The sequence below is a fragment of the Lysobacter sp. 05T417 genome, assembly GCF_056396405.1.
Genome location: NZ_JBFTLK010000007.1, coordinates 1 through 113,608, shown reverse-complemented (window position 1 = coordinate 113,608; position 113,608 = coordinate 1). Strand labels below are relative to the sequence as shown.

At 68.3% G+C, this 113,608-nt stretch carries 97 protein-coding genes and 2 pseudogenes (1 of these 99 cut by a window edge); 52 read left to right on the top strand and 47 right to left on the bottom strand.

Translation table 11 applies throughout. The features are described from left to right. Nucleotides 1-541, top strand: the end of a protein-coding gene (locus AC1DER_RS14080; RefSeq protein ID WP_477358069.1) for an NADP-dependent isocitrate dehydrogenase. It extends 1,685 nt beyond the left edge of the window; the window shows 541 of its 2,226 coding nt (coding positions 1,686-2,226); its start codon lies beyond the left edge, outside the window; the stop codon is at nucleotides 539-541. Nucleotides 542-635: 94 nt separating this feature from the next. Here the strand turns inward: AC1DER_RS14080 and AC1DER_RS14075 are convergent, their stop codons facing one another. From AC1DER_RS14075 to AC1DER_RS14065, 3 genes are all read right to left on the bottom strand, one after another. Then, on the bottom strand, nucleotides 636-1,685 hold the full coding sequence (locus AC1DER_RS14075) for a DUF4344 domain-containing metallopeptidase (RefSeq protein ID WP_441815691.1): 1,050 nt from the start codon (nucleotides 1,683-1,685) through the stop codon (nucleotides 636-638). A gap of 93 nt (nucleotides 1,686-1,778) precedes the next feature. Next, entirely contained in the window at nucleotides 1,779-2,747 is a 969-nt protein-coding gene (locus AC1DER_RS14070) for a DMT family transporter (protein ID WP_477248444.1), read from the bottom strand. A gap of 275 nt (nucleotides 2,748-3,022) precedes the next feature. Further along, nucleotides 3,023-3,241: a hypothetical protein gene (locus tag AC1DER_RS14065; RefSeq protein WP_477248442.1), complete on the bottom strand. Its 219-nt coding sequence runs from the start codon at nucleotides 3,239-3,241 to the stop codon at nucleotides 3,023-3,025. A gap of 163 nt (nucleotides 3,242-3,404) precedes the next feature. Here AC1DER_RS14065 and AC1DER_RS14060 point away from each other — a divergent pair, with 163 nt between their 5' ends. The 3 genes from AC1DER_RS14060 to AC1DER_RS14050 all read left to right on the top strand — a co-directional run bounded on the left by AC1DER_RS14060 (nucleotide 3,405) and on the right by AC1DER_RS14050 (nucleotide 5,852). Then, nucleotides 3,405-4,379, top strand: a complete 975-nt coding sequence (locus tag AC1DER_RS14060; protein WP_477358066.1) for a LysR substrate-binding domain-containing protein — start codon at nucleotides 3,405-3,407, stop codon at nucleotides 4,377-4,379. A 67-nt stretch (nucleotides 4,380-4,446) separates the two neighbouring features. Continuing rightward, nucleotides 4,447-5,319 carry a class I SAM-dependent methyltransferase gene (locus AC1DER_RS14055; RefSeq protein ID WP_441815688.1) on the top strand — a complete coding sequence of 291 codons (873 nt, stop codon included), beginning with the start codon at nucleotides 4,447-4,449 and terminating at the stop codon, nucleotides 5,317-5,319. Continuing rightward, complete coding sequence (locus AC1DER_RS14050) at nucleotides 5,316-5,852, top strand: pseudouridine synthase (protein WP_477244891.1); 537 nt, start codon at nucleotides 5,316-5,318, stop codon at nucleotides 5,850-5,852. The genes AC1DER_RS14055 and AC1DER_RS14050 overlap by 4 nt, the downstream gene beginning before the upstream one ends. A 22-nt stretch (nucleotides 5,853-5,874) precedes the next feature. On the opposite strand, the gene AC1DER_RS14045 is transcribed toward AC1DER_RS14050, so the two are convergent. Next, complete coding sequence (locus tag AC1DER_RS14045; RefSeq protein ID WP_441815686.1) at nucleotides 5,875-6,849, bottom strand: DMT family transporter; 975 nt, start codon at nucleotides 6,847-6,849, stop codon at nucleotides 5,875-5,877. Nucleotides 6,850-7,210: 361 nt separating this feature from the next. Here AC1DER_RS14045 and AC1DER_RS14040 point away from each other — a divergent pair, with 361 nt between their 5' ends. Further along, complete coding sequence (locus AC1DER_RS14040) at nucleotides 7,211-8,332, top strand: hybrid sensor histidine kinase/response regulator (RefSeq protein WP_477244893.1); 1,122 nt, start codon at nucleotides 7,211-7,213, stop codon at nucleotides 8,330-8,332. A 27-nt stretch (nucleotides 8,333-8,359) separates the two neighbouring features. Here the strand turns inward: AC1DER_RS14040 and AC1DER_RS14035 are convergent, their stop codons facing one another. Continuing rightward, entirely contained in the window at nucleotides 8,360-8,722 is a 363-nt protein-coding gene (locus AC1DER_RS14035) for a hypothetical protein (protein WP_441815684.1), read from the bottom strand. 143 nt (nucleotides 8,723-8,865) lie between these two features. Here AC1DER_RS14035 and AC1DER_RS14030 point away from each other — a divergent pair, with 143 nt between their 5' ends. After that, nucleotides 8,866-9,531: a Fe2+-dependent dioxygenase gene (locus AC1DER_RS14030; protein WP_441815683.1), complete on the top strand. Its 666-nt coding sequence runs from the start codon at nucleotides 8,866-8,868 to the stop codon at nucleotides 9,529-9,531. A gap of 19 nt (nucleotides 9,532-9,550) precedes the next feature. On the opposite strand, the gene AC1DER_RS14025 is transcribed toward AC1DER_RS14030, so the two are convergent. Both AC1DER_RS14025 and hrpB read right to left on the bottom strand, forming a co-directional pair. Then, the gene (locus AC1DER_RS14025) at nucleotides 9,551-10,582 is read right to left on the bottom strand and encodes a hypothetical protein (protein WP_477244896.1); all 1,032 of its coding nucleotides are present in this window, start codon (nucleotides 10,580-10,582) and stop codon (nucleotides 9,551-9,553) included. Between the two features lie 63 nt (nucleotides 10,583-10,645). Then, nucleotides 10,646-13,174 carry an ATP-dependent helicase HrpB gene (gene hrpB / locus AC1DER_RS14020; protein WP_477244898.1) on the bottom strand — a complete coding sequence of 843 codons (2,529 nt, stop codon included), beginning with the start codon at nucleotides 13,172-13,174 and terminating at the stop codon, nucleotides 10,646-10,648. Between the two features lie 106 nt (nucleotides 13,175-13,280). On the opposite strand from hrpB, the gene AC1DER_RS14015 reads away from it, so the two are divergent. Further along, on the top strand, nucleotides 13,281-14,072 hold the full coding sequence (locus tag AC1DER_RS14015; RefSeq protein WP_441815680.1) for a TatD family hydrolase: 792 nt from the start codon (nucleotides 13,281-13,283) through the stop codon (nucleotides 14,070-14,072). 6 nt (nucleotides 14,073-14,078) lie between these two features. Here the strand turns inward: AC1DER_RS14015 and AC1DER_RS14010 are convergent, their stop codons facing one another. Continuing rightward, a complete protein-coding gene (locus AC1DER_RS14010) occupies nucleotides 14,079-14,396 on the bottom strand; it encodes a hypothetical protein (protein ID WP_477244900.1) in 318 nt (105 codons plus the stop codon). A gap of 190 nt (nucleotides 14,397-14,586) precedes the next feature. Between AC1DER_RS14010 and AC1DER_RS14005 the strand changes: the two genes are divergently transcribed. Next, nucleotides 14,587-16,578 carry a winged helix-turn-helix domain-containing protein gene (locus AC1DER_RS14005; protein WP_477244902.1) on the top strand — a complete coding sequence of 664 codons (1,992 nt, stop codon included), beginning with the start codon at nucleotides 14,587-14,589 and terminating at the stop codon, nucleotides 16,576-16,578. A 16-nt stretch (nucleotides 16,579-16,594) separates the two neighbouring features. On the opposite strand, the gene AC1DER_RS14000 is transcribed toward AC1DER_RS14005, so the two are convergent. The 4 genes from AC1DER_RS14000 to AC1DER_RS13985 all read right to left on the bottom strand — a co-directional run bounded on the left by AC1DER_RS14000 (nucleotide 16,595) and on the right by AC1DER_RS13985 (nucleotide 19,997). Continuing rightward, nucleotides 16,595-17,017 carry a hypothetical protein gene (locus AC1DER_RS14000; RefSeq protein WP_477244904.1) on the bottom strand — a complete coding sequence of 141 codons (423 nt, stop codon included), beginning with the start codon at nucleotides 17,015-17,017 and terminating at the stop codon, nucleotides 16,595-16,597. A 150-nt stretch (nucleotides 17,018-17,167) separates the two neighbouring features. Further along, a complete protein-coding gene (gene panE / locus AC1DER_RS13995; protein WP_477244906.1) occupies nucleotides 17,168-18,109 on the bottom strand; it encodes a 2-dehydropantoate 2-reductase in 942 nt (313 codons plus the stop codon). Between the two features lie 10 nt (nucleotides 18,110-18,119). Next, nucleotides 18,120-18,920, bottom strand: coding sequence for an ABC transporter permease (locus AC1DER_RS13990; protein ID WP_477244908.1), 801 nt, complete (start codon nucleotides 18,918-18,920; stop codon nucleotides 18,120-18,122). A 66-nt stretch (nucleotides 18,921-18,986) separates the two neighbouring features. Further along, complete coding sequence (locus tag AC1DER_RS13985) at nucleotides 18,987-19,997, bottom strand: ABC transporter ATP-binding protein (RefSeq protein ID WP_477245030.1); 1,011 nt, start codon at nucleotides 19,995-19,997, stop codon at nucleotides 18,987-18,989. Between the two features lie 103 nt (nucleotides 19,998-20,100). Between AC1DER_RS13985 and AC1DER_RS13980 the strand changes: the two genes are divergently transcribed. From AC1DER_RS13980 to AC1DER_RS13965, 4 genes are read left to right on the top strand one after another with little or no spacing between them, the layout of a single operon-like run. Continuing rightward, a complete protein-coding gene (locus AC1DER_RS13980; RefSeq protein WP_477244910.1) occupies nucleotides 20,101-20,868 on the top strand; it encodes a ferredoxin--NADP reductase in 768 nt (255 codons plus the stop codon). Between the two features lie 55 nt (nucleotides 20,869-20,923). Further along, a complete protein-coding gene (locus tag AC1DER_RS13975) occupies nucleotides 20,924-22,450 on the top strand; it encodes an alpha/beta hydrolase (RefSeq protein WP_477358063.1) in 1,527 nt (508 codons plus the stop codon). Further along, nucleotides 22,447-23,193 (top strand): ABC transporter ATP-binding protein, encoded by a 747-nt coding sequence (locus tag AC1DER_RS13970; protein WP_441815671.1) that lies wholly within the window; start codon nucleotides 22,447-22,449, stop codon nucleotides 23,191-23,193. Before AC1DER_RS13975 ends, AC1DER_RS13970 begins: the two co-directional genes overlap by 4 nt. Continuing rightward, a complete protein-coding gene (locus AC1DER_RS13965) occupies nucleotides 23,190-24,407 on the top strand; it encodes an ABC transporter permease (RefSeq protein WP_477244916.1) in 1,218 nt (405 codons plus the stop codon). The genes AC1DER_RS13970 and AC1DER_RS13965 overlap by 4 nt, the downstream gene beginning before the upstream one ends. A gap of 203 nt (nucleotides 24,408-24,610) precedes the next feature. On the opposite strand, the gene AC1DER_RS13960 is transcribed toward AC1DER_RS13965, so the two are convergent. From AC1DER_RS13960 to rpmH, 5 genes are all read right to left on the bottom strand, one after another. Next, nucleotides 24,611-25,651, bottom strand: coding sequence for an energy transducer TonB (locus AC1DER_RS13960; protein WP_441815669.1), 1,041 nt, complete (start codon nucleotides 25,649-25,651; stop codon nucleotides 24,611-24,613). 225 nt (nucleotides 25,652-25,876) lie between these two features. Beyond that, complete coding sequence (gene mnmE, locus AC1DER_RS13955; RefSeq protein ID WP_477244920.1) at nucleotides 25,877-27,223, bottom strand: tRNA uridine-5-carboxymethylaminomethyl(34) synthesis GTPase MnmE; 1,347 nt, start codon at nucleotides 27,221-27,223, stop codon at nucleotides 25,877-25,879. Between the two features lie 113 nt (nucleotides 27,224-27,336). Continuing rightward, nucleotides 27,337-29,043, bottom strand: coding sequence for a membrane protein insertase YidC (yidC, locus tag AC1DER_RS13950; RefSeq protein ID WP_477244922.1), 1,707 nt, complete (start codon nucleotides 29,041-29,043; stop codon nucleotides 27,337-27,339). A gap of 15 nt (nucleotides 29,044-29,058) precedes the next feature. After that, the gene (gene rnpA, locus AC1DER_RS13945) at nucleotides 29,059-29,487 is read right to left on the bottom strand and encodes a ribonuclease P protein component (protein WP_441815666.1); all 429 of its coding nucleotides are present in this window, start codon (nucleotides 29,485-29,487) and stop codon (nucleotides 29,059-29,061) included. Nucleotides 29,488-29,558: 71 nt separating this feature from the next. Beyond that, nucleotides 29,559-29,699 carry a 50S ribosomal protein L34 gene (gene rpmH / locus AC1DER_RS13940; protein WP_031374044.1) on the bottom strand — a complete coding sequence of 47 codons (141 nt, stop codon included), beginning with the start codon at nucleotides 29,697-29,699 and terminating at the stop codon, nucleotides 29,559-29,561. A 405-nt stretch (nucleotides 29,700-30,104) separates the two neighbouring features. Between rpmH and dnaA the strand changes: the two genes are divergently transcribed. The 10 genes from dnaA to AC1DER_RS13890 all read left to right on the top strand — a co-directional run bounded on the left by dnaA (nucleotide 30,105) and on the right by AC1DER_RS13890 (nucleotide 41,996). Beyond that, complete coding sequence (gene dnaA, locus AC1DER_RS13935) at nucleotides 30,105-31,430, top strand: chromosomal replication initiator protein DnaA (RefSeq protein ID WP_477245031.1); 1,326 nt, start codon at nucleotides 30,105-30,107, stop codon at nucleotides 31,428-31,430. Between the two features lie 302 nt (nucleotides 31,431-31,732). After that, complete coding sequence (gene dnaN, locus AC1DER_RS13930) at nucleotides 31,733-32,833, top strand: DNA polymerase III subunit beta (protein WP_477244927.1); 1,101 nt, start codon at nucleotides 31,733-31,735, stop codon at nucleotides 32,831-32,833. Between the two features lie 208 nt (nucleotides 32,834-33,041). Next, entirely contained in the window at nucleotides 33,042-34,160 is a 1,119-nt protein-coding gene (gene recF / locus AC1DER_RS13925) for a DNA replication/repair protein RecF (RefSeq protein ID WP_477244929.1), read from the top strand. Between the two features lie 507 nt (nucleotides 34,161-34,667). Further along, complete coding sequence (gene gyrB, locus AC1DER_RS13920) at nucleotides 34,668-37,133, top strand: DNA topoisomerase (ATP-hydrolyzing) subunit B (protein WP_441815662.1); 2,466 nt, start codon at nucleotides 34,668-34,670, stop codon at nucleotides 37,131-37,133. Between the two features lie 144 nt (nucleotides 37,134-37,277). Next, entirely contained in the window at nucleotides 37,278-38,081 is an 804-nt protein-coding gene (locus AC1DER_RS13915) for a M48 family metallopeptidase (protein ID WP_441815661.1), read from the top strand. A gap of 127 nt (nucleotides 38,082-38,208) precedes the next feature. Beyond that, nucleotides 38,209-39,426 carry a tetratricopeptide repeat protein gene (locus AC1DER_RS13910; RefSeq protein ID WP_477244932.1) on the top strand — a complete coding sequence of 406 codons (1,218 nt, stop codon included), beginning with the start codon at nucleotides 38,209-38,211 and terminating at the stop codon, nucleotides 39,424-39,426. A 172-nt stretch (nucleotides 39,427-39,598) separates the two neighbouring features. Continuing rightward, entirely contained in the window at nucleotides 39,599-40,273 is a 675-nt protein-coding gene (locus tag AC1DER_RS13905) for an energy transducer TonB (protein ID WP_477358057.1), read from the top strand. Nucleotides 40,274-40,346: 73 nt separating this feature from the next. Next, a complete protein-coding gene (locus AC1DER_RS13900) occupies nucleotides 40,347-41,099 on the top strand; it encodes a MotA/TolQ/ExbB proton channel family protein (RefSeq protein ID WP_477244936.1) in 753 nt (250 codons plus the stop codon). Between the two features lie 42 nt (nucleotides 41,100-41,141). Beyond that, entirely contained in the window at nucleotides 41,142-41,564 is a 423-nt protein-coding gene (locus AC1DER_RS13895; protein ID WP_441815657.1) for an ExbD/TolR family protein, read from the top strand. 15 nt (nucleotides 41,565-41,579) lie between these two features. After that, nucleotides 41,580-41,996, top strand: coding sequence for an ExbD/TolR family protein (locus AC1DER_RS13890; protein WP_441815656.1), 417 nt, complete (start codon nucleotides 41,580-41,582; stop codon nucleotides 41,994-41,996). Between the two features lie 62 nt (nucleotides 41,997-42,058). Here the strand turns inward: AC1DER_RS13890 and AC1DER_RS13885 are convergent, their stop codons facing one another. Further along, a complete protein-coding gene (locus AC1DER_RS13885; protein WP_477244939.1) occupies nucleotides 42,059-42,787 on the bottom strand; it encodes a hypothetical protein in 729 nt (242 codons plus the stop codon). A gap of 255 nt (nucleotides 42,788-43,042) precedes the next feature. On the opposite strand from AC1DER_RS13885, the gene AC1DER_RS13880 reads away from it, so the two are divergent. Next, on the top strand, nucleotides 43,043-43,468 hold the full coding sequence (locus AC1DER_RS13880) for an ExbD/TolR family protein (protein ID WP_477244941.1): 426 nt from the start codon (nucleotides 43,043-43,045) through the stop codon (nucleotides 43,466-43,468). 75 nt (nucleotides 43,469-43,543) lie between these two features. Here the strand turns inward: AC1DER_RS13880 and AC1DER_RS13875 are convergent, their stop codons facing one another. The 4 genes from AC1DER_RS13875 to cls all read right to left on the bottom strand — a co-directional run bounded on the left by AC1DER_RS13875 (nucleotide 43,544) and on the right by cls (nucleotide 46,790). Then, entirely contained in the window at nucleotides 43,544-44,305 is a 762-nt protein-coding gene (locus tag AC1DER_RS13875; protein ID WP_477244943.1) for a pyridoxine 5'-phosphate synthase, read from the bottom strand. A 37-nt stretch (nucleotides 44,306-44,342) separates the two neighbouring features. Continuing rightward, nucleotides 44,343-44,852 carry a hypothetical protein gene (locus AC1DER_RS13870; RefSeq protein WP_477244945.1) on the bottom strand — a complete coding sequence of 170 codons (510 nt, stop codon included), beginning with the start codon at nucleotides 44,850-44,852 and terminating at the stop codon, nucleotides 44,343-44,345. Nucleotides 44,853-44,953: 101 nt separating this feature from the next. Beyond that, nucleotides 44,954-45,220 (bottom strand): hypothetical protein, encoded by a 267-nt coding sequence (locus tag AC1DER_RS13865; protein ID WP_441815651.1) that lies wholly within the window; start codon nucleotides 45,218-45,220, stop codon nucleotides 44,954-44,956. 133 nt (nucleotides 45,221-45,353) lie between these two features. Beyond that, nucleotides 45,354-46,790, bottom strand: coding sequence for a cardiolipin synthase (cls, locus tag AC1DER_RS13860; protein WP_477244947.1), 1,437 nt, complete (start codon nucleotides 46,788-46,790; stop codon nucleotides 45,354-45,356). Nucleotides 46,791-46,940: 150 nt separating this feature from the next. Here cls and AC1DER_RS13855 point away from each other — a divergent pair. Beyond that, a pseudogene (locus tag AC1DER_RS13855) lies at nucleotides 46,941-48,058 on the top strand (PA0069 family radical SAM protein). Between the two features lie 14 nt (nucleotides 48,059-48,072). Here AC1DER_RS13855 and AC1DER_RS13850 read toward each other — a convergent pair. Next, a complete protein-coding gene (locus tag AC1DER_RS13850; RefSeq protein ID WP_477244949.1) occupies nucleotides 48,073-49,869 on the bottom strand; it encodes an SLC13 family permease in 1,797 nt (598 codons plus the stop codon). Between the two features lie 118 nt (nucleotides 49,870-49,987). Between AC1DER_RS13850 and AC1DER_RS13845 the strand changes: the two genes are divergently transcribed. From AC1DER_RS13845 to AC1DER_RS13835, 3 genes are all read left to right on the top strand, one after another. Further along, nucleotides 49,988-51,121, top strand: coding sequence for a sensor histidine kinase (locus tag AC1DER_RS13845; RefSeq protein WP_477244951.1), 1,134 nt, complete (start codon nucleotides 49,988-49,990; stop codon nucleotides 51,119-51,121). Further along, nucleotides 51,121-51,555 carry a response regulator gene (locus AC1DER_RS13840; RefSeq protein WP_158731994.1) on the top strand — a complete coding sequence of 145 codons (435 nt, stop codon included), beginning with the start codon at nucleotides 51,121-51,123 and terminating at the stop codon, nucleotides 51,553-51,555. Before AC1DER_RS13845 ends, AC1DER_RS13840 begins: the two co-directional genes overlap by 1 nt. Before the next feature lie 212 nt (nucleotides 51,556-51,767). Then, nucleotides 51,768-52,754, top strand: a complete 987-nt coding sequence (locus AC1DER_RS13835) for a fimbrial protein (protein WP_477244954.1) — start codon at nucleotides 51,768-51,770, stop codon at nucleotides 52,752-52,754. Between the two features lie 27 nt (nucleotides 52,755-52,781). On the opposite strand, the gene AC1DER_RS13830 is transcribed toward AC1DER_RS13835, so the two are convergent. From AC1DER_RS13830 to AC1DER_RS13820, 3 genes are all read right to left on the bottom strand, one after another. After that, nucleotides 52,782-53,528: a 2OG-Fe(II) oxygenase gene (locus AC1DER_RS13830; RefSeq protein WP_477244956.1), complete on the bottom strand. Its 747-nt coding sequence runs from the start codon at nucleotides 53,526-53,528 to the stop codon at nucleotides 52,782-52,784. Between the two features lie 84 nt (nucleotides 53,529-53,612). Then, nucleotides 53,613-55,043, bottom strand: coding sequence for a sigma-54 dependent transcriptional regulator (locus AC1DER_RS13825; protein WP_441815645.1), 1,431 nt, complete (start codon nucleotides 55,041-55,043; stop codon nucleotides 53,613-53,615). Between the two features lie 314 nt (nucleotides 55,044-55,357). Further along, nucleotides 55,358-56,404, bottom strand: coding sequence for a class 1 fructose-bisphosphatase (locus AC1DER_RS13820; RefSeq protein ID WP_477244958.1), 1,047 nt, complete (start codon nucleotides 56,402-56,404; stop codon nucleotides 55,358-55,360). 180 nt (nucleotides 56,405-56,584) lie between these two features. On the opposite strand from AC1DER_RS13820, the gene AC1DER_RS13815 reads away from it, so the two are divergent. Together AC1DER_RS13815 and AC1DER_RS13810 are read left to right on the top strand one after the other, a co-directional pair. After that, nucleotides 56,585-58,036, top strand: a complete 1,452-nt coding sequence (locus AC1DER_RS13815; protein ID WP_477244960.1) for an NIPSNAP family protein — start codon at nucleotides 56,585-56,587, stop codon at nucleotides 58,034-58,036. A gap of 64 nt (nucleotides 58,037-58,100) precedes the next feature. Next, entirely contained in the window at nucleotides 58,101-58,790 is a 690-nt protein-coding gene (locus AC1DER_RS13810) for a helix-turn-helix transcriptional regulator (protein ID WP_441815642.1), read from the top strand. Between the two features lie 8 nt (nucleotides 58,791-58,798). Here the strand turns inward: AC1DER_RS13810 and AC1DER_RS13805 are convergent, their stop codons facing one another. Then, nucleotides 58,799-60,310 carry an acetyl-CoA hydrolase/transferase family protein gene (locus AC1DER_RS13805; RefSeq protein WP_477244963.1) on the bottom strand — a complete coding sequence of 504 codons (1,512 nt, stop codon included), beginning with the start codon at nucleotides 60,308-60,310 and terminating at the stop codon, nucleotides 58,799-58,801. A gap of 112 nt (nucleotides 60,311-60,422) precedes the next feature. Here AC1DER_RS13805 and crcB point away from each other — a divergent pair, with 112 nt between their 5' ends. The 4 genes from crcB to AC1DER_RS13785 all read left to right on the top strand — a co-directional run bounded on the left by crcB (nucleotide 60,423) and on the right by AC1DER_RS13785 (nucleotide 63,411). Then, on the top strand, nucleotides 60,423-60,812 hold the full coding sequence (gene crcB / locus AC1DER_RS13800) for a fluoride efflux transporter CrcB (protein WP_477244965.1): 390 nt from the start codon (nucleotides 60,423-60,425) through the stop codon (nucleotides 60,810-60,812). A gap of 120 nt (nucleotides 60,813-60,932) precedes the next feature. After that, on the top strand, nucleotides 60,933-62,186 hold the full coding sequence (locus AC1DER_RS13795; RefSeq protein WP_441815639.1) for a sensor histidine kinase: 1,254 nt from the start codon (nucleotides 60,933-60,935) through the stop codon (nucleotides 62,184-62,186). A 1-nt stretch (nucleotide 62,187) separates the two neighbouring features. Then, a complete protein-coding gene (locus tag AC1DER_RS13790) occupies nucleotides 62,188-62,958 on the top strand; it encodes a LytR/AlgR family response regulator transcription factor (RefSeq protein ID WP_441815854.1) in 771 nt (256 codons plus the stop codon). Between the two features lie 84 nt (nucleotides 62,959-63,042). Then, nucleotides 63,043-63,411: a hypothetical protein gene (locus tag AC1DER_RS13785; RefSeq protein ID WP_441815638.1), complete on the top strand. Its 369-nt coding sequence runs from the start codon at nucleotides 63,043-63,045 to the stop codon at nucleotides 63,409-63,411. A gap of 3 nt (nucleotides 63,412-63,414) precedes the next feature. Here the strand turns inward: AC1DER_RS13785 and AC1DER_RS13780 are convergent, their stop codons facing one another. Next, the gene (locus tag AC1DER_RS13780) at nucleotides 63,415-64,068 is read right to left on the bottom strand and encodes a response regulator (protein ID WP_477244968.1); all 654 of its coding nucleotides are present in this window, start codon (nucleotides 64,066-64,068) and stop codon (nucleotides 63,415-63,417) included. Next, nucleotides 64,065-65,168, bottom strand: coding sequence for a sensor histidine kinase (locus tag AC1DER_RS13775; RefSeq protein WP_477244970.1), 1,104 nt, complete (start codon nucleotides 65,166-65,168; stop codon nucleotides 64,065-64,067). Before AC1DER_RS13775 ends, AC1DER_RS13780 begins: the two co-directional genes overlap by 4 nt. A 282-nt stretch (nucleotides 65,169-65,450) precedes the next feature. Here AC1DER_RS13775 and AC1DER_RS13770 point away from each other — a divergent pair, with 282 nt between their 5' ends. Continuing rightward, the gene (locus AC1DER_RS13770; protein ID WP_477244972.1) at nucleotides 65,451-66,875 is read left to right on the top strand and encodes an FAD/NAD(P)-binding protein; all 1,425 of its coding nucleotides are present in this window, start codon (nucleotides 65,451-65,453) and stop codon (nucleotides 66,873-66,875) included. Nucleotides 66,876-66,908: 33 nt separating this feature from the next. On the opposite strand, the gene phhA is transcribed toward AC1DER_RS13770, so the two are convergent. Further along, nucleotides 66,909-67,802, bottom strand: coding sequence for a phenylalanine 4-monooxygenase (gene phhA, locus AC1DER_RS13765; RefSeq protein ID WP_477244974.1), 894 nt, complete (start codon nucleotides 67,800-67,802; stop codon nucleotides 66,909-66,911). 121 nt (nucleotides 67,803-67,923) lie between these two features. Between phhA and AC1DER_RS13760 the strand changes: the two genes are divergently transcribed. Further along, the gene (locus tag AC1DER_RS13760) at nucleotides 67,924-68,400 is read left to right on the top strand and encodes an Lrp/AsnC family transcriptional regulator (protein ID WP_441815633.1); all 477 of its coding nucleotides are present in this window, start codon (nucleotides 67,924-67,926) and stop codon (nucleotides 68,398-68,400) included. A 23-nt stretch (nucleotides 68,401-68,423) separates the two neighbouring features. Here the strand turns inward: AC1DER_RS13760 and AC1DER_RS13755 are convergent, their stop codons facing one another. After that, nucleotides 68,424-69,038 (bottom strand): glutathione S-transferase family protein, encoded by a 615-nt coding sequence (locus tag AC1DER_RS13755; protein ID WP_477244976.1) that lies wholly within the window; start codon nucleotides 69,036-69,038, stop codon nucleotides 68,424-68,426. A gap of 127 nt (nucleotides 69,039-69,165) precedes the next feature. On the opposite strand from AC1DER_RS13755, the gene AC1DER_RS13750 reads away from it, so the two are divergent. Together AC1DER_RS13750 and AC1DER_RS13745 are read left to right on the top strand one after the other, a co-directional pair. Continuing rightward, nucleotides 69,166-69,636, top strand: a complete 471-nt coding sequence (locus AC1DER_RS13750) for an Lrp/AsnC family transcriptional regulator (protein ID WP_477244978.1) — start codon at nucleotides 69,166-69,168, stop codon at nucleotides 69,634-69,636. Nucleotides 69,637-69,645: 9 nt separating this feature from the next. Further along, nucleotides 69,646-70,710, top strand: coding sequence for a pyridoxal-phosphate dependent enzyme (locus tag AC1DER_RS13745; protein WP_477244980.1), 1,065 nt, complete (start codon nucleotides 69,646-69,648; stop codon nucleotides 70,708-70,710). On the opposite strand, the gene fabR is transcribed toward AC1DER_RS13745, so the two are convergent. Then, on the bottom strand, nucleotides 70,707-71,291 hold the full coding sequence (gene fabR / locus AC1DER_RS13740; protein WP_477245032.1) for an HTH-type transcriptional repressor FabR: 585 nt from the start codon (nucleotides 71,289-71,291) through the stop codon (nucleotides 70,707-70,709). The two genes, AC1DER_RS13745 and fabR, sit on opposite strands and share 4 nt — an antisense overlap. A gap of 179 nt (nucleotides 71,292-71,470) precedes the next feature. On the opposite strand from fabR, the gene AC1DER_RS13735 reads away from it, so the two are divergent. After that, complete coding sequence (locus AC1DER_RS13735) at nucleotides 71,471-72,601, top strand: ferredoxin reductase (protein ID WP_477244982.1); 1,131 nt, start codon at nucleotides 71,471-71,473, stop codon at nucleotides 72,599-72,601. 8 nt (nucleotides 72,602-72,609) lie between these two features. Continuing rightward, on the top strand, nucleotides 72,610-73,752 hold the full coding sequence (locus AC1DER_RS13730) for a fatty acid desaturase family protein (protein WP_477244984.1): 1,143 nt from the start codon (nucleotides 72,610-72,612) through the stop codon (nucleotides 73,750-73,752). A 7-nt stretch (nucleotides 73,753-73,759) separates the two neighbouring features. Here AC1DER_RS13730 and AC1DER_RS13725 read toward each other — a convergent pair whose 3' ends face one another. The 5 genes from AC1DER_RS13725 to AC1DER_RS13705 form a co-directional block, all read right to left on the bottom strand. Next, nucleotides 73,760-74,806 carry a patatin-like phospholipase family protein gene (locus AC1DER_RS13725; RefSeq protein ID WP_477244986.1) on the bottom strand — a complete coding sequence of 349 codons (1,047 nt, stop codon included), beginning with the start codon at nucleotides 74,804-74,806 and terminating at the stop codon, nucleotides 73,760-73,762. Between the two features lie 196 nt (nucleotides 74,807-75,002). After that, the gene (locus AC1DER_RS13720; protein WP_477358054.1) at nucleotides 75,003-76,022 is read right to left on the bottom strand and encodes a TIGR00266 family protein; all 1,020 of its coding nucleotides are present in this window, start codon (nucleotides 76,020-76,022) and stop codon (nucleotides 75,003-75,005) included. Nucleotides 76,023-76,148: 126 nt separating this feature from the next. Continuing rightward, nucleotides 76,149-76,838, bottom strand: a complete 690-nt coding sequence (locus AC1DER_RS13715; protein ID WP_477244990.1) for an aspartate/glutamate racemase family protein — start codon at nucleotides 76,836-76,838, stop codon at nucleotides 76,149-76,151. Further along, entirely contained in the window at nucleotides 76,835-78,532 is a 1,698-nt protein-coding gene (locus AC1DER_RS13710) for a M20/M25/M40 family metallo-hydrolase (protein ID WP_477244992.1), read from the bottom strand. Before AC1DER_RS13710 ends, AC1DER_RS13715 begins: the two co-directional genes overlap by 4 nt. Before the next feature lie 84 nt (nucleotides 78,533-78,616). Next, nucleotides 78,617-79,378 (bottom strand): rhomboid family intramembrane serine protease, encoded by a 762-nt coding sequence (locus tag AC1DER_RS13705; protein WP_477244994.1) that lies wholly within the window; start codon nucleotides 79,376-79,378, stop codon nucleotides 78,617-78,619. A gap of 137 nt (nucleotides 79,379-79,515) precedes the next feature. On the opposite strand from AC1DER_RS13705, the gene AC1DER_RS13700 reads away from it, so the two are divergent. The 3 genes from AC1DER_RS13700 to AC1DER_RS13690 all read left to right on the top strand — a co-directional run bounded on the left by AC1DER_RS13700 (nucleotide 79,516) and on the right by AC1DER_RS13690 (nucleotide 82,537). Then, nucleotides 79,516-80,685 carry a class I SAM-dependent rRNA methyltransferase gene (locus tag AC1DER_RS13700; protein ID WP_477244996.1) on the top strand — a complete coding sequence of 390 codons (1,170 nt, stop codon included), beginning with the start codon at nucleotides 79,516-79,518 and terminating at the stop codon, nucleotides 80,683-80,685. A gap of 47 nt (nucleotides 80,686-80,732) precedes the next feature. Beyond that, nucleotides 80,733-82,091 (top strand): DNA recombination protein RmuC, encoded by a 1,359-nt coding sequence (locus tag AC1DER_RS13695; RefSeq protein ID WP_477358051.1) that lies wholly within the window; start codon nucleotides 80,733-80,735, stop codon nucleotides 82,089-82,091. A 197-nt stretch (nucleotides 82,092-82,288) separates the two neighbouring features. After that, nucleotides 82,289-82,537 (top strand): hypothetical protein, encoded by a 249-nt coding sequence (locus AC1DER_RS13690; protein ID WP_477245000.1) that lies wholly within the window; start codon nucleotides 82,289-82,291, stop codon nucleotides 82,535-82,537. Here AC1DER_RS13690 and AC1DER_RS13685 read toward each other — a convergent pair. The 6 genes from AC1DER_RS13685 to AC1DER_RS13660 all read right to left on the bottom strand — a co-directional run bounded on the left by AC1DER_RS13685 (nucleotide 82,515) and on the right by AC1DER_RS13660 (nucleotide 86,849). Further along, entirely contained in the window at nucleotides 82,515-83,633 is a 1,119-nt protein-coding gene (locus AC1DER_RS13685; protein ID WP_477245002.1) for an MlaA family lipoprotein, read from the bottom strand. The genes AC1DER_RS13690 and AC1DER_RS13685 overlap by 23 nt on opposite strands. 110 nt (nucleotides 83,634-83,743) lie before the next feature. Then, on the bottom strand, nucleotides 83,744-84,025 hold the full coding sequence (locus tag AC1DER_RS13680) for an STAS domain-containing protein (protein ID WP_441815615.1): 282 nt from the start codon (nucleotides 84,023-84,025) through the stop codon (nucleotides 83,744-83,746). Nucleotide 84,026: 1 nt separating this feature from the next. After that, a complete protein-coding gene (locus AC1DER_RS13675; protein ID WP_477245005.1) occupies nucleotides 84,027-84,698 on the bottom strand; it encodes an MlaC/ttg2D family ABC transporter substrate-binding protein in 672 nt (223 codons plus the stop codon). Beyond that, nucleotides 84,695-85,258 carry an outer membrane lipid asymmetry maintenance protein MlaD gene (mlaD, locus tag AC1DER_RS13670; protein WP_477245007.1) on the bottom strand — a complete coding sequence of 188 codons (564 nt, stop codon included), beginning with the start codon at nucleotides 85,256-85,258 and terminating at the stop codon, nucleotides 84,695-84,697. The genes AC1DER_RS13675 and mlaD overlap by 4 nt, the downstream gene beginning before the upstream one ends. A gap of 24 nt (nucleotides 85,259-85,282) precedes the next feature. Continuing rightward, entirely contained in the window at nucleotides 85,283-86,032 is a 750-nt protein-coding gene (locus AC1DER_RS13665; protein WP_477245009.1) for an MlaE family lipid ABC transporter permease subunit, read from the bottom strand. Between the two features lie 28 nt (nucleotides 86,033-86,060). Beyond that, a complete protein-coding gene (locus AC1DER_RS13660) occupies nucleotides 86,061-86,849 on the bottom strand; it encodes an ABC transporter ATP-binding protein (RefSeq protein ID WP_477245011.1) in 789 nt (262 codons plus the stop codon). Nucleotides 86,850-87,067: 218 nt separating this feature from the next. Between AC1DER_RS13660 and recC the strand changes: the two genes are divergently transcribed. The 3 genes from recC to recD are packed head-to-tail and all read left to right on the top strand — an operon-like array spanning nucleotide 87,068 to nucleotide 95,840. Beyond that, nucleotides 87,068-90,403, top strand: a complete 3,336-nt coding sequence (recC, locus tag AC1DER_RS13655) for an exodeoxyribonuclease V subunit gamma (RefSeq protein WP_477245013.1) — start codon at nucleotides 87,068-87,070, stop codon at nucleotides 90,401-90,403. Then, the gene (recB, locus tag AC1DER_RS13650) at nucleotides 90,400-93,987 is read left to right on the top strand and encodes an exodeoxyribonuclease V subunit beta (RefSeq protein WP_477245015.1); all 3,588 of its coding nucleotides are present in this window, start codon (nucleotides 90,400-90,402) and stop codon (nucleotides 93,985-93,987) included. The genes recC and recB overlap by 4 nt, the downstream gene beginning before the upstream one ends. Next, nucleotides 93,984-95,840, top strand: a complete 1,857-nt coding sequence (gene recD, locus AC1DER_RS13645) for an exodeoxyribonuclease V subunit alpha (protein ID WP_477245017.1) — start codon at nucleotides 93,984-93,986, stop codon at nucleotides 95,838-95,840. Before recB ends, recD begins: the two co-directional genes overlap by 4 nt. Before the next feature lie 42 nt (nucleotides 95,841-95,882). Here recD and AC1DER_RS13640 read toward each other — a convergent pair whose 3' ends face one another. Continuing rightward, the gene (locus tag AC1DER_RS13640; protein WP_441815607.1) at nucleotides 95,883-96,965 is read right to left on the bottom strand and encodes a LysR family transcriptional regulator; all 1,083 of its coding nucleotides are present in this window, start codon (nucleotides 96,963-96,965) and stop codon (nucleotides 95,883-95,885) included. A gap of 158 nt (nucleotides 96,966-97,123) precedes the next feature. On the opposite strand from AC1DER_RS13640, the gene AC1DER_RS13635 reads away from it, so the two are divergent. From AC1DER_RS13635 to folE, 6 genes are all read left to right on the top strand, one after another. Next, nucleotides 97,124-97,405 carry a DUF2798 domain-containing protein gene (locus tag AC1DER_RS13635; RefSeq protein ID WP_441815606.1) on the top strand — a complete coding sequence of 94 codons (282 nt, stop codon included), beginning with the start codon at nucleotides 97,124-97,126 and terminating at the stop codon, nucleotides 97,403-97,405. Further along, nucleotides 97,402-98,418 carry an SDR family NAD(P)-dependent oxidoreductase gene (locus tag AC1DER_RS13630; RefSeq protein ID WP_477245020.1) on the top strand — a complete coding sequence of 339 codons (1,017 nt, stop codon included), beginning with the start codon at nucleotides 97,402-97,404 and terminating at the stop codon, nucleotides 98,416-98,418. The genes AC1DER_RS13635 and AC1DER_RS13630 overlap by 4 nt, the downstream gene beginning before the upstream one ends. After that, the gene (locus tag AC1DER_RS13625; protein WP_477245022.1) at nucleotides 98,415-99,608 is read left to right on the top strand and encodes an efflux RND transporter periplasmic adaptor subunit; all 1,194 of its coding nucleotides are present in this window, start codon (nucleotides 98,415-98,417) and stop codon (nucleotides 99,606-99,608) included. The genes AC1DER_RS13630 and AC1DER_RS13625 overlap by 4 nt, the downstream gene beginning before the upstream one ends. Before the next feature lie 113 nt (nucleotides 99,609-99,721). Then, entirely contained in the window at nucleotides 99,722-102,892 is a 3,171-nt protein-coding gene (locus tag AC1DER_RS13620) for an efflux RND transporter permease subunit (RefSeq protein WP_477245024.1), read from the top strand. Then, on the top strand, nucleotides 102,885-104,453 hold the full coding sequence (locus AC1DER_RS13615) for an efflux transporter outer membrane subunit (RefSeq protein WP_477245026.1): 1,569 nt from the start codon (nucleotides 102,885-102,887) through the stop codon (nucleotides 104,451-104,453). The genes AC1DER_RS13620 and AC1DER_RS13615 overlap by 8 nt, the downstream gene beginning before the upstream one ends. A 219-nt stretch (nucleotides 104,454-104,672) precedes the next feature. Beyond that, nucleotides 104,673-105,263: a GTP cyclohydrolase I FolE gene (folE, locus tag AC1DER_RS13610; RefSeq protein ID WP_441815601.1), complete on the top strand. Its 591-nt coding sequence runs from the start codon at nucleotides 104,673-104,675 to the stop codon at nucleotides 105,261-105,263. Between the two features lie 243 nt (nucleotides 105,264-105,506). Here the strand turns inward: folE and AC1DER_RS13605 are convergent, their stop codons facing one another. From AC1DER_RS13605 to gltB, 3 genes are all read right to left on the bottom strand, one after another. Beyond that, nucleotides 105,507-105,797, bottom strand: a complete 291-nt coding sequence (locus tag AC1DER_RS13605) for a GIY-YIG nuclease family protein (protein ID WP_441815600.1) — start codon at nucleotides 105,795-105,797, stop codon at nucleotides 105,507-105,509. 310 nt (nucleotides 105,798-106,107) lie between these two features. After that, nucleotides 106,108-107,598 (bottom strand): FAD-dependent oxidoreductase, encoded by a 1,491-nt coding sequence (locus tag AC1DER_RS13600; protein ID WP_477245034.1) that lies wholly within the window; start codon nucleotides 107,596-107,598, stop codon nucleotides 106,108-106,110. A 5-nt stretch (nucleotides 107,599-107,603) separates the two neighbouring features. Continuing rightward, on the bottom strand, nucleotides 107,604-112,070 hold the full coding sequence (gene gltB, locus AC1DER_RS13595; protein WP_477245036.1) for a glutamate synthase large subunit: 4,467 nt from the start codon (nucleotides 112,068-112,070) through the stop codon (nucleotides 107,604-107,606). A 472-nt stretch (nucleotides 112,071-112,542) separates the two neighbouring features. On the opposite strand from gltB, the pseudogene AC1DER_RS13590 reads away from it, so the two are divergent. Next, a pseudogene (locus AC1DER_RS13590) lies at nucleotides 112,543-113,460 on the top strand (TCR/Tet family MFS transporter); the annotation flags it as partial. Nucleotides 113,461-113,608: the final 148 nt, after the last annotated feature.

Genomic DNA, 113,608 nt, shown 5'->3' with positions numbered 1-113,608 from the left:
CAGCGCCAAGATGCTGTCGATCGTGCCGCTGATGGCCGGCGGCGGCCTGTTCGAGACCGGCGCCGGCGGTTCGGCGCCCAAGCACGTGCAGCAGTTCGTCGAAGAGGACTACCTGCGCTGGGATTCGCTCGGCGAGTTCCTGGCGCTGGCCGCCTCGATCGAACACATGGCCGACCGCTACGGCGATGCGCGCGTGCGCGTACTGGCCGACGCACTCGATGCCGCCAACGGCAAGTTCCTCGACAACGACAAGTCACCTTCGCGCAAGGTCGGCGACATCGACAACCGCGGCAGCCACTTCTACCTGGCGATGTACTGGGCGCAGGCCCTGGCGGCGCAGGATGCCGATGCCGGCCTGAAGGCCCGCTTCGCCAAGCTGGCCGCGGCGCTGGAGAGCAACGAGACGAAGATCGTCGAGGAGCTCGCTGCGGTGCAGGGCAAGCCGGTGGAGATCGGCGGCTACTACCACCCGGATCTGGCGCTGACGGCGAAGGCGATGCGGCCGAGCGCGACGTTCAACGCGGCGGTGGCGGCGCTGTAAGGCGAGAGGGTTCTGCGCTTCCTTCTCCCCTTGTGGGAGAAGGTGGCCCGAAGGGCCGGAAGCGGGGCAACGGCGAAGCCGCTACCGCCCCGCCTCAACGCACGTACGGCAACGACGCGTTGCGATCGCGTTCCTGTTCGCGCTGCTGGAACAGGCGGTTCGCCTTCTCTTCGGTCATCTCGAACTTCGGCGCAACATACGGCAGCAACAGGCGCAGCCACGAGCGGCTGATGCGTCGTGCTTCTTCCGGGCAACCCTTGGCGCGCGCCTCCGGCAGGTCGCCGTCGGTGACGATGCTCAGGTAGCGCGCCGGGTCACTGCCATACAACAGGCACTGCAGGTTGAAGTAGCGCTGCTCGCCGAGCGCGTGCTCGTCGGCATACGCATCCAGGTTGTATTCGCCGGTGCTGCGCGCGAGGAACCAGTTCGATGCCATGCGCAGGTTCTCGGTCACCACGCCGGTGGATTCGTCCAGGCCGGCGAAGCGCAGCATCAGCGTGGTGGCGAGCTGGTCGACCGCATCTTCCTCGCGCCCGGTGATCGGGATCTGCAGCATGTTGATCAGGGCGTGGCCGGTCTCGTGCAGGATGATGAAGCGCACGTTCGCTTCCAGGTAGCGCTCCGCATAGCCCTCGCCAAGCTTGTTCTGCGCGGCCAGTTCGCGGCCGCGCTCGAGCAGCACCTTCATGGTCTCGTAGCACATGACCACTTCGCCGCGCTCCGGCGTGTAGAACGCATTGGGTTCGCCGCATTCGGCGGTGAGGTAGTTGATCTGCCTCGGCAGCATCAGCATGCCGTCGATGGCGTGCACTTCCGGCATCTTGTGCAGCAGGTCGCCGTCGTGGGCGAGCTTGTAGTACTCCTCCAGCGCGGGGTTCTTGGGCTTGACGTACTCGTAGCCGAACTGGACGCCGCCCACTTTCGATTCGGCGTCGGCCGCCTTGCCGAACACGACCGGCTTGAGCGCGGCCAGTTCGTCGGTCACCGCCTTCTCGGCTTCGGCGCGACCTTCGGCGCGGCCCTCCGCACGCGCGGCGGCCAGCTTCGCCGGCTCGCGCTTGGCGGCGATCAGCGAATAGCCGAACGCGCCGCTGACCGCGCCCAGGGCCAACGACAAGGTGACGATGAGAACTCTTGGCGACATGCGCTTCCCCGTTGCGCTTCACAGGCGTGGCATACCGCGCGCCACGCCCGGATCGTAACGGCTTGGCGGTCGCGGCGGAACCGCCGCGCTCGTTCAGGTGGCGTGGCTCGCCGCGGTCACCGGTTCCGGGCGGATCCGCACGGCCCACATCACCCCGGCGATCAGCAGCGCGATGCCGAGCAGGGTCAGCGGGCCCGGCATCCGGCCACGCAGCGCGAACGCGTAGGCCAGGGCGGCCAGGGTCTCGAACACGATCAGCTGCCCCGCCAGCGCGGTCGGCAGGCGCTGGCTGGCTTCGTTCCAGCAGGTCGTGCCGAGCCAGGACGCGAACAGGCCGATCGCCGCCATCAGGCCGATGAAGAACCACGGACGGGGGCCGAACGGCATCGGAAAATCCGAGCCCGCGAACGACATCCCAAACCAGAGCAGGGCGTAGCCGGCCGCCGCCAGGGGCAGCGTGGCCACGCCCTGCGCGGTGGCCCAGGTGCGCGGGTTGCGGTCGGGGTGCGCGCGCAGCCAGTCGGCATTGCGCAACGGGTACCAGGTCCAGCAGGCGACGGCGACCAGCGCGAGCACGGCGCCTTGCCCGTAGCGCACGAGGTCGGCATCGGGATCGGCGCGCAGGGCCTGCAGCTCGACCCGGTTGACGCAGCCGATACCGAGGGCGATCAGCAACAGCGATGGCGCGAGCTTGCGCCAGGGCAGGCGGCCATCGCGGCGCTGGTCGCGCAGGTTGGCGCTGATCGCGATCACCACCGGCAGTGTGCCGATGATCATCGTCGGCAGCGGCGCCCCGGCACGCTGGATCGCGCTGGCAAGGCAGAGGTAATAGATGAGGTTGCCGATGACCGCCAGCTTCAGCGCTTCAATCCAGTCGCTGCGCGTGAGCCGACACAGCGCGGCGCGATCCATCCACGCCAGCGGCAGCGCGATCAGGCCGAAGGCGAGGTAGCGCCCGACCGATTGCAGCGCCGCCGGGTATTCGGGCAGCAGCAGGGGGCCGATGAATACCAGGCCCCACATCAGGCCGGCAGCGAGCGCGTAGAGGGTTCCAGTCCACATGACGGAAAGCTTGCGCGAAGCGCGGGCACTTGTCTTCAACGAGTGCCTGGGTGGCCGGTTTAGCGCGTGTGATGCCGCACAGCCCCGGCCATGCCCGCAACGTTCCGGGCATGGCGATCGACCTCAATAGCGGGTCAGGGGTAGCGGCGGATAGACCAGGGGCGGCGCCGCGGCGATGGCACGCTCGAACGCGGCTGCATCCAGTTCGAAGGTGTGCGCCACGCCGTCCTGGATGAGGCGCGATTCGATGGCGCTGCGGTCCGGCCGCTTCGTATTCAGCCGCAGCCAGCCAGCGCACAGCGCGCGTCAAGGTCGGGTGCGGGCACTGCGTCGGCGCTCTTCCTGGCAGCGCGCGCGTGGCCCAGCGGGGCAAAGAACCTGTGCGATGCGGCAGCGTTGCCGTAGCCGTGCGAGTAACGGTCATCGTCCTCGTCGAACGGATGCGGCTCGGCCTGTTGGCCCTGCAGGAACAGCAGATTGGTGAAGATGTTCATGACGGACTCCTTGGACGGGATCGCCTGCCTGGCGTGGACAACTTCCTTGAACAGGTTGCAAGATAGGCCTGCTGGTTTCGAAGAAAAAGCGACGGTTTTGCAACCTAGACTTGAGCTGTCCTCAAGTCTCACAGTTCCAGGCCCAGGCAATGGAGAACCTCGGATGAGTCGTCCGCCCCTGCAGTCCCTGATCGGTTTTGCGGCGGCCGCGCGCATGGGCAACCTCACCCGCGCCGCCGAATCGATGCACCTCACCGTCAGTGCGCTCAGCCACCAGATACGCGCGATCGAGGAGCGCCTGGGCCGACGCCTGTTCGTGCGTGGCGCGCGCGGTGTGCGCCTCACCGATGACGGCCAGGCGCTGTACGAACGCATCGCGCCGCACCTGGATGCCATCGAGCGCGCGCTGCAGCCGCGCGCATGCCGCGACGACTCGCTGACCATCACGCTGATGCCGTCGTTCGCATCGAGTTGGCTGGTGCCGCGGCTGCCGCGTTTTCTCGCCGCGAACCCGCAACTGGAGATCAGCCTGCAATCCAATGTCGGCGTGGTCGACTTCGCCCGCGACACCTCGATCGACGCCGGCATCCGCTTCGGCCCGGGTCAATGGCCCGGCCTGGAAGCGGTGCACCTGTTCAACGACTGGGTGACGCCCACCGCAAGTCCGGCACTGCTGGAGCGCCTGGGTTACCCGACGCTGGAAACGCTCGGCAGCTTCCCGCTGCTGGGTGCGCCCGGCGGTCGCTGGAGCGAATGGTTCGCGCAGTTCGGCGGTACGCCACCGGAGCGCTTCGTTGCCATCCTCGACGATTCGGAGAACCTGCATCGTGCGGCAGTCGAAGGGCTTGGCATCGTGCTCGGGCGGATGACGCTTGCACGCCCGCTGATCGATGCCGGGCGCCTGGTGCCATTGTTCGACGAGCGCTTCAAGGCCGAGTTCGCGCATTACCTGGTGTTCCCGCCACGCTCGCGCGGACACGGTGGGCTGGCCGTGTTCCGCGACTGGCTGCTGGAGGAAGCGCAGGTGTACGAAGCCGCCGAAGCGCTGCCGCCACCGCGCGTGCCGCCACCCCGCATGAAGCCGCCGCGGCGCGCGGCCAGGCCGGCCGCACCGGCCGGGCGTCGCAAGGGCGGGTGATGGCTGCCGGCAGCGCCAGGGGTTAGGCTGGCGCCCCCGTACCGAGCCTTGGCCTGGAGCCCACCGCATGAAACGCACGCTGCCCGTCGTCCTGCTGTCCAGCCTGATTTCCGTCGCGTTCGCCGGTTGCGCCAGCACCGTGCACGACACCGCCGCCGAGGCAGCGGCCGCGCCGGCAACCGCGGCGCCCGACAACAGCGCCGCCCTCGACGCCGCCATCGCCGGCAGCGTCCGCGATCCGCGTAATGTCGCGCGCGATCCTTACCGCCATCCGCGCGAGACGCTCGCCTTCTTCGGCGTGGCCCCGCAGCAGACGGTGATCGAGATCACCCCCGGCACCGGCTGGTACTCCGAGATCCTCGCGCCGTATCTGAAGGATGGCGGCCATTACGTCGCCGCGGTCTCCGATGACGCGATCCCGGGCCAGCCCAAGTACCGCTACGACGCCAACAAGACGTTGCGCGGCAAGTTCGCCGGCAACGCGGCTGTGTACGGCACACCGGAAGTGCGCGGGTTCGATCCGAAGGCGCCCAACTTCGGCCCGGCCGGATCGGCCGACACCGTGCTGACCTTCCGCAATGCCCACAACTGGGTCAGCGACAACAATGCCGAGGCCTATTTCAAGGCGTTCCATGACGTCCTCAAGCCGGGCGGCACGCTCGGCGTGGTCGACCATCGCGCCAAGCCGGGCACCGACCTGGCCAGGCAGAAGGAGTCGGGCTACCTGACCGAGGCGCTGGTGATCCAGCTGGCCCAGGGCGCCGGCTTCGTGCTCGAGGCCAAGAGCGAGGTCAACGCCAATGCCAAGGACACCACCGACCATCCGAATGGTGTGTGGACGCTGCCGCCGGTGAACCGCCATGACGCCGCCGACGACGCCAAGTACAAGGCCATCGGCGAAAGCGACCGGATGACGCTGCGCTTCCGCAAGGCGAAGTGATCCTCGCGTTCAACAAGCCCTATGGCGTGCTGTGCCAGTTCACCGACCGCAGCACGCCACCGCGTCCGACGCTGGCCGGCTTCGGCCTGCCCCCTGACGTTTATGCCGCAGGTCGTCTCGACCACGACAGCGAAGGCCTGCTGCTGCTCACCGACGACGGCGCGCTCGCGCATCGCCTGACCGACCCGCGGCACAAACAACCCAAGACCTACTGGGTGCAGGTCGAAGGCGATCCCGCCGAGGACCAGGTCGCCGCGCTCGCGCGCGGTGTCGCCCTCAATGACGGCCCGACGCTGCCGGCGCAGGCGCGGCGCATCGACCCGCCTTGGCTATGGCCGCGCGATCCGCCGGTGCGGTTCCGCAAGACCGTGCCGGATGGGTGGCTGGAAATCACCATCGGCGAAGGGCGCAACCGCCAGGTGCGGCGCATGACCGCCGCAGTCGGGCTGCCGACGTTGCGCCTGGTGCGCGTGGCGATCGGCCCGTACCGGCTCGGCGAGCTCGCGCCGGGCCAGTGGCGTCACTGCGATTGAGCACCGGCCCGCTTCGGCGGCATCAGCCTCGCGTCTCTTCATCGGGGTCGCTATCGGCTGCGAAGTTCGCCACCGGCACCGAATTCGCCCCGGGCCGCGTCAGCAGCAGCACGCCACCGAGCACCACCGCGGTGCCCACCAGTTGCACCGCCGTGATCGGTTCGCCCAGCAGCCACGCGCCGAGGAACACCAGCGACACCGGTCCGATCACCGACATCTGCGCGGCCGATCCCGCGCCCAGCCGCGCCACCGCGCCCATCGTGAAGGTCACCGGCAGGAACGTGCAGAAGATCGCGTTGACCAGCGCAAGCCAATAGACCGGCGCAGGCAGCTGCAGCAGGTGCGCCGGATCGCGCATCAACAGGTAGTGCAGCACCGTGGCCGCAGTCGACACGCACATCGCATACGCCACCAGTCGCAGCGAGCCGATGCGCTGGATCAGCTGGCCCGACATCGCCAGGTACAGCGCGTAGCTCAGCGCCGCCAGCAGCACCAGGCCGCTGCCCAGCAGCACGTGCTCGCCCTGCACGCGCAGGTTTTCGACGAACACCAGCGCCACGCCGGCATAGCTCACCGCCATCGCGACCCATTCCTTGCGCGCCACCTTGCGGCCGAAGGCGAACATGCCGATCAGCAGCACGAAGGTCGGGTTGAGGAAGAGGATCAGCCGTTCCAGCGACACCGGCACGTATTCCAGTCCCCAGAAGTCGAACAGGCTCGACAGGTAGTAGCCGAGCACGCCGAGGATCAGGATCAGGCCGAAGTCGCGCCGGCTGATCGGCGCGCGTGCGGACCGTCGCGATTCGTGGATGCCCAGGGCGACGAACAGCGGCAGCGACAGCAGCATGCGCAGCGCCAGCACATCGAGGGCGTCGATGCCGTAGCGGTACTGGAACTTGGCCAGGATCGCCTTGGCCGAGAACAGCACCGCGCCGGCGGCGGCCAGGGTGAAGCCGATCCGGCGCGCGGCGGGGTCGTGGGAAGTGGCGGCGGTCATTGCTGGATCCTGGCCGGAGACCGTCGCGGGTGGCGTTCCCAGTTGCCAGGCCGGGTGGCCATGCCGCCGGAGGGGAAGGGCGCCACCTGCAGCGACGAACGGCCGGGCGGCCGGGTGGACTGGCTCATGAGGGGGGCGCGGCAGGAGTAGGGTGTTACATGATGCGACGCGTTGTGGTCTCTGGGGCAGACGCATCCCGCAACGCCGTGTTGCGGACCATGACCGGATGTCGACCGATCCCGGCAAGGTTCTGCGGGCCATGGGGTGGAAAATGCGCGCAATCCGGCAGGTTTCTGCTAACGTCTGGCCCGATGCTGCCGCGGCGCGAGAGGGGACGTCGCCGCCACGGGGACACGGACGCATGGCCATAGCAACAAGCAGTTCGGGCCCGAGCACCTCGGGTCGCATTCTGGTCGTCGACGACCAGAACGTGAACCTGCGCGTGGTCGGAACCCTCCTGGTCCGCCAGGGCTACGAGGTCATCACCGCCGGCAGCGGCGAGGAAGCGCTGCAGCGCTACGTCGAATCGCCGCCCGACCTGATCCTGCTCGACATGATGATGCCCGGCATGGACGGCTTCGACGTCCTCGCCGCGCTGCACGAACTCGGCCCGCTGCAGGTGCCCGTGGTGTTCGTCACCGCCGCCCACGACCGCGACCTGCTGCTGCGCGCCTTCGACGCGGGCGTGGTCGACTACGTCACCAAGCCCTTCCTGCCCGAAGAACTGCTGGCCCGGGTCAACGCCCACGTCGGCCTCAAGCTCACCCGCGACCGCCTCGAACGCGTCGCCCGCGAGCGCGAGGAACTGGTCAACCTGGTCGCCCACGACCTGAAGAACCCGCTCAGCAGCGTGCTGTTCGCCGGCGAACTGCTGCGCAGCGGCGTGTGCAAGCCCGAACGGGTCCCGCGCTACCTGCAGATGATCCACGAGAGCGCCGACGACGCCCTGGGCTACATCCGCCATTACCTGGAAAGCCAGGCCGGTCGTCGCGGGCAGGAGGTGCCGGCCGAACGCGCCGACGTGGGCGAAACGCTGGAGTGGTTGCTGCAGCGCTACGAGATCCAGCTGGAAACGCGCGGCATCCGCGTCAACCTGCGGCCGCCGGCTGGACCGGCGCAGGTCGCGATCCACCCGCGCGTGCTGCGCCAGGTCAGCGAGAACCTGGTGACCAATGCGATGAAATACGCGCCCGACTGCGAGTTGCTGCTGACCGCGCGCAGCGGCGCACCGGGCTACTGGCAGCTGATCGTCGCCGATCGCGGCCCGGGCATCCCGGAAAACCGCCAGCGCGAACTGTTCAAACCGTTCGTGCGACTGCACGAAGGCGCCGACCCGACCGGCCTGTCCAACGGCCTGGGCCTGTCGCTGGCCAAGCGCATCATCGCCAACGCCGGCGGCCAGCTCTGGTACGAGCCGCGCCGGCACGGCGGTTCCCGGTTCATCATCGAATTGCCCGAGGCCGGGCCGATCACCATCGACTAGGCGCTGGCCATCGACTAGGCGCTGGGCCTACTCGGCGGGAGCCTGGCGCGTGCGCCGGGGCGCCGGGCGGCGTGCGGTGCGTTGTGCCTCGACCCGGCGTGCCGTCCCTTCGATGGCCGCGCCGCTGCCGTTCTCGGCGTTGCGGGCACGGCGCTTGGCCGCGTACCAGAGCAGGCCGGCACCGGCCACCGCGGCCGCCACCAGCACCGGATTGCGGCGCACGAACTTGCCCGCGACCTGCACGCCGCCCTTGACCACGCCGAGTTTCGCCCCTGTCTCGAGCCATTTTCCGGCGTGCTGGGTGACGCTGGGCACGGCGTGGCGGAGGTTGTCGCCGACGGCGGAAGCCAGCTCCAGTGCGCGTTCGGGCAGGTCGGTGAACTTGCTCATCGTGGTCAATCCCGGGAAACGTGGGCAGGGCTGCAGTGTCCACGCCGCTTCGTTGAAGCGGCGTGAGCGATGTGCACGGTTGCCGGCTCGCGGCTGAATGCCGATCATGGCCGTTGCCCTGATCCACTCCTGCGTGGCCCGCCATGATCCGAGTGTTGCCCAACGTGCTCTCCGCCGCCGAACTGCAGGCGGTGCGCGAGCTGTTGCCACAGGTGCGTTTCGGCGACGGCCGCGTCACCAATCCCGATTCGTCGGTGAAGCAGAATCTGCAGGCGCCGCAGGAAGACCCGGCCAATACCCGCATTGCCCAGATTGCGCGCGATGCCCTCATGCGCTTTCCGGAGCTGCGCGTGTTCGCGCAGCCGCGCACGATGGCGCGGACCACGGTGGTTCGCTACGAGCCGGGCATGAACTATGGCTGGCACGTCGACGAAGCCCTGTTCCCGTCGACGCCGCCGATGCGCAGCGACCTGTCGTGCACGGTGTTCCTCAACGATCCGGCCGAGTACGACGGCGGCGAGCTGACCATCCAGCTGGGCGCGCAGGAGCTGACCTACAAGCTCGAGCCTGGCAGCGCGATCCTGTATCCGTCGACCACCATCCACCGCGTCACGCCGGTGACCCGCGGCGTGCGCCTGGCGGCGATCACCTGGCTGCAGAGCTGGGTGGCCGACATCGGCCGGCGCGAACTGCTGGTGCAGCTGGAAGAAGCACGCACGCTGGTCGCCAGCGGCGCTGACCGCCAACGCCTGCAGGTGCTGCTGGAATCGCTGCGGACCAACCTATTCCGGATGTGGGCCGACACCTGAGGCGCAGGCAGCTGCGGCGCTAGCCCGCGGCGGCTGCCCGCAATGAGGGATGGCGTTGCAGCAGGACTTCCACCCACGCCTCTCCTTCGGCGATTTCCGCAGCGTGCCGCTGCAGGGCCAGTGCCAGGTCGTGGGCGCGGTCGTCGCGGCTGTAGCCGTGTGTCTGCGCCTTCGAATAGCGGCCCCATGCAGGCGACGCCATGGCGTCGTCGAGCCCGGCGGGGTCGAGGCCAAGGTGGGCGACGACCCTGTGCAGTTGCTCGACCGGTTGCGCCAGCAGTGCGTCGAAATCCAGGCGCACTACGCGTGCACCGTGCTCGCCGCGCGCGATCGCATCGAAGCGGACGCGCTCGGCCAGCCAGCCCATCGCGCATTGCTGCGGCAGGGTCAACGCGTGCAATGCGACGCCGTCAGCGTCTTTCCCCAGGTATCCGCGCGCATGCAGGTCGCGCAGGCGCTCGCCGGCGGCGGCGGCGGCATCGAGCACCGATGCCGGCGATTTCAGCAGCGTCGCAAGATAGGGCCGCAACGGCATGTCGAGCAGGACCGCGCGCATCGCTGGCTGCAGCTCCAGGAGCGGCACGATCAATCCATTGCAGCTGCTGGTGGCCTTGACCACGCTGCGCGTCTGCGGCGGCAGCGGCTGCGACCAGCGCGACCACAGCGCGCGCAACAGCTGCGCCGCCTGTGCGGACGACAGCCGCGACTGCGGTTGCTGCAACTCGGGCCAGGCCTCGGCCAGGGTGCGCAGAGGCAACGGCTCACGCAGGCCCTGCACGTGTGGCCAGCTGTCGAGCAGGCGGCTCAGCAGGGTCGAGCCGCAATGGCCGATGTGGAAGATGGCGTCGGCCGGCGCGATCGCATCGCTGGCGCGCGCTGGCATCGCGTCGAGCGGCATCCAGCCGCCCTGCGCATTTGCCGGCAGTGCGCGGTCGTCGAGGAATGCCGCCTCGCGCCGCTGCGCCGCATCGAACTGCAACCACAGCACGCGCCGCCCGACCAGGTCGAGCTTGAACGGCAGGAACCCGGCATCGTCGAGCGGTGAATTCATGGGCAGGAGTGTAGCGATCCGCGCAGGCGCGAGGGCGCGAGGGCATGTTCGAGAAAGACCCGGTCAGGTTCCGCGCGGCTTGGCGCGGTGCGTCGCGGCCGCGGTCCACGGATCGTCCGGCCATGGGTGCCTGGGGTAACGGCCCTTCATTTCCTTCTTCACTTCCGGGTAGGTCCGATCCCAGAAGCCGCGCAGGTCCTGGGTGATCTGCAGCGGTTTGCCGCCGGGTGAGAGCAGGTGCAGCGTCAGCGGCACGCGCCCTTCGGCGATGCGCGGCGTGTCGGCCAGGCCGAACAACTCCTGCAGCTTCACCGCCAGCACCGGAGGCACCGGCTGGTCGCCGGAGTCATCAAAGGCATATTCGATCGATCGATCCATTCCCGACGGCACGGTCATCCGGGTCGGCGCGAGCGCATCGACCTTCTGCCGCAGCGACCAGTCGAGCTGCGAGCGCAGTGCTTCGCCGAGTTCCTGCTCGGCCAATGCATCGAGACGGGTCTTGCCGCTGAGCACGGGCTTGAGCCACGCGTCGAGCGTGGACAACAGCGCATCATCGGACAGGTCGGGCAGCGCGAGCTCGGGCATCCAGGCGCGCAGGCAGCGCACGCGGGCGCGCCATTGCGACAGCGAGGAGGTCCACGGCAGCGCCTGCAGGCCGAGCTGGCGGACGGCATCGACCAGCGCGTCTGCGTAACGCGATGGGTCAGGCTTGGCCAGCGGGCGGCTGTCGATGACGATGCGGTCGAAGCGCTGCTCGCGCACGGCCGCGATGCCGCGCAGGGCGCTGTCCCAGACGACGCGGTCCTCGCTGACGAATCGCTTCGGGAAATCCTGGCGCAACCGCTGTTCGTCGAGCGGTGCGGCGCGCATCACGCGGGCATCGCGTGGATCGTCGCGCAGTTCGCTGATGGCGATCCACGGTTCACCGTAGAGGGCGCTGTCGTCGAAGATTTTTGCGCTGCGGCCGTTTGCGAGCTGATAGCGATACGGGTCGCCCGGATGCTGGCGCGCGATCCGGTCCGGGAATGCGTGCAGCAGCAGATCGCCCAGCAGGTGCGGCGGCGCGGACGCCGGCGGGTTCGCATCCACGCGCAGGCGCCGGCGCCACTGCCTGGCGGCCTGGTCGATCGCCGCCAGCGCCGAGCGCGAGGCGTCGGCGCCAACGCGACCGGCGCGGAATGCGGCCAGCGCCTGCCAGCGCTCGGCCACTGCGTCGCTGCGCGAGCGCAACGGGTCGCGCGCCTCCACCAGCGCCGCCAGATCGCAGGCCAGCGCCTTTTCGGCGGCCTGTGTCGGCGCCAGCAGCATCGCCGCCAGACGCGGATGCGTGCCCAATGCCAGCATGCGCCGGCCGAGCGGTGTGATCGCGCCGCCATCGAGGGCCCCCAGTCGCTGCAGCAGCTCGCGTGCGGCGGCCAGCGCGCCGCCCGGCGGTGGGTCGACGAAACGCAGGTTGGCATCGCCCCATGCGGCCAGTTCGAGCGCGAGCGAGGCCAGTTCCACCTGGCCGATCTCGGCGCGACGCTGCGGCTCCAGGCGCTGCGATTGCGGCCAGAGCCGGTACGCCCAGCCTTCGGCGACGCGACCGGCACGACCGGCGCGCTGGTCGGCCGAGGCCTGGGCGATGTTGACGACATCGAGCCGGGCGAAGCCGCTGTTGGGGTCATAGCGGGGCTCGCGCGCCAGGCCGCTGTCGATCACCACGCGCACGCCCGGCAGGGTCACGCTGGACTCGGCAACGTTGGTGGCGAGCACGACGCGACGATGTCCGTCCGGATCGGGCTGCAACACGCGCGACTGCTGCTCCACCGGCAGCTCGCCATGCAGGGTCAGCACGTCGGCTGCGTTGCCGCCCGCGACCGCCAGGCTGGATTCGAGCGCCGCCTGCACCCTGGCGATCTCGCGCTGCCCCGGCAGGAACACCAGCACGTCGCCCGGGTGCTCGGCCAATGCGTGTTCGACCGCGCGCCGCGACTGGTGCTCGAGCGCCTCGTCGCGCCGGCTCGGGAAATGGCCAACGGTCACCGGATAGCTGCGCCCTGCACTGCTCAATCGCGGTGCGTCGAGGAACCCGGCCAGGCGCTCGCCATCGAGCGTGGCCGACATCACCACGATGCGCAGGTCCTCGCGAAGGCCCGACTGCACATCCAATGCCAGCGCCAGGCCGAGGTCGGCAGCGAGATGGCGCTCGTGGAATTCGTCGAACAGCAGTGCGCCGATGCCTTCCAGCATCGGATCGTCCTGCAGCATCCGCGTCAGGATGCCCTCGGTGACGACTTCTATCCGGGTCCGCGCCGACACCTTGTTCTCAAAGCGGATGCGGTAGCCGATGGTTTCGCCGACCGGCTCGCCACGCTGGCGGGACATGAACCCGGCGGCGGCACGCGCGGCAACCCGGCGCGGTTCCAGCATCACGATCTTCTGGCCGCGCAGCCACGGCGCATCGAGCAGCGCCGGCGGCACCTGCGTGGTCTTGCCCGCGCCCGGGGGCGCCTCCAGGACCAGGCGCGGGTGCCCGGCCAGGCTGGCGCGGATCCGCGGCAGCAGTTCGTCGATGGGGAAGGTGGGCGCTTGCCGGGCTTGCTCGTTCACCGCACAAGGATAAGGCGGGAGTGCACCGCGGGCGCGCGACAGGCGCGCGGATCGGCCTGCACCGCCGCGGTTGCTAGACTGCCCCGCCCTGCAATGCTCTCCTGCCATGCAACTGGTCGACATCGGCGCCAACCTCACCCACGACTCGTTCGATCACGACCGCGACGCCGTGCTCGCCCGCGCCCGCGAAGCCGGGGTGGCGCAGATGGTGGTCACCGGCGCCAGCCGCGAGCATTCGCCGCTGGCGCTGAAGCTGGCGAAGCAGCATCCCGGCAAGCTGTTCGCCACGGCCGGCGTGCACCCGCACCATGCCAGCGAGTACACCAGCGAATGCGATGCGCAGCTGCGTGAGCTGCATTCCCATGCCGAGGTCGTCGCCGTCGGCGAATGCGGGCTCGACTACTTCCGCGACTTCTCGCCGCGGCCGGCGCAACGGCGCGCCTTCGAGCAGCAGCTGCAGATCGCCGTCGACACCGGCAAGCCGCTGTTCCTGCACCAGCGCGATGCCCACGCCGACTTCATGGCGATGATGAACAACTTCGACGGTCGCATCGGCCCGGCGGTGGTGCATTGCTTCACCGGCACCCGCGAGGAGCTGTTCGACTACCTCGACCGCGACTGGCACATCGGCATCACCGGCTGGCTCTGCGACGAGCGCCGCGGCCAGCACCTGCGCGAGCTGGTGAAGTCGATTCCGGCCAACCGCCTGATGATCGAGACCGACGCGCCCTACCTGCTGCCGCGCACGATCCGGCCGGCGCCGCCGCACCGTCGCAACGAGCCGATGTACCTGGCGCACATCGTCGAGGAGCTCGCCCGCGACCGCGGCGAGGACGTTGCCACCTCGGCGGCCAACAGCACCGCCACGGCGCGCGCGTTCTTCCGCCTGCCCGGCTGAGTCGTCTCAGCGTCCGGCCAACCGCTGCGACTGCTGCGGCCTGGCCAGCACCAGCTGGACGATGCCGGGGCTGCGCTGGCAGGCGCGCTGCGTGTCGATCATCAGCCGCGTCCGCACGGCGTAAGCCTGGCCCGGGTTGTCGACGCCGGTCAGGCGGGCGATCGCCTGCTGGCTGGGCAGCAGCGGACGCTGGCAGTCGATGGTGATCGTTGGCGCGGTGGCGTCATCGGCCACCTGGGCTGCGGCAGCGGCCGGGACGAGCAGTGCCAGCGCGAGGAGCGCGGGACGGGTGAGACAGGCATTGCGGGCATTGCGGGCATTCATGGGAGGCTCCCGGGGTCGCCGGCAGGTTCCGGCGCGACCAGACTCGCGCTGCGCGGCATTCAGGTCTTGAGGCTGGCCTGAGGGCGAGCACAGGCTTGTCTTTGGCCTTGCGCCAATCCTTTGGAAAAGCTTAGGCCGTGTGCACGGCTGGCCCCCGTATCCGTAATTGGGTGTTTTCCCACGTGCCGCGATGACCCGACCCGAACCGCCCGTGCTCCGCTTCGACGACATCGTCCTGGACCTTCCGGGACGACGCCTGCTGCGCGCCGGACAACCGCAGGCGCTGGAACCCAAGGCGTTCGCCGTCCTCGAACTGCTGGCCGGATCACCCGGCCAGGTGTTCTCGCGCGACGAGATCCTCGACCAGGTCTGGGGCCACCGCCACGTCACGCCTGGCGTGCTCAACCGGGTCGTCACCCTGGTCCGGCACGCCCTCGGCGAAGACGCCCAGAGCTCGCGCTACCTGCACACGGTGTACGGCTACGGCTATCGTTTCGACCTGCCGGACACATCGCCGGAAATCGGGGCGGACGCGAACGCCGCCCACAACCGGCGCGCCGGCGACAGCGAGGCCCCGCCCGAGGCGGCCCTGACCGGCGATGCGGCCGGGCCCGCCCCGGAACCCGATGCCCCCGGATTGCCGCAGCCGGCATCACGACCGGCCTCGCGCCGCCGCCTCGTCTACGCCGCCCTGGTGTTCGCGATCGCAGCGGTTTCCCTGGCCTGGTGGCTATGGCGATCGCCATCCGGCGGAGCACCGCCGGCCAGGCCGGCGCCGGTGCTGGCGGTCCTGCCGATGCACGCCGTCGGCGACGACCCGCGCGGCCAGGCGTTTGCCGATGGCCTGAGCGAGGAAATGATCGGCCTGCTGGCCCACATCGACGGCCTGCGGGTGATCTCGCACACGGCCTCGTTCAAGTTTCGCGATGCCAACCTGCCCGCTGCCGAGGTGGCGCGGCGGCTGCAGGCGACGCACATGCTCGAAGGCAGCGTGCGCCAGGACGGCGAGCGGCTGCGCATCAGCCTCCACCTGGTCGAGGCCGACGGCGACCGCACCATCTGGACCCGGAGTTTCGACCGCGAACTGCGCGACATCTTCGTCCTGCAGCGCAATATCGCCATCGCCATCGCCAACGCGCTGCAGCTGCAGCTGGGCCTGTCTGCGGCGACCTCCACCAGCGGCGAGGACCCCGCGCTGTACCGGCGCTACCTGCTCGCGCGCAACGCCTCGCCGCGAGTAGGCGAGGACCGCGCCATGGCGGCGGAACAGGCATTGCGCGAACTGACCCTCGAGCACCCCGACTACGCGCGGGCCCAGGGCGGCCTGGCGATGGTGCTGTGGGCGCTCTCGTTGCGGGCGCAGCCCGGCCGCGACGAGTTGCGCGCACGCTCCGAGCAGGCCGCGATGCGCGCCTTGCAGCTCGACCCGGAGCAACCCGAGGCGCATGGCGTCCTCGCCGCCAGGGCGTGCCGGCTGCAGCAGTGGCAGGCTTGCATGGACCTGTCGAAGAAGGCCGTGGTGCTGGCGCCCGCCGATGCGATGTTCCGCGGCTGGCGCGCCTACCACCTGGCTACGCTCGGCTACGTCGAGCAGGCATTGGAGGTCACCGACGAGGCGCTGCAGTTGTCGCCCTACGACCAGGATCTGTTCTTCTGGCGAGGCCGGCTGCTCGACACGCTGGGCCGCCACGAAGAGGCGCGCGAGAGCCTCGCGCTGGCGTCGCCCGAACGCAGCGAGACGGCGCTGTTCTTCAATGCGGTGTGGCGGCGCGACTACGACACGGCGCAGCGCCTGGTCGAGGCACTGCCGCTGGAAGTGCCCTGGCGCGCGTCGGAACTGGCGGCGCTGGCGGCATTGCGCGACCCGGCCCTGTGGCCCTCCGTGAAGACCGCCATCGAGGTGTCCGAGCGCCATCACTGGCAGGGACAGGTGCCTTACGACTTCACCCGCCTGCTGCTGCCGCAACGCGACTACGCCCGCGACGTCGACGGCCTCGACGCAGTCCAGCGCGCCGGCTACGCGTCATACCAGTGGGTGTTCTGGCAGCCCGGTTCGCGCGCACTGCGCCAGGACCCGGCCTTCCAGCACTACCTGCAGCGCAGTGGAATTGCGACGTACTGGCGCGAGCACGGCTGGCCCGGGGTCTGCCGTGCCGACGGTGCGGCGGTCGCGTGCGATTGACGGGACGTCCGCAGATTCAGCGACCGGAACCGCCGCGGTTCTGCGCAGGAAACCATCCTGATGGAACGCCGAGCCCGGTGCAGTCGACCCGCTGCGACAGCGGCTCGTCGTTGCGGTTGAGGTTCTCCGGCGCGCACGGATCCTTGATCGAGAAGTAGCCCGGCGACTCGGGCTCACGCTGCCCGGTGGCGAACACCAGTACGGGCGGATGCACATGATCGGTAGCCGGGGCATCGTCATTCGACGTGACCAGACCCGGGGGGCGCGCTTCGGGCTGGAATGAAATCGCGCTCGCTGGCAGTCGCGGTGACAACTCGACAGCCGCAGTTTGTGCCGGGGTCGGCAACGGCAGCATGAGGGCAAGCAGGATGGCCGGAATCCTGAGCGCCAGCATCCGGAGCGATGCCGTCCGTTGGCGGGTTTCCGGATTCCGGTTCATGGCGGGATCTGATGCATGCATGGTGCCGGCCAGTTCAGCGTCCGGTGCCGCCCAGCGCCATCAGAATCGTCTGAACCGCGTCGCCGCGCACTAGGTCGATGTGCACTAAGTCGATGTGCACTAAGTCGATGCGCACTGAATCGACGCGCGCTAGCGCGTGACTCGCGCCGACTCGTAAGCCTGCAGATGGCACCACGCCGCGGCCAGCAATGGCGCCGACTGCCCGGCGGCCTGGGCGCGGTGCAGCATGTCGCCAACGATCTGCATCGCTTCCACGGCCTGGCCGGCTTCCAGGTCGCGCAGCATCGAGGCCTTCAGCGCGGATCCGGCCTGGGTCAGCGTGGTCAGTGCGGCCTGCTGCGCGGCCTCCGCGATCGGTTCGCCTTCGGCCACGGCCACGGCCAGGCATTCGCGGTAGAGCGCGCGCATGAACGCATCGCCACACTCGCCGGCAACGATCCCGCCGACGCTGGCGCGCATCAGGCACGTGGCGGCGGCAAGCGTCGACAGGAAGGTGTATTTGGCCCATTGCTCGGCGGCGATGCGCTGCGAGCGCACGTGATCGACGCCCGCCTGTGCACACAGCGCGGCGAAGGCGGCAGTGCGTGCGCTGTCCGGATTGCCTGCGCGCTCGCCGAACGTGATCGAGGCCGGCCGTCCCAGGTGCAGCACTTCGCCCTGTGGGCCCTTCATCGCGCTGATGAAGCACAGGCCACCGAGCACGCTTGTCGCGCCAAACGCCGCATCTAGGACCGGGTAGTGCGCGAGCCCGTTGAGTACCGGAAGGATTGCGGTCGTGTCCGTGACGGCCGGCGCCACCGATGCAATGGCGTCGTCGAGGTCGTAGGCCTTGCAGCTGAGCAGCACCAGATCGAACGGTCGCTCGCCGGCCAACGCCGGCAAGGCATCGGCGGTGACATGCGCGACATCGATATCGGCATCGCCCAGCGGACTGCGCAGCGCCAGGCCGTTCGCAACCAGCTGCGCCGCTCGCGCCGGACGCACCAGGAAAGTGATGTCGGCGCCGGACTGCGCCAGGCGTCCGCCAAAGTAACCGCCGGTTCCGCCGGCACCGAGAACCAGCACTCGCATCGCGGATTCCTCAGCTGCGCAGGCCGACACCGCGCTTGAGCAGCCACAGCCCCAGCGAGCCGAGTGCGACGACGAACGCCAGCATCAGCGCGAAGGCCACCCACACCGGCACGTCGCTGACGCCGAGCAGGCCATAGCGGAACGCGTTGACCATGTAGAAGATCGGGTTGGCATGCGTCATCGCCTCAGCCCACGGCGGCAGCAGCTTGACCGAATAGAACACGCCACCGAGGTAGGTCAACGGCGTCAGGATGAACGTCGGCACGATCGCGACGTCGTCGAACTTCTTCGCGTACACGGCGTTGACGAAACCGGCGAGCGAGAAGATCGTCGCGCCCAGCAGCACGGTGGCGAAGGTCACCAGCGGGTGCGGGATGCGCACCTTGGTGAAGAACATCGCGATCACCAGCACGATCGCGCCGACCATCAGGCCGCGCAGCACCGCACCGGCGACGTAGCCGCCGAGGATCACCCAGTTCGGCATCGGGCTGACCAGCAGCTCCTCGACGTGGCGGCCGAACTTGGCGCCGAAGAACGACGACGAGATGTTGCCGTAGCTGTTCTGGATCACGCTCATCATCACCAGGCCGGGGACGATGAAGTCCATGTACTTGATGCCGTCCATCTGGCCCACGCGCGAGCCGATCAGGCCGCCGAAGATCAGGAAGTACAGGGTCATGGTGATCGCCGGCGGCACCAGGGTCTGGCCCCAGATACGCAGGATGCGGTTGACCTCGCGACGGACGATGGTGCCCAGCGCGACCAGGTTGCGCTGGTGGTCCGTGAGTTCTTTGGCGACGGCGGTATTCATGTGTGGGGCCTGCAATGCTGTTCCGGATTGGCCTCCCCGGCCGTGGCGCGAGGGGGCGGCAGTTCGTTACGCGACCTGGTCCGGCGGGACCTGCACGGTGCTGTCCTGCGCGTTGTCGCCGGTCAGGCGCACGAACAGTTCCTCGAGGCGGTTGGACTTGGTGCGCATCGAGCGCACGCGAATGCCGGCATCGCCGAGGATGGCGAACACCCGGTTGAGATCCATCGCGCGCGGCATCTCGATGTCGAGCGTGTGATCGTCGGCGGCCAGCAGCGTCGTGCCTTCGATCGACGGCAGCGTCGCCGGCAGCTGTCCGTCGATGTCGAGCAGGAAGCCTTCGACGTCGAGCTTGGACAGCAGCACCTTCATCGGACCCTGCTCGACGATGCGGCCGCGGTCGATGATCGCCAGGTTGCGGCACAGGCTCTCGGCTTCTTCCAGGTAATGCGTGGTGAGGATGATCGTGGTGCCGGCGGCGTTGATCTCCTTGAGCGTCTTCCACATGCCGCGGCGGATCTCGATGTCGACGCCGGCGGTGGGCTCGTCGAGGATCAGCAGGCGCGGCTGGGTCATCATGGCCCGCGCAATCATCAGGCGGCGTTTCATGCCACCCGACAGCGTGCGGCTCATCATGTTGGCCTTCTCCCACAGGTGGGCGCGCTTGAGTTCGACCTCGGCGCGGACCAGCGCCTGCTCGCGCGGCACGCCGTAGAAGCCGGCGTAGTTGACCAGGATGTCGAGGGGCTTCTCGAACATGTTGAAGTTCAGTTCCTGCGGCACCAGGCCGATCAGGCGCATGGCGGCGTCGCGGTGGCGCGCCAGGTCGACACCGAAGATCGACACCGAGCCGGCGCTGAGGTTGACCAGCGAGCTGACGATGCCGATCAGGGTGCTCTTGCCGGCGCCGTTGGGGCCGAGCAGGGCGAAGAAGTCGCCCGGGACGACGTCGAGGGAAACGCCCTTGAGCGCCTCGACGCGGTTGTCGTAGGTCTTGCGCAGGTCGCGGACCGACAGTGCGGGGGCGAGGGCGGTGGCAGCGGCGGGAGCCGCCGGAGAGAGGTTCGAAGCCGGGGTCATTGGAATGCCTTCGCCGCGAGCCGCGCAGCGATAACCGGTAGTATAGGCGGCCTCGTGGCCGCACTCCGGCCACAGTCTGTTGCACCATCCATCGGTATCGTCAGTGGCCATCCAGCATTTCCCTCTCAAGCTCGTCTCGCGCCGGATGCTGGCCCCCACGGTCGGCCACTACACGTTCGTCCGCGACGATGGCCAGCCGCTCGACTTCATCCCGGGCCAGTTCATCCAGGTCCATTTCACCTACGCCGACGGCACCGCGACCAAGCGCAGCTATTCGCTGGCGACCATCCACGACCACGCCCTGGGACCGGGCGAGGCGGTGGAGATCGCCGTCAGCTACGTCGCCGGCGGCGCCGCCACGGCCCTGTTCGAGGGCCTGGAGTCGGACGGCCGCGTCGATGCCAGCGGTCCGTTCGGGCGTTTCTGCCTGATGCCGGCCGACGCCAACAAGCGTTACCTGCTGATCGGCACCGGCACCGGCGTCACCCCGTACCGGGCGATGCTGCCGCAGCTCGATGCACTGATCCGCGAGCGCGGCATCGAAGTGGTCCTGCTGTTTGGCGCGCGCACGCCGGCCGAGCTTCTGTACGGCGACGAGTTCCGCGCCTTCGCCGCCAGGCACCCGCAGAACTTCCGCTTCGTGCCGTGCTTCTCGCGCGAGCTGCCCGAACCCGGCTCGGCCCAGGCCCATGCCGACGTCCGCCACGGCTACGTCCAGCAGTACCTCGACGAGTTCGCGCCCAGCGCCGGCGACGACATCGCCTACCTGTGCGGCAATCCGAACATGGTCGATGCCTGCTTCGAGTCGCTCAAGGGCCATGGCCTGCCGGTGCCGCAGATCCGCCGCGAGAAGTACGTCAGCAGCAAGTAGGGCCGCGCGTCTGGCATCCTTGAAGGCGCTTTGCCTTGCGGATGAGAGGGACACGATGCGCATTACCAGGGGATGGGCGGCCGCGTTGGCGGCAGCCTGGCTGTTGGCCGGCTGCGGTTCGCAGGTCGCGGATCCATCCGCGACGGCGAAGGATGCCGGCAAACGCATGTTCGGCACGATCGCTTTCGAACCGTGCACGCTGTCGGCGCCGATGTCGCCGAGCAGCATCGACGGGCAATGCGCCACCTTCGACGTAGCCGAGAATCCGGCTGAACCCAAGGGTCGCAGGATCGCGCTCAACATCGCCTGGCTGCCGGCCAGCGACCAGTCCGGCGGCACCACCGACCCGGTGTTCTTCCTCGCCGGCGGCCCCGGACAGGCCGCGACAGAGTACGCCGCGCAGATCGACATGGCGCTGCGCGACGTGCGCAAGCAGCGCGACATCGTCCTCATCGACCAGCGCGGAACCGGCAAACTCGGCACACTCGATTGCCGCGACGGCAACGGCCGCGAATTGGCGCTGGCCAGCGCCGACGAGATCGACGCGGATGCCATTGCCGACTATGCGGCGCGTTGCGCGCAGGCGCTTTCCGGCAAGGCCGACCCGCGCTTCTACACCACCACCCAGGCCATCGCCGACCTCGATGCCGTGCGCACCGCGCTCGGTGTCGAGCGCATCAACCTGGTCGGCGTGTCCTACGGCACGCGCGTCGCGCAGCAGTACGCCGCGCGCTACCCGAAGCACACGCGCGCGATCGTGCTCGACGGCATCGCGCCCAACGAACTGGTCGTCGGCGCCGAGTTCGCACGCAGCTTCGAGCGCGCGCTCGGCATCCAGGCCGCGCAGTGCCAGAAGGTATCGAGCTGCAGCAAGCGCTTCCCGCAGGATCTGCGCGCGCAGCTGCACGGGCTGAAGGAGCGCCTCTCGGCAGCGCCGGTGGAAGTGGAGTACCGCGATCCGGCCAGCGCCGAGGTCAAGCGCGACACGCTCACCGGCGATACGGTGGCCGGTCTCACCCACCTGTTCTCGTACATGCCGCAGATGGCGTCGCTGTTGCCGGTGGTGATCGACGAGGCCGACCATGGCCGCTACGCACCGCTCATGGCGCTGTCGCAGTTGATGACGCGCGAAGTGGGTGGGCAGATGTCGCGCACCATGCAGTGGTCGGTGATCTGCGCCGAGGATGCCGACCGCTACCGCGCCGATCCTGCCGATGCGACTACGGTCCTCGGCCCCGACGTCGCCACCGCGTTCTTCGCCGCCTGCAGGAGTTGGCCGCACGGAACGCGCCCGGCCGACTTCAACCAGCCGCTGAAGTCGGATGTGCCAGCGCTGCTGCTGTCGGGCGAGATCGACCCGGTGACGCCACCGACGTACGGCGAACAGGTGCTCAAGGGCCTGCCCAATGGCCGTCATCTGGTGTTGCGCGGACAGGGCCACAACGTCGGCGGCGTCGGCTGCCTGCCGAAGCTGGTGGGTCAGTTCATCGAGGCCGCCGACGCACGCAAGCTCGACGCCAAGTGCCTGGATGCGATCGGCTACGTGCCGCCGTTCACCGGCTTCAACGGGTGGGAACCATGATCATCGCCAACGAGCTGCACAAGAGCTTCAAGACCAAGACCGGCACCGTGCGCGCCGTCGATGGCGTCCACTTCGAAGCCCACGACGGCCAGATCACCGGCCTGCTCGGCCCCAACGGCGCCGGCAAGACCACCACGCTGCGCATGCTCTACACGCTGATGAAACCCGACGCCGGCCAGGTGATGGTCGATGGCGTCGATGCATCGCGCGACCCGGCCGCGGTGCGGCGCGCACTGGGCGTGCTGCCCGATGCGCGCGGCGTCTACAAGCGCCTGACCGCGCGCGAGAACATCGCCTACTTCGGCGAACTGCACGGCATGACCGCGCAGGCGATCGCGCAGCGCACGCAGACGCTGGCCGACGCATTGCAGATGCACGACATCCTCGACCGCCAGACCGAGGGCTTCTCGCAGGGACAGCGCACCAAGACCGCGATCGCGCGCGCCCTGGTGCACGACCCGCGCAACGTGATCCTCGACGAGCCAACCAATGGCCTGGACGTGATGACCACGCGCGCCATGCGCTCGTTCCTCCAGCAGCTTCGCGCCGAAGGCCGTTGCGTGATCTTCTCCAGCCACATCATGCAGGAGGTCGCCGCACTGTGTGACCGCATCGTCATCATCGCCAGGGGCCAGGTGGTGGCATCGGGCAGCGCCGACGAGCTGCGCGCACAGACTGGCGAGGCAAACCTGGAGGATGCCTTCGTCAAGGCGATTGGTTCGGATGAGGGCCTGCACGCATGAGTTCGATCCAGCAAGAAGGCACGCGTTCGCGCACCGGCGTCATGGCCACGTTGTGGTCGGTGATGCGCAAGGAACTGCGCGACATCTCGCGTGACCACCGCACCCTCGCCCTGGCATTGCTGATGGGCCCGCTGCTGTACCCGTTGCTGATGATCGGCATCGGTTCACTGGCCGAGAGCCGCGCCAAGACCCAGCTCGACAAGGTCCTGGAAGTTCCCACCGTCGGCATCGAGCGCGCACCGAACCTGGTCGCGTTCCTGGCCACGCAGGGCATCGAGGCCAAGCCGGCGCCGAGCGACCTGGACGCGGCGATCGCGCGCCAGGACATCGACGTGGCGATGCGCATCAGTGTCGGCTTCGCCCGCAACTGGCGCGACGGCCAACCTGCCCTCGTCGAGATCGTCCGCGACAGCACGCGCCGTGACAGCGACATCCCGGGAGCACGACTGCGCGCCGCGCTGACTGCCTACGGCGACCAGGTCGGCGCATTGCGCCTGCTCGCGCGCGGCATCGACCCATCGATCACGCGCGCGCTCAACGTCGGCAGCCGCGACCTCGCCACCGAGGACGCCAAGCGCGGCCTGGTGCTGTCGTCGATCATGCCGTACCTGCTGATCCTGATGTCGTTCCTCGGCGGCGCCTACCTGATCATGGACGCCACTGCCGGCGAGCGCGAACGCCAGTCACTGGAACCGCTGCTGGCGACGCCCGCGCGTCGCGGCGCGATCGTCAGCGGCAAGATCGCGGCGGCCTGCGCGCTGGGCCTGCTGTCGCTGCTGCTGACCCTGCTCGCCTTCAAGTTCAGCGCGCAGTTCGGCACCTCCGTCAGCAAGATGCTCGACGTGCGCTTCGCCGCGATGGGCCGCATGCTGCTGGTGCTGCTGCCGATGCTGTTCATCGGCACCACGCTGCTGACCTACCTGTCGGCGACGGCCAAGAGCATGAAGGAAGCACAGAGCCACATGACCTGGCTGATGCTGCTGCCGATGATCCCGACGATCGCGCTCGCGGTGAACCCGATCAAGACGCAGATGTGGCAATTCGCCGTGCCGTTCCTTGCCCAGAACCAGATGCTGCTGAAGGTCATCCGCGGCGAAGAGATCGACACCCGCGTGTGGGCGATCTACCTGGCGGCCGGGTTCGGCGTTGCCGCCCTGCTGTGGTTCGCGGCAGTGCGCCGTTACCACCAGGAGCGCCTGGCGATTGCCGGTTGATCGCAGGAAGCGGCGTCCATGGATTCCCGCCTGCGCGGGAATGACGGGTTATAGAACGAAGACCGGGTGGCGCCCCGCATCGGACAGGAGTCCGCGAGCAACGAGGCCCAGAAGAAAAAGCCCGGCTCGCGCCGGGCTTTCTTGTTGCTGCCTGGGCGCAGACGAGAGCGGTTCCCCAACCGCTCCCGCAACGCCTGGCCGGATCAGCTCTGCGGATTGAAGCCGATCGTGCGGCGCGTCGTGACCGGCGAATCGACCGGCTGGAAGCGCCACTTGCGAACAGCGTTGACGGCTTCGCGATCGAAGATGCGGGCCGGATTGGAACGCACCACGCGCGCGGCGGTGACCGAACCATCGGTACCGACCGTGAACTCCACCTGCACCTCACCCGACGTACCGGCACGCAGCGCATCGGGCGGATAACGCGGCGGCGGCATCGACAGCGGACGCAGATCGCTGGCATCGGCACTGGCCGGAGCCGCGGCCGTCTGGCGCGCAACCGCGGCACGCTGCTCGGCGGCACGCTCATCGGCAGCGGCCTTGTCGGCGACGGCCTTGTCAGCAGCAGCCTTGTCCGCGGCAACCTTGTCGGCAGCGGCCTTGGCATTCTGCGAAGCCAGCAGCTTGGCAGCCTCTTCCTGCTGCTTCTTCTGGTCCTCGACACGCTTGAGTTCCAGATCGGCCTTGCGCTTGGTCTCTTCCTCGGCGGTCAACTGCTGCTGGGCCGCACGCTTGCCAACCGCTTCCTGCTGCGTGGCGATGCTGGTCTTCAGACGCGCCAGCGCCGGATGCTGCGCATCGGCCTTCTCCAGCAGGGCCGCGAGGCGCTGCGCTTCGGTGAAGTCCTCGCGATTGACGCTCTGCTCGATGGCAATGACCGTCATCGGCAACAGGTCGGTCAGCGCGCTCGACACAGCGGCGTCGCCGGGTGCCTTGTCGCGCAGTGCCAGGTAGTACTCGACCGCGTTGTCCTCGGCCGGAGCGTACAGACGGTTTTCGGCGTAGGCCTTGCGGGCCGCCTCACGCAGCTGGTCGGCCGTCATGGCCGTCACCTTGGCAGACACGGCCGTGTCGGCGGTCACCGCGGGTGCGGCTGCGGTGGCGGCGGGTGCAGCCGCGGTTGGTAGCGCGGGCTCTTCTTTCTGGCAGGCGGCCAGCGCGCAGGCGATGGCCAGCACGGCGGACAACTGCTTTACGGCGGACAGCCGGCTGGAACGCCGGGCTTGCGGATTTACGACGGTCATATTGGCAAAGCTCCCCTGAAGTGCGCCGTCACGAGCACACGGCTCTTAATCGCGTGAGCGGGCCGTGTTTGTCAAGCGGTGGCGGCAGCAGCCTACCATCGACACGGGCTGTTACTGAATTCCACCGCTGCCCGGCGCACCCGTTCAGCCCCGCGCCACCCCATCACCCCATCGCCCGGACGGCCCGGGCGGGCCGAGGTCCCGGCGGCGTTTCGGTCGGGCGCCTCACTTGCCGATGCAGAAGCTCGAGAAGATATGACCGAGCAGGTCATCGGCCCGGACGCGTCCGGTGATTTCGCCCAACTGGTCATGCGCCAGTCGCAACGCTTCGGCGGCAAGGTCGAGCGCCTCGTGATCGAGGTGGATCCGCGCGTCCGCCAGCTCCAGGCGGGCCTGGGCCAGGGCATCGACGTGGCGGGCCCGCGCGGTGAAGGCGCCCTCGCCGGCGCCGTCGGCGTTGCCCTGCGCCAGTTGCAGGAGGCGCGCGTGCAATGCCTCGATGCCAAGCCCGGTGCGTGCCGAGACCTGCAGAGTGTCGGGGCCATCGGCCGCTGCCGGTCGCTCCAGCAGGTCGGCCTTGTTGAGCAGCCACAGCCGGTCCGGGACGTCCGCGATCGCGTCGGCGACGGCGCCGCGGCCGCCCTCGGGATCACGTGCGTCGAGCACGACGATGGCCAGGTCGGCGCGCCCGAGTTCACCGCGTGCCCGGCGCATGCCCTCGCGTTCGATCACGTCCCCGCCCTCGCGCAGACCGGCGGTATCGACCAGGGTCAGCTCGACGCCGTCTATGCGGATCGTCTCGTGCAGCAGGTCGCGGGTGGTGCCGGCAATGTCGGTGACGATCGCGCGGTCGCTGCCGGCCAGGACGTTGAGCAGCGAACTCTTGCCGGCATTGGGTGGGCCGACGATCACCGCATGCAGTCCGTCGCGCAGGCGACGGCCGCGCTCGGCGGCGGTCAGCAGTTCGTCCAGTGCGAGCGCGGTCGCGGCCAGGCGCATGCGCAGTTGCGCGCCGCCGAGCGTGTCGATCGGTTCGTCGGCGAAATCGATCGCCGCTTCGACATGGACGCGTATCGCCAGCAGTTCGTCGGCCAGCGCATCGACCCGGCGCGAGAACTCGCCGTCCAGCGCTCTGCGTGCGGCGCGTGCGGCGCGGGTATCGGCGGCGGCGATGAGGTCGGCGACGGCTTCGGCCTGGGCAAGGTCGAGGCGACCTTCCAGGAAAGCGCGCTCGCTGAACTCACCGGGACGCGCGCGGCGCGCGCCGAGTTCGACGCAGCGCGCCACCAGTTCGTGCAGCACGGCCGGGCTGCCGTGCGCCTGCAGTTCCACTACGTCCTCGCCGGTGTAGCTGGCGGGGGCGGCGAAGAACAGGGCGATGCCGTCATCGATGGTGTCGCCATCGGCGGCGGCGAAGCGGACGTGATGGGCGTGGCGCGGCTTGAAGGTTCGCGCGCACAGGCGTTCGGCGATGACGCGCGAACGCGGTCCGGACAGGCGCACGATGCCGACGCCGCCGGCGCCGGGGGCGGTGGCGATCGCGGCGATGGTGTCGCGGGCAGGCACGGTCATGGCGATATGGTCGCAGATCGCCCTCTCCCTGGCCGCCTTCGCCAAGGAGAGGCGACCCCGGAAACACGAAACCCGCCTTGCGGCGGGCTTCGTTGCGATCAGGGCGGCAAGGCTCAGGCCTTGGCCGGCTCCTCGCTGTAACGCTTGACCATCCACCACTGCTGCAGCAGGCCGAGCGCACCGTTGGTGACCCAGTACAACACCAGGCCGGCCGGGAAGAAGGCGAACATCACGCCGAACACCAGCGGCATGAACTGCATCATCTTCGCCTGCATCGGGTCCATGCCCGCAGTCGGGTTGAGCTTCTGCGTGAACCACATCACCGCGACGTTGATCACCGGCAGCACGAAGTAGGGATCGCGCGAGGTCAGGTCGGTGATCCAGCCGATCCACGGTGCGTGGCGCAGCTCGACCGACTCCGACAGCATCCAGTACAGCGCCAGGAACACCGGCATCTGCAGCAGGATCGGCAGGCAGCCGCCGACCGGATTGATCTTCTCCTTCTTGTACAGCTCCATCATCGCCATCTGCAGCTTCTGCTTGTCGTCGCCGTAGCGCTCCTTGAGCTGCGCCATGCGCGGCTGGAACTTGCGCATCTTGGCCATCGACTTGTACTGCGCCGCGGAGAGCGGATACATCGCCAGCTTGATCAGCAGAACCAGGCCGACGATCGACCAGCCCCAGTTGCCGACCAGGCCGTAGATCTTTTCCAGCACCCAGAACAGCCAGCTGGCGATGGTCGCCATGATGCTGTAGCTGCTGAAATCGACGGCGCGGTCGAGCCCGGGCACGCTCTGTGCTTCGATCGCCTTGACCAGCTTCGGGCCGACCCACAGTCGCGCAGCGGTGGACGCCGTGGCGCCCGGTGCGACGGTCACGCCCGGGCCGATTTCGCGGACCACGTACTGGGTGCCGCCGGTGCCCTGGGTCGTCGCCAGCGAGAAGGTGCTGGTGTCGCTATCGCCCGGGATCCAGGCCGAGAAGAAGTGGTGCTGGAGCATGCCGATCCAGCCACCGGTGACCTGCTTGTCGAGCGCGCCGCCGTCGACGAACTTGTCGTACTTGCGCTTGTCGTACTTGTCGCTGGTCGAGTACCACGCCGCGCCCTGGAAGCTGTACTGCTCGGCGCTCATCGGACCCTTCTTCACCAGTGCGCGCGGAACGCGGCTGAGCTGGCGATAGACGAAGCCCTGCCACGGAGCCGTGCCGGCATTGGCAACCTCGTCGCGGACCTTCACCACGTAGTCGCCGCGGCTGAAGGTGTAGGTGCGGCGGATCGTCACGCCATTGGCGCCGGTCCAGACGAACGGGACGTCGACACTCGAAGCGCCGTCGGCGAGTGCGTAATCGGTCTTGCCGCCTGCGGGCACGAACCCGCCCTGGTGGGTCGGTGCGTTGTGGCCCTGGTTGACCCAGCCGCTCTGGGCGACGAAGTAGTTGGACGGATCCTGCGCGAACAGGCGGACCGGCGCGCTGTTGCGGTCGGCCGTGGTCGGATACTTCAGCAGGTCAGCCTGGCGCAGTTCGCCGCCATCGAGCACCAGCTTGAGTACGTCGGTGGTGACGGTGACAGTCGGTGCGCTGGACGTGCTGGCCGTCGGCGCCGCGGCAGAGGCCATGGTCGGCGCCGTCGGCACCGCACCGGGTGCAGCCGCGGTGGGCGCGCCCGGGACGGAGCCGTCGCCGGCAATCGCTGCCGAAGTCGAAGTCGAGGTCTGCGCGGTTTCAGGCGGCGCGGCCTTCTCCTTGCCCCACTCCATCCACAAAAAGGTCGCCACCAGCAGCCAGGCGAAGATCAGAAAAACACGGGTCTGGTTCATGGGCGACAGGCGGGCTCAGCCTTGACCGGAGTCAGGCATTGGGGCGGAAGGGGATGCGGCCGGCATTGTGCCGGTCGCCGAAGTCGGGGGCAACGCAGCGGACATGGCCCCGCACCGCTGCAGCAGACCACGCAGGGCCGCGGCTAGTTCCGGGCCGGTGCTGCGCGCTGCGGCAGGCCGGGCGACCACGACGTAGTCGCCCGCGGCGAGTTCGCCACGGATCTTGCGGAAGGTATCGCGCAGTACGCGCTTGATGCGGTTGCGGCCGACGGCGTGCGGGTCGACCTTGCGCGAGACGGCCAGGCCCAGGCGCGCAGGGACGTCGCTGGGCTGCCAATGCAAAGCCAGCACGGGTAGCGCAACGCGCTTGCCATGCTGGAAAATGCGATCGAAGTCGGAACGCGCGCGTACCCGCGCCGTGCGCGGGAAGCGGGCCGAGGTCATCTGATGACTTCCGATCTAAGGACTACCGGCAAGTGCCGGTCGGCTGCCGCACGAGGCGGCAGCGGCGACGCTTAGGCGCAGAGACGCTTGCGGCCCTTGGCGCGGCGACGGGCAAGGATCTTGCGGCCGTCGGCGGTCGCCATGCGGGCACGGAAGCCGTGGTCGCGCTTGCGCTTGAGGTTGCTGGGCTGATAGGTGCGCTTGGTGGCCATGATCCGGCTCTGCGAAAACGTCAAATAGGACCGGCGATTCTAGCGGGTCCTGGAACCCAAGGTCAACCTCCGACTTGGCCGCTTCAAGTTGCCCCGCCCTCGAGAGCCCGGACCAGTCCCCTGAGTCAGGGGGCGATTCGCGCGACAGCGCGATTGGGGTATGGGAAACACGTAGTGGGGCCCGAAGTTTGCAACGCAAACTTTGTGGGTGGGCCCGGCGTGCCCGGAACACCCGCTACACCGTGGACATCCTGTGGACAAGTCCTGTTCCGCGCCCATTCGCGGTGATAGTCTGGCCCTCACCCCCAGCCCCGTTCGCCGCGATGTGAGCATCGCGCGGCGGGCCGCTTTTCGTCCGTGGCCGCAGGGCCCGCTGACCGCAACTTGAAGAAGACGCCCGACCCGATGGATGCCTGGCCCCGCTGCCTCGAACGCCTTGAAGCCGAACTGCCGGCCGAAGATGTCCACACCTGGCTCAAGCCGTTGCAGGCTACCCAGCGCGACGATGTCACCGTGCTCTATGCGCCCAACGCGTTCGTCGTGGAGCACGTGCGCGAACGTTACCTGGCCCGCATCCGTGAACTGCTGACCTATTTCGTCGGCAGCGGCGAAGTCAGCCTGGAGATCGGCTCGCTGCCGCGCGCGCCGATGCCGATGCCGCAGATGGATGCCGCCCCGGCGGTGCGTTCGGTGCCATCGGAGCCGTTCAACGGCCACCTCGACAACCACTACACCTTCGACAACTTCGTCGAGGGTCGCAGCAACCAGCTCGGCCGCGCCGCCGCCTGGCAGGCCTCGCTCAAGCCCGGCGACCGCGCCCACAACCCGCTGCTGCTGTACGGCGGCACCGGACTGGGCAAGACCCACCTGATGTTTGCCGCCGGCAACGCCATGCGCAGCGCCAACCCGAACATGCGCGTGCTGTACCTGCGCAGCGAGCAGTTCTTCAGCGCGATGATGAAGTCGCTGCAGGACAAGACCATGGATGCGTTCAAGCGCCAGTTCCAGCAGGTCGACGCGCTGCTGATCGACGACATCCAGTTCTTCGCCGGCAAGGACCGCACCCAGGAAGAGTTCTTCCACACCTTCAACCAGCTCTTCGACGGCAAGCAGCAGATCATCCTGACCTGCGACCGCTACCCGCGCGAAGTCGAAGGCCTGGAGCCGCGCCTGAAGTCGCGCCTGGCCTGGGGCCTGAGCGTGGCGATCGAGCCGCCGGACTTCGAGACGCGCGCCCAGATCGTGCTGTCGAAGGCGCGCGAGCGCGGCGCCAACATTCCCGAGGAAGTGGCCTTCCTGCTCGCCAAGAAGATGCGCAGCAACGTGCGCGACCTGGAGGGCGCCCTCAACACCCTGACCGCACGCGCCAACTTCACCGGCCGCGCGATCACCGTCGAGTTCGCCCAGGAGACGCTGCGCGACCTCCTGCGCGCCCAGCAGCAGGCCATCGGCATCCCCAACATCCAGAAGACCGTGGGCGACTACTACGGCCTGCAGATGAAGGACCTGCTGTCCAAGCGCCGCACGCGCTCGCTGGCGCGTCCGCGGCAGATGGCGATGGCGCTGGCCAAGGAACTCACCGAGCACAGCCTGCCGGAGATCGGCGACGCCTTTGCCGGTCGCGACCACACCACCGTGCTGCATGCCTGCCGGCAGATCCGCACGCTGATGGAGACCGACGGCAAGCTGCGCGAAGACTGGGACAAGCTCATCCGCAAGCTGAGCGAGTAAGTCCGCCAGCGGTCGCAGCGCAAAGGTGCGCCGGGCAGGACATACTTATCCTCAGTGCCTGCGGGTAAGCCGTGTATGTTGCGGGCACAAGTTGTGGACAATTCGCACCTGTCACCGGTGCGCTAGAGTTGTCCACAGCTTGTCCGGGACTTGCAGGGGTAGTTCTACCGAAGTTTCGCAGGCAATAAAATCCTTATAAATCAAAAGTTTGGTGCAGTTTTCCCGGGTTTTCGGCTGCTCCACCACCACCATGCTTTTGATTTATTCCACATCTTTAGTAATGGCACGGGGACGGGGTCCGCATGCGTTTCAGCCTTCAACGCGAAGTCTTTCTCAAGCCGCTCGCCCAGGTCGTCAACGTCGTCGAGCGCCGCCAGACCCTTCCGGTTCTGGCCAACCTTCTGGTCCAGGTGAAGGACGGACAGCTGTCGCTGACCGGTACCGACCTGGAAGTGGAGATGGTGTCGCGCGTCCTCGTCGATGACGCCCAGGACGGCGAAACCACGATCCCGGCGCGAAAGCTGTTCGAGATCGTTCGCGCCCTGCCCGACGGCAGCAAGGTCACCATTTCGCAGGCAGCGGAAAAGATCACGGTGCAGGCGGGTCGTTCGCGCTTCACCTTGGCGAGCCTGCCGGCCAACGACTTCCCGTCGATCGACGAAGTCGAAGCCACCGAGCGCGTACGCGTGCCGGAAGCGGCGTTGAAGGAACTGATCGAACGCACTGCCTTCGCGATGGCGCAGCAGGACGTTCGCTACTACCTCAACGGCCTGCTCTTCGACCTGCGTGAATCGAGCCTTCGCTGCGTGGCCACCGACGGTCACCGCCTCGCGCTGTGCGAATCGCCCCTCGAGAACGGCGCCCAGACCAAGCGCCAGATCATCGTCCCGCGCAAGGGCGTGCAGGAACTGCAGCGCTTGCTGGAAGGCGGCGATCGCGAACTCGAGCTGGAAATGGGCCGCGGCCACCTGCGCGTGAAGCGCGACGACGTGACTTTTACCAGCAAGCTGATCGACGGCCGCTTCCCGGACTACGAGGCCGTGATTCCGATTGGCGCCGACCGCGAGATCCGCATCGACCGCGAGGTTCTGCGTGCCTCGCTGCAGCGTGCCGCGATCCTGTCGAACGAGAAGTACCGCGGCGTGCGCCTGGAAGTCTCGCCGGGCCAGCTCAAGATCAGCGCGCACAACCCGGAACAGGAAGAAGCCCAGGAAGAAGTCGAGGCCGACACCAAGGTCGACGACCTGGCCGTTGGCTTCAACGTGAACTACCTGCTCGACGCGCTGAGCGCGCTGAAGGACGAGCACGTCGTGATCGCCCTGCGCGATGCCAACTCCTCGGCGCTGGTGCGTGAAGCGGCGAACGACCGCTGCCGCCACGTGGTGATGCCACTGCGCCTCTGATTCCACCGAGGACGCCAGCACAGAAGCCCGGCCCCGTGCCGGGCTTTTTGTTGCCCGGTCATTGCAGGGAAGTCGGGGAACCCAGGAACGTTGCCTTGCGTTTTTGCCGATACGCAGCTGTTCCACGTGGAACACTCCACGAGGGAGGTGATTCTCCGAACCCACCCCGTGCTTACTGGCCGTACAACGGACCGGTAAACTGCCCCCAATGCACGTAACCCGCCTTGAACTGCGCAACCTGCGCCGGTTCGTCGAGCTCCGCCTCGATCCCTCCCCGGGCCTCAACCTGATCACTGGCGACAATGGCGCCGGCAAGACCAGCGTGCTCGAAGCCCTGCACCTGATGGCATACGGCCGCAGCTTCAGGGGCCGCGTGCGCGACGGACTGATCCGCGACGGCGACCCCGCCCTTGAAGTGTTCGTGGAGTGGCAGGAAAGGCTGGCAACGAGCTCGGGCACCACCCCGCCGGGCACCGCGCCGGCCGAGCGGACCCGCAAAGCCGGAATGAGGCACAGCGGCCAGGACTGGACGGGCCGCCTGGACGGCAGCAACGTCTCCCAGCTGGGCGACCTGTGCGCCGCCCTGGCCGTGGTGAGCTTCGAGCCGGGCAGCCACGCGCTGATCACCGGAGGCGGTGAGTCCCGCCGCCGCTACCTCGATTGGGGTTTGTTCCACGTGGAACAGGATTTCCTGCCGCTGTGGCGCCGCTACGCCCGGGCGCTCAAGCAACGGAACGCCCTGCTGAAGGCGCGGGCACGCGATGGACAGCTCGACGCCTGGGATCACGAGTTGGCGGAGGCCGGAGAACCGCTCAGCCGGCGCCGCGAGCAATACCTGGACCAACTTCAGCCGCGGTTCTCCGCCCTGCTCTCCGAACTCGCCCCGGCTCTGGGCCCGAGCCGCCTCGACTACGCCCCAGGCTGGCGCCGCGACGAGTTGCCCCTCGCCGACGCCCTGCTGCTCGCCCGCGACCGCGACCTCACGGCCGGATACAGCTCGGTGGGCCCACATCGGGCCGATTGGCGGATCGTCTTTGGCGCCATCCCGGGCCGGGACGCCCTGTCACGAGGCCAGGCCAAGCTGACGGCACTGTCTGCCCTGCTTGCCCAGGCCGAACACCATGCCGCCGCCCGCGGCGAATGGCCCGTGGTTGCCCTGGACGACCTCGCCTCGGAGCTGGACCGGCAGCATCAGGGCCGCGTACTGGCCCGGCTGCAGGCCAGTGGCGCGCAGGTCTTCATCACGGGAACGGAGGCGCCAACCGGGCTGGACGCAGCCGCACAGGTTCGACGGTTCCACGTGGAACATGGTGCGATCCAGGGTTAGCAGCCGCGCTCGGGTATCCGGAAGTTCGGACCCGTTCACGACTGCAACACCAACGTCCATGGATCCCCGCCTTCGCGGGGATGACGGGCATGGGAAACGGTCATGGGAAGGGGCTGGAGTCCCACCTGCCTCGGGGCTGATGCCGACGAAGACCTGGAAACGACTGGCCGAAGCGTTGTCCGGCGGAGCGGGGATTGCGGAGGAGCGGGCCATGGATGGCCCGCGTCCCGCATAAAGACAGGGATGTCGTCTGCGGGACGGAGCAATCCCCGCTTCGCCGGACAACGCCCTCCCGCAGACGAAGCCGCACTGCGCCTCCCGCAGACGAAGCCGCACAACGCCCTCACGCCCAAAACCACCGCCCCCAAAGCCCCTGCCAATACCCCCACACAAGCTCCCAGTCAACCAGCGATAGGGGTCCGACTGCTATACTCCCGCATTGAATAGCTAATGTGTCTTGACGCCTCCGGCCCCGCCGGGTAACGCGTCGACGGAGCCTGTTGCCGCATGACCCATATCGAGCACGACCCCTCGCAAGACCCCACCGCCACCGTCGCACCTTCCCAGACCTACGATTCCAGCAAGATCACCGTCCTGCGTGGTCTGGAAGCCGTGCGCAAGCGTCCCGGAATGTACATCGGCGACGTGCACGACGGCACCGGCCTGCACCACATGGTCTTCGAAGTGGTCGACAACTCGATCGACGAGGCCCTCGCCGGCCACGCGAACGAAGTCACCGTGACCCTCCACAACGACGGCTCCTGCTCCGTGTCCGACAACGGACGCGGCATCCCGGTCGACATCCACAAGGAAGAAGGCGTTTCCGCGGCCGAGGTGATCCTCACCGTGCTGCACGCCGGCGGCAAGTTCGACGACAACAGCTACAAGGTTTCCGGCGGCCTGCATGGCGTCGGCGTGTCCGTGGTCAACGCCCTGTCCGAGCACCTTTGGCTCGACATCTGGCGCGACGGCCACCACTACCAGCAGGAATACCAGCTGGGCGAGCCGAGCTATCCGCTCAAGCAGCTCGAAGTGTCGGAGCGCCGCGGCACCACCCTGCGCTTCCTGCCGGCGAAGGAAATCTTCACCGACATCGAATTCCACTACGACATCCTGGCGCGCCGCCTGCGCGAGCTGTCGTTCCTGAATTCCGGCGTCAAGATCACCCTCACCGACGAGCGCGGCGAAGGCAAGCGCGACGTCTTCGAGTACGCCGGCGGCATCGCCTCCTTCGTCGAGCACCTGGCGCAACTGAAGAACCCGCTGCACCCGAACGTGATCTCGGTGTCGGGCGAAATGAACGGCATCACGGTGGACGTCGCCCTGCAGTGGACCGACTCCTACCAGGAAACGATGTTCTGCTTCACCAACAACATCCCGCAGAAGGATGGCGGCACCCACCTGATCGGCTTCCGCGCCGCGCTCACGCGCACGCTGACGAACTACATCGAACAGAACGGCATCGCCAAGCAGGCCAAGATCGCCCTCACCGGCGACGACATGCGTGAAGGCATGATCGCCGTGCTGTCGGTGAAGGTGCCCGACCCCAGCTTCTCCTCGCAGACCAAGGAGAAACTGGTCAGTTCGGAGGTCAGGCCGGTAGTTGAGAGCGCGTTCGGTGCACGTTTGCAGGAGTTCCTGCAGGAACACCCGCACGAAGCCCGCGCCATCACCAGCAAGATCGTCGACGCCGCCCGCGCCCGCGAGGCTGCGCGCAAGGCCCGCGACCTGACCCGTCGCAAGGGCGCGCTCGATATCGCCGGCCTGCCCGGCAAGCTAGCCGACTGCCAGGAGAAGGATCCGGCGCTCAGCGAACTGTTCATCGTCGAGGGTGACTCGGCAGGCGGCTCGGCCAAGCAGGGCCGCAACCGCAAGACCCAGGCGATCCTCCCGCTCAAGGGCAAGATCCTCAACGTCGAGCGTGCGCGCTTCGACCGCATGCTCGGCTCGGCCGAAGTGGGCACGCTGATCACCGCGCTCGGCACCGGCATCGGCAAGGACGAATACAACCCGGACAAGCTGCGCTACCACCGCATCATCCTGATGACCGACGCCGACGTCGACGGCAGCCACATCCGCACGCTGCTGCTGACGTTCTTCTACCGGCAGATGCCGGAGCTGATCGAGCGCGGCCACATCTACATCGGCCTGCCGCCGCTGTACAAGATCAAGCAGGGCAAGAACGAGCTCTACCTCAAGGACGATGCCGCGCTCGACGCGTACCTGGCCAACAACGCGGTCGAAGGCGCATCGCTGCGTCCGGCCGTGGATGAGCCGGCGATCGAAGGCGCGGCGCTGGAGAAACTGCTGCTCGCCTACGCCGGCGCGCGCGAAGCGATCCAGCGCAATGCGCACCGCTACGACCCGAGCGTGGTCGAAGCGCTGATCGATTCGATCCCGCTCGACACCGCCCACATTGGCGACCACGACGCATTGCGCGGCGAGTTCGATCGTGTCGAATCGCGCCTCAACCTCGGTGGACTCGGCAAGCCGCGCTACAAGCTCGAGCTGCACGAAGGCGGCGGCGAGCGCCAGTCGGCATTGCTGGTCAAGCGCCTGCACATGGGCGAGGAAATGACCCAGGTGTTGCCGCTGGCGGCATTCGAAGGCGGCGAACTCCGCGCCGTACGCGAAGCCGCCACGCAGCTGCACGGCCTGATCCGCGACGGCGCACAGATCGTCCGCGGCAATCGCGCGCAGGCAATCACCAGCTTCGCCCAGGCCCAGGCCTGGTTGCTCGAGGAGGCCAAGAAGGGCCGCCAGATCCAGCGCTTCAAGGGCCTGGGTGAAATGAATCCCGAGCAGCTGTGGGAAACCACGGTCAATCCGGAGACCCGCCGCCTGCTGCAGGTGCGCATCGAGGACGCGGTCGCTGCCGACCAGATCTTCAGCACGCTGATGGGCGATGTGGTCGAACCGCGCCGGATCTTCATCGAGGACAACGCGCTCAAGGTCGCAAACCTCGACGTCTGATTGCTGCACAGCTACCGTGTGCAGTCCCCGGGGCCTCCCAGCGAGGCTCCCGGGCCCGGAAGTGACGCCCCGGCCGCATTGACGAAGTGTTAATCCGGCGGACGTTACAACGCGTCATCAACTCCTGAACGGGATTCCCCGAACATGAAGCACGTCCTGCTCGCCGTGGCCGCGGCCACCGTCGTGACCGCCTGCGCCACTACGACCTCGCCCACCGGGCGGACGCAGTACGTCGGCGCCGTCTCGCAGGAGCAGCTCAACCAGATGGGCGAGCAGGCCTTCGCCGAGGCCAAGGCCAAGCAGAAGGTCAGCAACGACGCGCGCATGAACGCCTACGTGCGCTGCGTGGTCAACGACATCACCCACGAGTTGCCGCAGGGCTGGCAGACCAACTGGGAAGTGGCGCTGTTCGAGGACAGCTCGGCCAACGCCTTCGCCCTCCCCGGTGGCAAGGTCGGCGTCAACACCGGCATCTTCACCGTCGCCAAGAACCAGGACCAGCTGGCCGCCGTGATCGGCCACGAGATCGGCCACGTCGTCTCGCGCCACCACGATGAGCGCATCACCAAGCAGCAGGGCACCTCGACGCTGCTCGGCATCGGCAGCGCCATCCTCGGCTCGGCCTACGGTTCCGGCGCGGCCAATGCCGCAGGCCAGATCGGCGGCGCGGCGGCGCAGACGTTCTACCTGCTGCCAAATTCGCGCCTGCAGGAAACCGAAGCCGACGTGGTCGGCCAGGAACTCGCCGCCAAGGCCGGTTTCGACCCGCGCCAGGCGGTGAACCTGTGGCAGAACATGGCCGCCGCCGGTGGCGAGCGGGCACCGACCTGGCTGTCGACCCACCCTGATCCGTCTTCCCGCATCGGCGAACTCAGCGCCCGCGCTGGCAGCCTGATGCCCGTCTACGAGCAAGCCCGAGCCTCCGGCCATACGCCCAAGTGCGGTTGATCGTGTCAGGGAACGTGAATCAGGACAGAAAACCCCGTATCGCTCGCAGTCACGTTTCTGATAGCTTGACGCCCCCTTGGCCTTGCCACCGAACCGCACCAGTGCGGCCGCAGATTTGAGGTGATCGATGAACAACTTCTCCCGCCGTAACCGCAGCATCCTGGCCGCCGCTGTCAGCGCCGTCCTGGTGTTCGGTGCGGTCAGCCAGGTCCATGCGCAGTCGGCGCAGGACCGCGCGGCCGAACGCCGCGCCAAGCACGAAGAAGGCAAGCAGAGTTCGGGCAAGGTCGCCGACGAATACCCGCAGGCCACGCGCCAGGCGCCGGACCTGAAGTCGTCGAAGAAGGCCACGCCGCAGCTGCAGAAGATGATGAAGCTGTACGACGACGACAAGGGCACCGAAGCCCGCGCGATCGCCGACCAGATCATCGCCAGCGCTGATTCCAATGCCTACGACAAGGCGTTCGCCTCGCAGATCGGCGCGCAGATCGCCTACGACGCCGACGACTCGGCCGGCGCGATGAAGTACCTCAAGCAGGCGATCGAGCTCAACGGCCTGGACAACAATGGCCACTACGGCGCGATGCTGATGCTCGGCCAGCTGCAGATGCAGGAAGACCAGTACGCCGAGGCGCTCAAGACCATCGACCAGTTCCTGGCCGAGACCAAGAGCCAGAAGCCCGAACACCTGATCATCAAGGGCAACGCGCTGTACCGCCTGGAGAAGTATCCGGAGGCCGCGGTCGTCCTCAAGCAGGCGATCTCGCTGAGCCCCGATCCCAAGCCCGAATGGCAGCAGCTGCTGATGGCGACCTACGCCGAGTCCGGCCAGGCCGGCGAAGCGGCCAAGATCGCCGAGGGCCTGGCGGCCAAGAACCCCAATGACAAGCGTGCCCAGCTCAACCTGGCCGCCGTCTACCAGCAGAACGACATGCTGGACAAGGCCGCCGCGACCCTCGAGAAGCTCCGCGCCAGCGGCCAGCTGACCGAGGACAAGGAGTACCGCCAGCTCTACGCCACCTACCTGAACATGGATGGCCACGAGAAGGAGGCCATCGGGGTGATCAACGAGGGCCTGCAGAAGGGCGTGATCAAGCCCGACTACCAGACATACCTTGCACTTGCACAGGCGTATTATTTCTCTGACCAGGCCGGCCCGGCGATCGACGCCTACAAGAAGGCCGCTCCCCTGGGGCCGGACGGTGAGGCGTACCTGAACCTCGCCCGCGTGCTCTGGCAGGAAGACCGTATTCCCGAGGCAAAGGATGCCGCCAAGCAGGCGATCGCAAAGGGCGTGAAGAAGCCCGAAGACGCCAAGAAGATCATCGCGTTGCCTGGCAAGTAACGAGTTGAATGCCGGCTCAAATCGGCAACGCGAAATCATCCAATTGCACTTGGTCCAATGAGCGCAATTTGGTATATGCTAGGAGGTTCCCGCGGCTCGAAGTAGCTACGGGAATCGCAACTGACGGCCCGAGGCGCCCTGGCGTCCGGAAATACCTCGCGAGCTACGGCGCATGACGCAAGACCTCGAAATCCACGCAAGAAAAGATGACGACCTCGAAGGTCTGAACTGGGCGCGTATCGCCGGTGTGACCATGGCGATCGCATTCCATGTCGCGGCCCTGCTGCTTTTGCTCGCTCCGATGGCCCCTCCGGCCACGGCGCAGCAAGAGGAAGACGTGACGTTCGTCAACCTGATCAAGCCGCCGCCGCCGCCGCCGCCCCCGCCGCCGCCGCCGCCTGAGCCCCCCAAGGAGCTCAAGCCGCCGCCGAAGCTGACGCCGCCGCAGCCGACTCCGTTGCCGCCGCCGCCGGATGAACCGCCGGTGCTGGTCGACGATCCGAGCCCGGTCGACGTGGCCGCGCCGCCGCCGAGTCCGCCGTCGCCGCCCGCGCCGGCCACGACCATCGGCTCCAGCGTCGACCCGTCCTCGAAGCGGCTCAACCCGCCCAAGTACCCGCCGACCGAAGCCCGCCAGGGCGTTGGTGGCACGGTAACGTTGATCATCACCATTGACGGCCAGGGCAATGTCCTGGACGTCGCGGTCGAGAAGTCGAGCCGTAACCGCAACCTCGACCGCGCTGCAATGGACGCCGCCCGGAAGTGGAAGTTCAACCCCGAGATGCAGAACGGCGTTGGCGTAACCAGCCGCGTCCGCGTCCCGGTCGATTTCGTCCCGCCGACCTGATCGGGGTCACGGGACAAGTTGTAGGCAATCCGTAATACCTCTTTCCTTTCCACGACATTCAAAGGTAAGCGTCATGCTGCAGGAAACCACCACCGCTGCGACTGCTGGAGGCTCCAACGCCCAGGCACTTCAGCAGATGAGCTTCGCCCATCTGTTGCAGAACTTCGACCTGGTCGGCTGGGTCGTCTTCCTCACTCTCGCCATCATGTCGATCCTCTCGATCTACTGGATCGTGGTGAACTTCGTGAAGAACGTGCGCCTGCGCGCCAGTTCTGATCGCGTCGTCAGCACGTTCTGGGAGACCCCGAACGCTCAGGACGCCATCCGCTTCATGGAAGAGCAGGGCCGTTTCGAGCCGTTCTCGAAGATCGCCCTCGACGCTGCCCAGGCAGCTGCGCACCACCAGCGCCACGAAGGTTCGCGCCTGGTCGAGTCGCTCAACCGCTCCGAGTTCGTTGACCGCGCCCTGCGTCAGGGTGTGACCCGCGAGTCCTCGAAGCTGGAAGCCGGCCTGACCGTGCTCGCCACCGTCGGTTCGACCGCTCCGTTCGTTGGTCTGCTCGGTACCGTTTGGGGCATCTACCACGCCCTGATCCGCATCAGCGCCACCGGCCAGGCTTCGATCGATGCCGTTGCCGGCCCGGTCGGTGAAGCACTGATCATGACCGCGATCGGCCTGTTCGTCGCGATCCCGGCGGTGCTGGCATACAACTTCTTCACCCGTCTGAACCGCGTTACGAACAACAAGTTCGATACGTTCGCTCACGACCTGCATGACTTCTTCGCTACCGGCTCGCGCGTCGGCGAAGTTGTCAGCAAGCGCTAAGCACTAAACGACGCCCTCTCGCAGTAGGTTTGGAGTTCGTACATGGCCTTCAGTACAGGCAACGATAGCGGCGGCCCGATGGCCGAGATCAATGTCACGCCGCTTGTCGACGTGATGCTGGTGCTACTGATCATCTTCATGATCACCGCACCGCTGATGTCGCATAAGGTCCAGGTCGATCTTCCGCAAGCCAATCTGGACCAGCGTCCCGATAAGGCCCCGCCGGTTACGCCGATCAACATCACGGTCGAAGACACCGGCAACCTTTATTGGAACGATGAGCCGATCACCAAGGATCTGCTCGAGAGCCGTCTGTCGATCGAAGCTCAGAAGACCCCGCAGCCGCAGCTCAATGTTCGCGGTGACAAGACGACCAAGTACCGCATCGTGAACGAAGTGGTGCAGATTGCGCAGGCCCAGGGCATGCGCAAGGTCGGCTTCATGGCGCTCAAAGAACCTCGCTGATCCGGAGATCCAGATATGGCATTTGCATCGAAATCCGGTGGCGGTCCGATGGCGGACATGAACGTCACGCCCCTTGTGGACGTGATGTTGGTGTTGCTGATCATCTTCATGGTGACGGCGCCTCCTCTGACGTACCCGATCGACGTTAACCTTCCGCAGAAGTCGCTGAACCCACCGCCGCAGACACAGGAACCGCCGCCGCCGATCAGGCTGCGGATCGATGCCTCGGGTCAGGTGTATTGGAATGACGCACCGCAGCCGCTCACCGCGATCCAGAACATGATGGAAGTCGAAGTCCAGCGCGACCCGACCAACCAGCCCATGCTCGAGATCGAAACCAGCCCGGACGCCGATTACGGCATCCTGGCCAAGGTGCTGGCTCATGCGAAGAACGCTGATATGGATAAGATCGGCTTCGTCCAGAACGATTGACCGATCGGTGTCGCTTACCGTCGTGAAAACGCCGCCCCCGGGCGGCGTTTTTTTATGCGCTCCTAGCCGCCGACGTGCCTGAAAGGACTGTCGATGGCCACGCGCTTGTGGTCTTCGCCACGCACTGCGCGGCAGGCATCGGACTGGTCTGCACTGGCCTGGCGCATCGCCTCCAGCGACGCCGTCGGCGGACGCTCCCCGACCATGAGCTCGGTCTCCATCCGGGTTGTGATCGCCACGCCGTCGACCATCTCCGGCAGGTAGCGGTAGTTGCGCAACATCTCCCGCTGGTCCCGCTTCCACAACGATCCGTAACGCTGCTGCAGCGCGGCGTCATTGAGCGTGGCGGTTTCCACCTGCGCATGACCCCCGGCATCGACCACGTAGACGAGCTTGCCTTCGATCTGCTTGATGCCCTGCTCCTGCAGATCCTCCAGCGGCATCGACAACGACAGGGGCTTGCGCGGCGGAACCACGAACTGCGCCGGCCCGTTGCCCGAGAACGCGATGGAAAAATCCAGGCCATCCTTGCCGGGAATGAGGCACGCCTCGACGTCGGCGTAAGTGCGCCCGGTGACGGCCTTGCCGTCCTTCACCGGCGGCGCGAATGCCCACGTCCCGGCGACGTCGCGCGTGCGGTGCCTGATCGCATCGGGGACCTTGAGCTTGTCGACGAACTCGACGCCGGTCACGTGGCCGTCGCGACCGATATCGAGCGCGGCCTGCATGTGGATCAACACGGGCTGCTCGCCGGTGTCGTCGGCCCCCAAGGCTGAGAGCGGGATGGCCATTGCGAGCGAAAGAGCAAAAGGCAGAAGAGCACGAGTCACGAGATCCTCCAGTCTGTCCGTTGACGAGCGGAGCCGGAGCAAGAAAAACTCCCCGCCCCTTGCCCGGCGAGACTACGCACCGGTCCTGCCCCCTACAAGCCGGTAAGCCGGTGCCCACCCGTCCAGAACCGCCGGCTTCGACCAAGGGAGGACTTGCCTGCCTGCCCGCAGCGGGCGTAGCGTGGAATCGGGCATGGGGCCCCATGGAGGTTGCATATGGCCGTCTCCGCGTTCTACCTGTCTGATTCCCGCCACGGCGGCCACGGCGAGCACCGCGCCGTTGCCCAGATCAACATCACCCCGCTGGTGGATGTACTGCTCGTGCTGCTGGTCATCTTCATGGTCGCCACCCCGGCACTGACCGGACAGCTGGACCTGCGACTGCCGCAATCCACGCCACCCACTCATCGCACTGAACCGCCGCCGCGCGTGGAACTGCTGGTCGGCAACGACGGCGCATTCCGGCTCGACGGTGTCGTGCTGGCGCGCTCCGAACTGGCTTCTTCGCTGCAGGACCTTGCCAGGCGCGAGCCGAACGTGGTCCTGCTGGTTGGCGCGGATGCCGACGCGGACTATCAGGGCTTCGCCTGGGCGTTGAACGAAGCGCAGCGTAGTGGCCTGCGCGACATCGCAACGAAGTGAATGCAAGCGTCGCAGCCCGGGTCAGTCCCGGGCTGCGCCACGCGAATGCGTTCGATCAGGCACGCAATTGAATCGTCAGCGCGAGAGGATCCGCAGGTACGCCGTGATCGTTGCATCGATGCCCTGGTAGATCGCTTCGCCGATCAGCGCATGACCGATCGACACCTCGAGGATTCCCGGTACGTTCTCGAGAAAGAAACCCAGATTCGCCTGGCTCAGATCGTGGCCAGCATTGACGCCCAGGCCGGCATCCATCGCACGCCGCGTGGCATCGGCGAACTGCGCCGCCATCGCCTCGCCTTCGCCGGCAGCGAACGCTTCCGCGTAAGGCCCCGTGTAGAGCTCGACACGATCGGCGCCGACCGCGGCGGCATGGGCAATACCATTGCGCCCGGACGGCGTGTGCGCATCGGCAAACAGACTGACGCGGCAGCCCATCGCTTTGAGCGCATCGACCAGCGGCCGCAGCGATTGCGCATCCCTGACGAAATCGAAACCGTGGTCGGACGTGAGCTGGGCGTCGCCATCGGGCACCAGCGTGGCCTGCGCTGGCCGGACCTGCTCGCACAACGCCAGGAACCCGGGATAGCCGGCGCGCGGCGGCGCAAACGGATTGCCTTCGAGGTTGAGCTCGACGCCACGCGCGCGCGTCAGCTCGGACAACGCGAACACATCGTCGGCGCGGATATGGCGGGCGTCGGGACGCGGATGCACAGTGATCCCGTGCGCGCCGGCATCCAGGCAAGCCGTCGCCGCGGCCACCACGCTGGGCTCGTCGCCACCGCGCGAATTGCGCAGTACCGCGATCTTGTTGACGTTGACGCTGAGGACGGTCACGACGCCGCGCCCGTGCGCAGCGACACGCAGGTTCGGCTCACTTGCACGCTTCGCTGCTCTGGCTGTAGATCACCGGCTCCCAGTACGACTGGTCCATGATGTAGTTGCGGCGCTCCTCGATCAGGTGCGCGGCGAGAAGGTAAGTGGTGTTGGGCTGCACGTCCAGCTCGATGGTCTTGTAGCGATCGGCCTGCTGCACGCGCTGGCGCAACTGGACATCGCCGAACTGCTCGTTGTCGATGATCTCGGCGACTTCGAGCGTGTGCTTGCCGGCAGCGACACGGTAGCTGCGGGCGGTGGTCGGCCCGGGCAAGGTTCCGTCGATGTTGATCAGGCGCGCGCGATAGAGATCCTTGCTGCGCGGGGCCACGTCGAAGACGCTGACACGGCCGCAACCTGCCGCGCCGGGAGCGACGCTTGTCGCGGCCGGTGCGCTGGCCGGATCCACCTGTGGCGACGCAGTGCCAGCCGATGCAATGCCAAGCGATGCCAGTCCGGCGATCGCCGCGCCGAGCGTCGGCAGGCGGCACAGTGCGAGCTTGTTCATGACAGCCTCCAGTGTCCGGGCATTCGCGCGCGGACGCGCCGTTGCCTCCGGCGCGGCCATGCTATCAGGCAGCCGGCAAGGGGCCGTGTGAAATGCGAGCCTCAGGTCGCGGGTGGTGTGCCAGGCGGGTTGCCGGTGGCAGCGCGGCGGGCTTCGGCCTGCTCACGCAGGCGACGCAGTTCCATCGGATCCAGGATCATCGAAGTGTCGCGGCTCTGGCTGTCCACGCGCAGCGCCAGCAACTTCATCACCCAGGCCAGCGACAGGCCCAGTGCGACCAGCAGGCAGATGACCAGCATAGCCAGCGAAGTGGTCTTGAAGGCGACAGCGAGGGCGACCAGGGCCAGCAGCAGTAAGAGCCAGTGCATGGGGGCGATGCTCCGAATTTGGATTGCGACGGCGCCGGCAGTTTAGCCCGCAGCGCGGATGCGTCATCGGCCGATTGCCGGCCCGCCGCGACCGCCGGTCAGCCGCCGTGCGGCGTCGCCCCGGCTTGCTGCGCTACAGCAACGGCGACACCAGCCGCGCCAGGGCCTCGGGCAACTGGGTACCCCACAACGGCCGGGCGCGATCGTCGCGCACGCGCGGGGCCAGGCAGCATTCGCTCTGGATCAGACGTGCCAGATCGGCGCACAAGGTGCGGTCGCGGAACATCACCGACACCTCGAAATTCAGGCGGAAGCTGCGGTGGTCGAAATTGGCGCTGCCAATGATCGCGAGGTCGTCGTCACACAACAGCGCCTTGCTGTGCAACATGCGCGGTCCGTACTCGTGGATCTTCACGCCGGCCGCCAGCAATTCATCGAAGTAGGAACGCGCCGCCAGGGTGACCAGGCGGCTGTCGGAAATCTTCGGCACCAGCAGCCGCACATCCAGTCCGCCCAGCGCTGCCGACGTCAGCGCCATGCGCGCGGCTTCGCCGGGGACGAAATACGGCGTGACCAGCCAGACCCGCCGTTGCGCCGAATGAATCGCGCTGACGTGGAGGCGGTGGATCGCCTCCCAGCTCGAATCCGGACCTGACACCAGCACCTGCGTGGCGATCGTGCCCGGACGCGGCGCGGGATTGTGCAGCCGCAACGGTGCCTGCCCGGTGGCATAGGCCCAGTCCTCGACGAACACCAGCTGCAGCGCCCGCACGACGTCGCCCTCCAGACGCAGGTGCAGGTCGCGGTAGGCGTCCTTGCGCAGCCGCTCGTCCTCGTCGTCGGTGACGTTGATGCCACCGGTGAAACCGACGAGGCCGTCGATCACCACGATCTTGCGATGCGTGCGCATGTTCAGCCACGGCCGCTTCCAGAACCACTGCACCTTCATCGGATGGAACCACGCGACTTCCGCACCGGCCTCGACCAGCGGCTGCAGGAAACGCCGCTTGGTCCGGCCCGAACCGACCGCGTCGAGCAGCAGGCGCACCTGCACGCCAGCCCTGGCGCGTTCGACCAGCGCGTCGCGCAACGACTCGCCGGTGCGGTCGGGCAGGAAGATGTAGTACTCCAGATGGATGTGCTCGCGCGCACCGGCGATCGCAGCCAGCAGCGCGGTGTACTTGGCCGCGCCATCGATCAGCAGCTCCGCGGTGGTCGCGGTCAGCGGCGGCAAACCAGTGGTGGCCTGGCCGAGCCTGGCCAGTTCGATGGCATCCGCGCTGGGATGGAACCCTTCCGGCGCCGGCGGCAGCCCCGCCCGTGCGCGACCGCGGCGCATGCGGTGACGACGGATCCGCTGCGGCCCGAAGAAGTAATAGATGAGGAAACCGACATACGGCAACGCCGCCAGGCTGATCAGCCAGCTCAGCGTCGCCACCGGCTCGCGCTTCTGCAGCACGATCCACAGGCCGAGCCATATCAGGTAACCCAGCCACCCCAGCACCAGGTACAGGCGCAGGTGCGGGATATCCAGCAACGAGGACCAGGCGACCTGCACAGCTTCAAACATGGGGACGGCTCCGTTCGTTCTGGTCAGGTACCTGTCCAGCTGGCAGGCCGACCCTAGGCTAAGCCGCGCGCATGACGCACGCCAAGTGCGCGATGCGGGCAGTCGCTTGCCGACACCGCGGCAATCGGCTGCAACCTGTGGTCTCAGCCGCTGCGACAGCCTGGTAGTAGCCTGGCGGCATGGACGACGCCCGCAAAGCCCAGCAGCCAATCAAGGGGCGCGGCGCGGCTTCGCAGGTCGACGGCCGTTACGCGGTCACGGTCGCGCGCGGCGAGGACGACGGCTGGGGCTCGGTCTACGAGGACCTGGCCGACGCCTCGCGCCCGCAGACACAGGTCACCGAAGAACGCGCGCGCAGCATCATCAGCCGCAACGACTCGCCGGACATCGCCTTCGGCCAGTCGGTCAATCCCTATCGCGGTTGCGAGCACGGCTGCGTGTACTGTTTCGCGCGGCCATCGCACGCCTACCTGGACCTGTCGCCGGGCCTGGACTTCGAAACGCGGCTGTTCGCCAAGACCAACGCCGCCGAGCGCCTGCTCGCCGAACTGGCGCGCCCGTCCTATCGCTGCGAACCGATCGCACTGGGCATCAACACCGATTCCTACCAGCCGATCGAACGCCGCTACGGCGTCACCCGCGCGCTGATCGAAGTGCTGTCCGCCTGCTCGCACCCGTTCAGCCTGATCACCAAGAACGCCGCGGTCACCCGCGATCTAGACCTGATCGTGCCGATGGCCAGTCGCGGCCTGGCCACGGTGTACTTCTCGGTGACCACGCTCGACAACCACCTTTCGGCGCGCATGGAACCGCGTGCATCGGCGCCGCATTCCCGGCTCAAGGCGATGCGCACGCTGGCCGACGCCGGCGTGCCGGTCGGGGTGATGGTGGCGCCGGTGATCCCGATGATCAACGACCGCGAGATCGAGGACATCCTGCAGGCCGCACGCGAACACGGCGCCGGCTCGGCCGGCCATGTGCTGCTGCGACTGCCGCACGAACTCAAGCAGGTCTGGCGTGAGTGGCTGCAGCTGCACTACCCCGAGCGCGCCGCGCACGTGATGAGCCTGGTGCAGCAGATGCGCGGCGGCAAGGACTACGACAGCGCCTTTGGCAGCCGCATGCATGGCCAGGGGCCCTTCGCGCAACTGATCGAGCAGCGCTTCCGCAAGGCGCACAAGCGCCTCGGCTTCGGCCGCCTGCCGCCGCTGGACACGTCGCTGTTCGTGCCGCCACGCAAGCCGTCGGCGCAGGGCGAGCTGTTCTGATAAGGCGCGCCTGATCAGCCGCCCGGCAACAGCGGGCCGCCAAGCCACAGCCAACGCGACATCCACGCACTGACCAGCGCGATCAGCATCGTCAACGGCAGGCCGATGCGGAGGAAATCGGCGAACCGGTACTGCCCCGGGCCAAGGATCAGCAGGTTGCCGTGATGGCCGATCGGGGTCAGGAAGGCGACCACCGCGCCCAGCGCGGTGCACACCACGAACGGTGTCGGCGCCAGCCCGAGCGACTGCGCCAGCTCCACCGCGACCGGGCCGAGCAGGACTGTAGTAGCCGCGTCGGACAGGATCTGCGTGAGCAGTGCCGCCACGGTGAACATCACCAGCAGCACCGCCAGCGCCGGCCAGCCGGCGACCAGGTGCAACAGCCCCGAAGCCAGCAGCTGGGCGGTGCCGGTCTGCTCCATCGCGATGCCGAGCGGGATCACACCGGCAATCATCACGAAGATGCGCACGTCGATCTCGCGGTAGGCCTGTTCGACGTCGACGCAGCGCGTGGCCACCATCGCCACCGCGCCCAGCAGGAATGCCAGTGACGCCGGCAGCCACTCGGTGGCGGCGGCGATCACGGTCAACGCCAGGATCACCAGCGCGACGGGCGCGCGCACGCGTCGGCGCGCCTCGCCGGCGAACGGAACCAGCATCAGGAAGCCATGGTGTGCGGCCAGTTCGCCGAACTGCGATGGCCGGCCCCACAGCACCAGCACATCGCCTTCACGCAGGCGCGCTTCGGCCAGCCGCGGCGGCGCGTCGCCATCGCGACGCCACAGGCCGGCGATGACGGCATGGAAGCGGCGGGCGAAATCGAGTTCGCGAATGCTGTGGCCGATGAACTCCGAACCCGGCGCCACCACCGCCTGCACCAGCTGCGCCTCGCCGTCGCCGTCGGCCTGGCCGCGGTAGCGTGCGATCGGTTGCAGGTCCAGGCCGGGGTCGTCGTGCAGCGAGGCCAGCGTGTCGGCCGATGCTTCGACCAGGAGGATGTCGCCGCTGATCAGCACGCTCGACGCCGTCAGGTCCTCGCGCGCACGGCCGTCGCGCAACCAGCCGACCAGGCGGAAACGGTCCCCCAGTGCCTTCTGCAGGTCGGCCAGGGGGCGCGTGCTCCAGCGCGAGCCTTCGACCACGACCAGTTCGGTGCGATAGCGATCCAGGCGCAGGTAGCCGTCATCGGCCAGCGCCCCGAACCGGCGCGGCAGCAACCAGCGCGCCAGCAGCATGTAGACCACGCCGATCGCCACCAGGGCCAGCCCGATCGGCGTGATCGAGAAGATCCCCAGGCCTTCGGCGCCGGTGCGCTCGATCAGGTTGTCGGCAAGCAGGAAAGCCGGCGCGCTGACCAGCGTGAGCGTCGTGCCGAGCGAGGCGGCAAACGACATCGGCATCAACAGGCGCGATGCCGACATCCCGCGCGCCTGTGCGAAGCGCGTAAGGATCGGCAGCATCATCGCCGTCACCATCACGTGATGGGTGAACGACGACAGCGCCGCCACGGCCGGCATCACCACCGCGATCGCGCGCGATTCGCTGTGACCGGCGGCGCGACCGATGCCCTGGCCAATGCGTTCCGTGATGCCGGTCGCAGCCAGCCCGCCGGAAATCACGAACACCGCGGCGACGATGATCGCCGGCTCACTGGCGAAGCCCGACAGTGCCTGGCGCGCATCCAGCACGCCCGCCAGCACCAGCGCCAGCAGGGTCAGCATGGCCGTGACGTCCACCCGCAACCGCTCGCTGATGAACAGATACAGTGAGCCGGCCAGGATCAGCAGGAAGAGTATTTGTTGCAGGTCCATGCGGGCCATTGTGCTTGATCGCCCCATACAGCCGCGCTTCCCAGCGCGTGCACCGCCCCGTCACAATCGGGTTGGATACACTCCGCCCTTGCGGCATGTTCACGAGTCACCCATCCCGATGAGCAACACCACCGGCCAAGAAACCGGAGTCGACCGTTTCCGGCTGGCGATGGCCGCGTCCGGGGTCGGCATGGCGATCGTCGATCTGAATGGACATTGGGTCGAGGTCAATCCGGCGTTCGAGCGCATGTTCGGCTACAAGGCCGACGAGGTCGTCGGCCGCCCGACGGTCGCCTTCACCCATCCCGACGACATCTCGCTGACGCAGTCGTACCTGCGCGGGCTGATCGACGGCAGCATTCCGGTGCTCGACGCGCAGAAGCGCTACCTGCACCGCAGCGGCGAGACACTGTGGGCACATATCAATATTGCCGTCATGCGCAATGACGAAGGCGCACCGCTGTACCTGCTGGTGCAGCTGCGCGACATCAGTGCGCAGCGCGCCGCGGAACTGGCGCTGGAAACGCGCGCCGACGCCGAGCATGCCGCGCGCGATGTCTCCAACCGACAGCTGCAGCTGTTCGCCGACGCGGTCTCGCATGACCTGCGCGCGCCGCTGCGCTCGATCGAAAGCTTCTCGGCGCTGCTGGCCGACCGCGCCGGCGACCGCCTCGACGACACCGACCGCGATTACCTCGCCCGCATCCGCGCGGCGGCGTCGCGCATGAGCAGCCTGCTCAGCGCACTCAACGATCTGTCCTATGTCACCCGCACCGAGCTCAAGGCATCCATCGTCGACCTGAGCCTGCTGGCCGACTGGGTCGGCGCCGAACTGCAGGATGCCGACCCGCAGCGCCGGGCCGAGATCCACGTGCAGCCGGACCTGCAGGTCGAAGGCGACGAACGACTGTTGAAGCTGTTGCTGGTGCAGCTGATGGACAACGCCTGGAAGTTCTCGCGCGAGCGCGAACCGATCCGCATCGACGTCAGTGGTCGCCGCGACGGCGACACCCTGCAGGTGCAGATCCGCGACCAGGGCATCGGCTTCGACATGCGTTATGCTCACAAGCTGTTCGAGCCATTCCAGCGGCTGCACGGACCGGACCAGGGGGGTGGTCACGGTCTGGGGCTGGCGATCGCCCGACGCATCGCCGAGCGACATCGCGGCTGCGTGCGGGCCGAATCCCAGCCGGAAGCCGGTGCCATCTTTACCCTCGAGTTGCCGGTCTCCGCGGCGGAGGAAAGTTTTTGATGCACAAGGAAATCCTGCTGGTCGAGGACAATCCCGATGATGTCGAGCTGACCCGGCTCGCATTCGACGAGGCCAAGATCGCCAACCGCTTGATGGTCGTCGGCGACGGCGCCGAGGCACTCGACTATTTGTTTGCCCGCGGCAAGTACAGCGACCGCGACCCCGAGGACCTGCCCTCGATCATGCTGCTCGACCTGAACCTGCCGAAGGTCGACGGTCGCGAAGTGCTGCAGGCGGTACGCGCCAACGAAGCCACCCGCACCTTGCCGGTGGTGGTGCTTACCACCAGCGCGGAACCCTTCGACGTCGAGGCCAGCTACGCGCTGGGCGTCAACAGCTACATCCAGAAGCCGGTCGACTTCGAGCAGTTCGTCTGGGCGGTCAAGCAGGTCGGACTCTACTGGCTGGTGCTCAACCACCCGCGCACTGCGTAGGCAGCACGCTTCGACCTGCGCCTCCACGGCGAGGCATCGCCGCGCGGCGACTGGCCGCAATCCCGGAAACGCATCCCCGCCCCGTGGCAAAAAGACCGCGGGCCGGCGGAGTGTGCCTGGTCGACGCTTGAGGCAACGCGGGGAGGCGCGCCGCGTGGCAAGGTCTCCCGTATCCCCGACCACGGATGGGTCGGGCACAACCGGGGAAGGCAATGGATCTGCACGGCACGCGATTCGCTCGCGGCGCGGCGGGCTGCGCGCGGGCGCGGTTGCGCGGACGACTATTCGGGTTGCTGTGCTGTGCGGGCGCGACCGACGCCGGCGCACAGTGCGCGCGCGCATTCGTCCCCGGATCGGCGGGCACGCATCCCACGGTCGATTTTGGCCACATGGTCGTGTCGGCGACCGCCGCAATCGGCGAACTGATCGCCACCCGCATGGTCGGACTGGACGATGCGCGGTGCACCCGGCCTGTCGGGCAGTTCAACTATGCGATGACCAATGGTCGAACTGCGTTGCCCAACGTCTATTACACCAACGTCGCCGGCGTGGGCGTCAGGGTGCTCCCGGGGGCCGACGCAGGAAACTTCGCCTACGCCTCGTTCACCGAGCACGGTGGCACGGATCCCTATTTCTTTCGCCAGTTCCGGACCCGGGTGGACCTGGTCAAGACCGGCCCCATCGGCACCGGAACATTGAGCGGCATCTTCTATCGGGGCACGGCGACTTCGCCGGGGTTCGGTTCCGACATCGCTTTCAGCGGCGGCACGTTCACGGCCGTGTCGTGTTCGACCTCGAATGAAAGCGTGGCACTTCCCACCGTCGCATCGACGGCGCTTCCCCATGTCGGCGCAACGGCCGGCGCAACCCCTTTCAACCTGAGGTTCAACTGCGCCGGCGCCGCTGGCGTGACGGTTCTGGTGACGCTCGGCGACAGCTCCAACCCGGCCAACACGGGCGACGAGCTGACACTCTCTCCGGCTTCCACCAGCGCCGGTGTACGCCTGCAGATTCTCCGGGATGGCGTGCCGATCCATTTCGGCCCGGATTCGGCCTTTCCCGGCAATCACAATCAGTTCGCGCTCGGCAACGCCCGGGAACTCAGGCAGACGGCGCTGATCGCCCGCTACATCCGCACCGGAATCGTCCGGCCCGGGACGGTACTGGCGATGGCCACATTCACGCTGAGCTACCAATGAGGATCGCTGCCGCGGGTGGGCGCAGTGTCACGCCCCCGTCCCGAACAACTGCTCGGCGCGCTGGAACAACACCCAGCTTGTGGCAATGAACTTGTCGCCGCCCTTGGGCCGGTTGCCGCGATGGGTGTGGGTGAAGGCCGCCGGCGCGATCAGCAGGCTGCCGGTGCGCGGCGCGATCTTGCGGGTCTGGTAGAGGAACTCGGTCTCGCCTTCCTCGAAGGCGTCGTTGAGGTAGATCGTCCACAACAGGTGCCGATGCAGTGTTTCCGCGCGTGGATCGCGCGGGTACAGCTCGCAATGCCAGTAGGGATAGCCGCCACGGTTGGCGCTGTAGCGCTGCAGGTTGATCGAACCCGGGCGCAGGACTGTCTGGATCACCGGCACCAGTTCGCCATCTTCCATCGCCGCCATCCGCTCCGGCGTCAGGCGGTGGCTCTTGCCGTCGTTGCCAGCGGTCTCCAGCATCAGCGGCGCGATCAGTGTGTGCGGATAACGGCGCAGGTAGGCGATCACACCACGGAACACCGCCAGGTTCAGCGCGGTCTCGGCATCTCGCCAACCCTCGCGGCCGCTGATGGTGAGATCGCGGCTGTCCTTGAGGTCAGGCATCACGCCGCCGCCAACGCGGCCCGGGACGGTGTCGCCGCTGGCGCTGAAACGCGCCACCAGTTGCGCGCACTGGTCCTGGCTCAGGGCATCGGGATAGACCTCGATGAAGTCGTTGTCGGCGGCGGGCTGTTCGCCGGCGAGCGGTGCAGCGGACGGGATGGACATGCGGGGGCAGGGGATCCGGCGGCAGCGGCCATCCTCGCACGCCACCGGGCTGGCGTCTAAACCGCCACAGGCCGCCTCGGCCGGCTAGGCGATGCTGACCGTGTTGGGTGTCTCCGGGTCGTTGGCGCGAAGGCCGTGGCGCTGCATCAAGCGGTACAGCGTGACCCTCGACACGCCCAGCTCGCGCGCGACATCGACCAGCCGCCCACGGTTGCGGTGCAGCGAGTGTTCGATGGCGTTGCGCGTGGCCGCGTCGCGGACTTCGTCGAGCGTCGGCGGTGGCGTTGCCAGCGCATTCTCGATATGCAGGTCGGCGGCGGTGATCAGGCGGCCTTCGGCCATCACCACGGCCTGGCGGACGCGGTTGATCAGCTCGCGCACGTTGCCCGGCCAGCCATGGCTGTGCAGTGCCTGGCGCGCGCACGGGGCGAAGCCCTTGAGCGTGCGGTGGCCCTCCTGCGAATAGCGCTGCAGGGCGTACTCGGCGATGCGGTCTATGTCGCTGCCGCGCTCGCGCAACGGCGGCTGCTGCAGGCGTAGCACGCAAAGGCGGTGATAGAGGTCGGCGCGGAAACGGCCCTCGGCCACGGCGACGTCGAGGTCGTGGTGGGTGGCCGAGATGATGCGCACGTCGATCGGGATCTGTTCGTGGCCACCGAGGCGTTCGATGCTGCCCTGCTGCAGGAAGCGCAGCAACGAAGCCTGGCTTTCCAATGGGAGGTCGCCGATCTCGTCGAGGAACAGCGTGCCGCCATTGGCCATCTCGATCCGGCCGAGCTTGCGCTGCTGCGCCCCGGTGAACGCGCCTCGCTCGTAACCAAACAATTCGGACTGGATCAGGCTGTGCGGAATCGCGCCGCAGTTGATCGCCACGAACGGATGCGCATGCCGGCGCGAATGGCGGTGCACGGCCATCGCCGCCAGTTCCTTGCCGGTGCCGGTCTCGCCGGCGATGAACACCGGCGCTTCGGTCAGCGCGGCCTTGCGCAGCGTGCGGCACAGCGTCCGCATCGCACCGCTTTCGCCGATCATGCCGTCGAAGCCGGCCTCGCTGGTGACGTCGCCGCCTTCGCAGGCCAGGCTTGCCATGCCGTGGGCGTGACCGATCACCGTGTTCATCACCGCTTCCGGGCATGGCAGGGTGAGGTAGTCGTAGCAGTAGTCGCGGATCAGTTTGCGCACCGGCTCCTCGTCGAGCTGGCGCGCGTCGATGCCGGCGACCCAGCCGACGTTGGCGGCCGACAACGCCACACCGAATTCGGCGAGGTCCTGCTGGCTGAAACCTTCGCGCAGGTCGAGCAGGGCCGCGTGCGGCTGGCGCGGGTCGTGCTGCAGGATGCGCAAGACGCTGCGCGCATCCGGCGCGCGGCGAAGGTTCCAACCCATCTGTTGCAGGCCGCCGAGTGCAAGCACGCGGCCGGCACCGCCCCGGGTCACATAGATCAGTTCACGCGCGTCGTGCGGGAGAGCGTTGTAGTCACCCGCCAAGGCTTCCTGCGTTCCTTCGGTCGTCATCTCCGACTCCGGTCAGAAGCTGCTGACGCATTTCGAAAGGCCGGGTCTGGCGCGCTGTCGAGGACACGCGCCCGGATGAGTTGCCAGGGCAACCCGCAGGGCCGGATCGAAATGCATTAACAGGCCCTGCCGCGGCTGGCAAATGCTGCCACTACGCATAGATACGCAGTGTTAGTTACGGCGGGGATGACGATGAACGGTCAAAAGCAAGACGAAAAAACGCGTGTGACTTCGGCACGAATCGCGCCAACCTGATTCAACTTCGTGAGTGCGGCGCGCAACCGCGCCGCACTCGCATTCAGAAGCTCAGGCGCTCAGGCGCCCTTGGCGTCGTGCTCGCGGTGGTAACGCACCGCGGCCTCGACTTCGCTCTTCGAACCCAGGAACACCGGCACGCGCTGGTGCAGGCCGGTCGGCTGCACCTCGAGCATGCGCTGGCGGCCGGTGCTGGCCGCGCCGCCGGCCTGCTCGACCAGCAGGCTCATCGGGTTGGCCTCGTACATCAGTCGCAGCTTGCCGCCCTTGGCCGCGCACTTGCTGTCGAGCGGATAGCTGAAGATGCCGCCGCGGGTGAGGATGCGATGCACATCGGCGACCATCGAGGCGACCCAGCGCATGTTGAAGTCCTTGCCGCGCGGGCCCTCGCTGCCGCTGAGCAGGTCGCCGACGTACTGCTGCATCGGCGCTTCCCAGAAGCGCTGGTTCGACATGTTCACCGCGAACTCCCTCGTCTCCTCGGGAATGCGCATGCCGCGCGTGGTCAGCACGAAGCTGCCGACCTCGCGGTCGAGCGTGAATGCGTGCGTGCCGTTGCCGATCGTCAGCACCAGCATCGTGCTCGGGCCGTAGGTGCAGTAGCCGGCAGCGACCTGGGCGGTGCCGGGCTGCAGGAAATGTTCGTCCTGCGCCTGGGTGACGCCCTCGGGGCAGCGCAGCACCGAGAAGATCGTGCCGACGGAAATGTTCACGTCGATGTTGGAGCTGCCGTCGAGGGGATCGAACAGCAGCAGGTAGTTGCCGCGCGGATAGACATCGGGAATCGGCTGCGAGGTGTCCATCTCTTCCGAGGCCAGGCCGGCGAGATGGCCGCCCCAGGCGTTGGCTTCGAGCAGGATCTCGTTGGACAGCACGTCGAGCTTCTTCTGCGCCTCGCCCTGGATGTTCATGCTGGCCTCGCCGGCCGTGCCGGCGTCGCCGAGGACGCCACCGAGCGCACCCTTGCCGACCGCGATCGAGATCGTCTTGCAGGCGCGGGCGACCACTTCGATCAGCAGGCGGGCATCGGCATTGATGCGGCCGGCGCGCTGCTCCTCGATCAGGTAGCGGGTCAGGGAGATGGATTGCGGCGTTGAGTTCGACATGGGCAACGGCGGGCAGCGGCAACGGGGGCGACATTGTCGCCGATGCGGCGGCGGCGATGGGCGATGCGCAAGGAGACGCCGCCGCCCTGGTCAAAGCCGCTACCACTGCTGACAGGAGGCTGGCAGCAGCCCGGCCGCAATCTGCCAACGTGCAATTGGCACGACGGCCGGAGCGCCGCAATGGACACCGACAACACGGCCAGCAGGACGGCCTGCACAACGGCCGGCACGACAGTCGGCAACAGACGGCCCCGACCCGGCGCAGCCAGCGTCGACCGCTATCGCCGCCTGCTGCTGCAGCTGGCTGCCAGCGCGCAGGCGCTGGTGCTGTTGCCGCTGCGCGCCGCCGGCCGGACCGCGCGGGCGGCCAACTCCGTTGCCCAGGGCGACCCCGGCGCCGCCGCGGTGAGCGGTGACGGCCGCCACGACTTCGACTTCCTGCATGGGCAATGGCAGATCCGCAACGAGCGCCTGACACAGCGCCTGGCAGGTTCCAGCGACTGGGAGATCTTCGGCGCCACGCAGTGGTGCCAGCCGATGCTGGGCGGAGTGGGCAACGTCGACGACTTCGTCAGCGACTGGGCCCGCCCCGGCAGCGACGAACGCTTCATCGGCATGACCCTGCGCCTGTTCAGTCCCGAGTCGCGGCAGTGGAGCATCTACTGGGCGGGCAACCACGACGGCCACCTGGAGCCGCCCATGGTCGGACGGTTCGACCATCACGTCGGCACGTTCCATGGCCACGGCGAGCACGAGGGGCGGCCCGTGCAGGTCCGCTTCGTCTGGAACCAGGTCAGCGCCAACACCGCGCACTGGCAGCAGGCGTTCTCGGCCGACCAGGGTCAGACCTGGGAAACCAACTGGCACATGTGGTTCCGCCGCACCGATGGCGATGGACGCCTGCTGCACGACGACGGCGTGATCGAACTGCGCCAGTACGCGATGCAGCCCGGGCGGCGCGACGACCTGATCGAACTGTTCGAGCGCGAGTTCATCGAGCCGCAGGAAGCCGTCGGCATGCACGTGATCGGCCAGTTCCGCGACCTCGACCACGGCGACCGTTTCGTGTGGATGCGCGGTTTCGCCGACATGCCGGTGCGTGCCGAGGCGCTGTCGGGCTTCTACTCCGGGCCGACCTGGGCGCGGCATCGGGAGGATGCCAACGCCACCATCGTCGACAGCGACGACGTGTTGCTGCTGCGTCCGGCGCGACCGGAACTGGCCTTGCCGCATTCCGGCGAGCGTCCGCCCGTCGGCGCGGACCACGCTGCCGGCGGCCTGCTCGAAGCGGGAATCTGCCATCTCGACGACGCGTCGGAAGCCGGTTTCGTCGAGCGTTTCGTGCAGACCATGGCGCCGCGGCTGCGTGCCGCAGGCGCCGAGATGGTGGGTGTGTACATCACCGAATCCGCGCCGAACACCTACCCGCGCCTGCCCGTGCGTGAAGGCGAGCCGGTGCTGGTGTGGTTCGCGCGCTTCGCCGATGTCCAGGCGCACCATCGCTACGAATCGGCGCTGCTCGCCGACGGCCTGTGGAACACGGCGGTCGCGCAGGCACTGCTCGATGGGCTCAGGCAGCCACCACAGCGGCTGCGGCTGGCGCCAACGCCGCGATCGGAGCTGCGGACATGAGACGCACGGCGATGTTATCGCTACCCTGCGTTGAGACTGGCGCGGCGGCGCGCGATCATGCCGCATGCGCCGAGCCGACCGCCTCTTCCTCCTGATCCATGCCCTGCGTGGACGCCGTTCCGCCCTCACCGCACAGCGACTGGCCGAGACCCTGGCCGTGTCGTTGCGCACGGTCTACCGCGACGTTGCCGACCTGCAGCGATCCGGTGTGCCGATCGAAGGCGAGGCCGGCGTCGGCTACATGCTGCGCAAGGGTTCGGACATTCCTCCGCTGATGTTCACCGCCGACGAACTCGAGGCGCTGGTGGTTGGCACGCGCTTCGTACGCGCCTTCGGTGGCGTGCGACTGGGCCGCGAGGCGGCCGCGGCGCTGCTGAAGATCGAGGCGGTGCTACCGCCGGAGCTGCGCGAACGCAGCGAGCGCACGCGCATCTTCGCGCCCGAGGTCGACCGGCTGGAGAACAGCGGGCTCATCGACGACCTGCATGCCGCCGTGACCAGCGCCCAGGTGTTGCGGATGCGCTACCGCGACAACGATGCGCGCGCAAGCGAGCGTGACATCGAGCCGCTGTGCCTGGCGTTCTGGGGCGGCAGCTGGACGCTGGGCGCGTGGTGCCGCCTGCGCGCGGACTTCCGCAACTTCCGGCCGGACCGAATCGTGGACTATTCGCCTACCGGCGAGACCTTTGTCGAGAGCCGCGAGCGCGGGCTTGCCGCGTACCTGCGCGCGGCGAAAGCGCTAAGAAATCCATAGGGCGGCGCTCAGGCGAGCATGCTGCCGGTATCGATGTAGCGCTGGTGCCACGACAACGCCTCGGGCAGCAGGTGCGGCGTGTGTTTGCCATAGCTGTCGCGGCAGGCGCGATCGAAATAATCCTGCAGCATCGGCCGGTAGTCGGGATGCGCGCAGGCCTCGATCACGCGGCGCGCGCGCTGCTTGGGCGCCAGGCCACGCAGGTCGGCCAGGCCCTGCTCGGTCACCACCACCATCACGTCGTGCTCGGTGTGGTCGACGTGGCTGGCCAGCGGCACGATCGACGAAATGCGTCCGCCCTTGGCCGTGCTCGGTGACATGAACACCGACAGGTAGGCGTTGCGGGCGAAGTCACCACTGCCGCCGATGCCGTTCATGATCCGCGTGCCGGCGACGTGGGTCGAGTTGACGTTGCCGTACAGGTCGGCCTCGATCATGCCGTTCATGGCGATGCAACCCAGGCGCCGCACCAGCTCGGGGTGGTTGGAGATCTCCTGCGTGCGCAACACGATGCGCTGGCGGTAGTGGTCGAGATGGGCGAGGAACTCGTCGATGCCGGCCGGACTGAGCGAGAACGACGTCGCCGACGCCATCCGCACCACGCCGCTCTTGAGCAGCTCGAGCATGCCGTCCTGGATCACCTCGGTGAAGGCGGTGAGATCGCGGTAGCCCGCCTGGGCCAGGCCGGCCAGCACCGCATTGGCGATGTTGCCCACGCCCGACTGCAACGGCAGCAACTGCGGAGTCAGGCGACCGCGGCGGACCTCGTGCGCGTAGAAGTCGAGCAGGTGCGCGGCGATCTGCCTGGAGTCGGCGTCGGGCGGCGCGAACGGCGAGTTGCGATCGGGGGCGTCGGTGGCGACGATCGCGATGACCTTGTCCGGATCGCAGCGCAGATAGGGTTCGCCGATGCGATCGTCCGGATGCAGCAGCGGAATGGGCTTTCGGTTCGGCGGCAATGCCGTGCCGTAATAGACATCGTGCATGCCTTCCAGCGCCGCCGGCTGCCAGCGGTTGACCTCGAGGATGACCTTGTCGGCCTGGTCCAGCCAGGTCTTGTTGTTGCCGACCGACGAGGACGGAACCAGCCGACCGTCCTCGGTGATCCCGGCCACCTCGATCACGGCGACGTCAACCGCGCCGTAGAAGCCGAACCAGGTGTACTGCGCGACGTGACTCAGGTGCAGGTCGATGTAGTCCAGCTCGCCGGCATTGATGCGCTCGCGCAGTGCCGGGTCGGACTGGTATGGCAGACGCAGTTCGATGCCTTCGGCGCGTGCGAGCACACCGTCGAGCTCGGGCGCGGTGGACGCGCCGGTCAGCACCTTGATGCGGAATGCTTCGCCGTTGGCGTGCGCCTGCTCGATCTGTGTGGCCAGCGCCAATGGCACCGCCTTGGGATAGCCGGCGCCGGTGAAGCCGCTCATCGCCACGGTCATGCCGGGACGGATCAGGGCGGCGGCCTGCTCCGCGGACATCAGCCGATCGCGCAGGCCGGGGTGGCGGATGCGGTCGCTCATGGGACGAATACCGGGCGGGGGAACAACGAGTCTATTCCGCGCCCGTGGCGTGGATGTGTTGATGCCGCCCCGTCCTCGCTTACCCTTTCGCGACGGCAACCGGGAGGCATCGATGCTGAATTCATTGCTGGCGATCGCGCTGGGCGCCACGCTTGGTTCGTGGGCGCGCTGGGGCCTGGGCGCCTGGCTGAACCCGCTCAACGGCAACCTGCCGCTGGGCACGCTGGCGGCCAATCTCGGCGGCGGCTACCTGATCGGACTGGCGGTGGCGTGGTTCGGCGCCAGCCAGGGCGTGGCGCCGGAGTGGCGTCTGTTCGTGATCACAGGTCTGCTGGGCGGCCTGACCACCTTCTCGACGTTCTCGGCCGAAACCGTGCACCTGCTCCAGCGCGAGGCCTATGGCTGGGCGCTGACGACGATCGCACTGCACCTGCTGGGGTCGCTGGCGATGACGGTGCTGGGCATCATGACGATGCGCTGGCTGCGTGGCGCGGCCATCTAGGCGCGCCAACCGGGGGTTTCGTCGCCTCCTGGCCGGTTCCATCGCAACCTGGCCCCTGCCCGCGCACGCCGCCGCTATGCTCGGCCGCACTGAATCCCAATACGGTCCCACCGCACCAGCATGGCCACCAACTTCACCTTCATCGCCCGACTGATCGGCGCCTGGTTCCTGGCGTTCCTGGTGCTGGCGATGCTGATCGATGCGACGCCGCTGGGGCGCTTCGATGGCTGGCCCGTCTCGTTCCTGTTCTTCGTCACCATCGGCTTCGTCATCATCGAAGCGGTCTCGCACCTGCGGCGGGTGCGGCTGATCGCCGGCCAGGTCGATGCGGCCATGCTTGGCAATCGCCAGCGGCGGCAGATCGAGATCCCGTTCGAGGCCGGCGAAGCCTTCGACCTGCTCGATGCGGCGATCCGCGAACTGCCGCGCACGGAAGAGATCGAAAGCGCCCGCGACAGCCTGCAGATCCGCGCCAAGGTGCAGCGCCTGCAACCCTATGGCGATTCGCCGTCGCGCTACATCAATCCGCTCGCGCTGCTGGGAATTCCGCGCAACCAGATCACCGCGACGGTGATGCCAGGCCGCGGCACCGGCAGCGTGACGCTGATCTGCGAACCGGAAAGTGGCGCCTGGAGCGACTGGTTGCGCGTCGACAACGGCACCAACCTCGAGAACGCCGAAGCCATCACCCGCGCCGTGGCGCGCCGCATCGCCGAGCGCCGCCGCAGCGAACAGGCCGCCGCCGCGCAGACGGTGACCGAGAAGGAGCTGACCGTGGCCAAGTTGAGCCTGCTGCACGCGCAAGTCGAGCCGCACTTCCTCTACAACACCCTCGCCAGTGCGCAGTACCTGACCCGTACCGATCCGGTCCGTGCCGACGAGATGCTCGGGCACCTGATCCTGTACTTGCGCCACTCGCTGCCGCGCACCGACGAAGCACTATCGACGCTGGGCGTGGAGCTGGAGCGTTCGCGCGCCTACCTGGAAATCCTGAAGCTGCGCATGGGCCCGCGCCTGGCGCTGCAGATCGACGTGCCCGAGGACCTGCGCGCGACGCCGCTGCCGCCGATGATGCTGCAGACGCTGGTCGAGAATGCGATCAAGCATGGCCTGGAACCCAAGCCGGGCGGTGGCACGGTGTGGATCATGGCGCGAAGCAACGACCGCATCGTTTCGGTGACGGTGGCCGACGACGGCGGCGGTTTCAACGCCGAAAGCACCGGCACCGGCATCGGCTTGAAGAATGTGCGCGAGCGCCTGCGCCTGGTCTACGGCAACGCGGCGACACTGGCGATCGTGGCCAATTTCCCCAGCGGCGTCGCCGCCACCATCACCGTCCCGGTCGCTGGACCGCAGGAGGCCGGCCATGGCTGAGATGAAAGTCATGACGGCCGTGGTCGCCGAAGACGAGGAGCTGCTGCGCAATGCGCTGGTCGAGCTGCTCGGCGAGGCCTGGCCGCAGCTGAAGGTCGTCGCCGAGTGCGAGGACGGCGCCAGCGCGCTGGAGGCGATTGCCGAGCACCATCCCGACGTCGCCTTCCTCGACATCCGCATGCCGGGATTGACCGGACTGGACGTGGCCGCCGCCGCCGCCCAGGCCAGTCCCGGCACGCAGGCGGTGTTCGTCACCGCCTACGACCAGTACGCGATAGACGCCTTCGAACACGGCGCCATCGATTACCTGCTCAAGCCGGTAAGCCGCGAACGACTGGCGGCGACCGCCAGGCGCGTGCAGGCGCGCGCCGCCGCCGGCAGCGTCGATGCCGCAACGCTTGCCGAACTGGTCGCGAGCCTGGACCTGGTGCCACGCCGCAGCGAACCACCGCTGACCTGGATCACCGCCAGTTCCGGCCGCGACACGCGCCTGATCATGGTCGACGACGTCGCCTACTTCCGCGCCGACAACAAGTACACCGTGGTGATGACGGCCGAGGGCGAAGCGCTGATCCGCAAGCCGATCCGCGAGCTGCTGATGGCGCTCGACCCGACCGTGTTCCGCCAGATCCACCGCTCCACCATCGTCAACCTCAAGGCGATCGCTTCGATCGTGCGCGACGAAAGCGGCAAGGGCGTGGTGCGCCTGCGCCAGCGTCCGGAAACACTCACCGTCAGCCAGCCCTTCATGGCGCTGTTCAAGCAGATGTAGCGGCACGCCACCCGGCACGACCGCCCCGATCCACCGTCAGGCAGTACCCACGACGCGGCCCCGGTTGCCGCGAAAGGATGCCCTATGCGCAGCGTTATGGCTTTCGTCTACTTTCTGCTCAGTCTGGTCGGCCTGGCGGGCGGCGTGGACGGTGGTGGTACCACCCTGGTCGCGCGAACAGTCGAGGATGGCGTCGAGACCGTGTTGAGCAGGACCCATGTCGCCACCGGCAACGTGCGATTCGAGTGTCTGCGCAGCGCCAGCGGGCACTGTCACTACGTGCTGTTCGCCGGACCATGCGCGGCATCGCCGGTGAAGGCGCGTGCGGCGGACTGCAGCTTCGACGTCCCCGTTGGCCAGGCGCGGGAGCGCAAGGACCTTCCCGCCGATTTCGGCCTGTGCGTGAGTCATCGCGATGACGCCGTCGACGCCCGGTGCCGGCCGACCGGCTGAGCCTCAGATCACCCGCAACGTGATCGCCTTCAGTACCGCGCGGGTGCGGTCGCGGGTATCGAGCTTTTCCAGGATAACCGACACGTAATTCTTGACTGTGCCCTCGGCCAGGAACATCGCCCGCGCGATCTCCTTGTTCGAATAGCCGCCGGCGAGCAGGCGCAGGATCGCCACTTCGCGCTCGGTGAAGGTGTCGCGCGGTGTTTCGCTGGTGTGGTACTGGTACCGCGCCCGCACCGGATCGGTGCTGACCGGCTGCAGCAGGGTCTCGCCGGCGGCGACGCGCGCGATGGCGTCGCGCAGGTCTTCCGGAGCCGCGTCCTTGAGCATGAAGCCCTGCGCGCCGGCAGCGGCTGCGCGCAGCAGCAGCTCGCTCTCGTCGAAGGTGGTCAACAGCAGCACCGGCGTGGTGTCGCCGCGCTCGCGCATGCGGCGCAGCGCCTCGATGCCGTCGACGCCGGCCATGCGGATGTCGCTGAGCACCACGTCCACCGGAGTGGTCGCCAGCAGGTCGAGCAGCTGTGCGCCGTCCTCGGCCTCGAACACCACTTCGATGCCATGGCGCTCGAGCAGGGCGCGCAGGCCGGCGCGGACAATGCCCTGGTCGTCGGCGAGGGCGATGCGGACCGGTGCCGCAGGCGGTGGCGCAGCGGTCATGCCGGCAGGCTCGCCTCGATGCGCATCGCTCCGCGCGCGGACGTGGACAGGTCGAGGCTGCCGCCGGCGGCGACGATGCGTTCGCGCATGCCGGCCAGGCCGTTGCCTTCCCGCAATGCGCCACGGACATGGCCATCGTCCTCGACCTGGATGCGCAGGCGCCCGGCATCGCAGCTCAATGCCACCTGGACGACGTCGGCGTCGGCATGGCGGGCGCTGTTGGTCAGCGCTTCCTGGACCAGCCGCAGGATCGCCTCGGCCACCGCCGGATCGGTGACATGCACGCTGTCGTCGATCCACAACCGCAGCGTCGGCCGCGGCAACGGCGCCGCCAGCGCATGCAGGGCGGTGGCCAGGTCGAGGCCGTGGTCGTGGCGGATCGCCTGCACGATGCCGCGAATGTCCGATAGCAGTTCGCTCGACAACTGCTGTGCGATCGCGATCTCGTGGCGGCCGGCGAATGCCGGGTCGGCGGCGAGCGCGCGCAGGTTGAGCGTCATCGCGGTGAGCTTGTGGCCGGCAACGTCGTGCAGCTCGCGGGCGACGCGCAGGCGTTCGTTGTTGCGCGCCGAATCGGCCAGCAGAGCTCGTGTGGCGAGCAGGTCGGCGTTGACGCGCGCCAGTGCGTCGCGCGCGCGCTCGGCGCTGGTGGCGTACCAGGCGCACAACGCGGCGAAGGCCTGGAAGCCGCCGTGGATCAGCACCACCGTCAACGGCGCGCTGGAGCCATCGATGAGCAGCAGGACGTAGTAGGCGATGTCGACCACGACCACCGCGATGAGCGTGGTGCGCAGCGAGATCGACAGCGCCATCACCGCCGTCCACACCACCAGCAGTACCGGCGACACCGACGGACGCGGATCGAGCCAGATCAGCACCAGGGCGATCAGCGGCATCAGCACGATGGATAGCGGCCGCCACCAGGCGGTGCGCGGCCACACGTCGGCCGACAGCAACAGCACCGCGAACGCCACCAGCAGGGCCACGCCGTAGGGCAGCCGGTCCGGCGGCATCCAGCGCAGCGCCATGCCCACCGCGAGCAGGGTGAACATGCCGGCCAGGTTCAGCGGTTGCAGCAGCGCAAGCAGGCGTTCCTTCATGGCGGCCATGCTGCGACCGCGGCGGCGGGGGCGCAATGCCGCGGGTGCAGAAAGTGACTTCCGGCAGGTCGCGGCGATGACCGCGGGCATCGCGAGTGGTCGAGCACTACACCGCCGTACCCGGCAACGGCATCGCCACCCACATCGCGTTCCCAACGGTGCGATATGGCGATCGGTTATGTCGCGCTGAAAAAGCGTTCCGACCGGATAACCGGAGATTTACCAACGCGCCGCCGTGTCCGGTTACCAATGGACGCCCCGACAGCGACGGAGTGGACGGTCATGCGGATCAGCATCATCGGCGCCGGATTCAGCGGCTGCGTACTGGCCACCGAACTGGCGCGGGCGGCCCCTGCCGGTGTCGACATCCAGCTCGTCGGCACGCCCGACAGTTACGGCCGCGGCGTCGCCTACGGCGAGGCGCGGCCGGAGCACCTGCTCAACGTCCGCGCGCGCGACCTGGGCGCCACTGCCGACCACCCCGGCGAGTTCGCCGACTGGCTGAGCCTGACCGAGCGCGCGCGTCACAGCTTCCTGCCGCGCCTGGTCTACGGCGAGTACCTGCACTCGCGCCTGCAGGGCGCGGCGCAGGTGTCGCTGGCGGCGCTGGCGCGGGTCGAACAGGAGGCGATCGCGATCCAGCGCGATGCTGGCGCCTTTCGGGTTCATCTTGCCGATGGCGCCGACTTCCTCAGCGACGTGGTCGTGCTCACGGTCGGCGCGCTGCCGCCACAACCGCTGCCCGGCGTCGGTCCGCGGCTGGCGGTGCATCCCAGTTACCTGGGCTGGCCCTGGCAGAACGGACTGGACGGGCGTGGCGCGATCGACGGCGTACCGCCGGCAGCGCGCGTGCTGATCATCGGAACCGGGCTGACCATGGCCGATGTGGTGACGACGCTGCATCGGCGCGGCCATCGCGGGCCGATCACCGCCTTGTCGCGGCACGGTCTGTTGCCGCACCCGCACAGCGAGGAGCCGATCGCGCCGATCGCGCTGCCGCCGACGGTGCTGCAGGCGCTCAACAGCCACGACCTGGCGCAACTGGTGCGGGCGCTGCGCACGCTGTCGCCGATCGTGCCCGACTGGCGCGCGTTGATCGACGCGCTGCGACCCTACCTCCAGGGATTCTGGCGCGGACTGTCGCAGCCGCAGCGCGGGCAGTTCCTGCGCCACCTGCGCGCGCACTGGGAGGCATTCCGCCACCGCCTGGCGCCGGCGCTGGCCGGCGAGATCGAGCAGCTTCGCGTGCGCGGCCGCCTGCGCGTGCGGGCCGGACGCATGCTGCGCGCGCGCCGCGGCGGCGATGCAATCGAAGTGCTGATACGCGAGCGCGGCTTCTCGCATGCCAGCAGCGAACAGTTCGACGTGCTGATCCGCGCGACCGGCTTCGACACCGATCTGGAACGCACCAGCCATCCGCTGGTGGCGCAGCTGCGCGATTCGGGGATGCTCAGCGCCGATCCGCTCGGGCTCGGCATCAACGCTTCGGCGCGATTCGAGGCCCTCGATGGCAATGGCGCGCCGGTGCGCGGGCTCTATGCGCTGGGGCCGTTGCTGCGCGCGCAGCTGTGGGAGATCACCGCGGTGCCCGAGCTGCGCGTGGCGGCGCGGGCGTTGGCGAAGCAGTTGCTGGCGTCGTCGGCATCGGCCACGGCATCGCTGGACTCCCGCCTGCGCGGGAACGACGTGAGCTTGCAGACGGGTTGAGGGCGTGGTCCCGGCGTTCGCCGGGACGACACCTCAGACGTCGCCGTCGGTCGCCCAGCCTTCGCCGGTGCCGCGGTTGAACACCGTGTCGGTGGCGAGCACGCTGCCGGCCGGGATCGACTCCTGCTGCGCCAGTTGCGCATAGATCGGCGTGAAGTCCGGCGTAGTGGCTTCCATCAACTGCTCGTAGCTGTCGATGACGAAGTAGGTTTTCTGGAACGTGTCGATGCGGTAGCGCGTGCGCATGATCCGCTCGAGATCGAAGCCGATCCGGTTCGGCGACGCGCTTTCCAGGCAGTGGATCGACTCGCCCTTGGACGAGACGATGCCGCTGCCGTAGATGCGCAGGCCATCTGCTTGGCGGATCAGGCCGAACTCCACCGTGTACCAGTACAGGCGGGTCAGGTTGACCAGCGCTTCCGGGCCGATGCCGTGCGCCTTCACGCCACCGCGGCCATAGGCCTGCATGTAGTCGGCGAAGACGGGGTTCATCAGCAGCGGCACGTGGCCGAACAGGTCGTGGAACAGATCGGGCTCGGCCAGGTAGTCGAGCTGCTCGGGCTTGCGGATCCACCACGTCACCGGGAAACGTCGGTTGGCGAGGTGGTCGAAGAACGTCAGCTCCGGCAGCAGGCCTTCAACGCCCACCAGCTCCCAACCGGTGGCCTTTCGCAGCATGCGGTTGAGGTCTTCGAACCTGGGGATGCGGTCGGGCGTCATGCCCATCGCTTCCTGGGTGCGCAGGAACTCGTCGCTGGCGCGGCCGACGAGGACCTCGCGCTGGCGCTTGAACAAGGTCGCCCAGACCTCGTGGTCGCTGGCGCTGTAGTTCGCCCACGGCTGCTCGACCACCGACGTCGTGTACACCGGCACGTAGCCCTTGTCGGTGAGCTGGTGTTCGACGCGATTGGGGGTGGTGGCGTTCATGGGGACTCCTTCTGCCGAATACCGACTTTAGCGGCCGGGGCGCGCAATAAGCTTGCGTAGTTGCGTGTGCAGCCGGTTACGGCGCAATATTCTTGCGCATTCAGGCATAGAGGCGCACGAAATGCCCGCAGTCGAACTGGACCGCACCGACCTGATGGTGCTCGCCGAGCTCCAGCGCAGTGGCCGGCTGACCAATGCCGAACTGGCCGAGCGCGTCCACCTGTCGGCATCGGCCTGCCTGCGTCGGGTGCAGCGCCTGGAGCGCGAAGGGGTGATCGCCGGATATCGCGCCGAAGTCGACCCCGACCGGCTCGGGCTGGGCCTGCAGGCCTTCGTCCGCGTGCAGCTGGTGCGTCACGACAGCGAAGCGATCGCGGCCTTCGTCGACTTCGTCAAGAACTGGGACGAGGTGGTCGCCTGCCACGCCCTGACTGGCGACATGGACTACCTGCTGCAGATCGTCGTGCAGGACCTGGAGCACTTCTCGCGCTTCCTGCTCGACCGGCTGCTCAACCAGGCCGGCGTGGCCGACGTGAACTCGAGCTTCGTGCTGCGCACGGTCAAGGCCTTCCGCGGCATGCCGCTGCCGGCGCGCTGAAGGCTGCGACCGGCCGCTGCCAACTAGTCCTGCGTCTCGCCCGACAGCAGCGTCGCCTGCATCGACGGCCGCGCCGCGAAGGCATCGAACCATGCGCCCAGTCGCGGGCGTCCGCGGCGGAACCCGGGCAGTTCGCGGAACTCCAGCCAGTCCAGCGCGGTAGCCACCGCGACGTGTCCGACATGCACCGCCTCGGTGTCGAGTTCGCGTTCGAGCCAGTCATAGCTGCTCACCAGCTTGGCGATGTAGCCGTCGCGCAGCGCCGGATAGCGCAGCGCCTGCGGACGGCGCACGGTTTCCCAGCGCACCGCGATGCCGGCTTCGGCCAGTCCCTGCGCCACCGCCTGCACGCGCAGTGCCTGCCAGCGCGACTCGCCCTCGGCGGGGATCAAACGCGGGCCCGCGTGCAGCGTGTCGAGACAGGCGCAGATGACGTCGGAATCGAACAGCGCCGGCAATCCCGGCCGCAGCAGCACCGGCACCTTGCCCAGCGGATTGCGTTCGAACACCGCCTCGTTGCGGCGGGTCGGACTGGTCTCGTGGTGGACGACCTCGATGCGGTCGGCGAGGCCGGCCTCGTGGGCGAACACCAGCGCCTTGCGGGCGAACGGCGAGTGGGTCTGGTAGAGAAGCTGCATGTGCGCGGATCCGGGAGCCGGGGATGGGCCAGACTTGAATACTGGCCTCGCAACAACGCGCGTTGGCCGCGTTGTGCCGGCCCCACGCGCGCATTTCCTGCACGATGGCCGCGATAAGCTGCGCGCCATGGAACTCGATCGTTTCGACCGCCAGCTGTTGAACCTGGTCCAGCAGGACTGCGGCCAGACCGCCGTGCAGCTGGCCGGACACGTCGCGCTGTCGCCGTCGGCGATCCAGCGCCGCCTGCGGCGGTTGCGCGAGCAGGGCGTGATCGAGCGCGAGGCGGCGATCATCGACCCGAAAGCGGTGGGCCGGCCGACGCTCTTCATCGTCTCGCTGCAGGTCGAACGCGAGCGTCCCGATCTGTTGGCGCAGCTGCGCAAGTGGCTTGGCGAGCAGGAGCATGTGCAGCAGGCGTTCTACGTGACCGGCGAAGCCGACTTCGTGCTGGTCGTGACCGCGCCCGACGCCGAAACCTACGATGCCCTGATGGGCCGACTGGTCAGCGAGAACCCGAATGTCGCGCGCTTCACCACCAACGTGGCGATGAGCGTGGTCAAGCGCGGCCTGACCATTCCCGTGCCATTGCTCGACTGACCGGACACCATGGAACGCGCGAACCACGACACTGCCGCCGATTTCGCCCTGCTGTTTCCGGACTACCGGCCCACGGCCCTGGTCGAACTGCCGCGACTGGCGCAGACCGCCGGCATTGGCCGCGTCTTCGCCAAGCTCGAAAACCAGCGGCCCTTCGGCAACTTCAAGGTGCTCGGCGGAATGCTCGCCGGGTTGCGCGCATTGATGCGGGCCAGTGGCACTGCGTCACTGCAGGAGTTGCTTGTCGGCAATGCCCGCGCGGCGACGCTGCCGACGCTGGTGTGCGCCAGCGATGGCAACCACGGCCTGTCGGTGGCGCTGGCCGCGCAGCGTGCCGGTGCGCAGGCGCGGATCTATCTTCCTTCTTCGGTCGGGCCGCTGCGGGTACAGCGCATCGTCGATCGCGGTGCGCAGGTCGTCATCGTCGAAGGCAGTTACGACGCCGCCGTCGACGCCGCCGCCGCGGCTGTCGCAACCGGCGACGGCCTGCTGATCGCCGATACCGACGCCGACCCGGGCAACCTGGTGGTAGCCGATGTCATGGCCGGTTACCGCCTGATCGCCGACGAACTGGGCGTGCAGCTGCGCGACAGCGGCGTGCGTCCCGGCCATGCCTTCATCCAGGCCGGCGTCGGCGGCCTGGCCGCAGCCATGGCCGAAGGTCTGATGCCGCACCTGCGCGGCGGCGCGCGCCTAGTGGTCGTTGAACCGGAGGCCGCGGCCTGCGTTGCCCATGCCCTCTCACGGGGCGAGCCAACGCTGATCGAGGGCGAGCTGCACACCGTGGCCGAGATGCTGGCCTGCGGGCTGGCGTCGGCCGCCGCCCTGCCCGCCCTGCGCCGCGCGGGCGCCACGACCGCGACGGTGGACGAGTCCGGCCTGGCCGAAGCGGTTTACCTGTTGCGGGAGGCGGGCGGTCCGCGCTCGACACCGTCCGGCGCCGCCGGCCTGGCCGGTCTGCTGAAGGTGGCGGGGGACCCGGCACTGGCCCGGGAACACGGCCTCGACGGCACCAGCGAGGTGGTCGTGATCGTCACCGAGGCGGATCCCGCAGCTGGCACTACCGGCGACTAACTGGCCGCCAACGTACGCGATCCGGCGATGATCATGCGCACCATCATGGTCAGCTGGCGGATCAGGTCGGGGTCCTTCTCCGGCGGCGAGTCCATCGCCGCCGCGCCCATGGCGAAGACCAGCCGGGTGATCGCCTTGGCCACCAGCGCCGGCTCGCGCAAGGTGATGCCCTGGGCCCGGGTCAGGCGGATCAGGTCGACGCGCAGCTCTTCCTCGAAGAAGTTCAGCTCACGGTCGACCGCGTGCTTGAAGGCGTCCGAACCGACCGTGCCCTCGCGCAACAGCACGTGCAGCAGCTTGTCGTCGGCGCGGACCTGCTCCATGAACGCCTCGACCGAACTGCGCACGATGCTGCGGTCGGTCTTCGCCCGGTAACGCGCTTCGCCCACGATCTTGCGCAGGGAGCGGCCGGCCAGGTCGATCAGGGCCACGGCCAGCTCGTCGGTATCGCGGAACTGGCGGTAGAAGCTGTTGGGCGCGATGCCGGCCTCGCGCGCGATCTCGCGCAGGCTCAGGGTCGACACGCTGCGATGCGGGCCGATCAGCTTCAGCGCCGCGGCGAGGATGTCCTCGCGCGAAATGGACGCCTTGCGCCCGGCCGCGTGATCGCCATCGACAGGCTGTACAGGCTGTACTGGACCGGGCTGATCAGGACGTTGGGTCACGAAGGCGGCTGGGTTGAACGACGCGGGCATCATACTCGGGACCTATTAATGCACACCTGTATACACACTTGTATGTGTGCCTGTATAGTGACCCCATGAACGCTGTTACCCGCCCCCGCGGCCGCCGCACCGGCTCCAAGAGCCAACCCTCGAGGCATCCGCTGTCCCTGCTGCGCACCTGGGTCGCCCCGGATGTCTTCGATTTCTGGGCCTCGCGCCTGCACCCCACCTGGTCCTGGGAGCGCCCGCTGGCGCGCATCGTCGGCCGCCAGGCGCAATCGCGCGACGCGGTGACCCTGCTCCTGCAGCCCAACCGCCACTGGCGCGGCTTCCAGCCGGGCCAGCACGTCAATCTCGGTGTCGAGCTCGACGGCGTGCGCATGACCCGCAGCTACAGCCTGTGCGATGCCCCGCGCACTGACGGCCGGATCGAAGTGACGATCAAGCACATCGAAGGCGGCCGCGTCAGCCGCCATCTGTGCCAGGACGCGCGCATCGGCGATGTCGTCGATATCGGCCAGGCTTTCGGCGAGATGACCTGGCCGCAGGGCGCCGACGGCGCCTGGCTGTTCCTCGCCGCCGGCAGCGGCATCACCCCGTTGATGGCGCTGCTGCGCGCGCACGCGGCCAAGGGCGTACCCACCCCGCTGACGCTGCTGTACTGGGCGCGCACCCGCGACGAGCTGTGCTTCGTCGACGAACTGCGCGCGCTGGCGCAGCGTCATCCGCAGCTGGTCGTGCACTTCGTGCTGACCCGCGAGAGCGGGCTGGTCGAAGGCGAATGCAGCGGCCGCATCGATGCGACCTTGCTGTCGTCGCTCGTTCCCGACCTCGCCCAGCGCAGCGTCTATGCCTGCGGTCCCGGCGGCTTTGTCGACAGTGCCCGCGCGCTTGCCGAACCGGCCGCGCGAGGCTTCGCGGCCGAGGCATTCACGCCGCCGCCGCGCAACATCGCCGACGACGAAGGCGGCAACGTCGAAGTCACGCTGGCAGCCAGCGGCCGCACCCTGAGCGTGCCGCGTGGCCAACCGCTGCTGGCCGCGCTGGAAGGCCAGGGCCTCAAGCTCGCCAGCGGCTGCCGCATGGGCATCTGCAACACCTGCGCCTGCGGCAAGGTCTCCGGCACCACCCGTCATCTGCATACCGGCGACGCCATCGGCGAACCGGTGTCCGCGCTGAGGCTGTGCGTCAACGCGGCCAGCAGCGACCTCGTACTCGACCTGTGAGCGATCGAATGACCGCCCCGACCAACAAATTCCGCAACCGCCCCCTGACCCCGGCCGAACTCGACCGCTTCGGCGAGGAGCTCGATGCCCTGCGTGCGCGCACCGTCGCCACGCTCGGCCAGCGCGACGCCGATTACATCCGCAATGTCGTCAAGGGCGTGCGCTACATGGGCGTGGCCGGCCGCGTGCTGCTGTTCGCCGGCGCGATCCTGGGCAGCACGCTGCTGCCGGCGCTGTTCTGGCCGGGCTGCATCGCCGGCACGGTGCTGCTGGGCCTGGCCAAGATCCTGGAGAACATGGAGCTGGGCCACAACGTCATCCACGGCCAGTACGACTGGATGCGCGACCCCCATCTCAATGGCAAGACCTACGAGTGGGACATCGCCGGCACCAGCGACGCCTGGCGCAAGACGCACAACTACAAGCACCACACCTACACCAACGTCCGCGGCATGGACGACGACATCGGCTACGGCCTGCTGCGCATCTTCCCCGAGCAGCGCTGGCGCCCGTTCTACCTGCTGCAGCCGGTCATCGCGGTGATCTTCGCGCTGCTGTTCGAGTGGGGCGTGGCGATACAGGACCTCAAGCTCGGTCGCTGGATCGCCGGCAAGACCAGCAACGCGCAGATGCGCAAGGCGCTGCGCCCGGTCGCGCGCAAGATGGGCCGGCAGGTGTTCAAGGATTACATCCTGTTCCCGCTGCTGGCCGGCCCGTTCTTCCTGCCGGTCCTGCTGGGCAATGCCGTGGCCAACGTGATGCGCAACGTGTGGACCTACGTGATCATCTTCTGCGGCCACTTCACCGCGGACGTCGAGACGTTCCCCAAGGAGTCGGTCCGCAACGAGTCACGCGGCCACTGGTACCTGCGCCAGCTGCGCGGCTCGTCGAACATCGCCGGCGGCCGCCTGCTCAACCTGATGTCGGGCAACCTCAGCCACCAGATCGAGCACCACTTCTACCCGGACGTGCCGGCCAACCGCTACGCCCAGGTGGCGCCGGAAGTGCGTGAGATCTGCGCGCGCTACGGCCAGCACTACAACACCGGCTCGTTGCCGAAGCAGTTCGGCCAGGTGATGTGGCGGATCGTGCGCCACGCCTTCCCGAGCAGGCCGCGGGCCACGGCGGCGCTGGTGCAGCGCGAGGCGTAAGAACGGCTCAGGGCGCGGACGCCTGCGCGCCCTCGCATTTGTCGTCGCGGCCGAACAGGTTGCCGATGCGGAAGCCCGCCTTCTCGCATTCCGGATCGGCCTTCACCGGTGCCACCACCGGCACCTTCGGCGCCTGCGCGGCAATGCGCGCGCGCTGCATCTGCGCCAGCTTTGCGCGGATCTGCGGCATCGCCGCCAGCGTCGCGCGCTCGCCTTCCATGATCGCGTTGTTGCGCTGCTCGAAATCGGCCGGGCCGATCTCGTTCACGCTCGGCCGGATCACCACGTCGGCGCGCGCAAGTTCCTGCTGGCCCAGGCGCTGGCCCATGATCGTGATCGACTGGTTGATGTTGCCCAGCACGCTGCCCGGGTTCTTGCCGCTGGCCTTGCTGGAGATGTCGACGGCGATGACGAAGTCGGCGCCGAGCTGGCGTGCGGCGTCCACCGGAACCGGGCTGACAACGCCGCCGTCGACGTAGTGGTACTGGCCGATCGTCACCGGCTCGAACACACCCGGGATGCTGCTCGAGGCGCGCACGGCCTGGCCGGTATTGCCACGCACGAACACCGTGCGCTCGCCGGTCTCCAGCTGCGTGGCGACCGCGGCGAACGGCTTCTTCATCTGCTGGATGGTCTTCTGCCCGACCTGCAGGTTGACGTAGTCCTGCAGCTTCTGGCCCTTCACCACGCCGCCCGAGAACAGGCTGTAGTCGCGGATCTGGGTTTCGTCGAGGGCGAAGGCCTGCTTCTGCATGGCGAACGCGTCCATGCCGCTGGCGTACATCGCCCCGACCACGCTGCCGGCACTGGTGCCGGACACCACCTCGGGCTGGAAACCGTTGGCCTCGAGCATCTTGATCACGCCGATATGGGCGAAGCCCTTGGCCGCACCGCCGCCGAGGGCGACGCCGATGCGGATCTTCGGCGGCGGCGGAAGCGGCGCGACCACCACCGGCGGCGGCGTCGGCTTGACGACCTCGCTACCCCCGCAGGCACCCAGCAGGACGGCGAAGGAGGCCAGCAACAGCGGGCGCAGGACGGTGGACGGCTTCATGGTGAACAGGCGGCTCGGGGCAATAGCGGCGCAGCATACAGCGATGGAGGCGGGGGGGAATCTGACTGCCATAGCAACCATTCACCCGCCGCCCCACCGGGCACCGTCATCCCCGCGAAGGCGGGGACCCAGCGACTTGCCACCACCCGACGTCAAGCAACGTCCCTGGGTTCCCGCCTGCGCGGGAACGACGGAATCAGAACCCGTTGTCGCCGTCGAGGATGCGGCCCAACCCGCCCAGCACCGAGCCCTCGCCACGGTTCTGCCCACCGCCCTGCGGCGCGGCCGCCAGCATGCGGCCGGCCATGCGCGAGAACGGCAGCGACTGCAGCCAGACCTTGCCCGGGCCGCTCAACGTGGCCAGGAACATGCCCTCGCCGCCGAACAGCATGCTCTTGATGCCGCCGACCGCGCGCACGTCCATCTGCACGCTGTCGTGGAAGGCCATGACGCAGCCGGTGTCCACATCCAGGCGCTCACCGGCGCGCAGCTCGCGCTCGACCACCGTGCCGCCGGCGTGGACGAACACCCAGCCGTCGCCCTCGAGCTTCTGCATGATGAAACCTTCGCCGCCGAACAGGCCGGTGAGGATCTTGCGCTGGAAATGGATGCCGACCGTGACGCCGCGGGCGCCGGCCAGGAAGCTGTCCTTCTGGCAGATCAGGCGGCCGCCGTGCTCGTCGAGTTTCATCGCCAGCACGGTGCCCGGGTACGGCGCGGCGAACGCAACGCGCGCCTTGCCGCTGCCGGCATGGGTGAACACCGTCGTGAACAGGCTCTCGCCGGTCAGCACGCGCTTGCCGGCCGACATCAGCTTGTCCATGAGGCCGCCGCCCTGGCCGGACTGGCGGCCGTCGCCGAACACGGTGTCCATCTGGACGGAAGCGTCCTTGTACATCAGCGCGCCGGCCTCGGCGATTGCGCTTTCGCCCGGGTCCAGCTCGACCTCGACGAACTGCATGTCGTTGCCGACGATGCGGTAATCGATGTCGTCACTGCGACCGCGCGACGGCGGCGGCGCCGGCGGAAGGTGTGCCGGCGCGGTCTCGACCGACTCGGCGAACTCCGGCACCGACTTCACTGCCTGCCAGCCTGCCATTCCCTCGCGCCAGCACAGGTCGGTGGGGCTGCGGCGGGCGTGCGCCCGGGCCGCGGCCGGATCGAGCGGGCCAATGCGCTGCGTGCTGCCGGCGGGGACGAAGTACCACTGGGACATGTCGGCTTCCTGCGGGGGTGGAAAGCCGCGAGTGTAGCCGCGCCCCATGGCCGGACATCGGCCGAAGGTCACCGTCGCCGCGGTGCCCGGCTCCGGTCATTCATGTCAGCGCGCCCTGCCGGCGCGTCATGCCAGCGCGGCGAGTGCGGCGTGGCGCGCGTGCAGCGCGGCGGTGTCGAACAATGGCACGCTGGCGTCGTCGGCGCCGACCAGCAGGCCGATCTCGGTGCAGCCCAGGATCACGCCCTGCGCGCCACGCGCAACCAGGCCGGCGATGATCCGCCGGTACTGTTCGCGCGACTCCTCGCGGATCTGGCCCAGGCACAGCTCGTCGTAGATCACGCGGTGGACGATGCCGCGGTCGTCGGCTTCGGGCACGAGCACTTCCAGCCCATGGTTCTCGAGGCGCAGCCGATAGAAATCCTCTTCCATGGTGAAGCGCGTGCCGAGCAGGCCGATGCGATGCAGTCCGCGGGCGCGGATCTCGCTGGCGGTGGCATCGGCAATGTGCAGCAGCGGCAGCCCGCTCGCGGCCTCGACGGCGTCGGCGACCTTGTGCATGGTGTTGGTGCAGATCACCAGCAGCTCGGCGCCACCGGCGCGCAGGGCGCGCGCAGCGTCGGCCAGCACCTGGCCTGCCGTGTCCCAGTCGCCGCTCATCTGCAGGCGCTCGATCTCGGCGAAGTCGACGCTGTAGAGCAATAGCCGCGCCGAATGCAGCCCGCCGAGCTGCTCCTTCACCGTCTGGTTGATCAGCCGGTAATACGGCACGGTCGATTCCCAGCTCATGCCGCCGATCAGGCCCAGCGTTCTCATGGCGCGCGCTCCTGCGCACTGGTTGGCGCCTGCTTGCCGAAGCGCTCGCCGAAGAAATCGCCCGCATTCCAGGCCGGCCGTTGAGCGGCATCGGCGATGAGGCGGCCGATGCGGGCATTGAGCAGGGCCAGTCGCGCCGCATCGGCGTACCGGATCGGCTGGTTCGTATCGTCGCCCGGCTGGTGATAACGCTCGCGCAGGAACGCTTCCTGGATCGACTTTGCGTTGCCGCCCGCGCCATCGGCATCCTTGTAGCCGCCGTCGAGATACACCGCCGGCACGCCGGCGCGGATGAAGGCGTACTGGTCGCTGCGCACGAACACGACCTCCTCCGGCATCGGGTCCGGCGACAGGTCGACGCCGACCTCCTTCGCCGCCTGCTGCACCAGGCCCTGCAGGCTCGAGTGCTCGATGCCGATCGGCACCACGTCCGAGGTCGGCGCCAGCAGCATCGGCATGTCCATGTTGACGTTGGCCACCAGCGACTCGCGCGGCACGGTCGGGTTGCGGGCGAACCACTCGGCGCCGAGCAGGCCCTTTTCCTCCGCGGTGACAGCGACAAACAGCAGCGAGCGCTGCGTCGGCGTCGCTTCGTGGGCGAGGCGGTTGGCCGCTTCCAGCATCACCGCGATGCCCAGCGCGTTGTCGAGCGCGCCGTTGTAGATGGCATCTCCATTGACTGGCGCGCCGATGCCGATGTGGTCGAGGTGGGCACTGAACACCACGTTCTCGGCCTTCTTCGCCGCATCAGCGCCGTCGATGCGGGCGACGACGTTGCGGGAATCGACCGGAGTGATCTGCGTGCGCGCGGACAACTGCAGCGTGCCCGGCAGGTCGAACGCGCGCAGCTTGCCATCACGCAGGTCCTGGAACAGGTCTTTGGCGGTGCGGCCATTTGCCGACAGCAGCGCGTCGGCGCCGGTGGCGCTTACATAGGCGCCCACGCGCAGTTGCGGCCAGGTGTCGATGCCCTTGCCGTCGGCGCCGCGCAGGCGCATGCCGGGGCGATTCCAGTTGCTGGCGCTGCGCGCCCACGGCCGGGTCTTCTCTTCATCGTCGGTCTGCACCACGACCACGCCGACTGCGCCGCGGCGGGCCAGTTCCTCGGCCTTGGTGCGGCTGGAGGAGTAGAACGCGCGGCGATCGTTGTCGAAGCGTGCCGGCGCGCCGTTGAACATCACCGCGATCTTGCCCTTGACCTCGACCCCGGCGAAATCGTCCTGCTGCAGTTCCGGTGCGTACACGCCCTGCCCCACGAACACCGCCGGCGCCTCGACCTGCGCGCTGGCCTGGTTGTAGTTGACGCTCGGCAGGAACTGCTCGCGAAACGCCAGGGCGCGGCTGTGGCCATCGCGGTTGATCGCCAGGCCGTTGCCCTCGGCCTGGACCACGCCGCGCAGCATCGGCACGCGCTGGAAGTACGTGCCGTCGTCGCCGGCTGGCGCCAGCCCGATCGCGCGGAAGCGCTGCGCCACGTACAGCGAGGCCAGGTCGTAGCCGCGCGTGCCGGCCTCGCGGCCTTCGAGCAGATCGTCGGCGAGGAAGCGGACATCGGCTTCGATTCGGCGCGCGTCCGCGCCGGCCTTGGCGTCGTAGATCTCCCTCGTCTGCGTGGCCGTCGCGGCCGGCGCGGCGGCATCGCGTTGGCAGGCCATCAGCAGCAGGGCAAGGCAGAGCGGCGCGGCGATGCGCATGGGCGGGTCCGGTTGCCAATGTCAGGCCGCGACGCTAGCACCGCAGCCTTGCCGGGCCAAATGCCGGGCGGGCTGCCGGCATTCCTACTCGCCGCGGGGCGGGAAGCGCAGCACCGTTCGATGGTTGGGGTCGGGGCGGTTCCACAGCACCGGCACTTCGCGCGGGCTGGGCGGTTCCAGCTCATCGACTGCCGGGACCATCGAGTCCTCTTCGTCTTCCCAGCTGTAGCGCTTGCGTGGCGGCAGCGGGTCGACGCGATGCAGCAGCCAGGCGGCCAGCACACCAGCGGCGGCGCCGCCCAGGTGTGCCTGCCAGGACACGCCCGGTTCGCGCGGCAGGATCGTCAGCAGCATGCCGCCGTAGAACATGAAGGCGAGCATGGCCGCAGCGATGCTGGCGCGGTCGCGGCGCAGCAGGCCCAGCACGAACACCAGGAACATCAGGCCATGGCTGATCCCGCTTGCGCCCAGATGGTGCGAACCGGGATCGCCGAGCAGCCATGCGCCCAGCCCCGACCCGATCCAGATCAGCGGCAACGCCCGCAAGGTGGCCCGCGGGTACAGGCCTCCGGCCAGCGTGCCGAGCATCAGCAGGGCAATGGAGTTGGCGGCCAGGTGTTCGAACGAGCCGTGCAGCAACGGCGCCGCCAGCACGCCCAGCAGGCCTTGCAGCGACCACGGCTGCACGGTCCAGGCGGCCACGTCGAAGTGGCCCTGGGCGCTGAACACCGCCGCCAGCACCAGCACGAAGGCCAGGCTGGCGTTGAACGCGCGCAACCAGCGGTGCTTGTCGGCCTTGCGCTGGGCCGGGGTGTCGGGGACGGCTTCGGGCGTTGGCAGGTGCATGTTGAGCAGATTGATCCGGCTGGCAGGGAAAACAAGCCGGTCTGCGCGGGCCTGAATATCCCGGCGACGGGCCGATGGCTGACGGCACTGGATTTCCGCCTTCGCGGGAATGACGGGGGCAGGCGTAAAATGCCCCGATGAACGCCCCCTACCCCGCTGTACGCCTCAAGAACGCCTGGAAATCCACCCACCCCTGGATCTTCCAGCGCCTGGTCGAAAAGCCCGCGCAGAAACCCAAGCCCGGCACGATCGTCGATTGCTACGGGGTCGAGGGCGACTGGATCGGCCGCGGCTTCTACAACGGCCACTCCCGCATCGCCGTGCGCATCCTGGAAACCAACCCGGACGTCGAGGTCGACGCCGGCTGGTTTGCGCGCAAGATCGCCGAGGCCGTCTCGCTGCGCCGCGACGTGCTCAAGCTTGACGCGGTCAGCGACGCCTGGCGCGTGTGCCACAGCGAAGGCGACGGCCTGTCGGGCCTGGTCGTGGACCGCTACGGCGACCTGCTGGTGGTGGAGTTCTTCAGCGCCGGCATGTTCCGCCACCGCGAGTGGATCTACGAAGCGCTCAAGGCGCAGTTCCCGGGTTGCCGCTTCTACAGCTTCGCCGACGAGCACGTGCAGAAGCAGGAAAGCTTCGACTTCCGCGGCAGCGAACCCGTGCAGCCGGCGGTGATCAGCGAGTACGGCATCAAGTTCCGCGCCGACCCGGCCGGCGCCCACAAGACCGGTTTCTTCGCCGACCAGCGCGAGAACCGCGAGTGGCTGTCGCAGCAGGTCCAGGGCAAGCGCGTGCTGGACCTGTGCTGCAACACCGGCGGTTTCGCCGTGTACGCCGCGGCGCGCGGGGCCGAGGACGTGATCGGCGTGGACATCGACGCCGACGTGATCGAGATCGCCAAAGCCAACGGCAAGCTCAACAACGTGCGCCCGCGCTTCGTCCAGGCCGACATCTTCCCGTGGCTGCGCGATGCAGGCATCCGCGGCGACCAGTACGACGTGGTGATCCTCGACCCGGCCAAGATGACGCGCGACCGCGAGCAGGTGATCCCGGCGCTGAAGAAGTACCTCGACATGAACAAGCTGGCCATGGGCGTGGTCAAGCCGGGCGGCCTGTTCGCGACGTTCTCGTGCACCGGCCTGGTCAGCGAGGAACAGTTCCTCGACATGCTGCGCCGCGCCGCGTTCTACGCCGGCCGCACCGTGCAGGTGCTGAAGGTCGCCGGCGCCGGCGCCGACCACCCGTGGCTGGCGCAGGTGCAGGAGTCGCGTTACCTCAAGGCGGTGTTCTGCCGCGTGGTGGACTGAGCCCGACAGTTCTCAGCGACTGAGATCGGACCGGCTAGACTGGCGCCATGCCCGATCCGTCCCTGCTCCTGCTCGTCCTGCTCGTCGCGGTGATCACCGCGATCGTCCTCCTCGTCGTCCTGCTGCTGCGCAAGCCCGAAGGCCGCCTCGACCGCCTCGAGCACGCACTGCGCGAGGAACAGCGCGACGGCCGCGGCGAGTTGCGCCAGCAGCTCGACAGCCTGTCGATGCAGCAGGAGCAGCGCATCGAAGGCTTCGCCACCCGCCTCAACGATGCCGCCGCACGCACCGACCAGCGCCTGGAAGACCTGCGCGAAGCGCTGACCGAGGACGCCCGCAAGGCGCGCAGCGAGACCGCGCTGGCGCTGAAGGATTTCGCCACCGCGCTCGACGCGCGAGTCGGCGAGCTCACCCGCAACAACGAAGCGCGCCTGGGCGAGATGCGCACCACGCTGGAAGCCAGGCTGCGCGAACTGCAGGCCGACAATTCCGCCAAGCTCGAACAGATGCGCGCCACCGTCGACGAGAAGCTGCACGCGACCCTGGAAACCCGCCTCACCGAAAGTTTCGGCAACGTCACCCAGATGCTGGCGCAGGTGCACCAGGGCCTGGGCGACATGAACAAGCTCGCCGCCGACGTCGGCGGCCTGCAGCGCGTGCTGACCAACGTGAAGTCGCGCGGCGTGTTCGGCGAAGTGCAGCTGGCCGGCCTGCTCGAACAGGTGTTCGCGCCGGACCAGTACGCCTCCAACGTCGCCACCGTGCCCGACAGCACCGAGCGCGTGGAGTTCGCCGTGCGCTTCCCCGGTTCGACAGGCGACGCGCCGGTATGGCTGCCGATCGACGCCAAATTCCCGCGAGAGGATTACGAGCGCCTGCTCGACGCGCAGGAGCGTGGCGAACCGGAACTGGCGCGCGCTGCCGGCGACGCGCTGGAGCGCCGGGTGCGCCACGAGGCCGCGCGCATCCGCGAGAAGTACGTCGCCGTACCGCACACCACCGAGTTCGCGATCCTGTTCCTGCCGACCGAAGGCCTCTACGCCGAAGTGCTGCGCCGTCCGGGCCTTGTCGATGCCTTGCAGCGCGACGTCCGCATCGCCGTGGCCGGCCCGACCACGCTGCTGGCGCTGATGACCAGCTTCCAGATGGGCTTTCGCACGCTGGCGATCGAGAAGCGCTCGAGCGAGGTCTGGCAGACGCTGGGCGCGGTGAAGACCGAGTTCGCGAAGTTCGGCACCGTTCTCGACGGCGTCAAGAAAAAGCTCGACGAAGCCAGCAACAAGATCGAGGAAACCGGCCGCCGCACGCGCGTGCTGACGCGCAAGCTGCGCGACGTCGAAGCACTACCGGCCGAGGAGAGCATGCGACTGCTCGGTACGGACATCGAAGACCAGACTGACGATTGAGACGCGTGCGCCCTGCCCCACCGTCGTCCCGGTCGACAGCCGCCACGGTCGTGGCGCTACTCGTAGTCGCAGCGTCCTCGGCATGGCCGCTCGTCAGCGGAGCTCCGTTGCTGGAGTCAGAGCTTCCGGGCGGACTGCCTGCAGGCAACGCGCTTTCCGCACTCTGCCTGTGCGCATTGGCAGCGGTGCCAGTGGCGATGAGCACGCGCGGCACGGCGCTGCGCCGGGCATCGCTGACCGTGCTGATCGCCGCAGCGGCATGGCTGCCGGTTTCGGTTTTGCTTGCCGGCAACCTCGCACTGAACTTTGCGGGCGATCGCGGCAGCATCTGGCTGATGCTGACGCTCGCGGTCATTGCCGGCGTGGTCTGCACGTTCGCCTGGGCGGCGATGGCCGCGGCGGTGACGATGTGGCGGCGCTGGATCAGCCGCCGTCGGCGGGCATGACCGGCATTGCGTCCACCGGTACCTGCGGGTTGCTGTCGTCCTGCAGATAGTCGGGCAGCGTGTCGGTGCCGTCGCCTTTCAAGCGGTCGCCCTGGATCTGATAATCGCGGCGCTGGATCCACGCATCGCGCACCAGTGTGTAGTCGTCCTCGGCGCCTTCGCGGAAGCTGTCCGTGGCGAGCAGTTGCGAACGGATGTCGACCAGCTGCAGGCCCTGCAGCGGGATGCGGAGCCGGTCGGACTCGACCTGGCGCAGCGGGCTCAGCGGCGCGTCGCCGATCATGCCGAACGAATCGCGCAACGTGCGTGGACCGAACAACGGCAGTTCGAAGTAGCGCGAACTCTTCCAGCCCCACACACCCAGCGTCTGGCCGAAATCCTCGCCGCGGTTGGGCAACTTGGCGTCGGAGGCCGGGTCGAAGATGCCGGCGATGCCGAGCGTGGAATTGAGCAGGAAACGTCCGAGCGACTGCCCGGCCTGCTTCGGCTTGCCCTGCAGCAGCGCGTTCACCGCCGACACCGGCTGGCCGAGGTTGTTGAAGAAGTTGCTTATGCCCAGACGAAAGGGGCGCGGCACCACCTTGACGTAGCCGCGCGCCAGCGGCCGCGCGACGCCGCGGTCGACAGCGTTGTTGAAGCGGTGCATCTGCCGGTTGTACTTCTCCCACGGGTCATAGACCGGGGAAATCACCGCCGGCGCCGGCAGGTTCGGGTCGGCATAGCCTTCATCCGGCGTGCCGTACAGGGCGTCGTAGTCGCGCTCGGCCTGGGTGCGCTCGTCCGCGGGCGGAACCGGCGTCGGTTCGGTCTGCGGGTGCGGCTCGGGCGTGGGCGTCTCCACTGGCGTGGTCGGCGCGGGCTCGGTGGGGACCGGCGTGGCAGGCGTCGGCTCGGCAGGCGTCGGCGCCACCGGTTCGGGTGCCTGCTCGGGCGGCGGCGTCGGTTGGCCGTCGATCGACGCCTTCACGCACGCGCGCGCCTTGGCCGCGTCTTCACCGGCTTCCTTCATGCAGCGGTCGAATTGCTCGCGCTGCTGGCCCGACAACGGGCGCGTGAGGATCTGCGCCTGGCCGAACATCGGCACGCACAGAAGCACTAAAGCGATTAGGGGTGCGTGGGGGCGCATGGGTCGCAAGTGTAGAGGCTCAGGGGCAACCACGCCCCGCCGCCGGCGGGTCCGTGGCCGGAACGCTGTGTTCGCGGGGCTCAGCCGGCGAAGGCCAGGGCGTTGTCGAGGCGGTAGGCGGTGCGCAGCTCGGCCAGCCCCGGCGGGTCGCCGCTGACCTGGGTGATGCCGGTCCTGGCGCACAGCTCCGAAAGCAGGGCCAGGCCGGCGCTGTCGACCCGGCTGACTGCGCCCAGGTCGATCCGCACCAGCCCGGCGGCGGGCGTACGCAACTGCGCCCACAGCGAAGCAACCGCGGCGCGCTCGAGCGCGCCGCTGAAGGCGAGGGTGTCACCGTCCTGGCGGACCGTCGCGGTGGTCATCTCAGTTGCTGGCGGCCTGCGCCTGCAGCCTGCCCGCCTTGATGTCGGCGGCCACCTGCGGGATCGACTTCTGCTTGAGCGGGGCGTCGAACTGGTTGCGGAACGTCTGCACGAAGCTGACGCCCTCGACCATCACGTCGAACACCTTCCACTGCGTGCCGACCTTGCGCATCAGGTAATCGACCGGCACGGCTTCGTTGCCCTGGCGCAGGTACTCGCTCGAAACCTTCACGATCGCGCCGCCGCGGATCGGCGTCTCCGACTTCACCCGCACCTTGAGCTTGGTGTTGAGGTCGAGCAGGGACGAGCCGTAGCGCTGCATCAGGCTGTCGGCGAGCGCGTCGGCGAACACCTTCACGTCGGCATCGGAGGCGCCGCGGCCGTGCACGCCAAGGACCAGGCGGGCGGAGTAGTCGCGGTCGAAGATGTTGTCGAATTCGCTGGCGATGAACTGGCGCAGCGCGGAGCGATCCTTGCTGAACTCGGCGCGGCGGCTTTCCAGGGTGGCCAAAATGCGGGTGCTGTTGCTCAGCACCAGCGCGCTCGGCGAATCGGCCGCGGCGGCGGTGGACGGAGCCGCTGCAGGCGCCGCCTGCGCGAGGACCGCGGCAGGCGCCGCAACCGTCAGGGCGGCGGCAATCATCAGGGAGAGAACGCGGTTGGACTGGTTCATTTGGTCTTGGTCTCGTCCGTGGGGGCGGCATCGCCCTTCAGGTAGTCGGGAACATCGGCAGAGGGTTCTGCGGCTTGGCCGGCATTGTCGGCGGGCTTTGCGCCACCGCCGCTGAACATGTACTTGCCGACCAGCTGGATCAGGTCGACCGCGGACTGGGTCAGGTAGATCTCGTCGCCGGGCTTGAGCGAATCCGGGTCTCCGCCCGGGGCGAGATTGATGTAGCTCTCGCCCAGCAGGCCGCTGGTGAGGATGCTGGCGGCGGTATCGGACGGCAGCTTGTCGTAGCGCTTGTTCACCGCCAGGGTGACAACGGTGTCGAACTTGACGGGATCGACGTCGATCTTGTCGACATGTCCGATCGCAACGCCACCGATCTTGACCGGGGCGTTGGGCCTTAGTGCGCCGATCGTCGAGAAACGTGCGGTCAACGGGTAGGTATCGCTGCCCAGTCCCCAGCGACCGTTGGTCGAGGCGAGGGCCAGCACCAGCAGCGAGGCCAGCGCCAGCAGCAGGAAGGCACCGACGGCAAATTCGATACGGGGGGCGCGGATACTCATACGGTCACCATAAATGCGTTCGCCTCAGCGGAAGAGGAAGGCGGACATGACGAAATTGAACATCAGCACCAGCAGCGAGGCATTCACCACCGCGCGGGTGGTGGCGACCGAGGTGCCTTCGATGGTCGGCTCGGCGTGGAAGCCGACGTAGGAGGCGACCAGGGCCGCGGTCCCGCCGAACACCGCCGACTTGACCAGGGCCATCAGGAAGTCGTCGACAAAATCGACGCTGTCCTTCAAAACTTGCCAGAACGTGCCGCTATCGAGCCCGATCACGTGCACCGACTCGAAGTAGCTGCCGGTGATGGCGAAGCTGCAGAAGAAGCCGGTCAGCAGCGGAACGCAGATCACGGCCGCCCAGAAGCGCGGCGCCACGGCCTTGCCGACCGGGTCGATCGCCATGAGCCCGAGGGCGGTGATCTGGTCGGTGGCGCGCATCAGGCCCAATTCGGCAGCAATCGAGCTGCCGGCACGGCCGATGAAGAGCAGGGCGGTCAGCACCGGGCCGAGCTCGCGGTACATGCCCAGGCCGAGCAGGGCGCTGACCTGGGCGGTGGCGCCGTAGGTCTCGAGCGCGCGATAGCCGAGCAACGTCACCGAAAGACCGACGAACGCGCCGCCAACGGCAATGATCGGCAGCGAACGAGCGCCGATCTTGTAGATCTCGCGGATTAGCTCGCGGAAGAAGTCCGGGGTCGGCTTCGATGCCCGGAACACGGACAGCGAAAACAGGCCGGCGCGGCCGAGCGAGCGGGTCGCGGCTACGAAGGGCATCAGCGGGTCTCCCTCAAATGCAGGCCGGTCATGCCGCCTCCGTCGCGCGCGGCGCGGCATCGAACGCAATCGGACCGTCCGGCTCGCCCTTGAGGAACTGGCGCACCAGCGGGTCGTCGCTGGCCTCCAGCTCGGCCGGGGTGCCGGAAAAGACGATGCCGCCGTTGGCGATGACGATGGCGTGGTCGGCCACCGGCAGGGTTTCGTGGACGTGGTGGGTGACCACGATGCTGGTCAGGCCCAGCGTGTCGTTGAGACGGCGCACGAGCGCCATGACGACGCCGCTGGCGATCGGATCCAGGCCGGTCAGCGGTTCGTCGTAGATCATCAGCGGCGGGTCGAGTGCCAGCGCACGCGCCAGCGCGACGCGACGCGCCATGCCGCCCGACAGCTCGCGCGGGTAGGCGTCGGCGGCGGCGCGCAGGCCGACCGCATGCAGTTTCATCAGCACCAGCTGGCGGATCACCGGCTCGGGCAGGTTGGTGTGGGCGCGAATCGGCAGGGCCACGTTCTCGGCCGCCGTGAGGTCGGTGAGCAGGCCATTGCCCTGCAACAGCACGCCGATGCCCTTGCGCAATTCCAGCAGCGCGCGCCGACCCAGCGGCACCGGTTCGCCGAGAACCTCGACCGTGCCCGCAGCCGGCTCGAGCTCGCCGGTCAGAGCCGCCAGCAGCGTCGACTTGCCGCTACCGGATGGACCGAGCACGGCAACGATGCTGCCGCGCGGGACATCGAGGTTGATGTCCCGCAGCACCGTGCGTCCGCCCCGATCAAGGCGGAGCTGGCTGAGGCGGACGATGGGATCTTCGTTGCTCATGCGCGGGGGTGCATTCCGGAACTGCCGTGCAGCGAGGCCGGCAGTGTCGCCGGAAATGGCTGAACGGGAAGCAGGGCGGGCATTGTGGCAGGTTCGGACGAGATGCTCGACGGAATCGGGGGGAGGGGCCCGCAGAATTGCGAAATGGGCGCGGAGCCCAGCCGGTGTCCGCCCGCCGGTCTCAACGCGTGCGCCGCTGCTCCGGCAAGATAGTAGTGATGGCCATTCGCTCCGACTTCCGCCGCCCCGACTTCCGCCTCTATCACTCCAATGCGCTGGACATCCTGGCGCAGCTGCTTGCGCGGGAGTTGCGGCAACCGGCGCCTGGGCAATCGCTGCTGGCGCCCGACATCGTCCTGATCCCGCAGGTGGCGATGCGGCGCTGGTTGCAGGCGACGCTGGCCAGCACGTACGGCATTGCCGCCAACCTGGAGTTCCTGACGCCCGGCGAGTTCGTCCATCGTGCGCTGGACGCCAATGTTCCCGGCGGCGATGACGACCTCGACGCAGAAGCCCTGCACTGGCACCTGTATGCCGCGCTGACCGACCAGGCCGCATTGCGCGTGCCTGCGCTGCGGCCCCTGCGCGCGTACCTGCAGCGCGGCGACGCGCTCAAGCCGTGGTCGCTGGCTGGCGAGCTGGCCGGCGTGTTCGAGAAGTACCAGGCCTGGCGCCGCGACTGGCTGCTGGCCTGGGAAGCCGGGCACGAGCCCGGCGATCCGCAGGCGGCATTGTGGCGGCGCGTGGCGGCCGGCGGCGCCCACCGCGCGCAGCGGATCGGCGAATACCTGCAGCGATTCGGTGACGATGCCGGGCCGCTGCCGCAGGGATTGCCGTCGCGCCTGTTCGCCTTCGCGACCTTGAACATGTCGCCCGACGTGCTGCGCGTGATTGCCACCCAGGCCCGCGTCGGCACGCTGCATTTCTATCTGCCCAGCCCCACGCGCAGCTATTGGGGCGACCTGCAGACCCTGGCCGAACAACTGCGCAGCGGTGCCGACGATCCGTTCGGGACGGCGGCCGACGAGAACCCGATGCTGCAGGCGTGGGGCGCGGCCGGGCGCGACTTCATGGCGGTGCTGGGCAGTTACGAGGTAGTGCATCCCTCGCACGAACATGCCCACTACGTGGATCCGGAAGCGGCCGAAGGCGACCGGCCCGAAAACGACACCCTGCTCGGCCACCTGCAGCGCGACCTGCTGCACCGGCGCGCGCCGGCGCCGTGGCGCGGCGACGTGGACCGCAGCGATCCCAGCGTGCAGGTGCATGCCTGCCACACGCGCCTGCGCGAAGTCCAGGTGCTGCACGACCAGCTGCGCGGGCTGCTCGACGATCCACGTTTCGATCCGCCGCTGCAGCCGCGCGACATCGCCGTGCTTGCGCCGGACATCGACCCGTACATACCGTGTATCGATGCCGTGTTCGGCGGCCAGGCCGGGCGCGAGGATTTCATCCCGTTCGCGCTGGCCGACGCCAGCCCGCTCGCCGGCGAACCGCTGGCCGAACTGTTCCTGCGCCTGTTGGCGCTGCCGGTATCGCGCTTCGGCCTCAACGAAGTGCTCGACCTGCTCGCCAGTCCGCCGCTGGCCAACAGCGCCGGGCTGGACGCGCCGGCGCTGGAGCGCCTGCACGACTGGTTGCAGGACGCCGGCGTGCGCTGGGGCCTGGACGCCGGCCATCGCGAGCAGCACGACGCGCCGCGCGACGACGCCTATACCTGGGCCTTCGCGCTGGATCGTCTGCTACTTGGGTACGCCAGTGGCAGCGATGAGGACATCGCCGGCGTCGCGCCGTGGCCGGAACTGGAAGGCAGCTCGGCGGACGCGCTCGACACGCTGCTGCGGCTGATGCGCGTGCTGGCCCGACACCAGCGCACGCTCGGCGAAGCGATGCCACCTGCGCAATGGCGCGAGCGCCTGCTCGGCCTGCTCGATGCCCTGTTCCTGCGGCCGCCGGCGAGCGTCGCCGGGCAGCGCGCGCTGGAACGCCTGCGTTCGCTGATCGGCGACTTCGCCCTGTCGGCGCAGCGCGCCGGATTCGACGGCGCGGTGCCGGCGGAGGTGGTACGGGCGCACTTCGCGATGCGCCTGTCGGAAGCCGACACGCGCGCGCCGTTGCTCACCGGTGGCGTCAGCTTCGGCCGCATGGTGCCGATGCGCTTGTTGCCGTTCCGCGTGATCTGCGTGCTCGGCCTCAACGATGGCGACTATCCTCGGCGCGATCCGGCGGCCGGCCTCAATCGCCTCAGCGCCGAGCTCGGCACCGCCCACCGCCGTTACGGCGACCGCTCGCTGCGCGAGGACGACCGCTTCCTGTTCCTGCAGCTGCTCGCGTCCGCGGGCGACGTGCTGTACCTGAGCTACCAGGGCGCCGACCCGCGTGACGGCAGTGCGCGTGAACCGTCTGTACTGGTGTCGGAACTGCTCAACGTCATCGCCGATTACCACACCGACGCCGCCGATGCGAAGCAGGCGCTGGTGGTGCGCCATCCGCTGCAGCCGTTCGCACCGGCGGCATTCGGCGATGCCGCCGAGCCGCGCCGTTTCAGCTATCGCGACGAGTGGCATCCGGCCGCCAATCTCCACGGTGGCGAGCGGCATGCGCTGGGGGCATGGATCTCCGCGCCGCTGCCGGCGGCCATCGCCGAAGCAGACCTGTTGTCGCTCGACAGCCTGCGGCGTTTCCTGTGCGATCCGTCCGGCCAGTTCCTGCGCGAGCGCATGGGCATGCGCCTGCCCGCCGAAGTCGAACTCGCCGACGACACCGAACCGATGCTCCTGCCCGGCGGTGGCTGGTCACGCACGGCGTTGCAGCGCGCAATGCTCGCCGCCCTGGTGGAGCAGCAGACGGAGGGCCTCTACGAACGGCTGCTGGCGCGCGCGCAACTTCCCTCGGGCCCGCTCGGACGGCGCGAGTTCGACGCGATGCTCGGCGAGATTCGCCCCTATGCACGGCAGTTCGCCCAGTGGCGCGGCGCACGCGAGCCGGAGGCAGTGACGGCCGAGGCCGACATCGACGGCACGCGGCTGCGTGGTCGCGTCGAGAACATCTACGGCCAGGCCCTGGCGCGGGTGCGCATCGGCGAGCCCAACGGCCCCTCGACCATCCGCGATGGCCTGGACTGGTTGCTGCTGTCCGCAGCCGGGCAGGGCAGGGCGCTGGTGCAGTTCCACGACGGCGGCGAAGGCGCGCAGTGTCACGAGCGCCCGCCACTGGCAGCCGAAGCCGCGCGCGAAGCATTGCGGCAGCTGCTGCAGTTGCGCGCGCACGGGCTGCGTGAAGCGCTCGCGTTCGCACCCTACAGTGGCTGGGACCTGTACCGCGCCCTGCGCGATGGCACCGCCGAGGACAAGGCCTGGCAGAAGATGCGCGAACGCTGGACCGGCGGCAGCAGCGGCCGCAAGTGGGCCGAGGGCGAAGGCGATGCGATCCGGCTGACCCTGCGCGGCCGCGACCTGCCCAACGACAGCCAGCTGCGCGAAACATTCGCCGCCGTCACCCATCTGGTATTCGACGCGGTGACCGGCGCCGTGCCTGCGGAGCAGGGCGCATGAACCTCGCCCTGACCACGGCCGATCCTTACCTGACCCTGCCGTTGCACGGCGTGCGCCTGATCGAGGCCAGTGCCGGCACCGGCAAGACGTTCACCCTGGCCACCCTGGTGACGCGCCTGGTCGTCGAGCGCGATCTGCGTGTCGGCAGCATCCTGGTGGTCACCTTCACCGAAGCGGCGACGCAGGAGCTGCGCAAGCGCATCCGCGAACGGCTCGAACAGGCCGCCGCGATAGTCGGCACCGAAGCCGCACAGGACGAGGCCGCGGACACCGCGCTCACCCGACGCATCATCGACAGCCACCTGGCTGCCGGCAACGAGACTCCGGTGCAGCTGCAGCGCCGCCTGCAGCACGCCGTGCTGGAGGTCGACCTCGCCGCGATATTCACCATCCACGGTTTCTGTGCGCGCGTCCTGCGCGAGCACGCGCTCGAGAGCGACCAGCCCTTCGCCGCGCCGCAACTGCTGACCAGCGACGCCGACCTCCGCGACGGCCTGGCATCGGACCTGTGGCGCGCATTCGCCGCGAACGGCGACGACGCACTGCTGCTGCCGACGCTGTGGAACGGCCCGGACGAGCTGGCCAGGGACCTGCCAACGCTGATGTCGGCCGTTCCGCTGCTACCAGTGGCGGAGGCCGGCGCCGATGACGGCAGCAGCGTCCGCAGCGATGTCGATGCGTGCTTCCAGGCGCTCAGGCGCGCATTCGCCGAGCACGGCGACGACGCGCGCTGGAAGCTCGAAGACGCCATCGCGCAGGAGCTTCTGAACAAGTCCAGCTACAAGCCCGAGCATGTGGCTCCGCTGTGGAGCGCGCTCGAGCAGCAGTTGCATCACGGCGGCCCGTTCGACGAGCACCACGAAAAGCTGCCCAACCTGCGCCAGGCCACGCTCAGCGACCGCACCAAGGTCAAGCTGCGCGCGCGCTGCCCGCAGTCGCCGCTGTTCGTCGCCGTCGCCGACTACCTGGACGCGCGTGCCCGCCATCGCCAGGAACACGACCGCCAGCGCGTGGCGCTGCTGCACCGGGTTCGCGGCGATGCGCGCCGGCGCCTGCGCCAGACCAAGCAGACGCTGCGCCTGCAGACCTACGACGACCTGATCGACGATGTCGCCGACGCGCTCGGCAGCGACCACGGCGACGAACTGGCGCAACGGCTGCGTCAGCAGTACCAGGTCGCACTGGTCGACGAGTTCCAGGATACCGACGCGCGCCAATGGGGCATCTTCGAGCGCGTCTTCGGAGCATCGCGTGCGTCCAGCGACGACCCGGGGGCGCTGTTCCTGATCGGCGATCCGAAGCAGGCCATCTACGGCTTCCGCGGCGGTGACGTGCACACCTACCTGGCCGCCGCCGCCCTGGCCGAGCGTGCACCGCCGCTGGAGCGCAACTTCCGCTCACGTCCCGGCGTGCTGCGCGCCATCGAATCGCTCTACGCCAACGCCGGCGAACGGCCATTCGTGGTGGATGGAATCGACTTCCATCCGGTGCAACCGGGCGACCGGCGCAGCGACGACGACTTCATCGTTGACGGCGCCGCCGCGCCCGCGCTGACCGTGCGCATGATCGCGCCCGACGCCAATGGCGAGGCCCACAACGTCGAGCGCTCGCGGGAACTGGCGACCGGTGCCTGTGTCGCCGCCATCCATGACGTGCTCAGCCGCGGACGCGAAGGCCGCGCGACGATCGACGGCAAGCCGGTGCAGCCGGGCGATATCGCGGTGCTGGTACGCCGCCACAACGATGCCACGCGGATCCAGCGTGCGCTGACTGCGGTGGGCATTCCTGCCGTGGCCGCCGGCAAGCAGAGCCTGTTCGCCAGCGACGAGGCCGCCGAGTTGCGCATGCTGTTCGAAGCGCTGCTGCAACCGGCCGACGATGGCCGCCTGCGCACCGCGCTGGCTACGGTGCTGCTGGGCGTGGATGCGCACGAGATCGACGAGCTCGAACGCGACGGCGCCGTCTACCGGCGCCGGCAACTGGAGGCGATGGCATGGCGCGAGCGCTGGCAGCGCAGCGGCCCGTTCGCGCTGGTGTCGGACCTGTGCGCCGCAAATGGCGAGCGCCTGCTCGGACTGCTGGACGGCGAACGCCGGCTCACCAACTACCTGCAGCTGGGCGAACTGATGCAGGACGCCGACGCCCGCTCGCTGGGCCTGCACGGCCTGGTCGACTGGCTGTGCCGCCGGATCGCCGAAGCCGACTCGGACGACGAGGCGCAGTTGCTGCGTCTGGAATCGGACGCCCAGTGCGTGCAGATCGTCACCCTGCACAAGAGCAAGGGCCTGGAATACCCGCTGGTGTACCTGCCGTTCGCCGCCATTGGGGGACAGGCACCGAGCCCCGACCGCTATTGCATCGTCCACGACGGCGACCGCCGCCAGCTGCGCTGGCGCATCGACAAGGACGACCCGGACTGGCGCAGCGCCGCCGCGGAATGGCGAAACGAGCAGTACGCCGAAGACGCGCGCCTGCTCTACGTCGGCCTGACGCGCGCACGCGACGCGCTGTGGATCGCCAGCGGCGGCCTGTATGCGGCCGACAAGACGCGATTGGCGCCGATGCTCGCCGGTGATGACGCACTGCGCGCCAACCCGGACGTGGCGATCGTCAGCGGTGACGTCATCGCACCGGCCGCGCCACTGAACGCGGCGCAGATCATGGCGGTCGCGAACGCGCGCCTGTCGCGCCGCGCGATACCGCGCGACTGGTGGGTCTACAGCTTCACTCAATTGGCCCAGGCCGAAGCCGGGGCCGAAGTGGTCGTTGCCGTGGACGAGCGCGGCGCGATTGACGAGCCCGCCGAAGCGGAGCCGGTCGGAGCCGAGCCGCGCCTGGAGGACGGCGAGGCCTTCGACCCGCGCTTCAGCGGCAGTCGCTTCGGCAACGTCCTGCACGACGCGCTCGAGCACACCGACTTCCTCGCGTGGCAGTCCTGGAGCGATGGCGCCGCCGCACCGCCAGGGCAGCAGGACATCCTCGCCGCCGCACTGCGCAATGGCGGCTACGCCGCGGACGACGTGGTCGATGGCGTGCCGACACTGGAGCGGCTGGTCGGCCGCACCCTCACCACCGCCTTGCCCGAAGGCGGGCGCCTGTGCGATCTCGACACGCGCGCGCGCCGCGCCGAGATCGAGTTCCACTTTGCCCTCCAGTCCACCTCGGTGGACGCGTTGATCGAGGTCCTGCATCGCTTCGGCGTGGTCGCTGCGCGCCGTGGCTTCGGCACGCGCCGCCGCCTCGAAGGCCTGATGACCGGCAAGATCGACCTGACCTACACCGTCGACGGGCGCTGGTATGTGCTCGACTACAAGTCCAACCGGCTGCCGGCCTACGACGCCGCCAGCCTCGATGCCGCCATGGCGCACAGCGAGTACGACCTGCAGGCACTGATCTACACGCTGGCGCTGCACCGTTGGCTGCGCTTCCGTCTTGGCGACGCGTACGCGTACGGGCGCGACTTCGGAGGCGTGCGCTATCTGTTCTGTCGCGGCCTGGTCGAAGGGCAGGGCATTCACGCGCACAAGCCCGACGCGGCCCTCGTCGATGCACTCGACGCGCTGTTCGCCGGGGGTGCAGCATGAGCCTGCTCGATGCGCTGCACCGCGCCGGCGTGCTCAACACGCTGGATCACGCGTTAGCGCAAAGCCTGCGCCGGCTTGGCCGCCGCGATACGAGCACCGACCTGTTCGGCGCCGACACGCCCGACATGGTGCTGGCCGCTGCGGCATTGGCCTCCCAGGCCGTGTCCCGCGGCCACGCCGCGTTCGATCCGTCGCTGCCGTCATGGTTGCCGGACGAATCCGTCGACTGGCCCAGCGCGCGCGCCTGGCGAGACGCGCTGAAGGGCTCGCGCTGGATCACCGAACCGCAAGCCGATGCGATCGCCGCCGGCGACGCGCCGCTGGTGTGGGAGAACGGCCTGCTGTACCTGCGTCGCTACCGCGAGTACGAGCGCCGTCTCGCCGCGGGCCTGCGCCGCATCGCCCAGGCGCGCCTGGCAGGCGATGCCGTCGATTCGCTGGCGCCGTTGTTCGCCGCCCTTTTCCCGCAGGCACGCGACGACGACCGCCAGGCCCGCGCCGCCGCGCTGGCATTGCTGCAGCCCCTGCTGCTGGTCACCGGCGGCCCGGGCACCGGCAAGACCACGACCATCACCCGCCTGCTGTTGCTGCTGATCGCCCAGGCCCGGCAGGCCGACCTGCCACCGCCGCGGATCGCGCTGGCGGCACCGACCGGTCGTGCCGCCGAACGCATGGCCGAGAGCCTGCGCGCCGCCAGCGAGAAGTTGCGGGTCATCGACGGCGTCGACATTGCCCTGTGCGATGCGCTGCCCGACACCGCCAGCACACTGCATCGCCTGCTCGGTACGATTCCCGGCAGCCCGCGTTTCCGTCACGACCCGGCCACCCCGTTGCCGTACGACGTGATCGTCGTCGACGAAGCGTCGATGGTCGACCTGCCGTTGATGTGCAAGCTGGTCGAGGCGGTCGCCGATGGCGCGCGCCTGATCCTGCTCGGTGATCGCGACCAGCTTCCGTCGATCGAGGCCGGCGACGTGCTCGCGGCAATCACCGATGCCGCCGGCGATGGCGGCGAGTTGCCACAGGCCCTGGCACAGCGACTGCAGCCATTGATTGGCGATGTACCCGCATCGTCGCCATCGGCCGCATCCAATGCGCTGTCCGGTCACCGTGTCCAGCTCAAGCGTGGCTACCGTCAGTCCGAGGCGCTCGACCTGGCGCCGCTGGCGGACGCACTGCGCGTCGGTGACGGTGACCGCACCGACCAGCTGCTGCGCTCGAATGCACTGCGCGGCGTCCACTACCACGAAGGCGTCAGCGATCCGCTGGCCGGACCGCGACGCGAGACGCTGCTGTCGGTGTGGCGGGAGCTGCCGTTGATCGACGACCCGGCGATCGCCCTGCAGCGGGCCTCCGCGCTGCGTGTGCTGACAGCCCTTCGCGACGGTGCGCAAGGTGCCAGCGTGCTCAATGCGCGCATCGAGGAGGCGCTGGCCGGCGCACACCGCGACCCCTACTTCCACGGACGGCTGTTGCTGGTCACCGAGAACAGCTACCGCCACGGTCTGTTCAACGGCGACATCGGCGTCTGCCAGCGCGATGCGCAGGGCCACACCGTGGCCTGGTTCGCTGGCGGCAGCGATGGCGTGCGCGGTTTCCATCCGGCGGCCTTGCCGGCGCACACCGGCGCGTTCGCGATGACGGTGCACAAGGCGCAGGGCTCGGAGTTCGATGCCGTGTGGCTGTTGCTACCCCGTCAGGACGCACGAACGCTGTCGCGCGAACTGCTGTACACGGCAGTCACCCGCGCGCGCAGCGAGTTGCATGTGTGCGCCAGCGAACCGGTGTTGCGCGCGGCGCTGGCGCGGCATGCGGCGCGGGTGTCGGGGCTGGCCTGGCGCTTGCGCGGGTAGGGCGACCTCCCCTCTCCCGCAAAGGGAGAGGGAACCTGGTTGCTACTCTTCCTCGTCGATCTCCGAACCCACCGGCTCCTGCAGCGGTTTCGGCTTGGACCTGGTCTTTGCCTTCGCCGCCGGCAGCCCGGCGACCTTCGCCAGTTCGGCGGTGATCGCCTCGGCCGCCGATTTCTCCGCGGCCTGGTAGCGCGCACGCACGTTCGGACACAGCACCTGCATGTAGTCGGCGTCGAAGTTGAGGCGTTCGACCAGGAAGTCGACAAACGCGCGCACCTTCGGCGACTGCACGCGGCCACGCGGGAACACCGCGTTGAACTCGTACTCCGGCCCGGTCCAGCCGGCCAGCACGCGCTGCACGTAGCCCTGCTCGGCATACGCCTTGACGGTGACGTCGCTGGCCAGCATCAGGCCTTCGCCGCACAGCAGGGCGCCGCTGAGCGGGGCGGGATCGTTGGCCAGCAGCACCGGATCGATGCGGTAGTCGACCGTGCGCGTGCCGTCGCTGAGCGGCCAGAAGTACTGGCCGTTGCGACGCGACTTCGGCATCGCCACCGTGCGGTGGTGGATCAGGTCGTCCGGATGCAGCGGTTCGCCGTGGCGGGCGATGTAATTCGGGCTGGCGTAAACCTGGGTACGGAACGTCGCCAGCTTGCGTGCGACCAGATTGGAATCGGGAAGGTTGCCCACGCGCAGTGCGACGTCGATTTCCTTGTCGATGATGTCCAGCGCTTCGTTGGTCAACACCATGTCGACCCGCACTTCCGGATGGCGCGCGTGGAACTCGCCCAGCAGCGGCGCGATCCAGGTGATGCCGACCGAATAGGGAGCCGTGAAGCGCAGCCAGCCGCGCGGGCCGCCCTGCAACTGGCCGACCGCGCTTTCTGCTTCATCGAGTTCGCGCGCGATGCGCTGGCAATGCTCGAAGTAGATGTTGCCGGCTTCGGTCAGGCCGAGTTTGCGGGTGGTCCGGTGCAGCAGCTGGGCGCCCAGGCGGGTCTCCAGTTCCTGGACCTTGCGGCTGACGGTGGTCTTGGGCAGCTGCAGGGCGCGGGCAGCGGAGATGAAGCTGCCGTGCTCGACCACCCTTACGAAGATCAGGGTGTCGTTGAGATCGCGGGCCATGGCGGGGGCTCCTGGGTAGCGCGTCGGGGGAGACGGGGTGGTCCGGGGGGTTTGGACCGATCACGGGACAATTATTCCCTCAATTGCCGGCTAATCAAGTGCCGGTCGGAGGCCTACTCTGTCCCGCAGATCCCCCCCAATCCCCCCTGGCAGCCATCATGCTCACCCCCCGCCAAGCCCGTTACGCCTTCCTGCCGCTGATGCTGGTCGCCATGTCGGCGCTGATCGGCCTGGCCGTCCTCGTGGTCCAGCAAGGCCTGGCAGCGGGCCCGGACGAGTTCTGGATGCTGGCCTGGGTGCTCGCCTTCACCCTGGCCCTGCCGGCCGCGATGCTGGTCCTCCCGATCATCAGCTCCCTCCTGCAGCGCGCCACCCGTCGCGAAACCGTCCCGGTGACGGGAGAGAAAATCCCGCATTCGGGACATTGGAGCCGGATGTGAACTCTCCGTTCGCCCGTCCCGCCCAGCGGACATCGGCCCAGAAACCCTCGGCACAGCAGACGCCCGTCGTCGTCCTCGGTGCCACGGGTGGGGTCGGCCGCGGCGTGGTCGAGGCCGCGCTGGCGGCCGGCCGGCCGGTGATCGCGGTCGCCCGCGACAAGTCCGGACTGCAGTGCCTCAAGTCCCACCACCCCAAGGCCGACCTCAGCGTCGTCGCCGGTTCGATCAGCAGCGACGCCGACGGCGAGCGCCTGGCCAAGGCCCTGACCAAGCTCGGCCGGCCGATCGGCGGCGTGATCGCCGCTGTGTCGGGCAGCGCCAGCCGCGGCCGCCTGCTCGACCATCCCGCCGCCTACCTGCGCCAGCGCCTCGACGAGGACCTGCTGCCGCACCTGGCGGCGGCGCGTCACCTGCTGCCGCTGCTGGCCCAGGCCAACCGCGGCGGCACGTATGTGCTGATCGGCGGGCCCGGCGCGGAACAGCCGTGGGCCGGCTACGGCCATCGCTCGATCGCCACCGCCGCGTTGCGCATGCTCGCGCGCGTACTGCATGAAGAGGCCCGCAGCATCGGTGTGCGCGTGCAGTTGCTGTCGATCGACAGCCCGGTCAGCACCGAACTCAACCGCGAGCATGCATGTCCGCAATGGCCCAGTGCGATCGCCGTTGGCCAGCGCGCATTGGCCCTGGTCGAACCGCTGGGCACGCAGCTGGCGGCGCAAGCGGTGGTCCGTTACGCCGATGTGTTGCCGGGCGACGAGGCGGATGTCGATTCCGGCGTCGCTGATTCGATTACCTCACAGGCAAGCGAAGAAAGCGAAGTCGACGCGCAAGCCGATGCGCACGCGCAGGCCTACTCGCCCACCCAGACCCCCAAGGATCCTGACAACTGTCACGCAAGCGACGACGCACTACTGCCATCACGCTGTCTGCAGGATGCGCGCACGCTGCTCAGGAACCTGCTTTCACCCAATAACACCAATAACAACAAAGCGAACCAGGAACCCTCCCCATGACCCCCCGCAAAGCATTGGCCCGCTCCACCTCCGGAGTTCCCGTCCTCGCCCTTGCGGCGAGCCTCCTCGTTGCAGCGGTGATCAGCGCCTGCAGCAGCCAGGCAGAGCCGAGCGCGGCGATGCCGCCGCCGCCGGAAGTCAGCGTCGCCCAGGTACTGAGCAAGCAGGTCAGCGAGTGGGACGACTTCACCGGCCGCGTCACCGCGATCGAGACGGTCGATCTGCGCCCGCGTGTGTCCGGCTATGTCGAACGCGTCGCCTACCAGGAAGGCCAGGAAGTGAAGAAGGGCGATCTGCTGTTCGTGATCGACCAGCGTCGCTACAAGGCCCAGCTGGACCAGGCCCAGGCCGATCTCGAGCGCGCCCGCGCCGAGGCGCGCCTGGCCCAGACCCAGGACACGCGTGCGCAGACCCTGGTCGAGGCCAAGGCGATCTCGCGTGAAGAGTTCGAGACCCGTCGTGCCGCCACCACCCAGGGCAACGCGGCGGTGCGAGCGGCCGAAGCCGCCGTGGCCAACGCCCAGCTCGACCTGCAGTTCACCCAGGTGCGTTCGCCGATCAATGGCCGCGCCGGTCGTGCCGTGGTCACCGAGGGCAACCTTGCCCAGGCCGATACCACGCTGCTGACCACCGTGGTCTCGCAGGATCCGGTGTTCGTCTACTTCGAAGCCGACGAGCAGAGCTTCCTGCGTTACCAGGCGCTGGCCCGTGACGGCAAGCGTGCGCAGTCGCAGAACCCGGTGCGCGTGGGCCTGGCCAACGAGCAGGGCTACCCGCACGAAGGCACGGTCGACTTCACCGACAACCAGGTCGATGCCGCCACCGGCACCATCCGCGCCCGCGCCGTGCTGCACAACCCGGACCGCATCTTCACCCCGGGCCTGTTCGCACGCGTGCAGCTGGAAGGCAGCCGCAGCGTCAAGGCGATGCTGATCGACGAGAAGGCCATCCTCACCGACCAGGACCGCAAGTACGTCTACGTGCTCGGGCCGAAGAACGCCGCCACCCGCAAGGATGTCGTGCTCGGTCGCACCGTCGATGGACTGCGCGTGGTCGATTCGGGCCTGGCGCCGACCGACAAGGTGATCGTCCATGGCGTGCAGAAGGTGTTCTTCCCGGGCATGCCGGTGTCGCCGAAGCAGATCGCGATGGGCGCGGCTGCGCCCGAGATGAAAGTGGCGATGAAGTAACTCCCGCCCCTCCCCTGCGAGCGGGGGAGGGTGCAGACAACGTGACCCGTTTGGCGACGCTTTCTGGCGTCGCCCAGGAATTTGCGGCCTGAAGGCCGCATCAGGAACCCCTCATGGACTTTTCAAAGTTCTTCATCGACAGACCGATCTTCGCCGCCGTGCTGTCGATCGTGATCTTCGCCGCCGGCCTGATCGCCATACCTATCCTGCCGATCAGCGAGTACCCGGAAGTGGTGCCGCCGTCTGTGGTGGTGCGCACGGTCTATCCGGGCGCCAACCCCAAGGTGATCGCCGAGACCGTGGCCACGCCGCTGGAAGAAGCGATCAACGGCGTCGAGAACATGATGTACATCAAGTCGGTCGCCGGTTCCGATGGCGTGCTGCAGATGACCGTCACGTTCCGTCCGGGCACCGACGCCGACGATGCCGCCGTGCGCGTGCAGAACCGCGTCGCGCAGTCGCTCGCGCGCCTGCCCGAGGATGTGCGCCGGCAAGGCGTGACCACGCAGAAGCAGTCGCCGACCTTCCTGATGGTGGTGCACCTGACATCGCCTGACGGCAAGTACGACACGCTGTACCTGCGCAACTACGCCCGCCTGCACGTCAAGGACGCGCTCGCACGCATCCAGGGCGTGGGCGACGCGCAGGTGTTCGGCGGCGGCGACTACGCCATGCGCGCCTGGCTCGACCCCGACAAGATCGCTTCGCGCGGCCTCACCGCCGGCGACGTGGTCCGTGCGATGCGCGAACAGAACGTGCAGGTATCGGCCGGCCAGCTCGGCGCCGAACCGATGCCGAGCAGCGACTTCCTGACCCTGATCAATGCCCAGGGCCGCCTGCGCAGCGTCGAGGAGTTCGGCAACATCGTGCTCAAGAGCGGTGAGGGCGGCGAGATCGTGCGCCTGTCCGATGTCGCACGCGTCGAGCTTGGCGCCGGCGACTACACGCTGCGTTCGCAGCTGGACGGCAAGAGCGCGGTCGGCATCGGCATCTTCCAGGCTCCGGGCGCCAATGCGCTCGAGATCCAGGAAAAGGTCATCGCCACCATGGACGAGATGACCAAGCAGTTCCCGGCCGGCGTCAAGTACGAGGCCGTGTACGACACCACCATCTTCGTGCGCGACTCGATCAAGGCCGTGGTCACCACGCTGCTGGAAGCCATCGCCCTGGTGGTGCTGGTGGTGATCCTGTTCCTGCAGACCTGGCGCGCCTCGATCATTCCGCTGATCGCCGTGCCGGTGTCGGTGGTGGGCACGTTTGCCGCGCTGTACCTGCTCGGATTCTCGATCAATACCTTGAGCCTGTTCGGCCTGGTGCTCGCCATCGGCATCGTGGTGGACGACGCGATCGTGGTGGTGGAGAACGTCGAACGCAACATCGAGGAAGGCCTGTCGCCGATGGATGCGGCGCACCAGGCGATGAAGGAAGTGTCCGGGCCGATCGTGGCGATCGCGCTGGTGCTGTGCGCGGTGTTCGTGCCGATGGCGTTCCTGTCGGGCGTGACCGGCCAGTTCTACAAGCAGTTCGCGGTGACCATCGCCATCTCGACGGTGATCTCGGCGATCAACTCGCTGACCCTGTCGCCGGCGCTGGCCGCGCGCCTGCTCAAGCCGCATGACGCCGCCAAGGACGCACCGTCGCGCCTGATCGACCGCGCCTTCGGCTGGCTGTTCCGTCCGTTCAACCGTTTCTTCAACTCCAGCTCGCAGAAGTACCAGGGCGCGGTCTCGCGCACGCTGGGCCGCCGCGGCACGGTGTTTGCGGTATACGCGGTGCTGCTGGTTGCCACCGGCCTGATGTTCAAGATCGTCCCGGCCGGCTTCATCCCGATCCAGGACAAGCTGTACCTGATCGCCGGCGTGAAGCTTCCGGAAGGCTCGTCCATTGCCCGCACCGATGCGCTGCTGAAGAAGGTCAGCGACATCGCCATGAGCACCGACGGCGTGGCGCATTCGATCGCGTTCCCGGGCCTGAATGCCCTGCAGTTCACCAACACGCCCAACACCGGCGTGGCGTTCTTCCCGCTCAAGCCGTTCAGCGAGCGCAATGGACGCACTGCCGAGCAGATCAACGCCGAGATCAACCAGAAGATCGCCGGGCTGCAGGAAGGTTTCACCTTCTCGTTCATGCCGCCGCCGATCCTCGGCCTCGGCAACGGTTCGGGCTACCAGATGTTCATCGAGGACCGTGGCAACCTCGGCTACGGCGCGCTGCAGAACGCGGTGAATGCGTTCCAGGGCGCGGTCGCGCAGACGCCTGGCATGGGCTTCCCGATCAGCAGCTACCAGGCCAACGTGCCGCAGCTCGACGCCGAAGTCGATCGCGTCAAGGCCAAGGCCCAGGGCGTGCCGCTGACGGAGTTGTTCGACACGCTGCAGACCTACCTGGGCTCGGCCTACGTCAACGACTTCAACCAGTTCGGCCGCACCTGGCAGGTGATCGCACAGGCGGACGGTTCCTACCGCGACAGCGTCGAGGACATCGCCAACCTGCGTACCCGCAACGACCGTGGCGAGATGGTGCCGATTGGTTCGATGGTGACGATCAAGCAGACCTACGGCCCCGACCCGGTGCTGCGCTACAACGGTTATCCGGCGGCCGACCTGGCCGGCGAAGCCGATCCGCGCATGCTGTCGTCGGCACAGGCCATGGGCCAGCTGGAAGGCATCGCCGCCAAGGTGCTGCCCAACGGCATGAGCCTGGAATGGACCGACCTGAGCTTCCAGCAGGCCACCCAGGGCAATGCCGCACTCGTCGTGTTCCCGCTCGCCATCCTGCTCGCCTTCCTCGTGCTGGCCGCGCTGTATGAAAGCTGGACGCTGCCGCTGGCGGTGATCCTGATCGTGCCGATGTGCATGCTCTCGGCCCTGGCCGGCGTGTGGCTCACCGGTGGCGACAACAACGTGTTCGTGCAGGTCGGCCTGGTCGTGCTGATGGGCCTGGCGTGCAAGAACGCGATCCTGATCGTCGAGTTCGCCCGTGAGCTGGAGATGCAGGGCAAGAGCATCGTCGAAGCCGCGCTGGAAGCCTGCCGCCTGCGTCTGCGCCCGATCGTGATGACCTCCATCGCCTTCATCGCCGGCACCGTGCCGCTGGTGCTCTCGCACGGCGCTGGCGCCGAGGTCCGCTCGGCCACCGGCATCACCGTGTTCGCCGGCATGCTCGGCGTGACCCTGTTCGGTCTGTTCTTGACCCCGGTGTTCTACGTCGCCCTGCGCAAGATGGTGAGCAAGACGCCGAAGTGGGTGAACGAGCAGAGCTCGATGGGGAAGGCACATGCGTAAGCCTTCCATCATCGCGCCCATTGGCTACGAGGATTCCATCGTGCAAGAACCGCAAACACACGCAATGAACGCCCGTTCGGTGGCCAGGGTGCTGGTTCCCTCGCTGTTGGCGCTCGCGCTTGCCGCGTGCGCGGTCGGCCCGGACTATGTGCGTCCGGATGTGCCGACGCCGGCAACGTTCAGCCGCGACGAAGGCGCGCCGGCTGCGGACACCACCACGGCCGCCGGCGGCACCGCCGCCGTGGCCGGGGAGGCGACGCCGCAGGCCAGCGCCGAGTTCTGGACCAGCTTCAACGACCCGCTGCTGACGCGGCTGGTCGAGGAATCGCTGACCGCCAACCACGACCTGCGCATCGCACTGGCCAGCTACGACCGCGCCAATGCGCTCCTGCGCAACGCCAAGCTCGATCGCTTCCCGACCGTCACCGCCAGCGCCACGGCGGCCGATTCGCGTTCCAGCGCCGACCAGGCGCCGGGCGTGAACCGCAACGATCGCGATGGCGAGAGCTACGGTGTGCAGGCAGATGCCAGCTGGGAACTCGATCTGTTCGGTCGCGTCCGTCGCAACGTCGAGTCGCAGCGTGCCGAGGCCTGGGCGACGGCGTCCGACCTCGACGCGCTGCAGGTCGCCATCGTCGGTGAAGTCGCACGGACCTACGTCGAGATGCGCGGCCTGCAGGAGCGCCTGCGCGTTGCCCGCGACAACTCCGAGAACCAGCGCGAGACCCTGCGCCTGGTGCAGGCGCGCTTCGACGCCGGCCGCGGCACCGAGTTCGACACCTCGCGTGCACGCGCCCAGCTCGAATCGACGCTGTCGCGCGTGCCGAACCTGGAAGCGCAGGTGGCAGTGAGCATGCATCGGCTGGCGGTGCTGTCCGGCAAGACGCCGGAAGCGCTGATTGCCGACCTGACGCCGCAACAGCCCCTGCCCAACCTGCCGGCGCGGCTCGACCCTGGCACGCCGGGCGAGTTGCTGCGCAACCGTCCGGACGTGATCGCGGCCGAACACCGCCTGCATGCGACCACGGCCAAGATCGGCGTGGCCACGGCCGACCTGTTCCCGCGCTTCACCCTGTTCGGGCTGATTGGCAGCCAGGCGATCGACAGCGGCGCGTTGTTCGAACGCGACAGCGAGACCCGCCTGATCGGGCTGGGCATCGACTGGTCGTTCCTCGACATCGGCCGTGTGCGCGCGCGCATTGCCGCCGCCGATGCCGACGCGGCCGGCGACCTGGCGCGCTACGAGCAGGCCGTGCTGCTGGCGCTGGAAGACACCGAGAACGCACTGGTGCGCTACTCGCGCGCCCGCGTCGAGGACCAGCACCTGGAGCAGGCGGCGATCGACAGCGCGACCGCGGCACGCCTCGCGCGGGTCCGCTACGAAGCCGGTGCCGCCGACCTGTTCGAAGTGCTCGATGCCGAGCGCACCCAGCTGGTCGCCCAGGAAGCCTTTGCCGACGGCCGTACCCGCAGCGTCAGCGGTGCGGTCGCGCTGTACAAGGCGCTGGCCGGCGGTTGGCCGACCCGTGTGCCGCTGCGTGAGGACGTCGCCCGGCGCTGAGCAGCGCCACAACCTTTCCCCCATCCAACCCGACGGCCGGTGGCGGCACGCTTTCCCCCTCCCTCGAGCGTGGCGTCACCGGTTGTTCGGCGCGGATCAGACTTCGTCAGGCTCCTCGCAGCCTTTTCTTGCCGCAGGGGCACCATCCCGCCTTGCGGCATTTTTTTATCCTCTCCGCCCCGGTGGAGTAGCATTTGCGTCCCCCACAGGAGCCGCGCCATGGCCGACAACGACAAGCCGTCCCGCGAACAGGCCGAAGCGGCCGTGCGCACCCTGCTGCGCTGGGCTGGCGACGACCCGGCCCGCGAAGGCCTGCTCGACACGCCCAAGCGCGTGGCCAAGGCGTACACGGACTGGTTCAGCGGCTACGCCGAGGACCCGGCCGACTACCTCAAGCGCACCTTCGAGGAAGTCGAGGGCTACGACGAGATGATCGTGTTGCGCGACATCGAATTCGAGAGCCACTGCGAGCACCACATGGCGCCGATCATCGGCAAGGCGCACGTGGGCTATCTGCCGGACGGCAAGGTGGTGGGCATCAGCAAGCTGGCACGCGTGGTCGAAACCTATGCGCGGCGGTTGCAGGTGCAGGAGAAGATGACTGCACAGATCGCCCAGGTGATCCAGGAAGTGCTGCAGCCGCGCGGCGTCGGCGTGGTGATCGAAGGCGCACACGAGTGCATGACCACGCGCGGCGTGCACAAGCGCGGCGTGAGCATGATCACCTCGAAGATGCTCGGCACCTTCCGCGAGGATGCGCGGACGCGCGCGGAGTTCCTGCGCTTTATTGATGTGGGGCCGGGGCGGTAATCCTTCGACTCCGCTACGCTTCCTTCGACTCCGCTGCGCTACGCTTCCTTCGACTCCGCTGCGCTACGCTTCCTTCGACTCCGCTGCGCTACGCTCAGGACGAACGGAACCGGGAAAACCACCGTTCGTCCTGAGCGTAGGCGCGCAGCGCCGAAGTCGAAGGAAGCGTAGGCGCGCAGCGCCGAAGTCGAAGGAAGCGTAGGCGCGCAGCGCCGAAGTCGAAGGAAGCCAGGTCCTGCCTCCTCACCGCTCGTGCCGATGCTTTCCCCGCGCAAGTCGACTGATCCTGGACCAGTCACCCTCGGTCAGCGCCTGTTTTTTCGCGCGACTCCAGCCCTTGATCTGTCGCTCAGCCACCAGCGCCTCTTCCCTGGTCGGAAACTCCTGCGAGAAGACCAGCTCGACCGGCCGACGGTCGCGCGTATAGCAGGGGTGCTGTCCGGCGTGGTGCTGATCAAGACGCCGCTCGATGTCATCGGTGTGGCCGAGGTAGAAGCTGCCATCGGCGCAGCGAAGCATATACATCCAGAACATGCGCTCCTCCTTGAGCGTGGCGAACTGTTGTCCTTCGACTTCGGCGCTCCGCGCCTACGCTTCCTTCGACTCCGGCGCTCCGCGCCTACGCTTCCTTCGACTTCGGCGCTCCGCGCCTACGCTTCCTTCGACTTCGGCGCTCCGCGCCTACGCTCAGGACGAACGGTTGTTCTGGGTTCGACGATGTCCCCGTTCGTCCTGAGCGTAGCGCAGCGGAGTCGAAGGAAGCGTAGCGCAGCGGAGTCGAAGGAAGCGTAGCGCAGCGGAGTCGAAGGGCCGATAGGTCCGCACCGCATCAGCAACCGGGCCCTCACCCCAGCAGCAATCGCACGATCCCCGCAGCCGCTTCCCTTCCCTCATACGCCGCCGTCACCACCAGGTCCGCGCCGCGCACACTGTCGCCGCCTGCGAACACGCGGGCATTGGCTGTCTGGAAGGGCAGCCTCGCTTCACCGGAGACTTTCCGCCGCGAACCGCAGCCCGAAGCCGCAGGCTGCACGCGGATCCGCCCATTGCCTTCCAGCTCGATCCCATGCGCCGATAGCCATTGCGGCGGATCGGGCTGGAAGCCGAAGGCGATGATCACCACGTCCGCCGCCAGCACCGATTCGCTGCCTTCGACGATCTCCGCGTTGCGACGGCCCTGCGCGTCCGGCGCGCTGAGCTGCGTCTCGGCCACGCGCACGCCTGTGACGTCACCATCCTCGCCGAGCAACGCCAGCGGTTGCCGGTTGAACAGGAACTGCACGCCTTCCTCGCGGGCGTTGGCCACTTCGCGCGCCGAGCCGGGCATGTTGGCTTCGTCGCGACGATAGGCGCAGGTCACGCGCGATGCGCCCAGGCGCACCGCACTGCGCACGCAGTCCATGCCGGTGTCGCCGCCGCCGAGCACGACCACGCGCTTGCCGTGCAGGTCGGGCAGGGCGACGTGGTCTTCCCAGCCGGCGATCGGCTTGCCGTCCACTTCGTCCTCGCCATGCACCAGGCGCCCGTTCTGCACCAGGAACGGCAATGCCGGCAGGACGTTGCGCAGATCCTGCCCCGGTAGGCCGCCGTCGGTGTAGCGATAGCTGCCCAGGCCGAGGAACACCGCGTCGAAGTCCGCCAGCAGGGTGTCGAGGCCGATGTCGCGCCCGATCTCGACGCCGAGGCGGAACGTCACGCCCATGCCTTCGAGTACGTCGCGGCGCGTGGCCATCACCGACTTGTCGAGCTTGAAACTGGGGATGCCGAAGTGCAGCAGTCCGCCGATCTGCTCATAGCGGTCGAACACCGTGGCTTCGATGCCGGCGCGGGCCAGCCGGTCGGCGCATGACAGTCCCGCCGGGCCGGCGCCGACCACCGCCACCCGCTTGCCGGTGGCGACGACGCGCGACAGGTCCGGGCGCCAGCCATCGGCAAGCGCACGATCGGCGATGTACTTCTCCACTGCGCCAATCGTGACCGCACCAAAGCCGTCGTTGAGCGTGCAGCTGCCTTCGCACAACCTGTCCTGCGGACAAACGCGTCCGCACACTTCCGGCAGCGGGTTGGTCTCGTGCGCGAGCGCGGCCGCCTCGTGGATGCGGCCTTCGCGGGCGAGTTCGAGCCAGTTCGGGATGTAGTTGTGCAGCGGGCACTTCCACGCGCAGTACGGGTTGCCGCAGTCGAGGCACCGGCTGGCCTGGTGCTTGGCTTCGGCTTCACCGAAGCGGCCGTAGAGCTCGTTCCAGTCGCCACCCTGGCGCAGCTCGAGCGGGATCCGCGCCGGCATCTGCCGGGGCGTCTCGCGAAAGGCAAACACGGGCTTCTTTGCGTCCATCTTGCTCACGCTGCCCTCCTGAGGTTTTCCGCCAGCGACTCCAGGCTCGCCGCCTTCGGCTTCACCAGCCAGAATTTGCCGAGGTAGTCGCGCATCTCGTCGAGGATGCGCTGCGCCCAGACGCTGCCGGTCAGGCGGATATGCGCCTCGAGCAGTTCGCGCAGGTGCGAGCGGTGGTTCTCGAAACCGTCGGCGGCGATGCGCAGGATGTCGATCAGTTCGTGGTTGTAGCGGTCGACGAAATCGCGCTCGGTGTCGAGCACGTAGGCCATGCCGCCGGTGAAGCCGGCACCGAAGTTGAGACCGGTTCGGCCGAGCACGGCGACCACGCCACCGGTCATGTACTCGCAACAGTGGTCACCCGCGCCTTCGACGACGGCGGTAGCGCCGGAGTTGCGCACTGCGAAGCGCTCGCCGGCGCGTCCCGCGGCATACAGCTCGCCACCGGTGGCGCCGTAGAGGCAGGTGTTGCCGAGGATTGGCGTCTCGTGGGCGACATAGCGCGCACCCTGCGGGGGGCGGATCACGATGCGGCCGCCGGCCATGCCCTTGCCGACGTAGTCGTTGGCTTCGCCATTGAGTTCGAAGTGCAGGCCACCGGCATTGAACGCGCCGAAGCTCTGGCCCGCAGTGCCGTCGAAGCGCAGCGTCAGCGGCGTGTCGCTCATGCCGCGGTCGCCATGCACGCGAGCAATACGCCCGGACAGCCGCGCGCCGATGCTGCGGTCTGTGTTGCGGATGGCATGGCGATACTCGCCACCCAGCTTGCGGTCGATGGCATCGGCCAGCTCGGCATCGAGCCTTGCGGCCAGGCCGGTCGGATCCGCCGCCGGTTGCGGCGCGCCGCAATGGCCGCCATGGGCGAGGCCGCTGCCGGCCAGCAGCGGCGCGAGATCGAGCCCGTGCTGGCGGTCGCTCTCGCCTTCCACCTGGCGCAACAGATCCGTGCGGCCTACCAGCTCGCCGAGCGTGCGCACGCCCAGCTGTGCCAGCCACAGCCGCACTTCCTCGGCGAGCAGGCGGAAGAAGTTCTCGACGCGCTCGGGCAGCCCGGTGAAGTGATCGCGCCGCAGCGCATCGTCCTGCGTGGCCACACCGGTGGCGCAGTTGTTGAGGTGGCAGATGCGCAGGTACTTGCAGCCCAGCGCGATCATCGGCGCGGTGCCGAAGCCGAAGGTCTCCGCACCAAGCAGCGCGGCCTTGATCACGTCCAGGCCGCTCTTGAGGCCGCCGTCGGTCTGCAGGATCACGCGCTCGCGCAGGTCGTTGGCAATCAATGCCTGGCGCGCTTCCGACAGGCCCAGTTCCCACGGCGTGCCGGCATAGCGGATCGACGACAGCGGGCTGGCGCCGGTGCCGCCATCGTGGCCGGAGATGGTGACGAGATCGGCACCGGCCTTGGCCACGCCCGTCGCGATCGTGCCGACGCCGGCGTGCGAGACCAGCTTCACCGACACCAGCGCCTTCGGGTTGACCTGCTTGAGGTCGAAGATCAGCTGCGCCAGGTCTTCGATCGAATAGATGTCGTGGTGCGGCGGCGGCGAGATCAGGCCGATGCCGGGCATTGCGTAGCGCAACCGCGCGATCAGCTCGTTGACCTTGTGGCCCGGCAGCTGGCCGCCTTCGCCGGGCTTGGCGCCCTGGGCGATCTTGATCTGCAGGACCTCGGCATTGACCAGGTACTCGGGCGTGACACCGAAGCGGCCCGAGGCGATCTGCTTGATCTTGCTGACCTTGTCGGTGCCGTAGCGGACCGGGTCTTCGCCGCCTTCGCCGGAGTTGCTGCGGCCACCGAGGCGGTTCATCGCGATCGCCAGCGCCTCGTGCGCCTCGGGCGACAGCGCGCCCAGGCTCATCGCCGCCGAATCGAAGCGGCGCACGATCGACGACACCGGTTCGACTTCATCGAGCGGAATGGGTGTCGCCGCCGATACATCGACGTCGAGCAGGTCGCGCAGCGCCGCGGTCTGGCGCTCGTTCACCGCCTCGGCATAGCGCTGCCAGTCGCTCCATTCGCCGGTGGCGACCGCGCGCTGCAGGCGCACGACCACGTCGGGATTGAACAGGTGGTACTCGCCACCGGGCGTGTACTTGAGCAGGCCGCCGATGGCGGGCAGGGCATTGGCGTTCCAGGCGTGGTCGGCCAATTGCACTGCATCGGCATGCAGGTCGTCGAAACCGGCGCCGCCGATGCGCGAAGGCGTGCCGGCGAAGCACAGGTCGACCACGTCGCGATCCAGGCCGACGATCTCGAACAGGCGCGCACCGCGGTAGCTGCCGATGGTGCTGATGCCCATCTTCGAGATGATCTTGAGCAGGCCCTTCTTGATGCCGCGACGGTAGCTGCGGCCGATCTGCGCGACTTCGCCGTGCTTGGTCTTGAGGATGCCGCGCACGCCCAGGTCGTGCAGGGTCTGGTAGGCGAGGTACGGGTACACCGCGGTCGCGCCGAAGCCGAGCAGGCAGGCGAAATGGTGCGGGTCGCGTGCGGTGCCGGTCTCGATGATCAGGTTCGATTCGCAGCGGATGCCGGCGCGCGCCAGGTGCTGGTGGACCGCGCCGGTGGCGAGCAGGGCGTGCGCCATCAGGCGGTCGGGCTGCGGGTAGCGGTCGCTGAGCACCAGCAACACCTTGCCGGCGCGCGTGGCCGCTTCGGCTTCGGCGCAGATGCGCTCGAGCGCGGCCTTGAGGCCTTCCGCCGGCGCGTAATGCAGGTGGATCAGCGCATGGGACTGATCGTACGGGGCCATCGCCAGCAGCTGGCGGAGCTTGCGCTGCGACAGCACCGGCGAATTGAGATGGACGTGGCCGACATTGGCCGGGCCGTCGGCGAAGACGTTGCCCTCGCGACCCAGCTGCGTCGCCAGCGACATCACGCAGTCCTCGCGCAATGGATCGATTGGCGGGTTGGTGACCTGGGCGAAGGCCTGGCGGAACTGGTCGTAGAGCGGCCGCACCTGCTGGCTCAGGACGGCCATCGGCACGTCGTCGCCCATCGAGCCGATGCCTTCCTGCTCGGTCTCGGCGAGCGGACGCAGCACCTGCTCGCGCTCCTCGCGGGTCAGCTGAAACAACTTTTGAAACGTCGAAAGCGTTTCCGCATCGAACGGCTCGGCGGCCAGCTGCGGATCGATCAGCTCGGTCTGCAGGTAGGTCATGCCCTGCTTGAGCCAGCGCTTGTACGGCGCGCGCGCGCGGTTGATGCGGTCGATCGCGTCGGAGTCGAGCAGCTCGCCCAGGTACAGGTCGGCGGCGATCATCTCGCCCGGGCCGAGCTTGCCCTTGGCCTCGATCTCCTCGGCCGGCATCTCCCACACGCCGGCTTCGGAGGCGATCAGGAAGTGGCGGTCGCGCGTGCGCAGCCAACGTGCCGGGCGCAGGCCGTTGCGGTCGAGCGTGCAGGCGGCATAGCGGCCGTCGACGGTGACGATGCCGGCCGGGCCGTCCCACGGCTCGGTGTTGAGCGCGTAGTACTCATAGAACGCGGCGAGGTCGGCGTCCTTGTATTCAAGCGACTGCGTGGCCGGCGGGATCAGGATCCGCATCGCCTTGAGCAGGTCCATGCCGCCGGCCTGGAGCAGCTCGAGCATGTTGTCGAGCGACTGCGAATCGGAGCCGTCGGTGGAGATGACCGGATCGAACTCGGTCAGGTCCAGCGCCGGCGTGTGCCAGGCATGCACGCGTGCCTGCGCCCAGGCGCGGTTGCCGGCGATGGTGTTGATCTCGCCGTTGTGCGCCAGCAGCCGGAACGGCTGCGCCAGCGGCCAGCGCGGCGTGGTGTTGGTGGAGAAGCGCTGGTGGAACACCACCACGCTCGCGGCCAGGTCGGCGCGCTGCAGGTCCGGATACAACTGGGCGAGGCGATCGGGCAGGACCATGCCCTTGTAGCCGATGCTCGCCGCCGACAGGCTGACCACGTAGAAGTCGGCGAGATCGCGCAGCGCCTGCTCGGCGCGGCGGCGGGCGAGGAACAGCGAGCGCTGGAAGATGCCGGCGTCGAACGCGCCGGCCGGACGCACGAAGACCTGCTCGATGCAGGGCATCGTGCGCTTGGCCAGTTCGCCGCAGGCGCTGAGGTCCACCGGGACCACGCGCCAGCCAGCGACGTCGACGCGTTCGCGCTGCAGCTGTGCATTGAGTGTGTCGCGCGCGCGCGCGGCGTCGGCTTCGTCGTGCGGCAGGAACACCAGGCCGGAGGCGTAGTGCGGGCCGAGCGTGATGCCGGCTTCGCGCGCGAGCGAGCGCAGGAAGATATCGGGCTGGCGGATCAGCAGGCCGCAGCCGTCGCCGCTGAGGCCGTCGGCAGCGATGCCGCCGCGATGGGTCATGCGTACCAGGGCGTCGATCGCGCGGTCGACGATGGCGCGGCTGGGCGCGTCGTCGAGCTGTGCGATCAGGCCAAAACCACAGGCGTCCCGCTCGTCGCGGGGGTCGTAAAGACCGACAGGGCCGGTGCGGTACTGCTGCTCCATCGTTACTCCGTCGTCGCTGTCGTGCAGCGCGTTGTGCGGCTTGAAATCGTTGGACAACGAAACCTGGCTCGCAGGGACGGGGCATGACGGTCCGCTCGCGCGGTCCGACCTGCCTGATGCCCTGGTTCAACCGAATAAAGCACAAATTGTGCGATGCGGCAATTTGCGCCGCAGGCTGTCCTGAGACCGTCACCAGATGCCATCCAAGTTGTTGATGTCATTGGCGAATGCGGGCGAAAATCGCAGCGTTTTGGTAACGATTGAAACCATTGCGAGCGGCGATGCGCGGCGGTGTCTGATGGACAACGCCGTCACGCATTTCGTAGCCCGTCCTTCCCGTCGTGGCCAGTCTTCCCGCGAAGGCGGGAACCCAGGGACGTTGCCTTCGGCTCCCCGGGCGCGCACGGATGCCAGCCAGGGTGGGCAGCCGCGATAAACTCCGATCATTCCCGACACGCCCTGCGGCCCATCCGTGACCGATACGACTCCTGCAAGCGGCGCGCGCCGTAGCGCCGCGCTCGCCTTCATTTTCGTCACCATCCTGATCGACGTACTTTCGTTCGGGCTGATCATCCCGGTGCTGCCGCACCTGATCGAGCAGTTCGCCGGCGGCGACACCGCGCACGCCGCCTACTGGGTGGCGGCGTTCGGCTTCCTGTTCGCGGCGATCCAGTTTGTGACCTCGCCGATCCAGGGCGCCCTGTCGGACCGCTTCGGCCGCCGCCCGGTGATCCTGATCTCGTGCCTGGGCCTGGGCCTGGACTTCGTCTTCATGGCGTTGGCGCCGTCGCTGGCGTGGCTGCTGGTGGGCCGCATCATTTCCGGCATCACCTCGGCCAGCTTCACCACCGCCAATGCCTATGTCGCCGACGTCACCCCGGCCGACAAGCGCGCCAAGAGCTACGGCCTGCTCGGCGCGGCGTTCGGCGTCGGCTTCATCGTCGGCCCGCTGATCGGCGGCCAGCTCGGCGAGATCGATCTGCGCCTGCCGTTCTGGTTCGCCGCGGGCCTGGCGCTGGTCAACTTCTGCTACGGCTGGTTCGTGCTGCCCGAGTCGCTGCCGAAGGAGAAGCGCAGCGCGCGTTTCGACTGGTCGCACGCCAATCCGCTCGGCTCGCTGGTGCTGCTCAAGCGTTACCCGCAGGTGTTCGGCCTGGCGGCGGTGGTGTTCATCGCCAACCTCGCCCACTACGTCTACCCGAGTGTGTTCGTGCTGTTCGCCGACTACCAGTACAAGTGGGGCCCGCGCGAGGTCAGCTACGTGCTGGCGATTGTGGGTGTGCTCAACGTGATCGTGCAGGCGGGCCTGGTCGGTCGGATCGTGCACGCGATCGGCGAACGCCGCGCGTTGATCATAGGCCTGTGCTTCGGCGCAGTCGGATTCGCGATCGCCTGAATTAAGCCGAGCCACGAAGTGGCTTCGGCTTGAATGAACTGTTAGGCAGCAAGCCCACGCGCCTAGGCTGCCACCGGAACGAAGATGCGATAAGCGAATCCTGCAGCGCCAAGTCCAAAGAACACAACCCTCCACCAGTAGC

Coding starts and splice junctions, on each gene's coding strand:
- AC1DER_RS14075 (WP_441815691.1), bottom strand. CDS start 1,685: ATGTCGCCAAGAGTTCTCATCGTCACCTTGTCGTTGGCCCTGGGCGCG.
- AC1DER_RS14070 (WP_477248444.1), bottom strand. CDS start 2,747: ATGTGGACTGGAACCCTCTACGCGCTCGCTGCCGGCCTGATGTGGGGC.
- AC1DER_RS14065 (WP_477248442.1), bottom strand. CDS start 3,241: ATGAACATCTTCACCAATCTGCTGTTCCTGCAGGGCCAACAGGCCGAG.
- AC1DER_RS14060 (WP_477358066.1), top strand. CDS start 3,405: ATGAGTCGTCCGCCCCTGCAGTCCCTGATCGGTTTTGCGGCGGCCGCG.
- AC1DER_RS14055 (WP_441815688.1), top strand. CDS start 4,447: ATGAAACGCACGCTGCCCGTCGTCCTGCTGTCCAGCCTGATTTCCGTC.
- AC1DER_RS14045 (WP_441815686.1), bottom strand. CDS start 6,849: ATGACCGCCGCCACTTCCCACGACCCCGCCGCGCGCCGGATCGGCTTC.
- AC1DER_RS14040 (WP_477244893.1), top strand. CDS start 7,211: ATGGCCATAGCAACAAGCAGTTCGGGCCCGAGCACCTCGGGTCGCATT.
- AC1DER_RS14035 (WP_441815684.1), bottom strand. CDS start 8,722: ATGAGCAAGTTCACCGACCTGCCCGAACGCGCACTGGAGCTGGCTTCC.
- AC1DER_RS14030 (WP_441815683.1), top strand. CDS start 8,866: ATGATCCGAGTGTTGCCCAACGTGCTCTCCGCCGCCGAACTGCAGGCG.
- AC1DER_RS14025 (WP_477244896.1), bottom strand. CDS start 10,582: ATGAATTCACCGCTCGACGATGCCGGGTTCCTGCCGTTCAAGCTCGAC.
- AC1DER_RS14015 (WP_441815680.1), top strand. CDS start 13,281: ATGCAACTGGTCGACATCGGCGCCAACCTCACCCACGACTCGTTCGAT.
- AC1DER_RS14010 (WP_477244900.1), bottom strand. CDS start 14,396: ATGAATGCCCGCAATGCCCGCAATGCCTGTCTCACCCGTCCCGCGCTC.
- AC1DER_RS14005 (WP_477244902.1), top strand. CDS start 14,587: ATGACCCGACCCGAACCGCCCGTGCTCCGCTTCGACGACATCGTCCTG.
- AC1DER_RS14000 (WP_477244904.1), bottom strand. CDS start 17,017: ATGAACCGGAATCCGGAAACCCGCCAACGGACGGCATCGCTCCGGATG.
- panE (WP_477244906.1), bottom strand. CDS start 18,109: ATGCGAGTGCTGGTTCTCGGTGCCGGCGGAACCGGCGGTTACTTTGGC.
- AC1DER_RS13990 (WP_477244908.1), bottom strand. CDS start 18,920: ATGAATACCGCCGTCGCCAAAGAACTCACGGACCACCAGCGCAACCTG.
- AC1DER_RS13985 (WP_477245030.1), bottom strand. CDS start 19,997: ATGACCCCGGCTTCGAACCTCTCTCCGGCGGCTCCCGCCGCTGCCACC.
- AC1DER_RS13975 (WP_477358063.1), top strand. CDS start 20,924: ATGCGCATTACCAGGGGATGGGCGGCCGCGTTGGCGGCAGCCTGGCTG.
- AC1DER_RS13970 (WP_441815671.1), top strand. CDS start 22,447: ATGATCATCGCCAACGAGCTGCACAAGAGCTTCAAGACCAAGACCGGC.
- AC1DER_RS13965 (WP_477244916.1), top strand. CDS start 23,190: ATGAGTTCGATCCAGCAAGAAGGCACGCGTTCGCGCACCGGCGTCATG.
- AC1DER_RS13960 (WP_441815669.1), bottom strand. CDS start 25,651: ATGACCGTCGTAAATCCGCAAGCCCGGCGTTCCAGCCGGCTGTCCGCC.
- mnmE (WP_477244920.1), bottom strand. CDS start 27,223: ATGACCGTGCCTGCCCGCGACACCATCGCCGCGATCGCCACCGCCCCC.
- yidC (WP_477244922.1), bottom strand. CDS start 29,043: ATGAACCAGACCCGTGTTTTTCTGATCTTCGCCTGGCTGCTGGTGGCG.
- rnpA (WP_441815666.1), bottom strand. CDS start 29,487: ATGACCTCGGCCCGCTTCCCGCGCACGGCGCGGGTACGCGCGCGTTCC.
- rpmH (WP_031374044.1), bottom strand. CDS start 29,699: ATGGCCACCAAGCGCACCTATCAGCCCAGCAACCTCAAGCGCAAGCGC.
- dnaA (WP_477245031.1), top strand. CDS start 30,105: ATGGATGCCTGGCCCCGCTGCCTCGAACGCCTTGAAGCCGAACTGCCG.
- dnaN (WP_477244927.1), top strand. CDS start 31,733: ATGCGTTTCAGCCTTCAACGCGAAGTCTTTCTCAAGCCGCTCGCCCAG.
- recF (WP_477244929.1), top strand. CDS start 33,042: ATGCACGTAACCCGCCTTGAACTGCGCAACCTGCGCCGGTTCGTCGAG.
- gyrB (WP_441815662.1), top strand. CDS start 34,668: ATGACCCATATCGAGCACGACCCCTCGCAAGACCCCACCGCCACCGTC.
- AC1DER_RS13915 (WP_441815661.1), top strand. CDS start 37,278: ATGAAGCACGTCCTGCTCGCCGTGGCCGCGGCCACCGTCGTGACCGCC.
- AC1DER_RS13910 (WP_477244932.1), top strand. CDS start 38,209: ATGAACAACTTCTCCCGCCGTAACCGCAGCATCCTGGCCGCCGCTGTC.
- AC1DER_RS13905 (WP_477358057.1), top strand. CDS start 39,599: ATGACGCAAGACCTCGAAATCCACGCAAGAAAAGATGACGACCTCGAA.
- AC1DER_RS13900 (WP_477244936.1), top strand. CDS start 40,347: ATGCTGCAGGAAACCACCACCGCTGCGACTGCTGGAGGCTCCAACGCC.
- AC1DER_RS13895 (WP_441815657.1), top strand. CDS start 41,142: ATGGCCTTCAGTACAGGCAACGATAGCGGCGGCCCGATGGCCGAGATC.
- AC1DER_RS13890 (WP_441815656.1), top strand. CDS start 41,580: ATGGCATTTGCATCGAAATCCGGTGGCGGTCCGATGGCGGACATGAAC.
- AC1DER_RS13885 (WP_477244939.1), bottom strand. CDS start 42,787: ATGGCCATCCCGCTCTCAGCCTTGGGGGCCGACGACACCGGCGAGCAG.
- AC1DER_RS13880 (WP_477244941.1), top strand. CDS start 43,043: ATGGCCGTCTCCGCGTTCTACCTGTCTGATTCCCGCCACGGCGGCCAC.
- AC1DER_RS13870 (WP_477244945.1), bottom strand. CDS start 44,852: ATGAACAAGCTCGCACTGTGCCGCCTGCCGACGCTCGGCGCGGCGATC.
- AC1DER_RS13865 (WP_441815651.1), bottom strand. CDS start 45,220: ATGCACTGGCTCTTACTGCTGCTGGCCCTGGTCGCCCTCGCTGTCGCC.
- cls (WP_477244947.1), bottom strand. CDS start 46,790: ATGTTTGAAGCTGTGCAGGTCGCCTGGTCCTCGTTGCTGGATATCCCG.
- AC1DER_RS13850 (WP_477244949.1), bottom strand. CDS start 49,869: ATGGACCTGCAACAAATACTCTTCCTGCTGATCCTGGCCGGCTCACTG.
- AC1DER_RS13845 (WP_477244951.1), top strand. CDS start 49,988: ATGAGCAACACCACCGGCCAAGAAACCGGAGTCGACCGTTTCCGGCTG.
- AC1DER_RS13840 (WP_158731994.1), top strand. CDS start 51,121: ATGCACAAGGAAATCCTGCTGGTCGAGGACAATCCCGATGATGTCGAG.
- AC1DER_RS13835 (WP_477244954.1), top strand. CDS start 51,768: ATGGATCTGCACGGCACGCGATTCGCTCGCGGCGCGGCGGGCTGCGCG.
- AC1DER_RS13830 (WP_477244956.1), bottom strand. CDS start 53,528: ATGTCCATCCCGTCCGCTGCACCGCTCGCCGGCGAACAGCCCGCCGCC.
- AC1DER_RS13825 (WP_441815645.1), bottom strand. CDS start 55,043: ATGACGACCGAAGGAACGCAGGAAGCCTTGGCGGGTGACTACAACGCT.
- AC1DER_RS13820 (WP_477244958.1), bottom strand. CDS start 56,404: ATGTCGAACTCAACGCCGCAATCCATCTCCCTGACCCGCTACCTGATC.
- AC1DER_RS13815 (WP_477244960.1), top strand. CDS start 56,585: ATGGACACCGACAACACGGCCAGCAGGACGGCCTGCACAACGGCCGGC.
- AC1DER_RS13810 (WP_441815642.1), top strand. CDS start 58,101: ATGCGCCGAGCCGACCGCCTCTTCCTCCTGATCCATGCCCTGCGTGGA.
- AC1DER_RS13805 (WP_477244963.1), bottom strand. CDS start 60,310: ATGAGCGACCGCATCCGCCACCCCGGCCTGCGCGATCGGCTGATGTCC.
- crcB (WP_477244965.1), top strand. CDS start 60,423: ATGCTGAATTCATTGCTGGCGATCGCGCTGGGCGCCACGCTTGGTTCG.
- AC1DER_RS13795 (WP_441815639.1), top strand. CDS start 60,933: ATGGCCACCAACTTCACCTTCATCGCCCGACTGATCGGCGCCTGGTTC.
- AC1DER_RS13790 (WP_441815854.1), top strand. CDS start 62,188: ATGAAAGTCATGACGGCCGTGGTCGCCGAAGACGAGGAGCTGCTGCGC.
- AC1DER_RS13785 (WP_441815638.1), top strand. CDS start 63,043: ATGCGCAGCGTTATGGCTTTCGTCTACTTTCTGCTCAGTCTGGTCGGC.
- AC1DER_RS13780 (WP_477244968.1), bottom strand. CDS start 64,068: ATGACCGCTGCGCCACCGCCTGCGGCACCGGTCCGCATCGCCCTCGCC.
- AC1DER_RS13775 (WP_477244970.1), bottom strand. CDS start 65,168: ATGAAGGAACGCCTGCTTGCGCTGCTGCAACCGCTGAACCTGGCCGGC.
- AC1DER_RS13770 (WP_477244972.1), top strand. CDS start 65,451: ATGCGGATCAGCATCATCGGCGCCGGATTCAGCGGCTGCGTACTGGCC.
- phhA (WP_477244974.1), bottom strand. CDS start 67,802: ATGAACGCCACCACCCCCAATCGCGTCGAACACCAGCTCACCGACAAG.
- AC1DER_RS13760 (WP_441815633.1), top strand. CDS start 67,924: ATGCCCGCAGTCGAACTGGACCGCACCGACCTGATGGTGCTCGCCGAG.
- AC1DER_RS13755 (WP_477244976.1), bottom strand. CDS start 69,038: ATGCAGCTTCTCTACCAGACCCACTCGCCGTTCGCCCGCAAGGCGCTG.
- AC1DER_RS13750 (WP_477244978.1), top strand. CDS start 69,166: ATGGAACTCGATCGTTTCGACCGCCAGCTGTTGAACCTGGTCCAGCAG.
- AC1DER_RS13745 (WP_477244980.1), top strand. CDS start 69,646: ATGGAACGCGCGAACCACGACACTGCCGCCGATTTCGCCCTGCTGTTT.
- AC1DER_RS13735 (WP_477244982.1), top strand. CDS start 71,471: ATGAACGCTGTTACCCGCCCCCGCGGCCGCCGCACCGGCTCCAAGAGC.
- AC1DER_RS13730 (WP_477244984.1), top strand. CDS start 72,610: ATGACCGCCCCGACCAACAAATTCCGCAACCGCCCCCTGACCCCGGCC.
- AC1DER_RS13725 (WP_477244986.1), bottom strand. CDS start 74,806: ATGAAGCCGTCCACCGTCCTGCGCCCGCTGTTGCTGGCCTCCTTCGCC.
- AC1DER_RS13720 (WP_477358054.1), bottom strand. CDS start 76,022: ATGTCCCAGTGGTACTTCGTCCCCGCCGGCAGCACGCAGCGCATTGGC.
- AC1DER_RS13715 (WP_477244990.1), bottom strand. CDS start 76,838: ATGAGAACGCTGGGCCTGATCGGCGGCATGAGCTGGGAATCGACCGTG.
- AC1DER_RS13710 (WP_477244992.1), bottom strand. CDS start 78,532: ATGCGCATCGCCGCGCCGCTCTGCCTTGCCCTGCTGCTGATGGCCTGC.
- AC1DER_RS13705 (WP_477244994.1), bottom strand. CDS start 79,378: ATGCACCTGCCAACGCCCGAAGCCGTCCCCGACACCCCGGCCCAGCGC.
- AC1DER_RS13700 (WP_477244996.1), top strand. CDS start 79,516: ATGAACGCCCCCTACCCCGCTGTACGCCTCAAGAACGCCTGGAAATCC.
- AC1DER_RS13695 (WP_477358051.1), top strand. CDS start 80,733: ATGCCCGATCCGTCCCTGCTCCTGCTCGTCCTGCTCGTCGCGGTGATC.
- AC1DER_RS13690 (WP_477245000.1), top strand. CDS start 82,289: ATGAGCACGCGCGGCACGGCGCTGCGCCGGGCATCGCTGACCGTGCTG.
- AC1DER_RS13680 (WP_441815615.1), bottom strand. CDS start 84,025: ATGACCACCGCGACGGTCCGCCAGGACGGTGACACCCTCGCCTTCAGC.
- AC1DER_RS13675 (WP_477245005.1), bottom strand. CDS start 84,698: ATGAACCAGTCCAACCGCGTTCTCTCCCTGATGATTGCCGCCGCCCTG.
- mlaD (WP_477245007.1), bottom strand. CDS start 85,258: ATGAGTATCCGCGCCCCCCGTATCGAATTTGCCGTCGGTGCCTTCCTG.
- AC1DER_RS13665 (WP_477245009.1), bottom strand. CDS start 86,032: ATGCCCTTCGTAGCCGCGACCCGCTCGCTCGGCCGCGCCGGCCTGTTT.
- AC1DER_RS13660 (WP_477245011.1), bottom strand. CDS start 86,849: ATGAGCAACGAAGATCCCATCGTCCGCCTCAGCCAGCTCCGCCTTGAT.
- recC (WP_477245013.1), top strand. CDS start 87,068: ATGGCCATTCGCTCCGACTTCCGCCGCCCCGACTTCCGCCTCTATCAC.
- recB (WP_477245015.1), top strand. CDS start 90,400: ATGAACCTCGCCCTGACCACGGCCGATCCTTACCTGACCCTGCCGTTG.
- recD (WP_477245017.1), top strand. CDS start 93,984: ATGAGCCTGCTCGATGCGCTGCACCGCGCCGGCGTGCTCAACACGCTG.
- AC1DER_RS13640 (WP_441815607.1), bottom strand. CDS start 96,965: ATGGCCCGCGATCTCAACGACACCCTGATCTTCGTAAGGGTGGTCGAG.
- AC1DER_RS13635 (WP_441815606.1), top strand. CDS start 97,124: ATGCTCACCCCCCGCCAAGCCCGTTACGCCTTCCTGCCGCTGATGCTG.
- AC1DER_RS13625 (WP_477245022.1), top strand. CDS start 98,415: ATGACCCCCCGCAAAGCATTGGCCCGCTCCACCTCCGGAGTTCCCGTC.
- AC1DER_RS13620 (WP_477245024.1), top strand. CDS start 99,722: ATGGACTTTTCAAAGTTCTTCATCGACAGACCGATCTTCGCCGCCGTG.
- AC1DER_RS13615 (WP_477245026.1), top strand. CDS start 102,885: ATGCGTAAGCCTTCCATCATCGCGCCCATTGGCTACGAGGATTCCATC.
- folE (WP_441815601.1), top strand. CDS start 104,673: ATGGCCGACAACGACAAGCCGTCCCGCGAACAGGCCGAAGCGGCCGTG.
- AC1DER_RS13605 (WP_441815600.1), bottom strand. CDS start 105,797: ATGTTCTGGATGTATATGCTTCGCTGCGCCGATGGCAGCTTCTACCTC.
- AC1DER_RS13600 (WP_477245034.1), bottom strand. CDS start 107,598: ATGGACGCAAAGAAGCCCGTGTTTGCCTTTCGCGAGACGCCCCGGCAG.
- gltB (WP_477245036.1), bottom strand. CDS start 112,070: ATGGAGCAGCAGTACCGCACCGGCCCTGTCGGTCTTTACGACCCCCGC.